This is a genomic window from Turicibacter sp. GALT-G1 (genome assembly GCF_025594995.1).
In the GTDB taxonomy this organism is placed as follows: domain Bacteria; phylum Bacillota_I; class Bacilli_A; order MOL361; family Turicibacteraceae; genus Turicibacter; species Turicibacter bilis.
Window position 1 is genome coordinate 1 of sequence record NZ_JAMQUS010000027.1, and the last position, 98,895, is coordinate 98,895.

Genomic DNA, 98,895 nt, shown 5'->3' on the forward strand with positions numbered 1-98,895 from the left:
ATACCCATGCCGGGCGCACACAAAAGGACACTAAACTTATTATTTAGTGTCCTTTTCTTATTTATTTTTCTAGCATGATATTTAATACTTCAATATCCGTTTGTTTCATTCCTTCTCGTCCTAAACGTCCATATGCTTCAATGGTTTGTTCAATTGTTGATTGAACCATTCCACATTTCTCATCAAAAGCAACCCCACGCATTGCTAAATAATGGCCCATAATTGCAGCATCTAAACTTGAGGCAATTTTAGCTGCGCATGAAGCCTTAGCCCCATCACAAACAATTCCTGCGATATTCGCTAATGTATTTGTAATCGTATTTTCGATTTGTTCAAGTGTTCCACCTTTCATGTATGTTAAAGCCGCGCCACTTCCACAAGCTGCACTTACAGCGCCACAATAGGCGGATAAACGACCAATAAATGTTTTTTGATGAATGGTTACTAAACTCGCTAAAATTAATGCACGATACATCTCATCCTCTGTTAATCCTTTATCCTTAGCATAAATGATTGTTGGTAAGGAAGCTGTCATTCCTTGATTTCCACTTCCTGATGTCGTCATAACTGGTAAACTACATCCACACATACGAGCATCTGATCCCGCTGCCGCATAAGCTTTCATTTTAGATTTGACGTCATCACCGTAGCAATCTAAAATCATTTGACCCACATTGACACCATATTGATTTTTTAATCCTTCTTCAGCAATCGTTAAATTATAGTTAATTTGTTGTTCTAACATATCCTTTAGGTCTGTTAAATCAACGGTTTGCGCAAATTCTAAAATATCTGCAATATTTAAAACGGAACGGTCAGCTAAGGCAGAATTAAAATCTTCTTTATTAAAAGATTTTTCTAGTAAGACTTCTCCATTTTTCTCTAAACGACTAATATTAGTATGCGTATGAATTAACTCAACTAATGACGACTGATCGCCGTTTATCATCTTTACAATAATATGTAAATTTGCATCATTTTCAATTAATTTAACTTTACATAACTTAGCTTCTAATAGTGATGCAACTTGTTTAATTTGTTCTTCATTAACATTTTCAATAACTTCTAATCCTTTTGATGAATCTCCAGCAACTGCGCCGGTAATGGCACTTGCTTCAATCCCTGTTAAGTTTCCGGTATTTGGTACGACAACTGATCTAGCATTTTTAATTATATTCCCACTACATTCAATAATAATCTGCTCTGGGAAATCACCTAAAATTTCTCTTGCTTTTGCACTGGCATAAGCAATTGCAATCGGCTCTGTACAACCTAAAGCAGGAACTAATTCTTCTTTTAAAATTGTAAAATATGCTTGATAAGTTTCCTTTGTTACGGCCATAGAATCCTCCACTCCTACCTATTAGGTATTATGTCTAAAAGTCTACCCTACTCCCCCATTTTATCAAATTATCCTTTTATTCTCCACTTATAAATCACAGGACTTTCGCTAAAAACGGTACTATTTTTCCAAATAAATGTATTCACATTTTTTGCTTATAATACTTTGATTCTTTGTAAAAATTATGATTAATATTTCCCTTTTCATCGGTCATTCTTTTGCCTATGAGATTATGAAATGAACAATTAATAAATCAATTACTTCTCTTTAAATATTTCATACGAAAGATTGTTGACACCCCTTTAAGTTAGGCATATAATTTTAATATCTCATTATCTAGTTTGAAATACTATATAATACAGTTTGGAGGATTAGTTATGAACAATTTCATTAGGGAGCCAATTAATGGATTGACCCATTTAGCAGGAGCTATTTTATCTTTGATCGCCTTAATTGCGATGATTGTTAAGGTCGCATTGGATAATCCAACCGTTATTGGATTAATCGCGGTTACCATTTTTGGGGTTAGTATGATTTTACTTTATGCAACATCAGCTACTTATCATATGGTCATCTCTTCAGATACAGTCATTAACTTTTTACAAAGGCTTGACCACAGTATGATCTTTGTTTTAATTGCTGGTTCATATACTCCTTTTTGCTTAATTGCATTGAATGGGAAATCAGGATGGATTCTATTCAGTATTGTCACTTTAATTGCGATTTGTGGGATTATTTTCAAGCTTGCTTGGTTTAATTGTCCTCGTACACTATCCACATCTATCTATATTGTTATGGGATGGCTAGCTGTATTTGTATTTAAGCCGCTGCTTACTTCATTAAGTGGTCCTGGCCTATTCCTCTTAATTATTGGAGGCGTTCTATATACGATTGGCGGAATCATCTATGCCATTAAACCAAAATGTCTTACTTTTAAGCATTTAGGTTTCCACGAGATTTTTCATATTTTCATCTTGCTCGGTAGTCTCTATCATTTCCTTTGCATTTATCTATATGTTATCTAGCAAATGGGGATTCCATTTGCTTTTTTTATTAGGAAGATAAATTTAATACTATCTATATAGAAACAGATGAATAGCTTCCATTTACCACATCAGAATTAAAAAATTTACACAGTCTCACAATAAAACCAACCAATTTTTCACAATGGAAAAAATTGATCCTTGCTTATATATTAATCAAACCAAATGAATGACTTTTTAATTAAACAAAAGAAAAGACTGAACCGAGTCGGTCCAGTCTTAAATTGAATAAGAGAGCAGATTATTCGCAATCACAATCGTCTTTACGATCGTATTCGCGTTCACGTTCACGGCCACATCCACATCCAGCAAGTTTACACCAGTCTTCATTGCGACGACCATGATCATAACGATTTTTTTCTTTAATAACTTTTTTCTCAATTACATATTCATGATCAAAATGATGATTTTCAACTTCTTTGCAAACAACTGGTACAATGTGTTTTACACAATGACGGAAAGATTTTTCTTCTTTGCAATAAACAGTTGGTTCAACAACAACTTTGCATCTTTCTTTGCGTTCGCATTCTTTTTCACGACGTTGTTTTTTGCATTGACATTTTTCTTCTTCGAAGTAGTCATCTTCTTTGTCAAAGCATTTTTCTTTTTTATCAAAACATTTTTCTTTTTTATCGAAGTAGTCATCGTCTTTTTCGAAGTATCTATCTTCTTTTTCTTCTGGATACCATTTTTCTTCTTTATCCATGCAACGTGAATAACCATATTGTTTCATAATTTATGTCTCCTTTAATGTCAATAATATATTTTCTGCGATTATTGCTCATCAATAAATTGACCTTTCTGACAAAGATTTTTCATTTGCCGTTGACCATGATGATAATAATGTACCTCTCTTTGTTTGATTGGTTTGTAAATATACTGATGATAGTAATAATGATGTTCAACTCTTGTTACGATAACTGGAATGTCACATCTTATAGAGTCAGAATGTTTGACTTCTAGTAATTCATTCTGAGTAGGCTCAAATGTTTGAACGGAAGGATCAAATGTTTTGATTTCGTTCACATTATTTTCTACATTATAAGAATTCCATCTTTCCATTTCACCGCCTCCTTTCCTTTTCCTTTGAGCTTACAGTATAATATATTAATAACTTCAAATTTTGTTAGGGTTATTTTCTTATTTTATTTAAAAAGTTAAAACCTAAAAAAAGCACCTCTTACATAGAGGATGATGCCAAAGAGTATACCATTAAGTTTTCATCTTAAAAATCATAAAAACATAAAAAAACCTGAGTAAAAAACACCAAAGTGGCCTATTTTCTCAGGTTTTTTTAGTCTTTTAAATTCGATAAGAATTACCTCTTCAATCCCTTCTTTAAACAAAGAGATACTTTTATCCAATACCATCCTCTATAACATATAACCTTTTAAAGCCTAAAGCTTCTAATTGAATGGCTACAGTTTTACTACGATAACCTTTATCACAATAAATAACAATAGGTTTATCTTTATACTTTTCCAATTCAGGAAGGTGCTCATTAAGTTCTCGCATTGGAATATTAACTGCATTTTCTAAATGAGATTGAATGTATTCCGTATTATTTCTAACATCAATAATGACAATCCCTTTTGTCTTAGTAATTAACTGTTCAGCCTCTTTTTGAGAAATATACTGGATTGAAGGAAATTCTGAAACAGCCTGACTCATAACCGGTTGAATCGCTTCATGTTCTAAAATAGCTAATATCATTAAAAAAATAAAAACTAAACAAAACGCAAGCTTCCCAACAAATTGTCTCATATTTGTCACTTACTTTCTTTATAGATATTATTAGTATTTAGTTATCTTTCAAATCTATTCTCCAATCTAAAAAAGCCTAAAGATTATTTCTCTAGGCTTTTTGCTTAATCATATTTATAAAATAGCGATGAAAACTTGTATCTTTTGTTAACTCTGGATGAAATGAAGTTGCTAACATTTGCTTTTGTTGACAAGCTACAATATGATCATTGACTTCTAATAAAATGTCAACATCAGATTTTACCTGAGTAACATATGGCGCTCGAATAAAAACTAAAGGGATTTTATTCGAAGAAATCTTTTCTATCTCAACTTCTGTTGTAAAGCTTCCTAATTGTCTTCCATACGCGTTTCGCTCAACAGTAATATCCATGACTCCAAGATGAACGGTCGGGTCATTTTCTAAAGATTTAGCCAATAAAATCATTCCCGCACATGTTCCCCACACAGGCATTCCATTTAGTATTCGCTCCTTTAATGGTTGTAATAAGTTAAAATCTCTTAATAACCGTCCAATAGCCGTACTTTCTCCACCTGGAATAATTAAGCCATCGATTTCATTAAGTTCATCAAGGTATTTAACTTCCTGAGCACATACATCTGGGATTTGATTTAATAACTCGAGATGCTCAGCAACAGCCCCTTGAATTGCTAATACTCCTACCTTTATCATCTTACCATCCTCGTTTTGCATATTGCTCATGTTCTGGTAATTGACGAACATCAATTCCACTCATTGCTTCTCCTAAACCTTCTGAAACCTCTGCAATCACTTTAGGATCATTATAGTAGGTTGTTGCTTTCACAATTGCCTCTGCACGTTTTTGTGGATTATCAGATTTAAAAATCCCAGACCCTACAAAGACACCGTCACATCCTAATTGCATCATTAATGCTGCATCGGCAGGTGTCGCGATTCCTCCCGCTGCAAAGTTTACAACTGGTAACTTTCCATGTTCATGAACGTAGCAAACTAAATCATATGGTGTCCCCATATTTTTAGCAATAGTCATTAATTCTTGCTTACTAGCTGCTTGAATTTCACGAATTTCTTTATTCATTGTACGCATATGACGAACCGCTTCAACAACATTTCCTGTCCCAGCCTCACCTTTTGTACGAATCATTGACGCACCTTCCCCAATACGTCGTAATGCTTCTCCTAAGTTTTTAGCTCCACAAACAAATGGAACATCAAATTCAGTTTTATCAATATGGAATTCATCATCTGCTGGTGTTAAAACTTCACTTTCATCAATATAGTCAATTTCTAACGCTTCTAAAATTTGCGCCTCAACCAAATGGCCAATACGTACTTTCGCCATAACAGGAATACTAACTGCTTCCTGAATTTCACGAATCATTTTAGGATCTGACATTCGTGCAACTCCACCTTGTTTACGAATATCAGATGGAACACGTTCTAAAGCCATAACAGCTACTGCTCCTGCTGCCTCAGCAATTTTTGCTTCTTCAACATTTACAACATCCATGATAACTCCACCCTTTAACATCTGAGCCAAGTTTTTATTTAATTGATAACGATCATTCATTTTTCAAACCCCTTTACATTATGTTTACTATCTCCTATAATAACTGTATCGAAACAATTTCGAATAACGTTAGATAGTTCACTTAATTTATACCAATTTTATCCTATTAGTGTCAATATAAAATAAAAAGGAATGATAACAATGTTCCCTGTACCGATACACTTAGATAAAAATAATGCTAATCCAATGTATATGCAATTAGCTAATCAAATAACTCAAATGATTCATCAAAAACAACTAGTTGCCAATACTCCACTCCCTTCAATTAGAAAACTGGCTTCTCACTTAGGCGTTAATACAGTTACGATCGTCTCTGCCTATAAACAGTTAGAAACGAACGGTCTAGTTCAGGCTAAAAAGGGAAGTGGCTACTTCATCATTGAAAAAGCACCCAAAACTTCAACTCATGTTCTAGATATACCAATGAAACAAATGACTCAGCAACAGATTCATTTACGTGCAAATGAAATTAACTTTGCAAGCGCCACCCCAGATCCAAGTATCTTCCCTATTACTGCTTTTAAAAATTATTTAAATATTGTTTTAGATCGTGATCAAGGTTATGCCTTTGGGTATCATGAAAGTAATGGATATGAACCATTACGAGAAAGCTTAAGTCATTACATGAAACGCCATCATATGATTAATATTGCTCCTGAATATATTCAGATTGTATCTGGAGCGCAACAAGGAATTGATATCATCGGGAAAGTGTTATTAAATTCTGGTGATACTATTATCGTTGAAAATCCAACCTATACAGGAGCCCTTGCTGCTTTTAAATCACGAGGTGTTCTAATCAAAGAAGTCTCTCTTGAACAGGATGGATTAAATCTTGAAGAACTGGAACACCTTCTTCAAACACATCATCCTAAATTACTCTACCTGATGAGTAAGTTTCAAAATCCATCGACTATTTCCTACTCTCAAGAAAAGCTTAGACGAATTATTAAACTAGCTGAACAATATGATTTCTATATTGTTGAAGATGATTCAATGGCTGAAATCTGCTATGATTCATCTATAGCTAAACCCAACTTTATATCACTTGATACTTATCATCGAGTAGTTTATATTAAAAGCTTTTCTAAACTCATGATGCCCGGCCTTCGAATTGGATTTATCGCAGTTCCACCTCAATTATCCACATTGATTATGAATGCTAAACATCATACGGACATTTCATCATCTGGTTTAATTCAGAGAACTGTTGATTTATATTTACGCGAGGGAGATTGGGATCAACACATTGAACAAATGAAAGCAATTTACAAAAGAAAATATACACTTATGTTAAACGGTTTAAATTCATTAAAAAAATATGGGATTAGTTTTTTAGAACCAAATGGTGGCTTACATTTTTGGATCAAATTACCTTCTTATATTCAATCAAAAGATTTTTGTAAAGCCTGTCAAAGGCAATCTTTATTAATTATGCCAGGCTCTATTTTCAACGCTAGTCAAGACACTTCAACCGAACAGTATATTCGTTTAAGTTTTGCTGCCTGTAGTGAAGAACAGATTGTGCAAGGAATATCTATCTTGGAGCAGATTCTTGATTCATTCAATTTACCTAAAAAGATGACAATTCTTCCTCTAATATAATTTCTTATAAAGTGATGACACTTTTCTTTATTGACAACACATTAAATTATTGTAATAACAAAAAACAGATACTTTTATTACAATAATTGGATTTATCATCAACATATCTCATTCGTTTCGTGTTAATATATAAGAAAAACACTATGAGGTATAGTTATGAATCAAATTACACTTGAAAATATTATGTTAATCTGTCAAAAATGTTTTTCCTACCTAGATGCTAGAATAGATGATCACCCGTCTCAAGTAGCCTATTTATATTGGCGATTACTAGATAATAGAGGGACTTATTCTAAAAAAGAATTATATGATCTAGTTACCATTGCTTTACTTCATGACATTGGTTCTTATAAAACCAAAGATTTTGATAAATTTCTAAATATTGATTCACCTTCATATGATCATGCTATTTATGGAGCATTATTCATTAAACATTTTTCCCCCATCTCGCATTTATCTGATATAATTTTATATCATCATTCAGATTACGAGAGCTACGAATCTCCATATAAACCTGAAACATCCCTTCTTTATTTTATCGATCGAATGAGTATTTTCTTTAATTATAGCTGGCAAATTGAAGATTTCTTTCTCTCACTAAATACAGAAATCGATAGTCAATTCATTTCAGAATTTCACGAAATTAATCGAAAGGAAAACTTAATAGACAATATTCAAACAGGTTATTTTAAACAATTGCTTCGTAATTTTTTTGCTAAGTCAATTCAATCACCCGAAAATGCCATTAAATATTTATCTATGATTAGTTATACGATTGATTTACGTAGTGAGTGTACGGTCTTACATACGATTATGGTATCAGCTATTTCAAATTTTTTAGCCCAAAAGATGAATTATAATCATAGTATGGTTCAAAAAATTTCATTAGCAGCAATGCTTCATGATATTGGAAAGATTTCTACACCAATTAATATTCTCGAGAAACCAGGAAAGTTAACTAATGAAGAAATGGAGATTATGCGAGAACACGTTACTATTACGTACGAAATTTTAGAAAATTTAGGAAGCCGAGACGTTCAAGAATATGCGTCTTATCATCATGAAAAATTAGATGGGACAGGCTATCCTTTTGGTTTAAAAAAAGACCAACTATCTATTCCAGCTAGAATTATTATTGTTGCTGATATTATGGGAGCATTAATGGCCGCTAGAAGTTATAAAGAAAGCTTCCCAAAGGATAAAATTATTAATATATTATCTGAATTAGCAGCTCAATCAAAGATTGATCAATCGTTAGTCGATCTTGTAATTGATAAATATGACGATTTTTGTCAATATCTCTCATCTCTGTCGAATCCATATCACAAATTCAAAAATGAGTATATGAGCATCGTTACAAAGATGTCCCCATAAAAAAATTCCCGGAGAATTATTTCCCGGGAATTTTTTTATTAAAATAACTTACTTAATTCAAAAATTTTATCGTCATCATATAATTTAAATTTTAATGGTGTAATCGTAATATAACCATTCTTAATCGATTTAACATCAGTCTCTTCTGGTTGATCAATATCGATTAATGGACCTGATAAACGATGTCCTCCTTGTTCTTCGACATAACACTCATCATAACGACTAATACCAACAGTTGCAACTTTGATCCCTTTAGGTTCTTCTAATGAGGGAAAATTAATATTAATTGTCGTATCTGTTAATAATGTTTGTGATAATAACTTTTCAAAAATGGCTGGAAAATATGACTTCACAATATCAAAATTTGAGTTAGTTGTTGAAATTGCCATGGCAGGATAACCACATAAATTAGCTTCAATAGCACCTGAGACCGTTCCAGAATATAAAACATCTGTCCCCACATTTCGCTCATCATTAATTCCTGATAAAATTAAATCAGGATTTATTTTTAAATGTGCTAAAGCATACTTTACACAATCAGCAGGCGTACCATCTACACCAATCGCTAAAGTAGCTCCTTTAATCGAATCAGGATAAGACTTTAATGGGCGACGCATTGTGATTCCATGACCAACAGCACTATTATTAGTATGTGGAGCTACAATATAAACCTCACCATAATTAGAAGCAATTTGTGCTAATGTATGAATTCCTGGAGCTTTAATACCATCATCATTTGTAATTAAAATCTTCATTTTATCATTCCTTAATGTTTTTTTGCCAATTCATCTAAGTCTTGAATCATTTGATCAATCATATCCCAACTATTTACACGAGCACCAGCGGCTTGAACATGGCCACCTCCACCATATTTTTTTGCAACCTCATTTACAGCAGCTCCACTCGAACGTAAATTTACTCGAATATCATTATTTTCTTTATCTTCTACAAAGAATGCCCAAATTTTTATTCCCTCAATATTCGCTAGTGTATTAACTTGTGAAGAAGCTGAATTTTCATCTATATTAAGTTCTCTTAATTTTTCATCTGTTAATTTAAGATAACCAACACCCTTATCTGTTTCTTCAAAGTTTAATAAAGCATACCCTTTAAAACGTATCATCGACTTAGATTGTGTGTACATATTTGAATATAAGTCAATCATATCAAAATCATATTTTAATAGTTGTGCTGCATAACGTAAAGTTTGCTCACTTACTCCACGGAATAAGAAGCGCCCTGTATCCGAAACAATTCCATTAAATAGGCAACGTGCCCCATTATCATTAATTTCTAAATTATTTTCAATTAATAAGCTTGTAATCATCTCACAAGTTGATGTATATGATGTATCAATCCATTCAATATCTGCATATTCATCTGAGAATGGATGATGGTCAATCTTAATCTTAAATGCTCCTAACTTCCAACGTACATCTGAAATGCGTGCTGCATTTGATGTATCAGTAATAATAACTAATGAACCCTCATAAACTGAATCTTCAATCTTATCTGTTGTCCCTACATATTTTAGGTAATCTAATTCTTCACCAACTACATATACCTTTTTTTCTGGAAAACTTGTGCGAATTAATTCCGCTAATCCAAATGATGAACCATATGCATCTCCATCAGGAATAACATGACGATGAATAATAATTGTATCAAATTCTTCAATTTTCTTAATAATTTGTTGTTGAATTGTCATAGTTTTAATCCTCCTTATTTTAAATTATAAAGAAAAATAGAGGTAGAAGTCCACCTCTATTTTGTGCATTAAAAATAGTAATTATTTCAAAGAGTTAACAGCTTCTTGAATCGCTTGTTCTGGAGATACTCCACTTAATACAACCGCTTCAACAGCTTTTTCAGCTGCTGTACGAACATTGTATGAAGAATATGTATCTTTGAAGAATGAAGGATCATAGAAGTAATAATCAGCTTGTTCTGGTCCAACTACTTTTGTTTGATCATTAGATTCAGCTACGTATTTTTGATATGCATCAGAAGCAATAACTGATTCACGAATTGGTAAATAAGAAGTTGCTGTTGCAAATGCTAAGTTTCCTTCATATGAAGATAAGAATTTAGCAAACTCATATGCTGCATAAACCTCTTCTTGTGATTTATTTTGATTGAAAACAACAACATTTGTACCTTGTTGGATAACCGCACCTGTTTCTTTAGAGATTTGAGGAATTGGAGCAATACCAACTTCAAAGTCAGCTGTTGCAATATGTGAGTATCCAGCAGATGATCCAGTGTACATATAAAGCAATTCACTCATGAATGGTCCTGAAAGATATTTATCTTCACCTGGTAAACGCCAGTAACCAGCATCAGCATTACGTTTTAATAACTCTAAAGCTTCAATCGCGTATTTAGCTCCATCTTCAGCGAATAAGATGTCTCCATTAGAGTTTGTATACTGTCCACCGAATTGTTGTACCATTGTAATGAAGTAGTTTGCTGGTGCATCAATACCAAATGCAGTTTTTCCAGTTAATTCTTTGATTTTAGCAGAAACTTCTTCTACCTCATCCCAAGTTGTTGGTACTGTTAAGTTATTTTGATCAAAGAATGTTTTATTGTAGTATAGAACTTCTGTTGATTTATTGAATGGTAAAGAGTAGAACTTTCCACCTTCATATTGGCTATTTTCATCACGATAAGATTTAATGATATCATCAAAATCATTAATTCCAACTTCTTCATTTAAGATATAAGGATCTAATTCTACTACATTTCCTGATTGTAAATACTCAGCAACCCAGTCAGGATATGCTTGAGCAATAGCTGGAGCTGAACCTGATTTTAAAGCAGCTGTTGTTTTCGTTTTTAAATCTGTGTATTGACCTTGATATACAGGTTTAACAGTAATTCCTTTATCAGCCCCAATTGTTGTATTGAACTGATTTACTAACGCATCAACAGCTTCTTGATTTGTTCCTGCCATAGCATGCCAAAATTCGATTGTTACAGGACTTTCAATTGTTGTTACAATCTCAGTTGATGATGGTGCCTGTTCTTTTTTATCACTTGAACAAGCTGCTAATGTTGTTACACCAGCAACAAGTGATAAAGATGTCATTAATTTCTTCACTTTTTAGTCCTCCTATTCAATTAGCATTGAATTATGTATGTATAAAAGGATTATTTCCTTTAATACCCGCTATTAGCTATTTTTTTCTTAGCATATCATTACCCTTTTAATCCTCCACGAGTAACTCCACTAATGATATATTTCTGTAAGAATAAATAAATGATGACAACTGGAATAATGATAATTGTCGCTGCTGCCATTTGTAAATGAACTTGTGAACCAGATTCATTCGTAAAGTGAGTTAATCCAATAGTTAAGACACGCATTTTATCATTATTTGTAATTAATAATGGCCATAAGAATGCATTCCAACTTGCAATGAAGTTTAAAATTGCAATTGTTACAATCGCACTAATGGTATTTGGAATCATGATTTTCCATAAGTATTTCCAATCACTACATCCATCAATCTTCGCTGCTTTATATAGCTGTTCCGGAATTTGCATAAAATATTGTCTCAATAAGAAGATATAAAAGACATTTGCAATATAAGGAATAATTAATCCTTGGAACGTATCAATCCATCCAAAAGCTGATACCGTTTGATAGTTTTGAATAATTAACATTTCACCTGGTACCATCATTGTTGCTAACAATAACGTAAAGATTGTATTACTTCCATAGAATTTATAACGAGTAAATGCAAAAGCTGCAAAGATCGTAACAAATAATGTTAAAACTGTATTTCCAACAGCTGAAATAACTGTATTTTTGAAATAAATATCAAATGGAGCCATCTCCATTGCTATTTTATAGTTTTCAAACTGAGCCACATTTGGTAATAACTTTGGTGGCACAGCGATTGATTCTGAATAAGTTTTTAAAGACGTTAAAATCATGAAAATAAATGGGAAAAGCATAATAATTGCTCCAAGTGATAGCGCAACGTAAATTAACACTTTAGCCCATACTGATGTAACCTTTTTTGTATTACTTTCCATTGAGCACACTCCCTATTTATAATGAACTAATTTTTTACTTACTAACATCTGAATTCCTGTGATAATTAAAATAATCACAAATAAGATGATAGATGCAGCGGCTGCTTTATGAACTTGAGATGATCCGTAGAACATGTCATAAATGTAATATACAACGGTCATACAGCTGTTAGCAGGTCCTGGCTTCCCACCGAATAAAGCGAATACTTCATTGTAAACTTTAAAACTTCCGATAACTGATGTAATCGTTAAGAAGAATACTGTTGGTGATAATAAAGGTAAGGTAATACGAGTGAACACTTTCCATTTTGGTGTCCCATCGATTTGAGCCGCTTTATAATATTGTGGATCGATATTTTGTAAACCTGATAGGAAAATAACGATTTTAAATGCTAGTCCACTCCAAATATTAAAGATAATTAATGCCCAAATCGCCATGTTTGGATCATTTAGCCATTGAATAGGCTCTATACCAAACATACTTAAAAATTGATTAATATAACCAAAATCACTATGGAATAGCCAACTCCATACAATCCCAATTGCAATTACTGATGTGACATAAGGTAAGAAATAAATCGCTTGGAAGAACTTACTTGCCTTAATCCCAGAATTTAATAATAAAGCAATAGCCAATGCAATAACCATTGATACTGGTACGGCAATAACAACAATTAAAAAAGTATTCAATAATGCTTTTTGGAAGTTTGGATCAGATAATACAAACTTGAAGGTTGATAATCCGAATCCAGTTCCTTCATCTGTATAATAGTTATATTTTTCATAGAATCCCATACGGAATGACATTATTAATGGATAAACTACGAAAATCAAAGTAATGACTAAAGTTGGTAATAAATATAAATACCCTAAGAAATTTTGTTTAATCGTAGTTTTAGTCGCATTTGATAGATTGGTTTTATTTTTCATAATTTCCACCTACCCTAAACGATGACCTGAAGTTGTATCAAATACATGGATTGCTTGTGGTTTCACAGTTAATTTTACAACATCTGAAACATTAACTTCATTATCAGAATCAATTAAGCAACGGACACTTTGTCCCTCGATGTCAACTGTCATTAACTTATCGCGTCCAATAACTTCTACCATTTTCACTGTTGCATTAATTCCTTCTTCTTGTGATAGGCGCCATGATTCTGGACGAACTCCGACAACTACATCTCCATTAGCTACTTCAGCGTCTCCTAAGATTGACGATCCAATGAATACCTTTCCATTTTCAACTTTTCCATTCATGAATCCCATAGGTGGTGTTCCCATAAACGATGCCACGAATTGGTTAGCTGGTTTACGATACATTTCTTGTGGAGCTTCTTTTTGCTGTAATACTCCATCTTTCATTAAAACAATGGCATCTGTAATACTCATTGCTTCTTCTTGATCGTGTGTTACGAAGATAGTCGTGATTCCTGTTTCTTGTTGGATACGACGAATTTCTTCACGTGTTTCTAAACGTAAGCGAGCATCTAAGTTAGATAATGGCTCATCTAATAGTAAAACGCGTGGTTTTTTTGCAATAGCACGAGCAATAGCAACACGTTGTTGTTGTCCACCAGATAACTCTCCTGGCTTACGATCCATTAAATGTCCGATTTGTACTAAATCAGCCATTTCCTGTGCAATCTTTAATGCTTCAGCTTTAGGAACTTTGGCATTCTCTAATGGGAACATAATATTTTGACGTACTGTCATGTGTGGATATAAAGCATAGTTTTGGAATACTAAACCAATTCCACGTTTTTCAGCTGGTAAATCTGTAACATCTTCATCACCAAAATAAATACGACCACTTGTTGGTTTTTCTAATCCCGCGATCATATAAAGTGTTGTAGATTTCCCACACCCAGATGGTCCTAAAAGTCCTGCCAGTGTACCATCTTCAATTGTAACATTCAAATTGTTAACTGCTGTAAAATCGCCAAAGCTTTTCGTAATGCCCTCTAATCTTACTTCCATCGAACTAACCTCCAAAAATTATGCATCCTTTTACGACTCATTTTATAGGGATACGTTTAAAATTTTATTGTTTTTTTTGCATGATAGATTTTTTTGCATTCATTTAGTATTCTAAAGAATAATGTTAGTTTAAGTCAATGAAATTCCGGTGAAAAATTAAGATATTCATCAACTCCTGTCGAATTCTGTTAACTAATACCACTTTCTCTTACAATTATGTCCAATATCTCGATTATTATGAGGTTAGCAAAAAATTTTATTAACTCTTTTTCAAGACTCACACTTTCGCCTAAAAGTAATAGGATATCTTAGACCGAGAATTAATAATTCGGCGATAAGGAGGTTTCCTATGAAAAGTTTTAAACGCTTGTTTACATTTTTTAGTTTAGTGTTTTTATTCACTGGTGTTCTAGTTGGGTGTCAGCAATCATCGGAAGAATTAACAAAAATAAAAGTAGCCGAAGTCACTCATTCTGTTTTCTATGCTCCACATTATGTCGCTATTAGCGAAGGATTCTTCGAAGAAGAAGGACTTGAAATTGAATTAATCAATGCTGGCGGGGCAGATAAAGCAATGGCAGCTCTAATTTCTGGTGAAGTACAAGTTGGATTTATGGGGCCTGAAGCTACTATTTATGTTTATAATGAAGGCGGAAAAGATCAACCGATTAACTTTGCTCAAGTGACTCAACGAGACGGTAGTTTCCTAGTTTCCAAAAATCCAAATCCTGATTTTAAATTTAGTGATTTATCCGGTTCTGAAATTATCGGTGGACGTAAAGGTGGCGTTCCCGAAATGACACTTGAATATGTGCTTAAAGCAAACGGTCTTGATGCACGTCCGGATGATGAAACGGCAGAAGTCAATGTTCGTACAGATATTTCATTTGATGCTATGGCAGGTGCATTTACAGGTCTTGATGCTGAATACGTTACTTTATTTGAACCATTAGCTACAACAATGGAGCAACAAGGTAAAGGTTATATCGTTGCTTCAATCGGTGAACAAACTGATAACATTCCTTACACTTGCTATAGTGCAACTACGTCTTATATCGAGGCAAACAGCGACACAATCCAGGCTTTTACTAACGCTATTTATAAAGGTCAACAATGGGTAGCCTCTCATACAAGTGAAGAAATCGCCGAATCAATTCATGAATTTTTCCCTGATATGGAACTAAAAGATTTGGTCACTGTAGTTGAACGTTATCGTTCAATTGACGCTTGGGCTGAGGATCCTGTTTTAGCAGAAGAGAGTCTTAATAACTTAATGGACATTATGCAACTTGCAGGACAATTAGATAATCGTGCACCTTATGAAGCAATCGTGGATACGAGCTACGCTGAAAATGCTATTGCCAACATAAAATAATAATTTAGTAAAAGATTTGGTTCTTACTATACAGAGCTAAATCTTTTTATTTTACCGGCATTAGGTACAGTTTCTTAGTAGATTAATATTATATAGTATGACATATACGCAAAATGGAGGTGGCTTTATATGTCAACGATATTGGATATGAATCATGTGTATAAGGATTTTTATTCATTAGATGAAGAACGACAAATTCTTAAAGATATTAATTTCTCTGTGGAAGAAGGAGAAATCTTAGTTTTACTTGGACCTTCAGGATGCGGGAAATCAACGATCTTAAATATCATTTCTGGTTTACTTGAACCAACTCAAGGTTCAGTTGATACTCATGGAAAAAAAATCGGATATATGTTTCAAAAGGATCATTTATTCGAATGGCGGACTATCATGAAAAACATCACATTAGGACTTGAAATTCAACATAAATTAACCAATGAAGCACAGGAAGAAATTAAACGACTATTAGAGATTTATGACTTATGGGATTTTAGAAACAACTTTCCAAGAGAACTTTCGGGAGGAATGAAGCAGCGGGTTGCTTTAATTCGGACACTTGCGTTAAATCCAGATATCCTACTGTTAGATGAGTCATTTTCTGGTCTGGATTATCAGACACGTCTAATTGTGACCGATGATATTTATAAAATTATTAAAAATGAAAATAAAACAGCAATCTTAGTGACACATGATATTTCAGAAGCCATTTCTTTAGCCGATACAGTTGCTGTTCTAAGTCATCGTCCAACAACGATACAAAGCGTCCACAAAATTACTTTAACCCTTGAAGGGGATAAAACACCTTTAACAGCAAGATTAGCTCCTGAATTTAAAGATTACTTCGACTTGTTCTGGAAGGAGTTGCAAAATGATGAAGAAAGAATTTAAAGGATCTCCTGGATATCTTAATTATTTAAAAGGAATAAAAAAAGAAGCGTGGCACATTCACTTGCTTCAAATCTTATTTTGTATTGGTTTTTTAATCTTATGGGAGCTTTTAGCGAGCTACGGATTTATCGATGACTTCTTTTTTAGTAAACCATCAGCTATTTGGAACTTACTAATTAAGTATATCGAGAATGGAGAAATCTTTAGACACTTAGGAATCTCATTATATGAAACACTCGTTGGATTAATAATAGGGACACTTGGTGGACTATTTATTGCCATTTGTCTCTGGTGGTCTGACAAATTAGCAAAGGTTCTTGATCCATTTCTCGTTGTCTTAAACGCTCTTCCTAAAACTGCTCTTGCTCCTATTCTAATTGTTTGGGTTGGGGCCAGTGTAAAAGGGATTGTTGTGATTGCCGTAATTACTTCAATTACAGTTACCATTATGTCTGCTTATAATTACTTTACAACTGTTGACGAAGAAAAGATCAGACTAATGAAAAGTTTTGGTGCAAACAAGTGGCAAATTCTCACTAAACTCGTTCTTCCTGCTAACGGAATCAATATGATTAATCTTCTTAAAATTAACATTGGGATGACTTGGGTTGGGGTGATTGTTGGGGAATTTATTGCCTCACGTGCCGGAATTGGTTACTTAATTGTTTATGGTGGACAAGTCTTCAAACTTGATATCGTTATGATGGGAGTATTCGTTTTAGCTATCTTTACACTCATTATGTACCAAGGTGTTAGTATGCTAGAAAACTATTTAAGAAAAAAACAAAGTGCTAAAAAATAATTAAAAGGGTGATTCAGTATAGAGAATCACCCTTTTAATTAACGAACTTAAAATCACTAGTTAAAGGCTTTTAATTTAACAACAGTAGAATCCGTTCCGAATGTTGATAAGTTATATAAAAACAAGGCACGATCAAAATCATGTTCACGAATATACTCGTATGGATTCATATTAAAGTATCTTAAATCAATAAGATGGATTTCTTCAAAGTTCATCGCTAGAAATGGAACAAAGTTGTGAGCATATGAATCTTTAAAAACAATGAGTTTCTTTCCATTTTTCATACTACTTTTTACAATAGTCAATGGATGATTGCCATTGATAAACATTGAATACTTATCTTTTTGGTTTAAGTAATCATAATTGTACAATCCATCCAAAGCTTCATTTTGAGCATCCCAAGTAACCGAGAACTCAACTTCATCGTTTGGAATATAAAGCTGAATTGCATCCGGTTTTAAATGATGATTATTAGCTTTTGAGTAATATGTTCCGTAAAACTCAGTTGATACTGTTTCAACTCGATAATCTAAATAAGGGGTCATTCCCCACTCATTCATGAGTTGTTGATACACATAATAAGCACCTAGGGTGGTCCAATGATGATCAGTTTTATAATAGATATACTCATTTCTATGCTCATTTAACACATTATATGCATTCATAAAGTCAATGGTTAACTCATTTTTTGCGGTTTCTAACATCCTAGCTTGATCAAACGTTGGGGCAAATAACGGAAGCTTATCCTCATATATTTTCACAGCAGTAGGAACTAAAAGAGCCGTTGTGTTTAAGTTAGGCATCTTATCATGAAAGATATTAATCGCTTGTAAATTCTTTTCAAAGTATGAACCCTCCTGCTTAAAAACTTCTAATAAATAACCATCCTTCCCAAAGTAAACCCCATTATTCTCACCCTTTTGTAATAAACGTTCCATATCAGACTTTAGTCCAACCCACTCATCCTTCATGACAAATTGATCAGTCATATACTTATCAAACTTCTGTGTATAGCTTCCCGATAATAAACTTTCAAAAGAAAACTGTGGGAACTGTTGAAGTGGGCGATTTTCAGTTTCAGAAATCTCACGATCTTTATCAACCACGTTTGCGATTGATAAACCAAAAATAAAGATTAAAAATATGCTAATCATAACTTTATTTTTTATAGCTTCCATCTCACCTACCTCCTTTAAAACCTAAAATATAAAAATGGATTATACGATGAATCTACTAAATATGCTGTGGAAAGAGTTAAAATTAAGAGACACGCCACTGGAATAATAATTAATTCAATAATGAGGGAATATTTAGATTGAATTAATTTATGATAAATCACTTTTAATAATGGGGTTGAAGCAATAACTAAAATAAGCAATAAAATTGCATTTGAAGTTAAATAGTGAAGAGTCATTTGATTATACAGTGCGACATCTTCTAGGCTAAACATGACCTTAAAATAGGCTTTTAAGTGTGTAAAGTTATCAAATGCAAATAACCCCCAACCGACAAGTAATAAAAATAACGTATAAATATGTCGGATGATTGTTGGAAACTGATTTAACCACTTCATTAAAAAGGCTTTTTCAAGCGTAATGATCACACCAAAGTAAAGTCCCCATAAAACAAAATTCCAACTTGCGCCATGCCATAATCCAGTTAAAAACCAAACAACAAAGACATTAAAATAAGTGCGACATTTCCCTTTTCGATTTCCACCTAATGGGATATAAACATAATCTCTAAACCATGTACCAAGGGAAATATGCCAACGACGCCAAAACTCAGTAATACTTTGTGAAATATACGGATAATTAAAATTTTCTAACAGTTCAAATCCAAACATCTTTCCAAGTCCAATAGCCATATCTGAATAGCCACTAAAATCGAAATAAATTTGAAGTCCAAAGGCAATCACACCAAGCCACGACGTTAAAACTGAAAGATTTGAGGTCTCTGTTGATGAAATTTGATCCCACAACAAACCAATATTATTTGCTAACAAAACCTTCTTTCCAAGTCCAATGATAAATCGTTGAACCCCATCAGCAAATCGGGCTTGAGTCTCTACTCGATTGTTTAATTGATCGGCAACAGTCTGATATCGAACAATCGGTCCTGCAATTAACTGTGGAAACATAGTCACATAGGCGCCTAAGCTAATAATATTTCGCTGCGCTGGTGCATCCTTTCTAAAAATATCGATAGTATACGACATTGTCTGAAATGTATAAAAGGAAATTCCAATTGGTAGAGCAATAGAAGGAATATTAAACTGTGCCCCTAATAATTGATTAATATTAGAAATAATAAAGCCTGAGTATTTAAAAAACATAAGCAATCCTAAGTTAATAAATACTGATGATAAAACAACCCGCTTTGCTTTCTTTGGTTGATCAGCATAATATTCAACCAATAATCCATGAATAAAGTCCACCACCGTAGAAAATAACATTAATAAAATATAGATAGGTTCTCCCCAAGCATAAAAGATGAGGCTCACTATTAATAAAATAAAATTACGACAGTTACGTGGAACAATAAAGTATAAGACTAATGTTAAAGGTAAAAAAACAAATAAGAAAACTAAACTACTAAAAACCAATGATTCTCATCTCCTCTCCTATTATATAAAAAGAAGATTGAGCAAAACCCAATCTACTTTTCTTTATTTATTATTTTACTTGCTCTTCGAAAACTTTAACAATTTCTTCCACTTGTTCACTTGTTACGTATAACACATAATTTCCTTGAGTTTGAATCTTATTTGCTTTTACTAACTCATATTGATCTGGTAAATAACGAGACCACATTGCATCTTGATCTGATAAAACTTTTTCATATGAAGCCTTAATATTTTCAACTGACTCAGCATCTTTAGCTTCTGCAACAATGATTAATTCAGACTTAACATTCATCATAGGCTGTAAAATATATCCTGACTTAATATCTTCTGAATTAAAAATTCCTTCATACATTAACATTTCTTCTTCATTTGTCATGTCAGTTAAATGATATCCAGATAATACCCCATCTTCTAAAGGTGTATCATAAGCTTTTGATAATGTTTCTTGAATTTTTGTTATGATTTGTTTTGGTGACGTTTCACCTGTTTCTCCACCTTGTTCTGAACCTTTACTACATCCAACAGCTAAAACTGTAATTAATAAAGTCATCATTAATAATTTAATCTTCTTCATTTTAACTTCCTCCATTATTTAGTTCGTTTTTACTTAGGTACTTCTCTTCGTTTACATTAAATTAGACGACTGTCTTATGTATATTGTTCCATAATTTCATAAAATAATTAAATTTATGATTAAATAATAACTTAAAACTTCTAGCTATGTTAAAAATATGAAGTATAAAAGAGACTCCTTCATGAACAATTAGAGTCTCTTCCTGATGAGATTATTAAATTTGATAGGTCTTTAAAGCCTGGGCTAACCTAATAGGGCTAACACTTTGTTCATCCCCATCGACATAATATTCATAATTTTTAAAAAGCCTTAATAGATTAAAAAATAAATCTAAATCATCATCCAAGACATAAGTCGAATATAATTCACCATTAACTTTCACAGTAATTCTTTGGCGAACTAGATGTGTAATTTTAGCATCAGCAACCTCATAATATAGCTCAATTGTTTCAAACTGTTCCGGTAAGCTTTTAAGGAAACCAATTAATTTCAAGGCATCTTCATCATAAGGTTGTGATTCATTCGAATTAATGACAATAGTATATCTAATTAAAACTGGCTTTTTTAGCTGACCATTATTAAATTCGATAATGTTAAGTGTTTCAGTTTTTAACATATTATCCCCCCCTTAATTTCTGACGATGCACAATCAATCATAGGCACTACCTCAAAAAGTATATGTTCGATGATTTTCAGATATGCTTACATATTTGTTTAGAAAGTTGTCTTGCAGATTTTAAAACGAGGGAAATTCCAGTTCCGGGATGTGTACAATCACCTACAAAATATAATCGCTTTAAATCATCACTTTGATGGTGGGGTCTAAAGTAATTCGTTTGGGTTAAATCATGACTCAATCCAAATGCAATCCCTTCATAACAATTAAAGTGTGTGGCTAAATCTACTGGGGTTAAGTATTTTTCTACTTCTACTAACTCGTTAAAATGTTCAATCTTTGTTACCTGAGCTAAAGCTTTATAAATTTGTTCTTTTAATAACAAGATAGTCTGCTCATTCCACTCAACATTTTGTGCCTTTAAGTTAGGCACTCGAATAATAACATTAATCACCTCACCATTAGTTGGAGCCATCCCTTCATCCATACGACTTGGAACATAAAAATAAAAAGAGGATTCTTTTGGTAACTTTCCATCAAAAGCAGATTGGATATTTTCTTTAAATGCTTGATTAATATAAATATTATGAATATTTAACATGGGAAGCTTTTGTTTAAGTCCTAAGTATAAGATAAAAGCAGAACATGATAAATGATATTCTTTTGGACGTATAATTGACTGTAATTCATGCATCACATAAGGTACCTGTGCATTGGCAATAATATAATCTCCTTTATCAATTCGATCAGATAACTGTATACCCAAAACACATTTATCTTCAATTACTAAACTTTCAACAAGTGAATTCGTATGAATAATTCCTCCCCACTCTTTAATCAGTTGCTCCATGACTTCCACAAGACGATACATCCCTCCCTTTAAATGCGGTAATCCATAAAATTGTGACACACCTGGTAATAAAGTATAAATACTTGAACAATCATAGGGCGACATTCCAATATACATTGTTTGAAAGCAGATATACTCTTTTAATTTTTCATCCTTAATAAATTTAGAAACATAATCATAAACATTACTCAATGGTTCTAACTTAAAAATTTCTTTTAAATGTTTAAATGTAAAAAATGATGAAGCTTGATCACACGATTGACTTAAAAACGCTTGATTAGCAAGTTGATATTTCTCATAAATATCACTCATTAATTGAAAATAGCCTACTGCATCTTTAGTAGAAATAGATTCTAATTGCCTATTTAATTTAATTAAATCAGTAGAAAAATCATAATAGGTTCCATCTTTAAAAAAGGTATAATATAGCGATTTAGGATAGCTTATTTCTATATAGTCTTCTAATCTCAATCCTAACTCTTCAAAAAGCAAATAAAACTCTTGAGGCATCATAGAAATCGTGGCGGTTAAATCAAATGTATATCCCTTTTCCTGAATACGATTAACTCTTCCTCCTACCTTATCTTCTTTTTCATATATAACTACTTCATATCCAGCATTTAATAATCTCAAAGCAGTGGCTAATCCTCCAATCCCTGCCCCAATAATAATGACTTTTTCCTTCATTAAAATCACATCCTATTTTTATTAGCAACAAACACCCATTAATATATCCCTAAGCAAAAAAGGTAATACATCGGAATCCAATGTATTACCTTTTTAAAATTAATATTTTTGACGATCACGTAATGCTTTTTCAATTTGACGATTAGCATCTTTTGCTTTTAAATCTTGGCGCTTATCATAATTTTTCTTACCTTTAGCAATCCCGAATAATAGCTTCGCATAACCATCTTTAATGTATAACTTTAATGGGATTAAAGAGTATCCTCCCATTTTTTGAACTCCAATTAAACGAGCAATTTCACGTTTATGAAGTAATAACTTTCTTGTACGAAGTGGATCGTGATTAAATCTATTTCCTTGCTCATAATGAGAAATATGCATATTGTGAACAAAAGCCTCATTACGCTCAATTCGAACGAATGAATCACGTAAATTAACTTTCCCCGCGCGAATTGACTTAATCTCTGTTCCCTGAAGAACTAATCCCGCTTCAAAGGTATCTTCGATGAAATAATCATGCCCAGCTTTTTTATTTTGAGCAATTGTTGATCCCACACCTTTTGGCATCTCTTCACCACCTTTTAAAAACTTTATTTTTCTAATTCACCATAAGTAATATAGTCAACAACATCGACATTTGGTGAGTAAGTCTCCATTAACGCTTTGATAGATTCAAAATACTCAGCTTGTGCAGAGTCAATCAATGGTACTAATCGATAACCTTTAGTTGAAGCTTCAGCATAATTATAAGTCGGCATAAACTGAGGTTGACCTATTTCAATTTCGACCCCATCACCAATTGTTGTTTTGTTAATATCAATCTTCATGATACCACCTACTAGGCGTTCAAGTCCAACCTGACCTGAAATAAAATTACCTAATGAATAAGCAACAACTGTTTCATTTCCATCTTTCCCAATTAAACGATCCATCGGTTGTAACACATGAGGATGGCTTCCGATAATCACATGAACACCTTGATCGGCTAGCCATTGAGCTTGTTCAATTTGTGCTTCACTTGGAGTATTTGAATATTCCACTCCCCAATGCATCGAAACGACAATCACATCAGAGACACTTTTTGCTTTTTCAATATCAATCGCAGCTTGTTCATAATCAAACTCATTCGCTAAATAAGATTTATCGTCTGGGACACGATAACCATTAAATCCATAAGAATAGGCCAATAAAGCTAATTTAATTCCGTTCTTTTCAATGACAGAAATCTGATCACGTTTTTCTTTAGAATCAGTTGATCCAGCCGTAATAATTCCCTCGAACATTTCCCAATTTTTCTCGGCAGCTAAAACTCCAGATTCCCCTTTATCTAACGTATGATTATTAGCACGAGCAAACATATTGAATCCAACATTAATTAAATCTCTTGCAATTTCATAAGGACTGTTAAAATTAGGATAAGAAGATAATCCAACTTCAACACCTCCAATATTTGTTTCTTGATTGGCAAACCCAAAATCTGCTGGCTCAATATATGGTTTTACATTTTCCAATAACGGGCTGAAATCGAAGGTATCTTCTTCTAAGCGAAAATCATTATAAACTGTGTCATGAAGCAAGATATCACCAACTGCTACCATTGTTGCATCATAGACGTGAATTTCTGGCCCTTGTGAAAAAGTAATTTCAATGATACCTTCATAAGGATTAGCATCATAACTGATAGGATAGCCTTGATTCACATCATTTGAATATTGTGGCTCATTATACACAATTTCTTTAGGATTAATTAGTTGTTCTTCCACTAACTGATTTAAGTAAGCTTTAATCTCAGATTCCGATTGACTTGAAACATCTTCTCCTTTAGAGAATATTAAAACAACATCACAATCTTCGTTTTTATTACATTTTTCCTGGTTGGCAACAGTACCATATGGTACTGTGTCAGAGTAGACATTCTGATAAACAATTGTAATATCGTTGCCTGCCTCATAGTGCTTGACACGGTCAACATTCCATCCAATCATATCTGGTAGAACAAATGATTGAGCTAATACCAATAAACCAACCATGACGAATAAGAACAAAATGACATTACGCCACTTAATTGATTTTAGTTTCTTCATCATGACTTCCTTGCTCCCTTTCAGCATTTAAACTATTTTTTATTTTTCCCTTGCCCTACTGGCTTAGATCCTTTTGATTTTTTACGTTTTGGTTTAGGATTCTTAAACGTACTGTCCGATGGCTTCGATGATTTACGAGAACGCACTGGACGATAATCTTTTGTATTCCCTTTTCTATCTTTCGAACGCTCTTTAGAGCGATTATTTCTTGAAGATGACGTTCCACGCGTATCAATACGTTTGAATCCACGTCTTTGACGACTTTTACTCATTCCAACTAATTGGAAATCAATCGTACGCTCCTCTTTGCTTGCTGCTGCAACGACAACTTTAACAATATCACCTATTTTATAAATGGCCTTTGTACGGCGTCCAATTAATGCTAAGTTATCCTCATCAAATTCATAGTAGTCATCAGTTAAATCATTCACATGAACAAGCCCTTCAATCGTATTCGGTAATTCAACGTACATTCCCCATTTCGTTACCGATGAAACAACACCTTCAAACTCTTCGTCAATAAATTGAGTCATATATTCTGCTTTTTTCATATCTTCTACTTCACGCTCTGCGTCGATAGCATCACGTTCACGTTTTGAGGTTTGTTCACCAATCTCTGGCATGATTGCAGTGTAATAATCTAATGTTTCTTTTGATAAATCTTGATCAAATAAATAGCGACGGATTAAACGGTGAACAATTAAGTCTGGATAACGTCGAATAGGTGATGTAAAGTGAGTATAAAACTCCGCTGCCAATCCAAAGTGTCCTAAACTTTCTTCACTATAGCGAGCTTTTTGTAAAGAACGTAGCATCATGGTATTAATCGCGGCATGTTCTGGTTTTCCATGAACAGCTTCTGTAATCATTTGAAGTGCTTTAGGATGAACATGATCTTTTGTTCCTTTAATTTCATAACCTAAAGCGCGAGCTAATTTGTAGAAACGTTCTAGCTTCTCTGGTTTTGGATGCTCATGGATACGATAAATAAAAGGGACGTCCATCCAGTGGAAATGTTCAGCCACTGTTTCATTTGCTGCTAACATAAAGTCCTCTATAATACGTTCTGCAATTTCACGTTGGCGTAATACCACATCAATTGGGAATCCATACTCATCGACAAGAATTTTTGACTCTTCTAAATCAAAGTCAATTGATCCGCGGTCATGACGTTTTTCGCGTAATATTTTTGAAAGATCATACATTAATTTAAACGTTGGAACTAATGTAGCATAACGTTCACATAATTCTGGATCTTCATCAATTAAAATACGATTCACATGATTATACGTCATACGCTCCGTTGTTTTAATAATTGATGGGAAGATTTCATGACTTACCACTTCACCTTTTGGTGAAATCTCCATTTCACATGTAATTGTCAAACGATCCACTTGTGGATTTAGTGAACAAATCCCATTTGATAAACGGTGAGGAATCATTGGAATTACACGATCAACTAAATAAACACTCGTTCCACGGAAGAAGGCTTCTCGATCTAATGGTGATCCTTCTGTGACGTAATAAGAAACGTCAGCAATCGATACCCCTAATAAATAGTTTCCATTATCAAGCATACGAACATGAACAGCATCATCTAAGTCTTTAGCATCATCACCATCAATTGTTACAATGGTTTCACCACGTAAATCACGACGCCCTTTATAACTTTCTGGGTCTGGTTCATTTGGAATTTCAGCTGCTTGTTGTAATGCTTCCGGACTAAATTCAGGCACGATATCATACTTATATACAACTGATAAAATATCAATTCCTGGATCATTTTTATGACCTAAAATCTCAGTAACTTCCGCTTTAACAACATTGTTTTCTAAATAATCCACAATGCGAACACGAACTTTATGATCCTTTACTGCGCCTTTCGTTTTATTCTTTGGAATGGCTACCACTGCATGATAACGTGAATTATCTGGTTTAACATAACCGACCTGCTTGATTTCATAATACGTCCCAATGAAATCTTTCATTCCACGTTCGAGAACTTGAGCGATTTCACCTTCTAGACTATCTCCTTTAGAAGAAGGTAAGATTTTAACTAAAACTGTATCTTTATGTAAAGCACCATTTAAATCTTCACTACGAACATATACATCATCCATGTCATCAATTTCAACAAATCCAAAACCTTTTGGATGAATGGAAATAATTCCTTTATAATATCCTAAATCACGCGCCAAATCATAGCGATCATTTTTAGAACGAACAACAATCCCTTCATCTTCAAGGGCAACCATTAATTTAACAAATTGCTTAAACGCATCTGTTCCTTCAATTTGTAAATATTCTACTAATTCATCAATCGTCATCGCCTCATACTGGCTTGACCCTAATAATTCTAATACTGTATTGCGCAAGTAGCACACCTCCAACTCATAACTTCTATTCTATCATAACTAAACAAACATTTAACCATTTTTTACTACAATAAGATAAAGTACATCATCTTACTTATCTATCACTAGTTTATACAAATGTGCTTATTTTATATCACTATTATCATCTCTATATGATAAAAATAACCAATATTTACGAAAAGTGACTAATCTCATTACTTAAAATCATTCTGATATAGGGAATTAAATGTAGGCTAAGATCATAGAAATATTAAATCAAAACAATAAAGAACGGCTGAATGATCATCATTTAAACGCTCCTCAAATATACCTTTTATATCTCTTAGACCCTACATAACCTTTATTAAAAATAGACTAAAAATAAAAAAACTCATATTCTAATTGAATATGAGTCATCTATTACTTCATAAAAATAATTAATCCTAAGATTAAGAAAATCACTGAACAGATATATGTCGCACGAACAATATAGGCTTCTGCTCCACGTTCTTTTTGATTTTTAAACAATTCACTATTGCCACCAGAAAGAGAATCACTTAACCCTTGTTTAGAACTTTGTAAGGCTACTAAAATAATTAGGATTACAGAGACAATCATAAATAAAACATCTACAACACCGTATTGAAACATCCTAAACCCTCCTTAGACTATAACAAAACTGTACCATATCCTACATACAATTTCAACCATTATTTAAGGATGCGACAATATAATAGAAATATATTCCAACAATCATTAAAGAAGGTAAAGCGTATAAAATTAAATTCTTAACTTCTTTTCTGACCAGCATATAAGTTAAAATAATCGACTCACTTAATCCAACAATCACAAGTAATGTATTAGAAGTATCCGCAATTTCAAAAATACTCCCCGATAAATAGAATAAATCAGTCAAAGCAATAATGGCGAAATTAAATAAATTACTTCCTACAATATTCCCAACTGCTAAATCATAATTCTTTAAACGAATTAGACTAATCAAGCTTGTCATTTCCGGCAAGGATGTTGCAACTCCTAAGAACATCGCTCCAATAAACGAGGATCCAATTCCCGTTGATTGAGCAATTTTATCTGTTGTAATAGAAATGAACAGACTCGAAAATACAAGAACGATAGCCCAAAAAATAAATTGAAAAATCAATAGAGGTAAAGAACAACATGATTGATCACAGCTACTATTGGCGTCTTCTTCATCTGAGATTAATCTTAAATTAATATAATATAAGATACCGATAAAGATGGATGAAATACCTACATGACCAATGCGCCCCATCGTCAAACTATAAAAACTAAATAAAATAATGAGGTAAATAACCGTACTAATAATATTTGTTTTTGTATTCGATTTTCCAGTATGATTAAATAGCATAGCTTTTATAAAAAACAAATTCCCAACTGCTAAGATAAAAATATTAAATGTATTACTTCCTAAAATATTACCAAATGCTAAATCGGGATTATTTAACATCGTTGTGGAGGAAATACTAGTAATTAACTCAGGAAGCGATGTCACCCCTGCTAATAAAATTCCACCTATTAACGCCCCACCCATTTTTGTTTGTTTATCCAACTCATCCACACAGGATGAGATGCGAATGGATGATACAACAACTATGATTGATAAAACTAAGTATTGTAATAATAATACTCCCATATAACAGATCCCCCTACTACAACTATAATCCTTTTAATGTCTTTAAACTGTATGATAAGGATTCTGACGATATGTAGCCTTCTCATTTATTCTAAATACTCGACAAAAAAAGTTCGCTATACGCGAACTTTTTGCTTCCATTCCTTTAACGCTTCAAATGAATAACGACAAACAATCTTTAAAATCCCTGCAATCGGGATAATAAAAATCATTCCAACGACTCCAAAAATTTGTCCTCCAATAATAATAAGTGTTAATAAGATAATTGGATGGAAATCAATAGATTTTGAAAAGACAAAGGGTTTAATAAAATTCCCTTCAATAAAATTCAAGGCCATCACTCCAAGAACAACATAAACAGGTGTCCAAACTGAAACCATTAATCCAAAGATAGCAGCTGGAATCGTTCCAATAATTTGACCGACATAAGGGATAATATTCAAAAAACCGATTAATGTTCCAAATACGATGGCATTATCTAATCCTATAATTGAAAAATAAATCGAAGCAATGATTGATAAGGCTAATGAAACTAACAATGTCCCAGAAACATAGCCTTTAACTACTTCTTCTGATTCTTTTAATACTTCAAAAACTTTATTCCATTTCTGCTTAATTAAAAAAATCTTAATCTGATCTCGAATCTCATAAAAATTCTTTAAAATATAATATAAAACAACTGGAACTAAAAAAATCATTCCTAGTACTAAGGTAAAACTACTACTAAATGAAGATATCCAATTCCCCATCTGATTTAAGACCTTAGAAAAAATTTCAAATAATTGAGAGTTTTGAGAAAAGAGTTTGCTAAAATCGTACTCATAAAGATTCATATAATCAAATTGCCACGTATCAAGTAATGTCTGAACCTTTTCCATTAATGCTGGAATTCGATTCATCACCTCTTGAGTGTTAACCACTAAATAAGGAATGAGACTAAAAATAGCATAGATAATTGCACCAATAATTGAAATAAATGTAATCAAGATCGAATAAGAACGTTTAATTTTTAACCGGCAAAAGAAATCAACGAGTGGATTTAATAGATAGGCAAAACAAATTACAATTAAAAATGGGCAAATAATCATATTCAACATTGAAAAAACAGGTTTAAGAATTGGGAAAATTAATTTAATAATATGGATAACGACTAGTACACCAATCAAAATAATTAAATAATTAATCCATTTATAATTTAAAGATTCATGTGATGGTTTCATCAGACTCCCCCTTGTTTTAACTATGACTAGTTTATCATACTCTAAATATAATTGTATTATTTTGGATAAAAAATAAGAATATATTTTAAGATAGAACTTCATATATATCTATGAGGTGAAATCTATGTCGCATTTCTAGGATTAACCTTAGCTATCAAAAACTCCGGTACTAAGACATCCATCATACAGATCGATAATAATAGCAGTCAATTTTTTATACTTTCCAAAAATAATTACCTATTATCTAAGACAATAAGATACTTTTATACATAAAAAAACCTCTCTTCGTCGGAGGAAGAGAGGTTTTGATAGAGTCATTCTCTTAAAAAATAATTAAATTATTTTTTTAAGTTGTAGAATGATTTAACTCCGTTGTAAACAGCTTGTTGTCCTAATTCGTCTTCGATACGTAATAATTGGTTGTATTTTGCAATACGGTCTGTACGAGACATAGAACCTGTTTTAATTTGTCCAGCGTTTGTAGCAACTGCGATGTCAGCGATTGTAGCATCTTCAGTTTCTCCAGAACGGTGAGATACAACTGCAGTGTATCCAGCTTTCTTAGCCATTTCAATAGCTTCGAAAGTTTCAGTTAATGTACCGATTTGGTTAACTTTGATTAAGATAGAGTTTGCAACGTTTTTCTCGATACCTTCAGCTAAACGCTCAGTGTTAGTTACGAAGAAATCGTCTCCAACTAATTGCACTTTATCTCCGATTTTCTTAGTTAAGTAATCCCATCCAGCCCAGTCGTCTTGGTCTAAACCGTCTTCGATTGAGATGATTGGATATTTTTCGCATAATTCAGCGTAGAAGTCACATAATTCTTCAGATGTGAATACTTTTCCACCTTCACCAGCTAAAACGTATTTTCCATCTTTGTAGAACTCAGAAGAAGCAACGTCCATAGCGATCATAACGTCTTTACCTGGAACATATCCAGCTTTTTCGATAGCTTCTAAGATAACTTTGATAGCAGCTTCATTTGATTCTAAGTTTGGAGCGAATCCACCCTCATCACCAACTGCAGTGTTTAATCCCATACCGTGTAATACTGATTTTAATGCATGGAATACTTCAGCTCCCATACGGATAGCTTCTTTGAATGTTGGAGCTCCAACTGGCATGATCATGAACTCTTGGAAGTCGATGTTGTTGTCAGCGTGCTCTCCACCGTTGATGATGTTCATCATTGGAGTTGGTAATTCTTTAGAGTTGAATCCACCTAAGTAACGGTATAATGGTAATCCAACGAAATCAGCAGCAGCATGAGCAACAGCCATAGATACACCTAAGATTGCGTTAGCTCCTAATTTTCCTTTGTTTTTAGTTCCATCTAATGCGATCATTAAACGGTCGATTCCACATTGGTCAGTAACATCCATACCAACTAATTCAGGAGCGATGATGTCGTTAACGTTTTTAACAGCGTTTAAAACACCTTTTCCTAAGTAACGAGATTTATCTCCATCACGTAATTCAACTGCTTCGTAGATTCCTGTAGAAGCTCCAGATGGTACTAAAGCACGTCCGAATGATCCACTTTCAGTTGTTACTTCTACTTCAACAGTAGGATTTCCGCGAGAATCTAATACTTCGCGAGCATATACATCAACAATATAAGGCATGTATGACATCTCCTTCTTTTCTAAAATTTTCACACTTCTTATTATAATACATTTTTTTGCATATTAAAGACATTTTTAATTTGTAAACGCTATTTTTTTATAAATTAAACCAATCTAATCTATTCCAAATAACGTTCACATCAGTGATTATGAAAACGAATGTTTTATTTATATGCCGTGAATAATATGAACTAAATAAGCAACTTTTATGCTTCAAATTAAAAAAATAAAAAAATCCAGCATACGCTGGACTCAATTATTCTAAAATGGTGACGAGTGCGAGAATCGAACTCGCGACGACGCATTACCATTGCGTTATTTTACCACTAAACTAACTTGGCTTTTTACAATTACATTTTAACACATTTTACCTATTTTTAAAATAAAAATACTACTTTAACTTAAAATAACTGGCTCTCTTAAATCAAAAGATTAAGATTAAATCATTTAAAGTGCTAGCATAATGAAAGAAACAACTTATTAAATTAGATATCTCATCGGTAAAAACATTTTTCTTATTAGGAAAAATAGCTAATAAATTAAGGAAGGCTCTTATTTAACTCCTATAAACGATGTATAATGTCTTTAACACCTAGTCTTTATTTGATTATGAAGGTAATCAACTGCAGATACGATTCAACTCGACGCTAATATTATTACTTATAAAGACTTAAACGATTTAGAAGTCCTCTACGATTAGTTTGATGGAGAGGTTCGTAAAGAAGAACTTTTTTATAAAGAGATTGGTTACGGATGAAGTCTTATAAATCTTTAAAGAGCTTTATCCCCTTTCCAAATTAAAAAATGAAAATGATTAATCACTATAATAACTCAGATGAGTGATAAATATATACTAACAATAAAAGGCCTTATTTTTAAAAAAATTACAAATTAAGGTTCTGTTTTAAAAGAGTGTTGATATTTCTTTAAAACATACTAATTTACTTAGATCATTGTTCGATAACTACAAGATACAGTAGTTAATATCAATGTTTTTAAATATCAACATTTGTCTAAAACACAGGATAAATTAAAAAGGACGCTGCTCATTAGCAACGTCCTTTTATAACTTATTAAATCAATTATTTAATAATTGATTTTCCTGTCATTTCAACTGGTTGTTCTACACCTAATAACTGTAACATTGTAGGAGCTAAATCTCCTAAGTTTCCACCGTCGCGTAATTCGATTCCTTCTTTAGTTACGATTACTGGAACAGGATTAGATGTATGAGCTGTGTAAGCTCCACCATTTTCATCTTCTAATTTTTCAGCGTTTCCATGGTCAGCAGTGATGATTGCAACTCCACCTTTAGCGATGATTGCATCTACTACTTTACCTAAACACTCATCTACAGCTTCTAATGCTTTAACTGTTGCATCGAATACTCCAGTGTGTCCAACCATGTCTGGGTTAGCAAAGTTTAAAATGATTGTATCATGAATATCTTTGTTGATTTCAGCAACACAAGCGTCTGCTACTTCGTAAGCTGACATTTCAGGTTTTAAATCATAAGTTGCAACTTTTGGCGAGTTAATTAATACACGAGTTGCTCCTTCGATTTCTTTATCTACTCCACCGTCGAAGAAGAATGTTACGTGAGCGTATTTTTCAGTTTCAGCGATACGTAATTGTTTTAATCCGTTTGCTGAGATAACTTCTCCGTAAGTGTTAGCTAAATCTTGTAATCCGAAGACAACTGGTCCTTTAACAGCATCTCCATAAGACATCATTGAGATGAAGTAAACATCTTTAGGTCCTTTAGATGGATCTAATGCTGGCTTACCTTCTTTAGCATAGTTCGCTACGTTTTCTGGATTTGATAAAGCGATTGCGATTTGTTGTGCACGGTCAGGACGGAAGTTAGCGAAGATTACTGTATCTCCATCTTGAATTAATCCATTTGCATCAACAACGAATGGAACAACGAATTCATCTAAGATATCGTTTTTGTAAGAAGCTTCCACACCAGCTTTAGCTGATTCGAATTTTTCACCTGTTCCTTGAGTCATTGCATCGTAAGCTAATTGAGTACGATCATAGTTTTTATCGCGGTCCATTGAATAGTAACGTCCTGAAACAGTTGCTACTTTTCCAATTCCGATTTCAGCTAATTTAGCTTCTAAAGCTTCTACGTATTCTAAAGCTGATTTTGGAGCAGTGTCACGCCCATCTAAGAATGCATGTACATAAACTTCTTTTGCACCTTGAGCTTTTGCAGCTTCAACTAATGCATAGATATGTTCATTGTGAGAATGAATTCCACCTGGAGATAATAATCCCATCACGTGAACTTTTTTATCATTTTCTAATGCATGCTTGCATCCTTCAGCGATAACTGGATCATTCTTTAACTCACCGTTTTTAACTGCTAAGTTAATGCGAGTTAATGATTGATAAACAATACGTCCAGCACCTAAGTTTAAGTGACCTACTTCTGAGTTACCCATTTGTCCTTCTGGTAATCCAACACCTAATCCAGACGCCTCTAATGTATTATGAGGGTATGTATTGAATAAACGATCTAAGTTTGGCATTTTAGCTGCTTTAACTGCATTTCCAGCTGTTTCATCGCGTAAACCAAAACCGTCTAAAATAATTAATGCTACAGGTTTTTTAGTCATAATGTTACCTCCTTCATCTTATCTAATTTATAGTATACTAAACTTTAATTCACAAGTACAAGATTATCACTAATGTAAGCGGTTGTTATTTTTGTGCAAAATCATCTTTAGTATGAGCGAATTATATTATTATATGCAGTTATCATTGTATATAATAAAAACCTTATCCATAATTAAATATTACAAATAAGGCTTAATCTTCTGTTTCTAAGTTGAAACGATTAATAAGAATCATCTCGCTTTAGTTTTAATTTTCTTCTGAACGTTTTTGTTGATTTTCACGAATTTCCTCAGCCATTTCTGATAATTTACGCATACGGTGATTGATCCCTGACTTAGTCAACTTCATCCCGCGTTCCGTAGCAATTTCACTCAAATAACTTAAGTTTTCCTCAGGAAACTCTAATCGCAAATTGGCGACATACTGCAAACGTTCTGGTAACGAATTTATTCCATAAACAAGGTCAATTAGTTCAATATTATCAATTTGACGCTGAGCAGCTGCAATGGTTTTAGTTTCATTCGCAATTTCACAATTATTGAGACGATTCTCTGAATTACGAATATCTCTAAAAATTCGAACATCTTCAAAGTTTAACACTGCATTATACGCTTCAATTGCACGTAAGAAATCACTAATTTTTTCTGCTTCTTTAATATAAGTGATGTATCCTTTTTTACGTTGCAACACACGCGCATTCAAATCAAACACATTTAACAAGTCTTTCAAATCCTCTGCATGCTCTTCATCTAGTGTAAAAATTTCAAAATGGTATGAAGACGTTTCAGGATTATTAACAGAACCACCTGCTAAAAAAGCTCCACGCATATACGCTCGCTTACAACAATCATACTCAATTAAATTTTTAGCAATGCCTAAAACAAATCCCGTATCAGACATAATTCCTAATTCAGTTGCAATGTCACGAGCATTTTTCTTAATGCGAATAATATAAACATTATTCTTCTTAAGTTGCATCTTCTTTCTCGATAATAAGTCAACCTCAGTATCAAATAATTGCTTAATTAATTGTAACGTTCGACGTGCAATAGCTGCATTTTCTGTTGCGAAATCAAGAACTAAACCTTTATTTGATAATGAAATAACTCCATTCATTCGAATAAGGGCTGATAATTCTGCTTTCGCACAACAATCGTCTGACTGGATTTGAACTAATTCTTTTTTCGTTTCAGAAGCGAATGACATTGTATCACCCCTCCCTTTTTTCCTCTATATCTAATAATAACGAAAAGATAGTCGCTGCTACTTTTTTCGTATTATGACGAACTTCACCTACATTATTGTAAGAAACTAAACGACTTTTAATAACTTCAATATTCATTTTATGTAATTTTTTTTCATCTATTAAAACGACATCAGAATGTTGATCACAATAACGCTCATAAGTTTCATCATCAATTTCTTCATCATTCACAATGATTTTATCAATAAATGCATGTCCTGCATGCTCATGAAGTGCAAGCACATGATCAGATGCACTATATCCTGTCGTTTCTCCAGGCTGAGTCATGATATTACAACAATACACGCATTCTGCGGATGTTTTTACAAGTGCTTCCGAAATTTCAACTAGTAACAAGTTTGGAATAATACTCGTATATAAACTTCCTGGTCCTAATAAGACTAAATCGGCTTCCATAATAGCCTCCACAGCCTCATCAAGAGCTCTTGCATCTTCTTTTGTATAATAAACGCGTTTAATTTTTTTTTCGATTGTAGGAATGAGCGATTCGCCTTGAATGATTGTACCATCATCATACTCGGCACACAAGCACAATGGAGTGTTACATACTGGTAACACACGCCCTCTAACTTTTAAAACCTCACTTAATTTTTGAATAGCCGAAGCAAAATCTCCTGTAATATTCGTCATCGCTGCAATTAATAGGTTTCCAGTTGGATGCCCTGCTAAATCTGTCTCTCCCGTAAAACGATACTGAAATAACTCTTGTACAAGCGGTTCAACTTCAGATAAAGCAACTAAAACATTTCGAATATCTCCTGGGGGGGGAACATCAAAATCAGTTCTTAAACTACCCGAACTTCCTCCATCATCCGCTACTGTTACAATTGCGGTTATATCGATAGGGTATCTTTTTAATCCTCTTAAAATAGTTGATAAACCGGTTCCTCCACCAATGACCGCTACTTTTAAATCATATTCTGCCATACTTATTCCCCCTACTTTTTATGCGCACGGTGAATATCGCGGTGTGTTGCATTTGTTTTATAATCATTTTCAAATGCATGTGATAAATATTCCGCAATTGCTACCGAACGATGTTGTCCTCCTGTACATCCTATTCCAATAATCACTTGCGACTTCCCTTCAGCTTTATACTTAGGAATTAAAAATTGTAACAAATCAATTAGCTTGGCTAAAAACGTCGTTGTTTCCTCAAAGCTCATAACATATTCATAAACACTTTCATCTAACCCTGTTTGTGGACGCATTGATTCAATATAAAATGGATTCGGTAAGAATCGAACATCGAACATAATATCCGTGTCAATTGGTGTTCCGTGTTTAAATCCAAATGACATGAAAGTCACACTGAAATAATCATTATCAATATTTCCATACTTTGTAATAATTTGTTGTTTTAAATCTTTAGCTGCTACTCCTGTTGTATCAATCTTGAAATCTGAAATATCTAAGATCGGCTTTAATAATTCTCGTTCAGTATGAATACCATCTAATAAATTTGTATCACGTGATAATGGGTGTGTGCGTCTTGTTTCTTTATAACGCTTGACTAAAGTTGCATCATCAGCATCTAAATATAAAACATGAACATTAACAAAATGACTATCTTGTAAAAAGTATAACATCTCATCAATGGAATCAAAATCTAATGATCTTAAATCAATAACCACAGCTAAATTAACGTCATGCTCACTTGTTCCCATAATCAAATCAGTTAACTTAGGTAACAATTTAGGTGGAAAATTATCAATACAATGATATCCAACATCTTCTAGACTATTTAATACAACACTTTTTCCAGCGCCACTCATTCCAGTTACAATTAATAAATTAATCTTTTTCATCTAGATATACCCTTTCCTCTATTGAAAATATTTAAATCGCTGCTTCTACCGTAACATCATAACTTGATATAATTTTAATTAAATCATACGAAGGTGTGTAAAATTGTGTTGATACCATCGGCCCATTATGACTAATTAAATGCTTAATAATGAAACGATCACCTTCAAACATCGGTAACTCATCAATTTTATCAATATCGTGCCACTCTAACGTTCCCTCACGATTTACCTTATTCAACACGCCAGTTGCATCTGTTCCTTTAATCGTATACAACATCCATTCTTTTTGATTAGATTCTTCTTCAACAACAACTGTTGTCACAGCCCCTAGCTCCACATTCTGTAACTTTAATCCTGTCTCTTCAAAAAATTCACGGCAACCTGTCTGAAGCACATTTTCACTAAACTCAGCTTTTCCACCTGGTAAAAACCACTTTTGTCGACTTTGTTTAAATAAAAGAAGTATCTTATCATCTTTCAATAATAAACTATTTGCTACACGCATCGTTTCACCCTCTTTCATTATGAATATTATAACATATAAATAAGAAAATAGAAAAAATGATAGTGGACTCAAGTGAATGGTATACTTCTCTGTACTATTTACATGTGATTAGAAAAATAATCATACTAAAACAACTATACATTATATGTTAAAATTAATACAATGATTATTCTTTTAACTCAATATCACTAAACAATTTAATATCACTCCAATAACCACACTCAATACGTATAACACGCAAACAATCTTTAAATTTTCCGAGATCGGTCTATTTTCCTTAAATAAAACTAATAAACCTGCTCCTGCCCCTGTACAGAGTCCCGCGACAACTGCTCCAAAACTAATCATCCCTTCAAGGTAAAGCTGCGTAATCAAGATAGATGAAACACAATTAGGAACTAAACCAATAGCTGCTGAAATAAAAGGTTGCCATTTATATGCTCTCAACAACCACTGCTCAAGCACATTCTCTCCAATAACCCAAATAACTACATTCATCAAACAAGTCATAATAAATAAAAAGACAACTACTTTTAATGAACGACGGATCGCACTCATAACTATATTAGATTCATGACAATCACATGCCTTTGAACACTTTAATAAGCTATACGTATTTCTCTTCGGTTTGACATCAAAAACTTTATCCACAAAGCTACCAATCAAAATAGCATAAATAATCTTTACCACTAACAATAAAATAATAAACGCCCCTTGATCCCGATACGTTAACATTAGCGGAATGGCCTCATCAGAAGTTGAAATAAAAACGGATAATAACGTTCCAAGCGTAATGCTCCCAGCTGCATATAAACTTGAAGCGGCTACTGAAGCCCCACATTGAGGAATACATCCACCAATAGCTCCAAGTACCGGACCAAGACGATGATTTTTTAAATACGTTGTTCGTTGATTTCCCATAAATTCAAAAACAACATAAACTATAACCAATAACGGCCATATTTTTAGCGCATCGATGAATGCATCCAATACAAATTCCACTTTATCACTCCTCTTTATCAAAAAATAAAAAAGAAAACTTAGTAATCAAATGAATAGTGATTATAAGTTTTCTTTTTATTACTTTTATTAATTTCTTAATATAAAGGATACATTTAATTTTGCGATGTGTTTGTTAGTTATTAATAATCTCTAATTACTATCGAAGATTTGTTTCAATATATTTGAAAGCAGACTGAGCTGCAATTGCACCGTCATTAACAGCAGTTACTACTTGGCGAAGTTCTTTACTAATAACATCTCCCGCTGCAAATACTCCAGGAACAGGCGTCATCATTGCATGATCAACTGTGATATATCCAGCCTCATCTGTTACTTCTAATTCTTTAATCATATCTGTAATTGGATCTAATCCAATATAAATGAAGGCACCCTCTGCTTCAATATCAGAAACTTCATCTGTTTTAACATTCTTAACTTTTACTGCTCCTAATTTCCCATTCGTTTCTTCAAATGACTCAACAACTGAATCCCAAACAAATTCAATCTTATCATCAGCAAAAGCACGCTCTTGTAAGATTTTTTGAGCACGTAATTCATCACGACGGTGGATAACTGTTACCTTCTCTACTAATCCAGCTAAATAAATAGCTTCTTCAACAGCCGAATCTCCCCCACCAATCACAACAACTTTTTTCCCACGGAAGAATGCTCCATCACAGACAGCACACCAAGAAATTCCACGTCCAGATAACTCACTTTCACCTGGGACATTTAATAAGCGATGTTTTGTTCCTGTTGCAACGATAATTGTTTTCGCACGAACTGTATGGTCACCACAATCAATAATTTTTGTTCCGTCCTCAGCAACTGTAACATTTTCTACATTTCCATATGCATATTCTGCCCCTGCCGCTTGAGCATGTTCAAACATTTTCATCGATAAATCTGGACCCGAAATTTTTTCAAATCCTGTATAGTTTTCAATCTCAAATGTATTCACCATTTGGCCACCTGGTGCTCCACGTTCAATCATCACAACAGATAAACTAGCACGAGCTGCATAAATAGCTGCTGTCATTCCTGCAGGACCAGCGCCGATAATCGCTAAATCATAAATCTTTTCCATTCTAAACACCTTCCTTTTTCACAACATTTAGTAAGTCTTTTGCTTCATTTATTATATAAGTAGGATTATAGGTTTTCAAATAATCTGCACCTCGCATCGCCCACCCAACTGCAACACTTTTAACTCCTGCGTGGTTCGCACATTCAATATCATGTGAATTATCGCCAACCATCAAACATTCATCTCGATTTAAATGATAATATTTTAAAACTGTTTCAATCGGTTCAGGATGTGGTTTTGGATGAAGAATATCGTCAGATGAAACAATTAAATCAAAGTAATCAAACATCTTCAGGCATTTTAATCCTTTAAGCGTCATATCACGCTTCTTTGAGGTGACGATGACTAATGTTAATCCTAATCCTTTTAAACTCTCTAGCATTTTAATAACACCTGGAAAGACTTCAATCATCTCATCATGATTATTTTGATAATATTTACGATAACATTCAACAAACTTTTCCGGATTTTCCGGACAATATTTTTCACCTGTCTGTTGAAGCGTTGGACCAATACAATCGATAATCTCTTCATCACTCAATGTGCGATCAGAAAGGAGTTCTTCAAACGCTTGGCAAAAAGAATTAAAAATAAGATTATTCGTGTTTAATAGCGTTCCATCTAAATCAAACAAAATAGCTTTTAGCATTTGTTCCTCCTCGATTATTAATCTCTATCTTATCATATTTTATTTTTCTACTCTTTATGACTGTTTTTCACATAGAAACTTTGATATGTTATTAAGTTCTTCTTGGCAAGGCGTCTATATATGACAAGAATCAGAACTAATACAATAGTTGTAATTGAAATAAATTGGGCCATACGAATTGATTCTGTTAACATTAGGCTGTCAGTACGCATCCCTTCAACCATATATCGTCCAATGGAATACCAGACCGCATAAAAAGCTGCAATTTCTCCCACTAATAATTTCGGTAACTTTCTTAAAACAAAGACAATAAATAAGAATCCGACCATATTCCATAACGATTCATATAAGAAGGTTGGATGATAATAGGCTTCATTAATATACATATTATTTACAATAAAATCTGGAATAAACAAAGATTGTAAAAATTCACGTTGAGCATCTAAGGTAGCCCCAGGAACAACACCCCCATGAGCCTCTTGATTCATAAAGTTTCCCCAGCGACCAATTGCTTGTGCAATGATAAAGCTAACTGAAGCAATATCTGCCACTAGCCAAAAAGAAACTTTACGTTTTTTACAGAAGAAATATCCAAAGATAAAGGCTGCAATAATGGCTCCATGAATCGCAATTCCACCTTGCCAAATCTTAATAATATCTTCTGGATGTGACGAATAGTAATCCCAGCTAAAAGCAACATAATAAATTCGTGCTCCTATAATAGAAATAGGTAACCCGTAAGTAACCAAATCATAAAAGAATTCTGAGTTAATTCCCATTTTCTTTCCTTCTCTAATAGCTAAGAAAAGACCTAAAGCTACGCCGGACATAATGAATACGGCATACCAGTAAATTGTTATTGGCCCTAGTTGTAAAAACACACGATTTAAAGGTTCAATCGTTGAATGATCCACACCTATCTCCTCCATTTTTAATTAGTTTAAAAGTGAGGCTCCTATGTCCTCACCTGAACTAACTATTACTCTTGGTTTGTATATATTGATTTAATTGATTTGTAAATGCTTCTGCTGCGTTATACCCCATGACTTTTAAGCGATGATTCATTGCTGCTACTTCAATTAATGAAGCAATTGAACGTCCTGGGCGTACTGGAATTGTAATCTTTGTAATATCAGTATTAAACAGACGTGTTGTTTCATCTGATAATCCAATACGATTATAGATTTTCTCGTTATTCCAGTCCTCTAATTCAATCATTAATGTTACACGCTTTTTATGACGGTAAGCACGAGCTCCAAACATTTCTACAACATTAATAATCCCAATCCCACGTACTTCGATGAATTGTTGTAATAACTCTGGGGCTCGTCCAACAACAAGTCCTGGCTCTTTCTCAAAGATATCTACACGGTCATCAGCAATTAATTGATGTCCACGATGAATTAATTCTAAAGCTGTCTCACTCTTCCCGATACTACTTTTTCCTGTAATTAATACCCCAATCCCATTTACATCGACTAATACACCATGTACTGATTCAATTGGAGATAAAGCTTCTTCTAAATAGTTTGAGATTGCTGTGAATAATACTGTTGTTTCCTTCTCACTTCGTAATAAAGGAACTTTCGTTTGTTCTGATAGTTCAATCATCTCTTGCGGGATCTCAAAGTTTTTAGAAAAGATAATAACTGGCGTTTCATCTGTAAACAATACACGAGCTCGTTCACGACGAACCTCACTCTCTAGTGATTGAAGATATAACCACTCCTTTGTCCCAATAATTTGAACACGACGTTTAGCACTATCTCGGAAGTACTCAACAACACCTGTTAACTCCATCCCAGGACGAGATAACATTTGTTCTGTGATTGGACGATCTAACGAAAGATTTTCCGTTACAACCTCTAATTTTAATTCTTGTACTAAATCCTGAACTGTTACTACATTCATAACTTATTCACCACCAAAATTTGATTACATGTCTAATGACTATTAGAGAATTCCGTCTAATCATAACATGTGTTGATAATTCATGTGTGACTAGATATTAATTTTTAAAGAATCTTCCTTTAAAATATAGTGATTAATTCCCATTCGTAACAATGAAATAAAGACTGAAGCTAAAATAGCTAGCCCAAAAGAATTAATCTCAAATGAAGGTCCCATTAAATAATCTGCAACCCAGAGTAAAAATCCATTCACCACAACATAAAATAGTCCAAAGGTCATGATGGTTAATGGTAAAGTTAAAATGACAATAATCGGCTTTAAAATAATATTTAAAACGGTCATAACTATCGCTGTATTTAAGGCATCCCAAAAACTAGCAATATAAAACCCTTGAAACCATCCACTCGTTACCATTAAAACTAATGTATAAACAATTAGATTAATGCCAATTGACCTCATATCAAAACAGCCAACCTGTTTTGTATAAATAACTTGGGGTTGCTTTATATCTTCAGGACCCTTTTGTTTTTGACTATTACTTTGCTTAGCATTTCCATCTAAAAGATTTTCAATCACTTCTTGTTCATCAATTATTTCATGATTTGAATTTAGATCCTTCTTTTGATCCATGCTACACCCTCCTCAATCTAGCCAACTCTATTGTATCATAAGTCAACTCTATCACAACATTTTTAGTAATTGTTGTAAATTGAATTCATATTTAAGGATTTCATTAATATGAATTATTCACTCAATATTTTGGTAACTATATAGAAATAGAAATGTATTTTATAATTCTACACTAGCCTTAGTTAGTGAATTACTTTAATACAAAAGCATCCTATAGTCCAGATAAAAGTTTTTATGATCTGAAAAACTTATCTGGACTTATATATATAAAAAAGCCCGCTAACTTTAACCGATCGTCGTTAAAGTCAGCGGACTTTTTCAGAATATTTACGAAAACACGTATTCACCTTTTATAGCTTCAGCTAATGACCTAAATTATTGATTGTCGTAAGAACTTTCACTAACTGTCCATCCCTCTATAAGCATATAAAATTTAAACGGCTACTACGCTCCGTAAACGAAAGATTACCAGCCCAATCTGAGGACTTTAGTTTGTTTGTACTTTCGGCCAAAATCCCATGGATTTGTGTTGACCAGTAAATCTAAATCATTTCCAGTAATGGCACTTCCGCGATCTAAAACAATCGCTTTACCAATACCATCAATATCTACAATTGTTCCACATGGATAATCTTGTCCAGCGGCAACAATACGAACTGAACCATATGTACTATCATTATAGTAAATGGTTGAGCTAATATCTGGGTATGGTTTACACGCAACTCGTGTTCCACATCCTGCACAGTTTGTATCATATGCAGTCATATTAGCAACGAAAGATGTAATTGGACCCGTTCCAATTGCAATCGTTTTAGTTTGACCTTCGTCAACTACATTCGCCTTTACTTCAGTTTCTTCGACCTGTTCTCCATTCTTATAAACCTTTTCGATGACGTGTTCGACTACTTTTGGCGAACCTTCATTCCATACTTCTTGTTCCCCTTGTGGAATGTCGTCTGTGTAAACATACTCTGTATCTAAATTTATTTCTTCAAACACTGATTCGTATGCTTTTTCTACACGTGTAATTTCAATCTCCATATCTCCTTCAACTAAAGAAGTTTTAGCGACTGAAATCTCATCATTTGAACTTAGTTCAATACTACGTTGTTTTAATACATCGTCTACTGTTGATTCTGTTGTCATGACTAAAGTTTTGATTCCGCCATCATTAATAACTACGGATTGTGCACGATTAATCTCGATGTCCATTCCATCGTAGACTTGATCGTCAAAACTTACATTCATATCATCGAAATTTCCAACTCTTATTCCTTGCTCTTTAAGCAAGCCATCCACCGTTTGCTGATATGTGGTGAATGTATTCAGCTCTCCATTATCATTGATGTTTACTTCCTTCAAGTTGGATTGCATGACAGCGTAGATTCCAACTACAATTACGCATAATGACATAATAAATGCAATTAGATCTCGTTTCATCTCATGCGCCTGTTGCCTAAAATAACTACCATACCATTCATATGGGGGTGAGCCTTTTAGCAACAGTTCACCTCCTTCTTTACGTCCGATAAACAAGCAAGTAATCTTTCTAGAGTGAGCTTACGACGTGCTTATCATAGCACGTGGGCAAAAAGAAGGTCAACCGCCAAGCCAGTCTAAAGTTCAGTTTAATACATTTTTTATACATAAAGAACATATTTTTAAGGCAAAAAAACACAATTTGTTCGTTTTTCGCTATTTTCCCTTATTTTGTTAAACAAGTTTGTCAAATCAAGAAAAAACTAGATCCTTCTATTAGCTCTATATTATGGTATTAAAACATATATCCTTATACAATGAAAATCTCCCAAATTATATGGATTACTTGTTCAAGATATAATTAAATATTCAAGCTTTTATACATTGATAAATGATTGATATCAATCCCGTCATAATTAAAGTCTGAGTACAGAATAACTATAGAAGCAGTAACATTTGTTACAATATAAAAAATGACTACCCCTATCTAGTAATTGAGTATTTCTATAAACTAATAAAAACCCTATCTATTAAATAGATAGGGTTTTTATTAGTTCATCTGACGCTTTCGATCGCGAGTTAAAATTTTATTTAAATACTTTCCTGTATAAGAACCTTCTACATTAGCAACTTCCTCAGGTGTTCCCTTCGCAACAATTGTTCCTCCGCGTGTTCCACCTTCAGGTCCTAAATCAATAATATAATCTGCCATTTTAATCACATCTAAATTATGCTCAATAATGATGATTGTTGCTCCTTCTTCAACCATACGATTTAGAACTTTTAACAATCGTTTAACATCTTCGATATGTAAACCAGTCGTCGGCTCATCTAAAATATAAACAGTTTTATCCGTAATACGTCGATGTAATTCTGAAGCTAATTTAACACGCTGTGCCTCTCCTCCAGATAGCGTTGACGCTGGTTGACCTAATTTTAAATACCCAAGCCCTACATCACATAATGTTTTTAATTTACGTGCAATTTTAGGGTGATGTTCAAAGAATTCATAAGCATCTTCCACGGTCATGTCTAAAACATCCGCAATATTTTTACCACGATATGTCACCATTAATGTTTCGCGATTATATCGCTTTCCATGACAAACTTCGCACGGAACATAGACATCCGGTAAGAAGTGCATTTCAATCTTTAACACCCCATCTCCTCGACAAGACTCACAACGTCCACCTTTAACATTAAACGAAAAGCGACCTTTTTGATACCCACGAACCTTCGCTTCATTTGTTGAAGCAAATAAATCTCGAATATCATCAAACACACCAGTATATGTGGCAGGATTTGAACGCGGTGTACGACCAATTGGTGATTGGTCAATATCGATAATTTTCTCAATATACTCCATTCCTTTTAACTCTTTATGTTGTCCTGGCTTCTCTTTTGTACGATAAAGTTTCGAAGCAATTGAACGATATAAAATATCATTAATCAACGTTGATTTCCCCGAACCTGAAACTCCAGTTACAACATTCATCACACCCATTGGAATAGATAAATTCACATTTTTTAAATTATTTTCTTTAGCTCCCTTAATTTCAATAAAGTTACCATTTCCTTTTCGTCGTTCTTTTGGTAAGTAGATTTGTTTCTTTCCACTTAAATATTGACCAGTAATCGATTTTTCATTTTGCATCACTTCTTCTGGTGTTCCTTGTGCCACAATTTGACCACCATGTATACCAGCACCTGGGCCAATATCAATTAAATAATCGCAAGCCATCATCGTATCCTCATCATGCTCCACAACAATCAATGTATTTCCTAAATCTCGCATTGATTTAAGTGTTTCAATTAAGCGGTCATTATCACGTTGATGTAATCCAATTGAAGGTTCATCTAAAACATACAAGACACCTGATAAACGTGACCCAATTTGAGTAGCCAATCGGATACGCTGTGCTTCTCCACCTGAAAGCGAACCTGCCGAACGATTTAAGGTTAAGTAATCTAACCCTACATTAACTAAAAAACTTAGACGCTCTTTAATTTCCTTCAAGATTAAATTTGCAATTACTTTATCTTTTTCACTTAAATTTAAGTTTTCAATAAAATCTAATGCTTCTTGAATAGATAAATCAGTAAAATCATTAATATTCTTTCCATCAATTAAAACAGATAAAGCTTGCTCCGAAAGACGTTTTCCATGACATTTGTTACATGTTAAATCGGACATAAATCCTTCAATCCATTCACGCATAAATGAAGAGCTTGTCTCCATATAACGTCTCTCTAAGTTGTTAATAACCCCTTCATACGTATCGACTTTTTCTTGTTTAATTCCACTTTCAGACTGTAGCTGAAAATGAATAGGTTCATTTGTTCCATATAAGATAATATTCTTCTCTTTATCTGTTAATTGCTCGAATGGTTTATCTAAATCAATACTATAATGTCGACAAACAGTATCTAATAATTTTCGACTATAATTCTCTTCTTTTTCCCATCCACGAATAGCACCCTGTGCAATTGATAGCTTTGGATCGGGAATTAATAAGTCAACATCAATTTTCTTTTGGACACCTAATCCACCACATTCAGAACAAGCCCCAAATGGTGAATTAAATGAAAACATACGTGGCTCTAACTCTCCAACTGAGAAATCGCAATATGGACAAGAAAAATGTTCACTAAAGATTAACTCTTCTTCACCAATTACATCAACCAGTACTTTTCCACTTCCAAGTTTTAAAGCTGTTTCAAGTGAATCAGCTATCCTTGCACTTGCATCTGGTTTTAATGCAATACGGTCAACGATTACTTCAATCGTATGCTTTTTGTTCTTATTTAAATTTATTTCCTCATCTAGATCGAGCATCTCACCATCGACTCGAACACGTACATATCCATCTTTCTTTAACTGCTCAAATACTTTGGCATGTGTTCCTTTTTTTCCAACAATCATTGGAGCTAAAATTTGCATACGTGTACGCTCAGGATATTGATACAAGCGATCAACCATCTGTTCAACTGATTGTGCCTGAATTTCAACCCCATGTACAGGACACACAGGCTTCCCTATTCGAGCAAATAATAAACGTAAGTAATCGTAAATTTCAGTTACAGTTCCAACCGTTGAACGTGGATTACGATTAGTTGTTTTTTGATCAATTGAAATGGCTGGAGATAATCCTTCAATCGAGTCGACATCTGGTTTCTCCATATTCCCTAAAAACTGACGGGCATAGGCTGATAAACTTTCTACATAACGTCGTTGCCCTTCCGCATAAATTGTTTCAAAAGCAAGTGATGACTTCCCTGAACCTGATAATCCTGTCAAAACAACTAATTGATTTCGTGGAATTTCAACATCAATATTTTTCAAGTTCTGTTCTCTTGCACCTTTCACGATAATTTTATCGTTCATTTTAATTCACCTCATGACTTCTGAGTTAAGATTCATCTTCTTCAGCTAAATATTTTGAAAATGGTAAAAATAATGTAAATGTCGATCCGACATCGACTACACTTTCTACTGTTAATCTCCCACCCATTGCTTCAGCTAAACGTTTAGAAATACTAAGCCCTAATCCTGTTCCTCCAAAACGTCTTGAAATCGTATTATTTTCCTGCGTAAATGCCTCAAAAATAGATTCTAACTTATGGGATGCAATCCCCTTACCTGTATCTTGAACTTTAATACTTAAATAAGCATCTGTTTCGTTTTGATAATCTAATTCAAAGATAACTCTAATTTCTCCACTTTCAGTAAATTTAATCGCATTTGAAACTAGATTAATAATAATCTGCTTAATACGACCCTCATCACCATATAATTCATGAGGAATTTTTTCATCTACAATAAGATTAAAATCAATCCCTTTATTGGCCGCTTCAACAAGAAATAACTCTTCAACTTTATCAGCAGTTTGGAAAATATCAATCTTCTCAATACCTAATTTAACTTTCCCATCTTCAATCATTGAGAAATCTAATAACTCATTAACATGCCTTAACAATAAATCACTCGAGTATTCAATAATCTCTAATTGCTTTCTTTGTTTAGGTTGATCAATACTTAGCTTTAAAAGTTGAATGTATCCTTTTATTGCGTTTAATGGTGTCTTTAACTCATGTGAAACCTTAGCTAAAAAGAGAGTTTTAGCCTGGCTTGCTACAAGTGCACGCTTCCAAGCAAATTCTAATTCTTGGCTCTGTTTATCTTTTACATTTAATAACCGCTCATTTTCTAAATAAGCATTTCGCACCATCAAAAATGAAGGTTTCCAAATTGAACTTAGATTACGTGGTACAGTGTAATCTCCTTCTCCACAACGTTTTACATACTCAATCAACAAATAACAAGGTCTAATAATGACCACAAATAAGATATAAGAAACAAGTAAAAATAAAAAAATCAATAGAATGGTACTAAATTCAAATAAACTAATCGTCTCTTCAAGGACTGACCCAGTTAAAGAGCGATTCAGTTGATAGTGAATCATTTTTACATTATTATTCTCAGAAATATACCGATTAATATAATATCCTTCATCTTTCAAAATTTGAGAAGCTTGCTCAAAATCTGCACTCTCTAACTTTTGCTGAATCTCAAAAGGGAGATTATTTTCATTATATAAATGATTACCTATATAGTACAAACTTCGAGTAAAACGCTCTTCTTGAGAAACGAATTGTTCTGATGTTAAAGTCTCGTAAGAAAAACGAATATATCCTAATATTTGATCGTTGTATTGTACTAGTTGATAGACTGACCAAGTAGTATTTTGACGATCTTCCTCATTTACAAGATATAAATTTTCGTCCATCTTAACTATATCTAATGTGTTTAATTTTTGCTGTAACCTCTCCCTGTTACATTCATGACAATAGAATGGAATAAATTTAAAATCGATAATCTTATAATCTTCTCGATAAAGTTTCTTAGTTTGATCCAAGGTATCATTGATGATGTCTATTGTTTTTAAGTATGCAAGATAGAAGGCTCTATCTTCTTGTGGCGGCATTGAACCACCAGGTACAAACTCATCAATTAAACGTTCAATATCATCATTATTTAATGATTCAATCAACTGTAAGTTTTCTTTAAGAATCTTTAATAATTTATACTCTTCAGATTTTACTAATCGGATATATTCTCTAGTATTAGCATCCATTTCCATTCCAATACGATTTACATCTTGATCAATCTCAAAAAGTCGTTGAGAATAATTCTTTTCATAATTCAAATAAAAAGTTAAAGCAAACGAGAGTATTACAACACAAAATATAGTCCAAAACATCATGGTTAAACGCCAAAATAATCTTTTCATTTCATCCTCTTCCCGTATAACTTCCTATTCCCAACTTGTTAATTTCAAAGTAACTTCTCTTTCATTAGCTGGACGCTTTAAAACACCATAAATTTCTTCACTTGAACGAATAACAACATCAATATTATATTCAGGTGAAAATGATTCTGGAATTAACTGTGCTAACAATTGGTGGAAAGATAGCTTTTCAGCTAACCCATAAAAATCGATATTTACCGTAATTTCTAAATTTGTTAACTTATCATCCATAAAATGAGCAATCCCGATAATTCCATAATAATGTGGATAATATTCTTTAATCACTTGCTTAAAGGCACTAAATTGGTTTGATAAATTTGAATCAAAAGCTAATGTATTGTTATCTGGCAATAAATAATACTTCTCATTAACTTTTTCCCAATTCTTAATTTGTGAATTTTTTTCCCCAACCAATGTTTTGGCTACCATATGTCCTGGAGTCACGGCACTTTCTTCTTGCACAATATATAATCCAATCATAATTGGAACGGTTTCAAATTGCTCTTGTGTTCTTAAAATATCAATCACACGTTGAGCAATCTCTTTTCCCTTTTCAATTAATGTATTCTCATCCAAGACAATCGTTTGATCATATTCCAACTCATTTTTCCATGTTTGATATGGATTCAATGCCAACCCTATCGTTACCCCTTCTAGAACTGTCTCATCTTCACTTTGAACCACATAGTTTTGTTCTAATAAATAAGCTAGATAGACTGGATTAACATCTATCCCGTCGATATTAATGATTTCATCGTTAGCTGGATTTAAACCAATATCCACATAGTCTGGATCTAATTCCAATTCTTTTTCTAACTCAACAGCTGTCATCTTCTTTGCCAATAGCTGTTGAACAATTGGCTTCGTTAAAATTTGCCCTTCTTGGAAGTAAACCTCTTTTGGATCAAAATAAGATTGAGATTCACGCATTAACGCTAAATCAAACGTGTCAATATCATAACGGTTCTTCATTTTTGAATATCTTGAATAAACTAATCCACGCGTTGGACTCGTCTTATAAGGAAGCATCGTACGATAATACTCACTTGTTGCTTCATTTGATAACAACTGCTTTGTTAACATTTCTTCTTCAGTCATATTTTCTTGAACAGGTGGTACAGGAGGAGCAGAACACCCTATTAACACCACTAAACTGCATAGAAAGCTAACCATCAACACATAAATACGCTTCATTGAAACCCTCCTATTCACCAAGCATTTTTAACATCATTTCTTCATCAATCACTGTCACACCAAGTTCTTGTGCTTTTTTAAGTTTTGATCCACTCTTTTCTCCAGCAACTAAGAAATCCGTTTTAGCACTCACACTTCCTGAAACTTTAGCACCTAAAGCCTCTAATTTCACACCCGCTTCTTTACGAGATAGTGTTGCTAACGTTCCTGTTAAAACAACTGTTTTTCCATAAAATTCATTTGCTTCATTAGCAGTAGAAACTTTAACACCTGTATAACTCATATTCAATCCTAACGCTTTTAATTCATTAATTAATTGAACATTAGCGTCCTGCGTGAAATAGTGAACAATACTATTAGCAATTACATCTCCAATTTCAGCAATTCCTTTGAAGTCATCAAACGTTGCCTGCATTAAAGCATCAATCGTTTCAAAATGAGCAGCTAATACTTTTGCCGTCTTACTTCCAACATGACGAACACCTAAACCAAATAATAATCTTTCTAAACTATTCTGTTTACTATTTTCAATAGCAGTTAATAAATTCGTTACCTTCTTCTCTCCCATACGTTCAAGAGGTAATAGTTGTTCTTTTTGTAATTTATAAATGTCAGCTACATTTTCAATTAACTGGTTATCATATAGTTGTTCAACCACTTTCACACCTAAACCATCAATATTCATAGCATCACGAGAAACAAAATGACATAAACTCTCAACAATACGTGCAGGACAATCAATATTTAAACAGTAGTAATCCGCCTCTCCTGCTTCACGAATCAGCTCACTACCACAACGCGGACAGTCTTGAATCATTTCAAATGGTGCTTCATCTCCATGACGCGCATCAATAACCGGTTTAACAACCTCTGGTATAATTTCTCCTGCTTTCCGAATAATGACACGGTCATTAATACGAATATCGCGCTCCTTAACATAGTCCTCATTATGTAACGTCGCACGACTGACACGTGTTCCAGCAACACGAACAGGTTCTAATACTGCATTAGGCGTTACCATTCCTGTACGACCAACAGTAAAAATAATATCTTTCAGAATAGTCTCCACTTCTTCTGCTGGGAATTTATACGCAATCGCCCAACGTGGACTTTTCACTGTTGATCCTAACTTTTGTTGTTCATTTAATTGATTGACTTTAATCACAATACCATCAATTTCGTACGGTAAATCAAAGCGATTAGTTGACCACTTTTCAATATAAGCTAATACGCCATCAATTGAGTCACAAACTTCACGGTTAGGATTCACATTAAACCCTAACTCTTCAATCTTTTGTAAGCTCTCATCATGCGTCTGACACCCTAACTCTTCAGCACTCGGGACAGCATAGCAAAACATCGCTAATTCACGTTTTGCTGCAATACGAGAGTCTAATTGACGTAATGATCCCGCTGCCGCATTACGAGGATTCGCAAATAATTCTTCTCCTTTTTCAGCACGTTGTTTATTTAACTTATCAAGTGTTGCCTTTGACATATAAACTTCCCCACGTACCTCTAGAGGATCTTTATATGGAATATGTAGAGGAATCGTTTGAATTGTTTTTAAGTTTTCAGAGATATCTTCTCCTACCACTCCATCTCCTCGCGTTGCTCCTTTAACAAACTGTCCATCACGATAGTGTAACGTAACAGCTAATCCATCAATTTTTAATTCACATACATAAGAAATATTAGGTGATACTTTTCGAATACGTGCATCAAAATCACGTAAATCACCTTCATTAAACGCATTCCCTAATGAAAGCATCGGTTTTTCGTGTTGAACTTTATTAAATCCTTCTAATATCGCTCCTCCAACACGAACAGTTGGAGAAGTTGATGATTTTAATTCTGGATATTGTGCTTCCAATTCTATTAACTCTTGCATTAATCGATCATACTCACGATCACTTACGCTTGGCTTATCAAGCACATAGTATTCTTTATTGTATTGATTTAACAACTTCGTTAATTCTTCGACACGTTGTTTAGACATAACGACATCCTCCTTTTACCACTCATTTCATTATGAACGTTTCTTTAATGCTGGATGTGATCCCATTAACTTCTTAATTCCATGTGGAGCACTAAAGGCAATTGAAATCACTTCACCTTTCACTCCAACGACGACACCTTCACCAAATGTGTCATGCTCGACCTTATCTCCACTATTCCAAGACGATCCTGAATTTAAACTAACTGTTTTAATCTGACGTTTTGGTGCTTTTGATTCCATCGCTTCTTTTAAAGTAAATGAAGGACGTGGACGTGATTCAATTCCTGTCTTATTTAAATAAGTTTCTGAAATTTCACGAATGAACATGGACTCAGGATTGGCTGAACGCATTCCGTATTGATAGCGACTTTGTGCATTTGTAATGAATAAAAGATCTTCTGCACGAGTAATCGCAACATATGCTAAACGACGTTCTTCTTCTAAATCATCCGCTCCTTGTTCAATCGCTGAACGAAGTGGGAAGATTCCATCTTCAAATCCACAAATAAAGACAACTGGGAACTCTAACCCTTTAGCCGCATGAATAGTCATAAGTGTGACTTTTGATTCATTGGCTTCTTCTTCAGTTTCTGTATCAGTTTGTAACATTAAATCATTTAATAAAATAATTAACTTGGTCATCGTCGGAAGATCATCTGCACGTTCTTCACTTTCTTCTTCTGCTAAAATTTCATCTAAATCAACATCTTCAAATTGCGTAGCCATTGATTTAAACTCACCTAAGTTATCAATTCGACTGTCTGCTTCAATCGTATTTTCATTCTCTAACATTTCTAAATATCCTGTTTGACTTAACACTAAATCAATAAAACTTGCTAACGAATGATCCTCAATTTGTGCACGAAGCATATAAATCATTGTTTTGAAATCCATTAATTTATTTAACGTTGCTTTAGCAACTACACCCGTTGCATCTTGAATAGATGACATCAGTGATAACTCTGACTCCGCTGCAAAATGTGATAATTTATCAATTGAGGCTGCTCCAATTCCACGCTTTGGTTCATTAACGACACGAACAAACGATAAATCATCATCTGGATTACAAATTAAACGTAAATACGCCATTAAATCTTTAATCTCTTTACGCTTAAAGTAACTCTGTCCACCAACTAATCGATATGGAATATTTTGACGGAGCAATGCCTGCTCAATCGCACGTGATTGAGAATTCGTACGATACAAAACAGCAAAATCATGATAATCACAAGCATCACGTCGCATATATGCAATCTTATCTGCAATATAATTTGCTTCAACATCTCCATCAGAGGCACGATGATATTCAATGGCTTCGCCTTCTCCACGATCAGACCATAACTGCTTATCACGACGGCCACTATTATTTTTAATCACATCATTTGCAGCATTTAGAATCATTTGTTTTGAACGATAGTTTTGTTCTAATAACACAACTGATGCATCTGGATAATCACTTTCAAATGATAAAATATTTTCAATATTCGCTCCACGCCAACTATAAATAGACTGATCCGAGTCACCAACGACACAAATATTACGGAACTTCTCAGCTAATAATGTAACAATCTTATACTGAGCATGGTTCGTATCTTGATACTCATCGATGTGAATATATTGGAACTTATTTTGATAGAATGATAAAACTTCAGGATGTTTTTCAAATAAATGAACTGTTAGCATTAATAAGTCATCAAAATCAACACGATTATTTTTAAATAATGTTTGCTGATATTTTTCATAAACACGAATCACATCTTCATTTTCAAACTCTTTATTTAAATCACTTGGTGTCTTCAGTTCATTTTTAGCATTACTAATTTGCGATAAAAAATATTTTGGTGATTGGCGTTTTGGATCTAAATTTAAGTCTTCCATCACTGTCTTAATAACACTTAATTGATCGGCATCATCTAAAATACCGAAATTCAAATCATAACCAATTAAATCAATATCACGTCTTAAAATACGAACACACATTGAGTGAAACGTTGAAATCCAAACATCTTTTCCACGCTCACCAATTAACTTTTCAACACGCTCTTTCATTTCGCGAGCAGCTTTATTTGTAAACGTAATTGCAAGAATATTATACGGCGATACTTGCTTTTCAGACATTAAATATGCAATACGATGGGTTAATACACGTGTCTTCCCTGAACCTGCCCCCGCCATTACTAATAATGGACCTTCAGTGGTTAGAATAGCCTCCTTTTGTTGGGGATTCATTTTATCTAATAATTGACTCATCATCTCACCTCTATAAAAAATTTCATCTATATAGATACAGAAATATATTTTACAATTTTGTATCTATCTTAATTCATTAACCGCTCTGATATTAAAGCAGACTATAGTCCAGATAAAAGTTTTTACACTATAAAAAACTCATCTGGACTTATATACAGAAATGTTTTCTACATTCACTGTTGCAAACTAAATGTTTAAAGCTCATGCCATTCAAGGCATCCTATAATCTCAGTGGGTCCCTGCCATTCGAAGCATTAATCCTCAACTGCTAGGCCCTAAAAATTTTGTGATACATAAAATTTACTGAGACTTATCTATCTCATTTTTAATTTTACTAATGATAAATACAATCTGTTTTATTATAGCAATTTTATAGCCTAAATTAAACAAACATTCGTTTGTTATCAGCCATTTTTTGAGAATATTATCATAAAACAGACATATTTATTAGTCTAGCAAAAATAAAGTAAGCTTATGCAATTTTTGCACTTTACTTTTTCTTCATCAAAATACTACAAAAAAACTTAATTTACTTCTTAACATAAAAAACTCGCAGATTAATATAACACATTAATCTACGAGTTTTAGTTATATACGCAGTTATATCAATTAGATACGGAAGCTTGATTTTAATGAAACAATACGATTAAATGATAACTTACCATCTTTTGTACGCTTTGGATCAACATTAAAGTATCCGTGACGGAAGAATTGGAATTTGTCATGTGCTTGAACATCTTTCATATTTTCTTCTACGAATCCTTGAACAACTTCTTCAGAGTTTTTATTGATACGCTCTAAGAATGGTAATCCTTCAGTTTCTTCATTTTCAATTAATAACGGTTCATATAAATGGAAATCAGCTGGAATATTATGTGTTGCATCTACCCAGTGAATCGTTCCTTTTACTTTACGTCCTGTAAATCCTGATCCTGATTTCGTTTCTGGATCATATGTTGCATGAATTTCAACGATATTTCCTTCTTCATCTTTAATGACATCAGTACATTTAATGAAGTAAGCATGTTTTAAACGAACTTCGTTTCCAGGGAATAAGCGGAAGTATTTCGGAACTGGATTTTCCATGAAATCTTCTTGCTCAATATAGATTTCACGAGAGAACGGGATTTGACGAGTTCCCATTTCTGGCACTTCTGGATTGATTTCAGCATCTAAATATTCAACTTGTCCTTCTGGATAGTTAGTAATAACAACTTTTAATGGACGTAAAACAGCCATTGTACGAGGAGCTTTTAATTTTAAATCTTCACGAATGAAGTGTTCTAACATTTGTGGATCAACTGTACTTACAGCTTTTGATAATCCAACTTCTTGGATAAAGTTTGTAATTGCTTCTGGTGTATAACCACGACGGCGTAATCCCGCTACCGTTGGCATACGTGGGTCATCCCATCCATCAACAACACCTTCATCCACTAATTGTTTTAAATAACGTTTCGACATGATTGTATTCTTCATGTTTAAGCGAGCGAATTCAATTTGGCGAGGTTTTGCTTCTGTTTCACAGTTTTCAATTACCCAATCATATAGTGGACGGTGATCTTCGTACTCTAATGAACATAATGAGTGAGTAATTCCTTCAAATGCATCTTCTAATGGATGAGCATAGTCGTACATTGGATAGATACACCATTTATCACCTGTATTATGGTGAGTTGTATGTAAAATACGATATAATGCAGGGTCACGTAAGTTCATATTAGGAGAAGCCATATCGATTTTAGCACGTAATACTTTTTCTCCATCTTTGTAAACACCTTTACGCATGTTTTCGAATAACTCTAAGTTTTCTTCAACAGAGCGATTACGATAAGGTGATTCAACACCAGGTTGAGTTAATGTCCCGCGGTTTTCACGCATTTCCTCAGGTGTTTGATCATCAACATATGCCTTACCTTTTTTGATTAATTCAACAGCATGCTCATACATTTTCTCGAATGTATCAGATGCGAATAATAATTCGTTATATTCAACACCTAACCATTTAATATCATTGATAATCCCTTGAACAAATTCTTCATCTTCCTTAACGGGATTCGTATCGTCAAAGCGAAGGTTCATTTTTCCACCGAACTCTTTAGCTAATAAATAGTTTGTTAAAATGGCTTTCGCGTGACCAATATGTAAATAACCATTTGGTTCTGGAGGGAAGCGTGTAATAATTTCTTTGTGCTTACCACTCTCTAAGTCTTCTTTCATAATCGTCTTAATGAAGTTTGAATTTTCATTGACCATTTCCATAAAAAACACCTCGCTAAAATTCAAAACTAATGCAAATATTGCGCCTTTAATATATAAAAATCTATTTTTAGATTATATCACAAGTCTAGAATACATAGTAACATTATTCCACTATTTCCAGTGAAAAATTCGTCATTTGACCAAATCTTGAGAATAAGTCTTTAGCTAATTCCACATCCTGTAATAAACCATCCGTCCCATTAAATGATGTAATGAATAATAAAATAGTTTTCGTCTCTTCTGTAATACGAGTTCGAGGTGTATCGGATGTCGGTGTTCCAAATGGACCTACTTCGTCACAATACACTGGGATATTTTCAATATTAATATTTCCACGACCAATTCCTTCATAAGGTTCATCCTGGCCAATACGAATCAAAATATCTCCTTGAATCTTATCTTCATCTAATACAGCCACACTACGTTGCGTTCGAGCTGATAAAACATTTCCAATATCCACAGCATTATTAACAAAGTAAAGCCCATTACCTTTAATTAAACGACGAAGTAAAGCTTCTGTTGATAGACGATAACGTGACGGATCCTTCCCTAATGCTTTATATCCGGCACGAGCTGCCGCAATACGTGGTTGTTTTAACAGCGTCTCTAGCGTTAATTGTTCCATCATCTCTTTTTCTAGCTGTTCCATCTCTTGTTTTAATGACTCCTGTGTTGGTGTCACTTCTGTATCAAAAGACATGATGGCTAAACAGTAACCAGGAACTTTCTCCTTTAATTGTTTATCAAGTGTAATCTTCTTCATAAAAAACCTCCGATAATGTAACTTTAATTACCATTATACAATTTAAAAAAGATAGTTTAAAACTATCTTTTTATTCTTTTTTAAAAGATTCAGCTTCTCGATCCTGTTCTTCCTTCTTCAACAGTGCGTAAGCAATAGCCAATTCTTTTAATTTATTTTCTCTCTCTTTATCAATACAGTATTGATGAACATAAATCATCATGCCAAAAGAAATGATAATTAGAACGCTTAAGTTCACGACATCTACTAATAAATAATTCATTCGCTCAAAATAATATTGATTCGAAGATAAAACATAATAAACAATCAAACATAGTCCATACCACTTCAGCCAAGAAAATAGATGCTCTGGTGAAATCTGAGTGATACGTAGTTGATTAATAAAAAATAATAAGAGAATGGATATCGATAGCAATAAGAATAAATTAACAACCACTTTGATCACCTCAGACAACTAACAGTTACTAATAGCATTGACCATTTTTTGAGTTTTTATTCTTTCACTATAAAGTGTTCTAAATCTTCTATCGTTAAAGCTTTTGAATGGTAAAGATATAGCCTATCCTCATAAAACTCGACGTTTATTAGAGCTTAAAGTCAGTGTATAAAATATTAAAATTAACCAAGATTATCCCCATCAAACTAATCCTATTTTCTTTATTCATGTATAATTCCTTCGACTCAAAATGTTCATTTCATTATAACAGATCGTTTGTAAGGCTTATACAAAACCTGCTTCTACTATTTAATCTTTAAACGAATTTGATCGATCCGCTCTCCATCATCACTTAAAATCGAAATCACAACCTCTCCTTCAGCAATTCCTTGAACCGTACCACCTTGTGTAACTGTTGCCACCCCTTCATCACTACTTAACCACAAAACATTCTGATGACTTGCATCTAATGGCAAAAGTTCATAATCTAATGTAACAGATTCCCCTACCTTCAATGACCTCACTTCTGTTTTAATCTTTAGCTTTTCAACTGGAATCACGACTCTGACATCAAAATCAATCTCACTATTTTTGGATGATAAAATTCGAGTAATTCCCGATGAATTAGCAATAAGCTTATCTTGTTTAATGACTGCTATCGACTCATCCGTGCTTTCAAATTCGAGTGTGGATAACTCTAATTGAGATCCCCCTAATAATTGAGTCAATTCTACTTCATCTCCTACCGAAAGAGTGACATACGTGATCACCTCGTTCGGGCGATTAGATGTCTCTTCATTTAATAACATAAAATCATCTCTTGAAACATAAGCCTCACTCGTCTCAAAATTATACGTTATATCAGATTCTATCACTTCTTGTTCTGAAATTGGCATATCACTTTGAATTTTGAGCTGATCCTCCATTTGAGCTAACACTAAAACAGGATAGTTACGAATGCCCGTACTTTGTTGTTGATTTGAAGTTAAATAAGCAAGATTCCCCTCTGAATCCAAATGAACAGGAATCACTTGATTATTCTGTTTAATCGCAAGTTGATAATAATTATAATCCTTACCACCTAATGCTTTATCCATACGATAGTAATGCCCCGCAATTTTTTCACCCCAGTAAGGGTCAGAGGCATATTTAACATTCATCCCGCTTCCTTTATTCCCAACGTGTGGACCATAGTATCTAAAATCCGAAACAGCATCAGTATATCCCCAAGATACATAGCGTTCTGCATGATAGAATACACCGTTGCGGATACTCGTAAACTGTGTGGCATTCCCATATGGATTTTGATCCGTCGCATTCATCCCAAACGTATTATTCTTCTCAATCGCAATCTTACTTCGACCATAACCACTTTCATGTAAAGCCATTGAAAACTCTAATCCCCCATTAATCCCAAATAATTCTTGGGCTTCTAAAAAGCTTTCTCCCTCATCTACTAACTGACTCTCACCTTCAGTTGGTGGATAAGTAACAGCCTTTTGTGTATAACCTAACTGATTTAAATAAGTATTCAACTCATCATACGTATAATTTGTTTTTGAACGATACGGGAGGTATTGAAAATAATTATAGAAGGGTTCACTACTATTTATTGCTCCTACCCCATCAACTGAAATCGATTGCCAATCATCATAAAAATAAATCCCATCATAACTATAATAACTTTTTCCTTCTTCCATCCACTGCGGTGCTTTACCGATAATCAAAGGTGTCTTTGCTAAAGCATCTCGAACATCTTGTGCTAAATAATGAATGAGATCTTCACCTTCTTTGGTATAGTACGAAATATTTTGAACTTGATTACTCGGAATAATACTGACCCATGTTTCAGTACTTGCCGAAGCATCATACACCGCATGACGATCAACCCAACCATCATAACCTGACATATAAATTTTAAATGCATCTTCTGTTTCATCAACTAATAATGCCTCATCAATATAACAGGCATTAATATACGTATCTAGTGTTTCAGAATTCGTTAAATTATGATTAGCTCCACAAGTCGTCGTTTTAAATTGAACAATAGTTGGGTCCATCGAAATCACAATCATGCCATCATTCAAAACGACTAAAACTCCATCATCAAACGTCAAGCCTTGAACCTTAGACTTTAATTCCTTTGCTTCTTCAAACGTTTGTAAACAAGCAACATGTTCATAACTTCCATCAGACTTTGACATCACTACTTCATAATAATAAGGATCACAATAGGCACTAACAATCTTTGTACGTGTAGTTTCTGTTGTATTACTCATATTTGTATTAATACTGTAGTAATAATACGGGTTAAATAAATCAGACAAAGATTGAATCGAAAATAACTGATCAACGACTTGTATATAATTAACTAATCCACTGGGATTATAAGATCGAAGTTTTTCCAAAGTACTCTCTACCGTGGAAAAATCCTGATAATCACCTGAACCTAAATCATCATCTGCTAATATCTTTATTTGTGCCGATAATAAGCACAACAAACACACTACTAATATACATAATCTCTTCATCCTTCTAGCTCCTATATAAAAAATTACATGAAACTCATTAAAAATCTGATTTCTTAGTATGTCTCCTAACATAAGATTCATACTTCGTTATACAAAAAAGCTCTAGCAATCAAAAGGAAAATATTGTATAATACTTAAAATCTTAATGATGGAGGTGTGATATGAAACGAGAACATTTAAAGAAAGGATTATTTCTCTTGATTGGACTGATGACAATCTATTGTTTTATGAAGTTAATCTATAGCCTATCCGATCAAACCGGTCGAGAGTCTGGCTCCCTCTCAAATAGTTTATATTTATTCCTCAGTCAATTTGAATTCTTAAATAACTTTTTACGTCAATGGGATCAATTTGTTATTAAAGTACTTTATAAATTAAACTTAGAAGAACTTTATCCTTTTATCTTCTCTACCTATAGTAATTGGAGCTTTATCATTCGTAAATGGGCACATTTTGGGATTTATATGATACTTGGGATACTTTCAATGGGGGTCTTTACTTACGCCTTTAACTTCTATAAAGCCTTCTTAATTACATTTTATTGTGGATCGTTCTTTGCCTTTACTGATGAAATCCATCAACTCTTTGTCGAGGGAAGAACAGGACAGATTAATGATTTTGAAATTGATGTTTTAGGCCTAGTGACCGGCATGACCTTCTGTCTTTTTATCTTTGTGATTGTAAATTTGATCCAATTTATTAATAAACATCTCAGTAACAATAACTCAAAACAGCAATATTCTAAAGAGAAACCAATTATTGAACGAACCCCCTTTACATTAGACGATTAACAAACCAAACTAATAATATTAACCCTTCTAATGATATAAAAATACCCCCATAATAGAATTTAAAGTGATTCTTTATCAGAGATAGAATCACTTTTTTCATCTACTATAGAGGTGCTATCCATTTCATTTAACACCAGCTGTTCTTTCTAATTATAAGAATAGCTGATGTCTACATTTTTAAAGATAGAATTTGTACTCGTCGTTGTAAACTTCTAATATTAACACTTTTTAAAATCCCACCATCTTCACCATCTAATGTCCACTTAACATCTTGCTCACTCTCAACAGTCATACGATCCGTCTTAAATGTCACTACATATTCTGGATCATATTGAGTATTTAAAAAGTCATTTAAGATTCGATGAATATCAATCAGATTTTTCGGAGCACGAATTAACGTCACTTCAAATAAACCATCACTTAAATCAGCCTGATTTCCAAATGCATTTTTTATACCTGCGACAGAATCTGAGTTAGAAATCATTCCAAAAATATAATCCCCTTCAATCACACCATCACGGTGAGTAATCTTACACTTATACGATTGAATGGTAGGTAACTTTAATAATCCCTCAATTAAGTAGGCTAATCCGCCTAACATATTTTTTCGTGGTTGTGGCGTCTCATAAGCGACATCAGTAAAGGCTCCAAACGCAGCAACATAAGTAAAATATCGACTACCAAACTGTCCAATATCAATTGGCATCTGTTTCCCTTGAATACATAAATCTAACGCTTTAGGGATATTTTTAGGAATTCCAAGTGTGGTAGCAAAATCATTGGTCGTTCCAGTTGGAATGTACGCAATTGGTGTATTCGCATTTGCTTGGATTAACCCTGTGATGACTTCATTTAAGGTTCCATCGCCTCCACTTGCAACGACTAAATCATAATTTCTAGCCTCTTTCATTTTCTCCACTGCATCATATTTAGCTTTAGTGGGATACACGACCACCTCATATCCAGCTAAGCTCAATTGGCTAATAATCAGTAATAAATAGTCCTTTATTATCCCACGTCCTGAAGTTGGATTAATAATAAGTAATAACTTCTTACGCACAGAGGCACTTCCTTTCAAAAATTTAAACTTTAATTTTACATTATATTATATCACCTATTGTCAAAAAAAATGTCGTTTATGATTGTAGAGATTCTAAGTACACAAATAAAAGCCTGATTCAAAAATTAGAACCAGGCTTTTATTTTATTAAAATTGTGATTTTAAAGCTTCAACTTTATCTAAACGTTCCCATGGTAAATCAACATCTGTACGTCCAAAGTGTCCGTAAGCAGCTGTTTGTTTATAAATCGGCTTACGTAAATCTAACATTTGGATGATTCCTGCTGGACGTAAGTCGAAGTTTTGACGAATAACTTCTACAATCTTGGCATTTGATACTTTTCCTGTTCCAAATGTATCAACCATGATTGAAGTTGGCTGAGCAACACCGATGGCATATGATAATTGAATTTCAATTTTATCAGCATATCCCGCTGCAACTAAGTTTTTAGCAACATAACGAGCTGCATAAGCTGCTGAACGGTCTACTTTAGTTGCATCTTTTCCAGAGAATGCTCCACCACCATGACGTGCATATCCTCCGTATGTATCAACGATAATTTTACGTCCTGTTAATCCAGCATCTCCGTGTGGTCCACCAATGACAAAGCGTCCTGTTGGATTAACTAAGTAGCGAGTATTTTCTGTTACTAAGTTTTGTGGTAACACTGCATCAAAGACATGTTTTTTAATATCTGCTTCGATTTGTTCGTGACTTACTTCTGGTGAATGTTGTGTTGAAAGTAAAACAGTATCGATTGCAACTGGTTTTCCTGCCTCATCATATTCAACTGTTACCTGTGTTTTACCATCTGGACGTAAGTAATCTAAGGTTCCATTTTTACGAACTTCAGTTAAACGACGAGATAATTTATGTGCTAATGAGATTGGTAAAGGCATATATTCTTCAGTTTCATTTGTGGCGAAACCAAACATTAATCCTTGATCCCCTGCACCAATTGCTTCAATTTGCTCATCAGTCATAATTCCTGTACGAGCTTCTAATGCTTGATCAACCCCCATTGCAATATCTACAGATTGTTCATCAATAGCTGTTAACACAGCACAAGTATCTGCATCAAACCCATATTTCGCACGGTTATATCCAATTTCACGAATTGTTTCACGAACAACCTTTTGGATATCAACATATGAAGAAGTAGTAATTTCTCCAAATACTAAGACTAATCCTGTTGTCACAGACGTTTCACAAGCAACGCGTGCCATAGGATCTTTTGCTAAGATAGCATCTAAAATTGAATCTGAGATTTGATCTGCAATCTTATCTGGATGCCCTTCTGTTACAGATTCTGATGTAAATAATCGACGTTCTGACATACTAATGTCCTCCTTCTAATTACACTAAGAAATACTCTATATTATTAAGTTCCTGACGAGAGATAATAGCTCGGGCCGGTTAATATTTAAAAATCATTAACAAAATCAATCATTCATACCTATAATGGACAATTTAAGAAAAATAATCCACCTTTTCTAAGTAATTCTTTTTTCTTTAACAAACTAGTACATATAATCTATCGCTGGCCGCTCAGATCATGAGCATACTAGCGGATAACATGGAAAGAACAACTTATAGTTTCACCTACGGTGTACAGTTTATCTAACTTTTACTCTGTTTAAAGAGATAAGCTTACATATAGCTCATCTAATGCGGTAAAACCACAAAGGCTGGTCGGATTCACTACTGCTCATCACTCCTTAGCACTTGAGTGGATAACCCCGAAGTTGTCCCTTTAGGCTAACAAAAAAAGTCCGCTATAAGCGGACTTGAATGACTGATTCAAACCCTCTTATTGCTCGAGTTAAACTCGCTTGGGTCGGCACCTTCCTATTCAAGGAGGTTGCCGCGACTTCATAGGCCCCTATGCCTCCATCGCTCTTAATAAGAGTATATTATTATATTTATTTTTAATTTCATTATTCATTATAAGAAAAAACTCGTAACTTGTCAATTATTAACGGTTATTCTTTAAAATCTAATTCAACATTTGAAATCGAATCAAAGCGAGTTCCAATTTTTTCAGTCGTAATATGAATCTCTTTGACATCTTTTGAAACTGTATCAATGTGTTTACTTAATTTATCCCAACGTTCCTTATATCGCTTAAATTCATCTCCTAATTTATTTAACTCTTGTTGAATGACTAAAGCATGACGATCGCGTTCAAGATTATTTATAATGACTTGAATCGTTGTTAAAGTCGACATTAAAGTTGTTGGAGAAACTAACCAAACTCGTCTTTGTTGAGCATATTCAATTAAATCAATATGGTAAGCATTAATCTCTGCAAAAATGGCCTCTGCTGGCAAAAATAAAATCGCCTGATCCGATGTTTCCTCCGGTGTAATATACTTCATGGCAATATCATCAATATGCTTTTTCACATCTTGTTTAAACTGCTTGGTGGCAATTTTACGTTCTACATCAGGTAAGTTACGATCCATCATTCGCTGATAGTTTTCCAATGGGAATTTCGAATCAATCGGTAAATTTCCTAATGGGGCTGGTGCAAATAAAATCGCATCAACCATCGTTCCATTTGAAACCTTATATTGAGTCTGATACAAACGGTCATTTTTCTCTCCAAATACTGAAGCCAAAATTTGATACAACTGAACCTCCCCATATGTTCCACGGCTTTTCTTATCTGTTAACAACGTCTGCAATGAAACAATATCTGTTGATAAACTTTCAATCTTCTTTTGCGCCTCATCTATCTTCGCTAATCGAACTAAAATACTCTGAAACGTCTCATTTGTTTTATTAAACGACTGATCTAAACGCTCATTCACCTTATCATTAATACGCATCAAATTCACTTCCATGCGCTCATTTAACTTTTCAAAATCACGCTGTAGCTGTTCCGTCACCACCGTACTATGTTGAAGTAACTGTCCACGAATCGTACGCTCAAATTGGCCATAACGATCGAGCACTCGCTCATTATTTTGTCCAACGGTATCTAACATTTGAAAATTAGTTTGTTGCAACCTTTTTTCCATTCGCTGTTGTTCATCAATCATCTGTTTAATTTGCTGTTCAAGTAATGAATGTTGGCGTCTTCCACTACTTGGATTCTGCCTGATTAGTACTAATAACACTAAAACAATTAACATGATTAATAATAAATATACACCTATCATACCATCCCCTCTTTCAACACTTCTTTATTTTACCATAAATGAACAAAAAAAGAGGCTTGAAGATTTAATCTTCAAGCCCTTCTAAATTATTCAGTTTCCGTTTCTGATGAATCCATAACTTCAATTTTAACGCGTTTAATACGGCGATCTTCCACTTCAATAATGGTGAAAACTAAATTATGATATTGATACATATCACCGATATCCGGGATATCTTCAATTTTTGAGTACATCCAACTTCCTAATGAATAAGCATCTTCCGGAATATCTAAATCAATACCCATAATATCAAATAATTCATCTAATTCGATGTCTGCTTTTACTTCATATAACGTATCACTTTTCTTAGTAAAGAACTGTTCTTCCTCATCATGCTCATCATAAATTTCACCAACAACTTCTTCAAGAACGTCTTCCATTGTGACAAGTCCAGCAGTTCCACCATATTCATCTGCAACAATCGCTAAATGTTGCTTTTCTAATTGTAGACGAGTTAATAAGTCAGAAACACGCATTGTATATGAAACATACATCGGATCACGCATAATATCTGCAATCACGATATCTTCAGTCGATCCTCTTTCAATAATAGCAGAGAATAAATCACGCTCATATAAAATTCCTACAATATTATCTCGTGATTCATCATAAACAGGGATACGCGAATACTTTTCTTCTAAAAAGACATTTTTAATATGTTCAGTAGAATCGTGAACGTCTACAGCAATGACATCAACTCGAGGTGTCATAATATCCTTAACAAAAGTTTCACTTAAATCTAGGACACTTTGAAGCATCTCAACCTCATCTTGCTGTAATACCCCCTCTTCTTCCATTGTATCAATGATTACGTTTAATTCATCCTCAGTGACTGATGGTTCATCATCTTTTTTACGATATAACTTAGCAACAAAGTCTTTTAAAACCATAAAGATCTTAATTAAAGGCTTCATAATAATAATCATATAATAATAAATTGTCCCGATAGCTAAGGCTAAAGACTCTGAATTTTCTTTGGCATATGATTTAGGTAAGATTTCACCAAAGATAATAATAAGTATAGTCATAACAGCTGTGGCAATTGGGGCACCAGATGCACCTAAGTGTAAAACCTCCGTTGCTACAATGGTTGCCAGTGACGCTGATGCTAAGTTAACAATATTATTTCCAATTAAGATAGCTAATAAAACTTCATCAAATCGCTCGGCTACATTCAGCGCTTTTTTAGCACCTGGACGACCATCTTCCGCATATTGACGTAAACGAATTAAGTTTACGCTCGAAAAAGCAGTCTCAGAAGCACTAAAGAATGCTGATAAAATAATCATGATAACAAGTATTAAATAATACATGGACGGGTCCAAAACAATTCACACTCCTATAATTTACTATTTTTGTATGTAGATTAATATATCAAGTTCATAGTTATTTGTCAATAAGTCGACTGGGTTTATACAATTTCACTACAAAAACAACGATAAAAAAATAAACCTCTAACCGAGTATACTTTATAGTATACTAATCGCTAGAGGTTTCATGCTTTTAATTAATAAAAATCTAATGGATTTGGTGCATAACTTGGTTGGCTACCTGTATTCGTACGAATCTCGAAATGTAAATGAGGTCCCGTTGAATTTCCGGTATTTCCAGCTTCTCCAATTGTTTGACCGCCTTGAACCGTATCACCTGCTGATACACTTAAAGAGTTTAAATGTGCATATCGTGTGTAATATCCATTTTTATGGTTAATTAAAATATTATAACCATATGCACCACTATATCCGGCACTTACAACAACTCCATTGTCAGCTGCATAAACTGGTTGTCCAATATAAGCTTGAATATCGATGGCATAATGACCACTATAACATAAATATCCACATGTGACACTACGATTTGTTGTTGGCCAAACCCAACTTCCATTTCCAACACCTGAGACAACTTTTGTTCCACGCACAACAACCTTGTTCACAGGTTCTGATAATTGTTTTTCTTCAACAACTTCTAATGAAGCTTGTGAGCCATTTTCATAAACAATTTTTGTACGTTTTAAAGACTCACCATTTTGACCTTCTTGTTGAATCTTCGTTTGTCCTTTGACCATCGTATCATCATCAATATACTCTGTTTCATAAGCAATTGTTGAAATATCTACTTTTTCTTTTTCTGTTTCAACAGTAATCATTGGATTTAATGGCGTGACATCTAACTCCATTCCTAATAGCTCTGACCACTTTAAATCTTTAACCTGAGGATTTAATAAAATCAACTCTTCTTCAGTCATTCCATGGTCATTAGCGATGTACCACAATGATGAATCTTCATCAAAAATGACAGTTTCTTTTGGTTTAGCTTCACCGTATAATACCATGCGACGTGTCTCTTCTGGTGTTAAAATTTCATCTGGATTAGCATAAGCTGTATCAACTTTAACTGCTTCTACCACTTTAGCCCCAATATATTGAGATCCTGATTCCATTAAAGGTTCAATTGGATTTTCAATATCCATAATCTTCTGTATATCCTCTTCACCTGTATAATAAGCCATTAATTCTAATAATGTATTAGAAACAACATTAGCATCTTGTACAGCAAAGGTTGATTCATCAATTGAAATCTTATAAGCCGATGCTTGGAAATTTGCTTTCTTAGCTACCGTTTTTAAAACAGCTTGATTATCAATTGTTGTAAGTGGTAATAAAGTTACCTCTTCTTCTAGACGAACATTTGTCGGTGATTTAATAACCACTTGTTCAGGATATTGCTTCGATAACTCTTTTTTCTGTTGAACTACAAATTCTTCATATTGTTCTTTATCTGTGATAAGTCCTACCACTTCATCATCTATATATACTCGATAAACAACATTCTGTGTTGCTAATGACGATGCCTCTGCTACTTTTTGATGATTCCCTGTTAACATCATCGTAGCGATTAATACTCCTACAATTTTTTTCTTCATATCATTACGACCTCCATGCTTTATTACTAGTTGTAATAAAGTAGCTTTCTAGTCTTGGTGACTGTTTAGAATCTATAAATTTGTTTTACTTTATATCATTCTCTCTGTTCTTACTTTAATTGTTCCATATAATTATGTCCAAAATGTGTCCTAAAAGAGAATTTGTTCCCAAAATAAGCATAAATGAATGATTTTATCAGATTTTATACCTTTTTTCCATAAAAATGTTCCGAATTCTTCATATTTTTTATTTTACTTTTTGTATCCGCTTCCAATTGTTGTTTTTTGACTCATTGCAAAAAAAGGCACCGCTTCAACAAAAACGGTGCCTTTTAGTCATTATTTTTTTAATTCAAAGATTACTGTTTCATAAGGTCGTAATTTAAGAGATGAAAGATTATAATCTGTTGCATCATAATTTGACAGAATCACTTGATTCACTTCTCCTTCAATAGCTCTTGTTACCTCTTCTTCACTGAAGTTTGCCACTAATAATAATTTATAGTTCTCATCTTCACGAATATAAGCAAAAATTTGCTCATCATCTGGTAGTAATAACTTATATTCTCCATAAATAATCGTATCACTATATTCACTATTTTTTCGTAAATCAATTAATTTCTTATAATGATAGAAAATAGAATCTTTATTATCTAATGCATTAGATACATTAATTGATTCATAGTTTGGATTAACTTGTAGCCAAGGTTGACCTGTTGTAAATCCGGCATGTTCTGATCCATCCCATTGCATTGGTGTACGCGCATTATCACGGCCATTTTTCCAAATAGCATCCATCATCTGCTCATGTGTATAACCTTTTTTCAAATTATCTCGATAAAATTGTAATGTCTCAATATCGTTATATTGATCAAGTGATTCGAAATGAACATTCGTCATCCCAATTTCTTCACCTTGATAAATATAAGGCGTTCCTTGCATTAAATGTAAGATTGAGGCAAACATTTTAGCGGTTTCCACACGATATTCTTTATCATTTCCCCAACGAGAAACAATACGTGGTAAATCGTGATTATTCCAAAACAATGAATTCCAACCTTCACCATTCAACGATGTTTGCCATTTACTCATAATTTCTTTAAATTTGATAAAATCAAATGTTGTTGGACGCCATTTTCCTTCTTGTGGATCCCAGTCAATAGAGGCATGTTCAAATTGGAAAACCATCGATAACTCATGACGTTTTGGATCAGAGTATAATTTGGCAATTTCAGGGGTTGCTCCCCATGTTTCACCAACAGTTAATACATCATAATTTCCAAAAGACTTATGATTCATCTCTTGTAAAAATGGATGAAGTTGTGGACCATTTCCTGTAATCTTACGATCAACCTCTTTTCCAATTAAATCGATTACATCCATACGGAAGCCACCAATGCCCTTTTCAAGCCAAAAATTCATCATTTGATGAACTTCTTCTCGTACTTTTGGATTTTCCCAGTTTAAATCTGGTTGACGTTTACTAAATAAATGGAAATAATACTGACCTGTTGTCTCATCATATTCCCAGGCTGGCCCTGAGAACGTTGAGCCTAAATCGTTTGGTACTCCACCATCTTCTGCAGGATCACGCCAAATATAATAATCACGATATGGATTATCTTTTGATTTTTTTGCCTCTAAAAACCAAGGATGTTCATCACTTGTATGATTAACAACTAAATCCATCACCAAGCGAATCCCACGAGCATTTGCTTCTTCAATTAATTCATCCATATCTGCCATCGTTCCGAACTCCGGTGCGATATCTTGATAATCAGAAATATCGTACCCATTATCATCCATCGGTGATTTATAAACGGGGGATAGCCAAATCACATCAATCCCAAGCTCTTTTAAATAATCTAATTTTTCAATAATTCCTCTTAAATCTCCTACACCATTTCCACTCGTATCTTTAAAACTTCTTGGATAAATCTGATACACGACTGAACGATGCCACCATTTTTTCTCCATAAATATATCCCCCTTTTCATAACACTAATTAAAGCGCTTCAAGTCATACTCTTATTATATCTACCCTTACCTAGAAACACAATGAACAACTTCCTAAAACCGATTACCTATTTAAATAAAAAAAGCAGGAATATTTAATCCTACTCTTTATTGAATGACACTTTCTAATTCATCATTAATACAACCAACAGCCTCATCCATAATGGATTGAATCCGATCAGGCATCATTAAAAATTGTTGTGCAGCTTGCTGAAATGGTAAATAAACATAACTAAATTCAACTTGATTCGGAAGAGGCACTGAACGGTGTAATTGTTTTTTTATCACCGTATAATAAGCATCCTGTGAAATCAAATTCTCATAATCTACAGGGGCAATTGCACGATTCATTTCATAACGAGCTGCTGCAACCTCATCAGTTAACAAGAATTTTAAGTACTCAATAGCTAACTCTTTATCTTGACTCAAACGTGTCACTTGATACGTATCAATCCTCATATAAGTATACGGCAAAATTTCCTCGACAAAGTTCGGAATCGCTTGATATCCTAAATTGGGATAAACCGTCTCTAAAGACGGAATTAAAGATGCCGGTGCAATCATTAAATCAGTTATATGATTAATAAATGACTGATATACATCAAACTCATCATTGTAAAGAAGTTTCTTATCAAGCAAATGAAGCATAGCGGTTAGCCCTTGTATCGATTCTTCCTTGTTTAGTCCAATATCATAAAAATTCGTATCACCAAAATTATCAATCCCAACCGTGTATCCTCCAAATCCAGTAATAAATGGATTAACATGATAAATACTCTGATAATCAATCGCTAAAGATACATCGGTATAATCATTTAATTGAGCAAAGGAGCTAATACCATCTTCAAATATTTCTTTATTATAAAATAGAATATCTGTTTGAGCATTATATGGAATCCCATAGTACTCACCTTTTACCTTAAATCCTGATTTAACAGTGGGTAGTATATTGAATGTTTCAAACACTTCACTAATTGGACTAATGGCATTCATCGCAACTAAATCCGAAATCAATGTGTGGGAAGCTGTAATAATATCAGGGGATTCAGATGAAGTAATATACAAAGGAAGTGTAGAGAGAACTTGTTCAGATGTGACAATTTTCATCTGTACATCTACATCGTACATTGATTCAAATCTTGGATTCAAATCTTTTAACACTTCGTATTCTTCACTGCTCACCCATACATGTAACACTTTTTCTGAACCTAATGTCAATTCATTTACATGGCGATATAAACCGATAGATACTAAGATAAATAAAATAACATATATAATCTTTTTCATCTGATTCCCCTTCGATTTTTATTAGTCTCTATATAAAATTTGATAAATAATTTACATCAACTACGAAAAAGTTCAAGAATTTAAACGTTAGACATATAAGCTATCTGTAGCAATAATAACTTTATGCTATGTGAAAACTTTACTATTTCTTATATCATTCATTATATCAAAAAAAGAGGAGGTAAACACCTCCTCCCTAAATTACATCATAATTTGTTTTATTCTGACACCACTGGTGATAATTTCAGGTTTTTTAAAATCTTTTGAAGTGCGACTAATAAGCGCGGTGCAATCATTTCATATATACCTAAAACAAGTAATCCTTTAATTGCATTGAATGGGAGATAAACAAATGCAATCGCCGCTCCATATCCTAAATCAAATGGTAATCCTGGAATAAATGATTCTAGCGTTGCCCAACCAATTACATCTGTAAACCATAATCCACCGAAGTAAATTGGTGTAATAAATAAGTAGTTACAAAGTGTTAAAATAGAAGAAAATCCAGTAATCACTAATAAAAAACGTAATGATTTGTTTACGACTGTAGTTCCAGAAAGATATTTTTTTACAAGTACGTATAAACAAGCCATTGTTGTTGAGGCAATGAATGCTGTAATGGATCCAATATGCATAGGTGTTGCACTCATTCCTAACATAATATTTACAATTGATTTAGCAGCCGCGACAATAATAGCCGGAACTAACCCAAATACCTCAACTGTTAATAAAACAATTAACTCACTTAAATCAAATTTTAAAAATGGAACGGGTGGATAAGGGATTTCAATTAACATTAAAATAGCCCCTAACGCAATAAAAACTCCTAATAAAACAAGACTTTTTGTGTTACTTAATAAATTTTTAGAGTTATTCATATACTCTCCTCCTAAATTAAGATATTTTTGTAAATAAAAACTTTTTGTGAAATGCAAAAAGATCTCACGTTAATAAATCTTCGTGAGATATATCTAAAAAAGAGTATATCAAAAACGAATCTTCTCCCATCCAGACTATAACTGTCGGCTCTGGAATTTAACCAGATCAACCATACGGCTTGCGGGCTATACCGCCGGTAGGGACTTACACCCTGCCTCGAAGATTTATTAAATGAATTCAATTTACAGTGTCATTTTAGCTCTTAGTCATATATTTGTCAACTCTGATATTGATTTTTTTCTTATTATTACCATTTTCGACGTGAGTGAATCATGACCTTGTAATTTTGAGGATTTGCATAAGTCTCAACAAATTCAAGCACTTGGCCATTCATTAAAATAGACGTTAACTCTAAATAAATGAGTGGATCATGCAATGGCAGTTCTAATAATTCCGATACCTGTTCATCTGCTTTGATAGCCGAAACCATCTGAGAACCAGAAGCAATTTTAACATTCAATTCTTGATCCAGAAACGCATAAATTGAACTATGAATCACTGACTCTGGTAATTCTTTCACAACCGATAATGGAATATAAGTATGCTCAAGCGTCATTGGTCTATCATCTGCCATTCGCAGCCTTAATAAACTATGAACACGATCATTCACTTTAATTTCTAGATGCTTAGCTATCCGTTCGTCAGCTTCAATAATTTCATAATTCACAACCTTTGTATGAGGCCGCATCCCTTTACTACTAATTTCTGAAGTGAATCCAACTAACTCTGCAACCGGTTCATGTAGCTTATCATCAGCTACAAAAGTTCCAACCTTATCCTTACGATATAATTTACCTTCTCTTATTAGTGCTTCAATAGCTTTTCTAGCTGTCATTCGAGATACTTCATATTTAATAGCTAAATCTCGTTCTGATTGAATCATTGCATTAGGAACTAGCTGTTTAATATCGTCTTCAATTAATTGCTTAACTTTCAAATAGATTGGTTGTGACATTAAAAATTCTCCTTCTATCGAATTGAAAAGAGGCCCTAAAGAGCCCCTCTCTTATTATTCATCTTCTAACTCTTCACAAATACGTTCATAAACAGTTGAAATATCATCGTAGCTAAATCCCTTTCGCATTAGCGACTGAACCACTTTTGTCTTTTTCTCATATCCCATAAGACGGTGATGCTTACGATAAAGTTTTTCAATTTCCTTAACCAAAATTGGGTTCTCTTCCTCACTATCTTCTACAAGTTTAATATTTTCAATTGCCTTGTCAATGACAGATCGATTAAATCCTTTGGTCATTAAATGTTGACAAATCTTTTGTTTAATAAAGTGAGGCCCGTATTTTGTATTCATACGAACAACCTGATTAGCAAGTTTTGTTGCATGCTCAATCTGTATTTCTTCTTCATAAACTGGCATGTATTGATTAATCAAACGATCAGAAATTCCTTTTTGTAACAATTCTTGTTTGACTTTATTAGGACCTTTCTTTCCCATAATCACCTGATGATTAATATAAGAACTGGTATATTGTTCATCATTCAATAATCCCACATCAATTAAACGTTTTAAAACTTCTTGGATAATTTCAATCTCATACTCTTTAGCCTCTAGTTTCTCATAAATTTGTGCTGTCGTATAAGATTTTCGAGATAATAAATTTAGAGCATATTGATAAGCACGCCCTAAATCTAGCTTTCCATTTAGTTCTGTAATTTGACATTCATCTAATTCTTTACCTTCAACCAGACGGAACTTTAAAACTAATTCCTCATGAACAGGCAATAAAACAACATGTTGATTCGGTGTTTGAATCGCTACTTCATAATCTTGAGCTTTTAAGTGTGTTAATTTTAACACTTTATAACTACTGCTTGTAATATTCATCACTATCTTTTAACACATCCTCAACAATTGTTTTTGCAGAATATTCACGAGATAATTGCTTAATATTATTTTTCATCTCATCAAGAAGTCCTTCTTCATTTAAAATAATTAACACATGATAAATCAATTCTGACTCACTTGAAACAATGACTGCTGCATTTTTATCTGAGAAGTATTTAGCATTTTCAAGTTCTTGTCCATATACTGGATTGTATAAAATAACTGGAACACCTTTAACCGCTGCCTCCGTTAATGAAATCCCACCTGGTTTTGTCACCATTAAGTCTGCAATTTCCAATAACTCATGCATTTCCGTACAATATCCTAGCACCTTTAAATTATGATAATCTTTTGACAATTGGACTATTTGGTCATATAACTTCGTGTTATTCCCACATACCACTACGACTTGAATTTCAGGTTGTGAAGCTAAACGTTCGGCAATATCATCTACATGTGAGACAACACCATGTGCTCCAGCAGCTACTAACACTGTTCGTTTAGCTGGATCTAAATCATATTTTCTGTATAGCTCTTGACGATTTAACTCTTTATAAAATTTCCCGTGAATCGGAATTCCTGTTAACATAAATTGATTTTGAGTAAGCCCATTTGCGACTCCCCAAGCAACCATACGATTATTAGCTACATAATGACGACGAGCCCCTTTATATAGCCATAATCCACTCGCATAATAATCTGTAATCACCGTATAAATAGGAATTTTAAATCCCTTTTCCTCTAACGTATATAAAGAAGTCACTGGAAAGACACTAATAATTGCATCTGGTTCAAACGAACGAATCTTATTACGTAATGAACGAATTCCAAATTCTAAGTATGGTTTTAATATCTTAGCTTGGAATGAATCATGAACTGCATAGCTTGATCCGTAATAAAGCATACGATAAACATCTTTTCCAATCGGTTTATAAGTTTTTAAATATGCTTTTTGTAAAGTTTTAGATAGAGTCGGAAATTCTTCAGAGTATAAATCATATTCCTCAACAACCACATTATTATGCTTTAAAAATTCCTCCGTTAATGAACTAGAGACTTGTAAGTGTCCGCTACCAAAAGGAGCAGTTAATATTAATACTTTCTTTGGATTTTCCATTATTTCCTCTCCTTTTTAATGAGTTTCTACTAATATAAAATGTTAAAAATCTAAACAATATGATAACATAAAATACATTTTGTATCCATTATTATTCAGAGACACTTTTAAAAAATTCTGTGACTTATATACCATCAGTTTCACCAAATTCCATTCAACTTATTTTTATTTTGCTCCCCCAAAAAGTGTATATTCTATCTATAATGTATAAAAAGTAGTCACCGTTTACATGAAAAAATTTTACGAATACTACGTTAGCTTGTATTTATGATGTTTTAACATTTTAATTTTAGACAACTTAATATAAATGATTTATCACCTTTTATACAGAAACAGAAGTATATTTTACAATTTCTAATCAGTCTTAGTTCATTAACTGCTAGAGGATGGGTTGCCTCCGCTACGGAGTGAGTTAATGAACTCGTAACTTTCCTCGACTACTAGAGCTTGAGTAACCTACCATTTTCAAACAAAATTTATTTACCGTTGGTAGGCCCCTCAAAGTTTTTACGTTGTGAAAAACTTCGAAAGGACTTACATAAAGTAAAAAGAGTGGATTAACCACTCTTTTTACTTTTGATATTTAATACCTAGATATTCGACAGTTGCCTTAACAACTGCTTCTCCCCATGCTTGCCAATTTTCAATCCATTCTTTATAATCTTTTGAATTATCTAAATAAGCATACTCAATTAAAATTGTTTCTGCACCATAGTTCGGAATCATTGTGTAATTCTCATTATAGTCTAATAGTGCTGAAGACTGTGAAAGACGACCACCTGTCTCACGAATGATATATAAAAAATCCATATAGTCACTAGCACAACCATATTCAATTTCATAAGTTGTTCCTGTACATAAATAATACTTCTTATACGATCCCTCTGATACTCTAAACTCATTTTTTTCAGCATCACGAGGATTTTGTCCAGCATTTGTTAAACTAGTTGCAATTCTTGAAGCCCAATCATTATCGGCAACAACTGAACTATAAATCTCAAATCCTTCTAACGACTTATCAAAAGAGTTTAAATGATTCGATAACATATATTTTGTTTGATAACGATAAACTTGTTCCACACGACCTTCATCAAAGAAGGGAGATTTCCCATAATCAAAATTTCCTGAACCGGCTGGATCTAAATCATCGGTACGCGTTAATTTGACCTTTAATCCATGATCCTCTAAACGCTTTGCAAGATACTTCGATAACTTGAGCGCTTCCTCTGCCTCCGTTAAATCACCCGCCACTGTTCCACCGTCTAAACCACCATGTCCTGGATCAATCAAAATATCGTAAACATTCTCAGGTAACTCATCTACTTTCTCAACTTTAAGCGATAACTGACCATTTTTCGGTTGAAGTGTCACTTGATTAGCATTTTTATTTCTCGTAACGGTATACCACGTTTCACTTAAAGAATCAGTCACATACACCGGTAGATTATTAATTTTGATGATATATTGATCCTCCGGTAAATGGGATAACTCAATCCCTTGATTTCCTTGAGATGAATAAGGCTCATCCACAACAACACGTCCTGAGGAATTAACGAGTTGATACGTTGAAATCTCCTCTTTTAAATCTAATTTTAAATGAAGTGATTCCGCATAAAAATCATGGTCGGCATAATTATAATGTTCTAAATTATTGTTAATCAAAATCAAATCCTGTTTCTCAAATACCAAATTAAATGGTTCAACATTTACTTGATTCACTTGAAGATCTGTATCTTTAACTGACGTTGACAAAAGAAGTTTATTAACGATAGTATCCATCTTTATTGAAACCGTTGGACTATCCTTGAACTTCTCCATTGGAATTGAGACCTCAAGAATAACGGAATCCTGATTTTGACTGATGATTTCTGTTCTTCCTTGCGAACTGATTTGATTAACTAAATCAACGGCCTCATACATTATTGATTTTGTATTAAATTCTATGTTCGAATTTTTTTGAATTTCATGTTCAAGTGATAAGATATCATTTTCAATCTTTAAATTAGAGACCGATTGTTCTAACGTATCATTATCTGAAAATGTATTAATAACCTTTTTGACTGTATTTGAAAAAACTAGCCCCTTCTTCTTCGCTTTAAATGTTACCTCATAAGCTTCATTTGGTTCAGTTAATTCAACCTCAAACTTATTTGAACCCGATTCTAACACATATTTCTTATCATTTACTGTAATTTGAATATCTTTATACTTATCGGCAGCTAAGGATTCCCATGTTAATGATAATTTATACATGCTCTCTCCCTCAACCGGATTTAAATCATCCGTCAGTCCGATATTTACTTCTACTTTATCTGTCAGTAATACTTTAATTCCAAAACCAATCCCAAAAAGAATAGTCAAGCAACTAAGAACAAAGATGGTAAATCGTATCTTATTAATTCTGATTCTTTTTCTACGCTGATTTGGACGATAACTATATCCTTTATTATTTTTTTTCATTGCCATCTCTCTTTCAACTAAGCATTTCTTAATCTATCGTTTAAGATGCCTCATTTCAATAGATTATCAACTTGAATTCTCTCCATTTTCAAGTCTTCTATATAGAAGCAGATCCATCATTGACATGACTTACATCCAAGTTAATGCCTTAAAACATGATGGACACAGACTATCTATAGAAGCTATAATCATCTAAACTCAATAGATATAAATTCTGACAGTATTTTATCATAAATAGTTAGCTTAGTTATCATTTTACAAACTTTTTCTAAAATTTTGTATACGGGCAATTCCTTCTTTTAAAACTTCAAAATCACAACAATAAGACAAACGAACATATCCAGAATCCTGCGCTTCAAATGCAACACTCGGAACAACTGCTACTCGTTGTTCTTTTAATAATTCAATAGCGAACTCATATGAACTTAAGCCATAATTACTAGCATCTAGGTATAAATAAAAAGCACCTTCTGGTAAAACAACCTGTTTAAAATATGGTTTTAATTGTTCATATACATAATTACGATTACGCTCATAAAGAGAGCAAATGTTTTTGGTTAATTCCGGATGTTTCAAAGCTTCTAACGTCGCATACTGAGAAATCGTTGAAGCTGAAGCTACAAAGTTTTGATGAACAACTGCAACAATCTGAATGTATTCTTTTGGTCCTAATACGTAACCAATACGCCATCCAGTCATGGCGAATGATTTAGAAACTCCATTTAAAATAAACATACGATCTCTTAAATCCTGATAATCTGATAAAGAAGGACATTCAACTCCATCAAATACAATCTCACGATAAATTTCATCACTAATCACAAAAATAGGATGATCCTTAATACATTCATAAATAGCTTCATTATCTTCCTTAGAAAAAACTTTACCTGTTGGATTACAAGGTGAATTTACTAGAATCGCTTTTGTTTTTGGTGTAATCAGCTCACTTAATACATCTGATTTTACCTTCATCTCATTGGCAATCATATCATATAAAACAACTTTTCCTCCGTACATCTTAACATTACTGTTATACAGTGTGAATGATGGTGAGAAGATAATCACTTCGTCACCTTCTTCTAAAATTGTTTTAAGCACCGCACTGATTGGCTCCGATACCCCCGTTGTCACAACAATTTCACTTTTAGGATCGTAATCTTGATTGTAATGGGTTTGACAATACTCTGCGATAGCTTCTCTTAATTCTAAAACGCCGTATTGATGTGAATAACCGATTGGGCTTCTCATGATACGTTGATGTAATCCCTCATGAATTGTTTCATAAGTATGGTGTGATATATGGGGTTCCCCTAGCGTAAAGTCAATCACATTTTTATAACTATCAGCTAATACTTTCATTTCCCTAATAATTGATGGCTTAACTGTTGTTGCATGACTATTAATTTTAATCTTCATGTCATTCTCCCCTTTTTCTCACTCTATATTTAGTTAATAAAATAGCCATTTGGCTAAGCAAATGACTACTTTACATCCCTACTTATTCATCAAAGTCTGGATCAATATTTAAATCGAAGTAAAACTTCACCCCACGATCAGTATTCATGACTCCATACTTACTGTGATGCATCTTTAAAATTTTACTTGTAATTAATAACCCAAGACCTGTTCCCCCACTATCTCGGTTTCGTGACTTTTCAAGACGATAGAATGGTTCCCAAATACGATCGATTTCAGCTTCTGGAATAAAAATCCCTGTATTTTCAATCTCAAATCGAACTTTATCATCATAACGTTTCAGTGTCACATATATATGGTCTCCATCTGGAGTATAGCGAATTGCATTTGAATATAAGTTTGTTACAACTGTCATAATTTGCTCTGAATCTGCCTCAACATAAACATCATCTAAATCTAAATGAATATGTAGATGTTTCTCGCCCATTAGATGTTCCACTTTCTTATTTAAATGCTCAACCAGCATCTTCAAATTGAAACTACTATATTCTAAAAAATCTTCTGGATTTTCCATCTTCATATAATTTAATGTATCTTGAACCATCATCGTCATTCGATCAACCTCTTCAATGATCGATTCTAGCTGTAATTTCACATCATCCTGTGACATAGGTTTTGATTTTACTCGTGTTGCAATCCCTTTAATAATGGTTAACGGTGTTTTTAATTCATGAGAAATCGTTGAAAAGAAATTTGAACGCATTTGTTCAAACTCACGCTCACGTGCAATATCATCTTGTAAACGCTCATTCGCAACCTTTAACTTCGTTAACGTATTATTTAAATTATCACTCATTATATTAATATTCGTTGCCAGCTCTTTTAATTCATCATCAGATGTCACTTCACATTTTTCTGTAAAATTGATATTTGCTATATTTTCTGTTACCCGCTTCATATGAAGTAGCGGTTTTGTAATATGTTCGGTCAGCCAAATGGCAAAAAACAGAACTAAAATCGCGAGAATCATAAAAATGAAAATATAGTAATTCGTGAAAACTGATAACATTTCCCCTAAGACCTGCAAAGAATAAGAAACCTCAATAATCCATTGCTCTCCACCCTTAAACGTAATCTTCGTATAATAGTGATATGTTGTCACATTTTCTTCATTCTTGGATTCAAAGAAAATATCATTATCAGTTAAACGATCTAAATTTAACTGCGAAGTATTTGAACTATGAAGCTTGTATTGAACTAAATACTCGCTTTTAAGCTCATTCATATACGAAAAAAAGTCATTGGTGTGTCGCTCAAAATTGGGGACTTCTTCTTTTATATCGTAAACGAGCTGATAAATTTGATTTTGTTTATAACTTGGATAAGCAAAATCATAAAAATAATATTGGGCTGCGATGTCTAAACTAATCGTTGCAAAAAACAAGCCAAAAAGTAATAAAAAAATCTTGGTAGCTAAGCGCAACTTTAGATCACCTCAAATTTATATCCAACTCCAAATACCGTATGAATGTACTTCGCGTATGTTCCTAATTTTTTACGGATTTTTTTAATATGTGTATCCACGACTCGGGTATCACCGAAATAATCAATTCCCCATACCGCATCTAGAATACGATCACGATCTAAAGCAATACGGTGATTTTCAATTAAAAAGACTAATAAATCAAATTCTTTTGGTCTAAAATCGATTAATTCATTATCAATACGAACCGTACGTGATAATTTATTCACAACTAACCCATCAAAAGCAAGCTCATAGGTTTCTACTTCATCTTCTTCATTCACACGAGCTAATAGACGATTGATTTTTGCTACTAAAACTTTATTATCAAATGGTTTTGTAACATAATCATCCACTTTTAAATCATAACCTTTAACTTGATCTTCCACACTAGAGCGTGCTGTTAAAATCATGACTGGCACCTTAGACACTGAGCGAATCTCCTTTAAAACAGAAAACCCATCTCTTCCTGGCATCATTAAATCCAAGAGCACTAAATCAATTTGTTGTGAATGGAATAAACGTAGTGCTTCCTCCCCATCTTTAGCTTCAATCACTTCATAATAATCCGTTAAAAAATCCACTAAAATCTCTCTAATTTTCACTTCATCTTCCGCCACTAATACTTTATATCTTGTACTCATCCTAACACTCTCCAATAGTGAAAAAATATCTATTTAAAATTTAACATAAATGAATACATTTTGTACACACGAAAAACATAGTTTTTTTAATATAAACTAAAGAGTTTCTTTTCAGATAGGGGAGGTTTCCATGAAGCAGATGAGTCATCATAAAATAATCTCACTGATTATAATAAGCTCTTTAGTCATTGTCATCAGTTTACTGTGTTTAACTATAACCAAATCCATTATATCTTCTAATATCCTATCAGAATCTCCCACTCGTTATACTGAAAAATTACGATTCCTGGGACATAGTCAAATAGTAAGTGAAAAGTGTGAAATTATCATTACATTCGATGATAAAAATTATATTAATCAACTCAAATTAAATTATTCCAATTGTAAGATCATAAAAAATCAAAGTTTTATCCATTTAATCTGATTTATCAACTATTACATTTTTTTGACTAACATAAAAAAGAGAAGCAATCTTTAACTTAGATTACTTCTCTTACTATTAATTTTTATCTACTATTAAAGGTTATCGTCTTTTTTATCTCTTATTTTTCAGCAAGATTTGAAACTGATGCTGCAACTGAAACTAATTGTTCTGTATCTAGTGTCTCAGAAACTAAGAAACACTCAACTCCACCTTCAACCCATGTAATTGAATTTTCACTTAACGCACCAATTGTTCCATTAATCATTACAGGTTGACCTGCAACAGATTCCACACCTACTGAATCATTATATGTAACAGGCTCTTGAATCATTGTGAAATCTTGATCACCACTAAATGTCATAATAATACGTTGACCTTCCTCAATGTCAATCGCTTGTTTATTAACTAACGTTGTTCCTTCCGGTAAATAAGCTGGGTATAACTCATCATCTAACACATTGATAACACCTTCACCCATTGTTTCTTGTGAATACTCCATTGTTTGTTGACAATCAAAGTATCCATCTGCAAGTTTTTCATCAAAATTAAATGAAGAGAATTTCATTGAAATACGAGGTTCTCCCTCACTATCAACTACGTAAACTTCTGCTGGAGTTAATGATTTTTTATCAAACGTAATTTTTTGAGAAACTAAATCACGATTTCCATGATAATTAGCTTTAGCCTCAAATGTATAATTCTCTTCTCCAGATTCAAATTTTACTTCAGCATCGTTTAAAATATCAGTCATTAATGATTGATATAAATAAACTTGTGAACTTGATAATGGCCAATCACTTTGGAACTTAAATTGCTTATTTAACGCAGGTGTTAATACAAAGACACCTTCGTCATTCTTTAGTATGATTTGCTCATTGTTTGTTGTTTCATTTTTTAACGTAACTTTGTAATTCTCTGGTTTTTGATAAGCTACCTCAACATTATACTGATACACTTGGCCATTATTATCAACTTCCATCACACCTGTTGCATAATATGACTTAGCATCTTCTAAGTTGCTCGTGAGCTTGTCAACAACGTCTTGCTGAGACATTTCTCCACATGCAGCTAATAGCACGGTAAGCACTACTGCGAACATTAAACATAATTTCTTCATCGCTATCCACCTCTTTATTAAGTTCAATTTCAATTAATACTATGAAATATTAAATTAATTTATGCTTTCTAATACATAAAACTCCCTTATTAATTAAATACTATAAATATCCAAAATAGGAAGGAGCGAAAACTATGTCGTTAATTCAACGTATTGCTTTGATTTTAACGGTAATTGGTGCAATTAACTGGGGTCTTATTGGATTCTTCCAATTCGATCTTGTTGCATTCTTATTTGGCGGACAAGATGCAATCATCTCACGCGTTGTTTACGCCTTAGTAGGAATTGCCGGACTTATTAATATTGGTTTACTATTTGCACCAGATAGACGTTACTAATTCAATAAAAAAATCAGCTAAATTTAGCTGATTTTTTTATGCCCAGATGACAAATGCAACCGCATAATTCTCACAGTGACTAATACTAATATGAACGCTTTCGATCGTTGGGCTTAATAAATAAGGCTTTCCTCGTTCATCATTCATAACACTAAAGTCTTTATATGATTTTCCATCACAATAGGATCCTAACGCTTTATATAAAGCTTCTTTGGCTGCCCAACGTCCTGCTAAAAATTCATTCTGCCTTTTTTCATGCTGGAAGGATTGATATAACCTAAACTCTTCTTCACTTAATAATTTATGGATAAAGCGTTCACGGTGGTTTAATTGTTTAATACGTTTAATCTCGATAATATCTGTTCCGATTCCCTTCATAAAAACCTCCAATAGTTATCTTCTTTATTATAACTTATCTTATTTCATCATAAAAAAAATCTCTAGATAAATCTAGAGATTTTTTATTACATCATTCCCATTCCACCCATATCACTTGGGGCTTGAACTGCTTGTGGCTTTTCAATTTCCACAACAGCTGCTTCAGCAGTTAAGAATGAAGCTGAAATACTCGCTGCATTTTGTAAAGCAGAACGAGTGACTTTCGTTGGATCCACAATACCTGATTTAAACATATCCACAAACTCATCAGTTGCTGCATTATATCCAAATCCCGGATCTAACTCTTTTAATTTATAGACAATAATTGAACCTTCAATTCCAGCATTTTCAGCAATTTGGCGAATTGGGGCTTCTAAAGCTTTTAAAACGATTTGAACCCCAGTTGCCTCATCACCAATTGCTTCAATTTTAGCGACATCATTGTAAATATTCATATAAGCTGTTCCACCACCAGCAACAATCCCTTCTTGAACCGCTGCACGTGTCGCATTTAAAGCATCTTCAATACGTAATTTACGTTCTTTTAATTCAGTTTCAGTCGCTGCCCCAACTTTAATCACGGCAACTCCTCCACTTAATTTTGCTAAACGTTCTAATAATTTCTCTTTATCAAATTCTGAAGTCGTATTTTCTAACTCTGCACGAATTTGAGCAATACGAGCTTGAATATCAATTTGTGAACCAGTTCCTTCAACAATGGTTGTATGATCTTTTGTTACAATCACACGTCCAGCGCGTCCACATTGATCTAATGTTGTATTTTTAAGGTCTAATCCTAACTCCTCAGTAATTAATTGAGCACCAGTTAAAATTGAGATATCTTCAAGCATACGTTTACGACGATCACCAAATCCAGGTGCTTTAACAGCTACCACATTGAATGTTCCACGTAATTTATTAACAACTAATGCTGCTAATGCTTCATTTTCAATATCATCAGCAATGATAATCATTGGACGTCCTGTTTGGACTAACTGCTCAAGAATTGGTAAGATGTCTTGTAACGTACCAACTTTAGAATCTGTCACTAAAATGTATGGATTATCTAAAACAGCTTCCATTTTATCTGTATCTGTCACCATATAAGATGATAAATATCCACGATCAAATTGCATTCCTTCAACAATATCCATTGTTGTTTCAAATCCTTTAGACTCTTCTAAAGTAATCACTCCATCATTACCAACACGTTCCATAGCTTCAGCAATTAATTTCCCGATTTCTTCATCTGCAGCAGAAATCGCAGCTACGTTAGCAATTGATTCTTTTCCTTCTATCGGCTTAGAATTAGCCTTTAATGCTTCAACAGCCACTTTCACAGCACGCTCGATTCCACGACGAATCGTTATTGGATTAGCTCCCGCTACAATATTTTTATTTCCTTCACGAATCATCGCTTGAGCTAAAACCGTTGCCGTTGTTGTTCCATCTCCAGCTACATCATTCGTACGGCTTGCAACTTGAGCTACTAAACGAGCTCCCATATTTTCAAACTTATCTTCTAATTCAATTTCTTTTGCAATTGAAACCCCATCATTAATAATTTGAGGCGCTCCAAACTTTTGCTCTAAAATGACATTTCGACCTTTTGGTCCTAAAGTTACTTTTACTGTATCCGCTAATTTATCCACTCCACGAATCATCGCACGACGTGCATCTTCAGCAAATAAAATTTCTTTTGCCATAATATTAAATCCTCCCTTAAATCAAAATTAATATATTAAACTAAATTTAACTTACTCAACAATTGCTAAAATATCATCTTGGGATAAAATAACTAATTCTTTTCCTTGATGTGAGACCTTTGTTCCACCAAATCCGTTATAGATAACACGTTGCCCCACCTCAACAGTTATTGGATGACGTTTCCCATTATCTAATAACTTTCCATCACCAATGGCAACTACAACTCCTTCTGAATGCTTTGGTTTTGAAGCTTCTCCCGAAAGAATGATTCCACTAGCTGTTGTCTTTTCAACCTCAACAATCTCAAGTACAACATTATTGTTTAATGGTTTTAACATGTATGTCCCTCCTCGTTTTAGCACTCTACCTATATGAGTGCTATTAAATAAATTATACAAAGATGAATAAATAATGGCAATACTTTAAACCAAAATCCTTTTTATTATAGTCTACCTAATGATTAATATGCTTAATATTAACATTTATTCCTATTCTTCTATCAAAATCACCTACTAAAATCAATTATTTGACGAATCAAAAAAAGCTAGGAAAATTACTCCTAGCTTAAAACTCTAGCGTTCAACTTTATTTAACTTTATATTCATATGAGTTAAGCCCATTTTTTGAGCCATTGGCTCTAGTACTTTTACTAATGGTACAATTACAACTGTAGCTACACAGGCTTCTAAAAGACCATTTGTAAATACCAATCCAATTAAGGCCATTAATAACTGTGTTGTATCTAACCCTTGAGCAGCTGCATAACTTGGTCCAAAAAAGATATAAATCATTCCTAATACCATCGCCGTATGTAGAACTGTACACAATAGTGCTGTTACGCCTCCGCCAATCATATTTTTATCTCGATTTTTAAACCAACTATAAATTAAACCACCTAATACGCCTAACAATACACGAGGTACAATAGCAATAACTAAGCTCATGAAATTTCCGTGATACTCGCCAAGCGAATAAAAAGGCGTAAATACAAATGATAAAATCGTTGGATTAATCGTGGCATTGACAACACTCGAAATCCCAAAGACAAGACCAGTAATTGCACCCCCTTTGATTCCTAATAAAATCCCTGCTAAAATAACCGGAATATGCATGGTTGTGGCCTTCATCGGCCCAATTGGAATAAATCCAAGAGGGGTAAACATCAATAATACCTCAATACTACAAAACATGGTGACTAAAACTAAATACTTGGTTTTCTTACTTGATTGATTCATTTCTTTCTCCTCCACTGTCGCTTCTTCTGAATGCAACGTCTTGAATAATATTTTTAATCCCCCTAACGCTTTACTTAATTGATGTCAACTGATCATCATTAAGTCTCATTAGTAGAATTACTTCTCCTATTATATTTAAATCTGTGATTACTTTCAATAACAAATCCATAATTTTCCTTTTATTTTGCCTGAACATAAAAAAAGAACCAAATACATTTGATTCCTTTTTATCAACGATCAATAATCTTCTTATCCCTTTGTTTTATGATAAATAACTTTCATTCCTTTAAAAGCTAAATCTGGATCATAAATATCAATCATATCAGTTTCATTATAAATGATACGCCCAAGTCCACCAGTCGCTACCACTTTAATGTCTTTACCAACAGCTTCCTTTACTTTTTTGATAATGTATTCCGTTTGACCGATATAACCATAAACTAATCCACCTTGCATACTCGTAATCGTATTACGACACATAATCGTCGCAGGCTTTTTAATTTCAATTTCAGGTAACTTTGCAGCTTGTGTCCATAAAGCTTGAGCAGAAATCTCAATTCCTGGTGACGTGACCCCAAACTCAAACTCACCATTTTCATTGACATAATCATAGGTTGTTGCCGTCCCAAAATCAATAACAAGCGCTGGACCACCATAAATATGATATGCTGCTGCAATATCAACAATACGATCAGCTCCCACCTCTCTTGGATTTTCAGTTTTCACACTAATACCGGTCTTAATACCTGGACCGACAATGATTGGTTCAATATTAAAATACTTACGAATAGCATTTGTTAAAGAATGCATAATCTTAGGCACAACGCTCGAGATTAAAACATCCTCAACCCCCTTTGGATCAATATTCTTTGTTTGAAAGAATGAAAATAACGTAATTCCAAATTCATCTGATGTTCGTTGCAATTTAGTCGTTAGCCGAAAATTTGCAATTAATTCATCCTGATCATAAACCCCTAGTGTAATATTCGTATTTCCTACATCAATAACGACTAACATACTATCCCTCTTTTCTTCACTAAAATCTGTAATAAACGATTCATAATCTCATAACCAAGTGCTTCTTTAGACATGACATCTAACTTCGTTATCCCCTCACCCGTTAAAATCGTCACCACATTCGTATCCTTTTTGAATCCCGCTGCATCTTCATTTAACTGATTTGCAACAATCAAGTCAGCACCTTTATTCACTAACTTCTTCGTAGCATTCTCAACTAAATCTTGAGTCTCCATAGCAAACCCACAAACAACTTGATTCGCCTTTTTTAGCTGCCCCATATGAGCTAAGATATCTGGATTGGTTACAAAATCAATCGTCAACTGATTACCTTGCTTTTTCATTTTATGATCACTCACACGCTCCACTCGGTAATCTGAAACGGCTGCTGACTTCACTAAAATATCATACTCATCTTTTAGAGCCTCAACTGCTTCAAACATTTGAATTGCTGTTCTAACCTCAACAACATTCATGAAAACTGGCTTTCTTAATGAAACAGGTCCAGTGACTAACGTCACATCCGCACCTAAATTACGAGCAGCACGTGCCACTGCATACCCCATCTTCCCACTTGAATGATTCGTCATGAAACGAACTGGATCTAAATCTTCTTGAGTGGGTCCTGCGGTTACGACAACTTTCATTCCTTTTAAAGGCTTGTCCTTAACTAATAAACTTTCAATCGCATCTTCAATATCCTCGATTTCTGCCAAACGACCTTTCCCAACATCTCCACATGCTAAATAACCACTATCTGATTCAACAAAAGTCATTCCATATTTTTTACAAATCTCAATATTATGCTGTGTGATTGGATTATTTAACATTCCTGTATTCATTGCAGGTGCAATGAGTTTTGGGCAAGCAGCGGCTAAAAACGTTGTCGTCAACATATCATCCGCTAATCCATGAGCAAACTTCGCAATACAATTTGCTGAAGCTGGAGCCACAACAAATAAATCTGCGCGCTTAGCTAATGAAATATGATTCACATCATACTGGAAATTGCGATCAAACGTTCCAACAGATACACGATTATGAGTTAATGTTTCAAATGTCATCGGTGTAATAAATTCTGTAGCATTTTTCGTCATAATGACATGAACATCATAACCTTTTTTATATAGACTACTTGCAAGTTGTGCACTTTTATAAGCTGCAATTCCCCCACAAACTCCCAATACAATAGTCTTTTTGTTCAACTAAATCACCTTCTTCGTAATTGGTTCTAACACCTTCGTTAATGGTGCAATAATTAATGTAGCTAAGATGGCTTCGAGTACACTATTTGTCGTAATGATTCCTAGTAATAAGCCAAATAAAGCTGAAACTTCAACTCCTTTGGCTGCCGCATAACTTGGACCAAAGAATAAGTAGATCATTCCAAGCACTAAAATGGAGTGAATTAACGTACAAACTAAAGCCGTAACTCCACTACCGAATAATCTCATTTTATTATTTTTATTTTTAAACCAATGATAAATCACTGCAGCTAATACCCCAAGTAAGACACGTGGACCAATAGCAATAACTAAACTCATGAAGTTTCCATGATATTCACCTAATGAATAAAATGGGGTAAATACAAATGATGTAATCGTTGGGGTAATCGTATTAATAATCACACTACTCAATCCAAAAACTAATCCTGTAATAGCTCCACCTTTGACTCCCAATAAAATTCCTGCTAAAATAACTGGAATATGCATGGTTGTGGCACGAACTGGGCCTAATGGAATATATCCAAGTGGTGTTAACATTAAAACAACTTGAATACTACAAAACATCGTTAGTAAAACTAAAAACTTGGTTTTCTTTCTTGATTGATTCATTTTTCTTCTCCTCCACTGTCGCTTCTTTCGAATGCAACGTCTTGAATATTATATTTGACATCGTTAGTATGACCTTAATTGATGTTATAAAATCACCATTAAGTTTGACAAACGCTATCATCGCTCATAATTATACTGATGTATTGAATAGTTTTCAATAAAATAACATTATTTTACCATTATTCATCGCCTGTAAAAAGAAAAAAAGCTTATAATCAATTGATTATAAGCTTATAACGGACGAAATTTAAAAAGTACTAATGTTTTGCTTGTTCTTTTTGAAAAACATAGAAGAATAATGTCTCTAACTCCATATTTAAATCTACTTCATGAACGGTAATGTCTTCACTCACATTAATCACTGTAGAAGATAAATTTAAAATACCTTTAATACCTAACCCTTCTAATGATGTTGCAACACTTTGAGCAACTGTCGGTGGTACTGTTAAAATAACATAAGTAACACGGTGTTCTTCAATATACGATTTTAAATCATTTAAATGATAAAGAGGCAATTCACCTACACATTGTCCAACTAAGCTTTCATCTGTATCAAACCCTGCAATTAAGTTAACTGGTGTTCTAAATACACGTTTCTTAAACTTATCTGAGCTAAAATACTTTAATAGTGCACGCCCTAAGTTTCCGACCCCAATTAAAACACAGCTCTGTGCATCCTCTGTTTTCAATAAATTATTAAATGCCTCTAAAACAACGCGTACCTCATATCCATATCCTTGACGACCTAATTCACCTAAATATGAAAAATCACGTCGAATAGTAGCAGAATCAATCCCTATTTTTTGGCTTAATTCACCTGACTGAATTCGTTTAACGCCCATTTCATCTAATTCAACGAAACAGCGACGATAAAGTGCTAACCTTTTAATCGTTGCATTTGGAATATTTGATAACATAGAAAACCTCCTTTACCATATTTCAATAATAACATGAAAATAATTCAATGTGAATACTGTCAGAAGCATAAAACGTCTATATGTTAAATTGTTTTAAAATTCGACTATTATTTCATCCAGTGTCCGTTGCTTATCTCTTCTTTAAGCATTATACTTATAAATAAATACAATAAAATCCGAATATCTACTGATAAGTTAATATATAAAGGAGAAACAAAATGATCTTATTACAAACTAGCAAATTGACAAAGCTCTATTCAGGAACTCCCATTCTTGAAAATGTGCAATTTGAAGTCAAAAAAGGGGAGCGTATTGCCGTTGTTGGACGTAATGGTGCCGGTAAATCAACATTATTAAAAATGATTGCTGATGAAATCGACTTCGATAGTGGAGAAATCCACAAGCCACAAAGTGTCGTCCTAGGCTATTTTGCCCAATCAAGCCACGTTAATTCAAATGACACCATCTATAATGAAATGTTAAGCGTCTTCGCTGAAACAATCAAACTAAAAGGCCAGCTTGAAGAGCTAAGCCTTAAAATGGCTGAAGAAGACCCAAGCAGCGAACAATACTTAAGAATTATTGAACAATATCAAAACTTAAATCATCGCTTTGAATTAATGAGTGGTTATACTTACGAATCTGAAATCAATAATATTCTCAATCGATTTAAATTCAATGAGATTGGCTTTGACCAAAAAATCTCAAACTTAAGTGGAGGACAAAAAACAAGATTGGCTCTTGCCAAACTCCTTCTTCAAAAACCAGATGTTCTAATTCTCGATGAGCCTACTAACCACTTAGACATCGATACAATCGAATGGTTGGAAGGATACCTAAAAAAATATTCAGGTGCCGTAGTTATCGTCTCACATGACCGCTATTTTATCGATCAGATTGCAACAACGGTCTATGAAATTGAGTATCGAAAATGTACGAAGTACAAAGGAAACTACTCAGATTATATAGATCAAAAGGCAGTTTCCTATGCATCCCTCATGAAGCAATACGAAAAACAACAAAAAGAGATTTCAAAAATGGAAGACTTCATTAGTCGAAACATCGTCCGTGCCTCAACAACAAAACGTGCTCAATCACGCCGTAAGCTATTAGATAAAATGGAGCGTATTGAAATCCCTAAAATCAACGATAAATCAATCGGTATTACATTTGAAATTGACCGCCGAAGCGGAAATGACGTCCTAAAAGTAGAAGATTTAACAGTTGGATACCCAGATCAAATCATCTCAGATCATCTAGACTTCCAAATTAATCGTCTAGATCGTGTGGCTTTAATTGGGCCAAATGGAATCGGAAAATCTACCATCCTTAAAACAGTAGCAGGTGACTTACCAAAGTTAGGGGGAGAAGTTTACTACGGTAAAAGCCTAGACATGGGATACTTTGATCAAGAGCAAGCAAACCTAACTTCTAATAACACCGTCTTAAATGAAGTTTGGAACTACTTCCCGACGCGACTAGAAAAAGATATTCGTACATTACTTGGAAACTTCCTGTTTACAGGAGATGACGTCTTTAAGACAGTTAACCAACTTTCTGGTGGTGAAAAGGTTCGACTAACACTTTGTAAACTCATGCTTCAAAAAAATAACTTCTTACTTCTAGATGAGCCAACTAATCACTTAGATATTGATAGTAAAGAAATGCTAGAACTTTCACTAGAAGACTATGAAGGAACAGTCTTCTTCATCTCCCATGACCGTTACTTCATCGATAAAATCGCAACACGCATTTTAGAGGTTACTCCGCATGGGGTAGTATCATACTTAGGAAACTACTCAGATTATATGGAGAAGAAACAACAATTGGCTGAGCTAGAAGCAGCTAAATTAGCTGAGGAGTCAAACGCAACAACAACTAACAATGTAACAGATTACCAAAAACAAAAAGAACAGCGACGATTAGAACAACAGCGTAAACGTCAACTAGAGGACATCGAATCAAAAATCGCCGCCTATGAAGAAGAACTTGAATATAAAAAAGCTGAGCTTTTCCAAGAAGAAGTCTACCTGGACACACAAAAATCAGCACAGGTTCAAGCTCGAATCGAAGAACTTGAAGAGTTAATCATGGAATCTATGGAAACTTGGGAAGAATTAAGCTTATCATAAAAAAAGTCGTCCATTTGGACGACTTTTTGAATATCCACAATATGTAGTGAATATCATGTAACAAAAGGAGGAATTTTCAAAAAAAGAGTCAAAAAATCTTGTTCACTAGCTAGGCAAATCAGATTAAACACAACGAAGGGGGAGTTAATCAAATCGCCTACCAATAAAATCTCTAGCTCTATCTCATATAAGATAGAGCTTTTTCATATACTTAAACATCACTTGAACCTCCCATGACTAAAGTCACGAGTGTTCTGTTGACATTCATAAAATGGAGGAATACTATGAAAACAAAAAGACTAACCTTAAGAAACGTTGAAATTACTGATGCAAAACTTCTAGCCCAATGGAAGAATGATCCTGATCTGCAAGAGATGTCCACAGGTCAAAAAGAGTTCACCACAGAAACTGAACAAACAGATATTACTAACAATCATGACCCCTACTACATTCTCGTAATCAATGAAACCAATGAGCCTATCGGATATATCCGTATCAATTGGTTAGATGAACATGCAACTTGTGCCTGGCTTAGATTTGGGCTCGGCTCACACCGAGGGCAAGGTTACATGAAAGAAGCACTTGAAACATTAATAACTACCTTATTTAACCAAGGTGTTCATCGAATCGAATCAGAAATATATGATTATAATACACCTAGCCAAAAACTACTCCAATCACTCAACTTTGAGCATGAAGGCACACGTCGCCAAGCCTACTATCAAAACGGAACTTATCACGATGTTCATCTTTTTGGACGAATCAAACGTATCCCTAGTACAAATCTCCAAGATTATCTCACTTATGTAATTCCTTACTATCCACAACCTGAATCTCTTAACTGTATCGTCAAAAATCTTAATTTCTTTGACACCAAAACATTAAACCTTTCTAAACTTTATTTCCTAGCAACCTTCTCTGGATTACTCACTAAACTTCAAACAGATTCTAAATTTATGGCACAAACTTTATCACAACTTGTCTCCTTAAATTGGGATCCTGATCAAATAAAAGATGGTCTTTATAGCTTAGAACGTCAATTACACTCACCTCTGACAGAAGAAGAAAAAATCGTTCATGACCTCTATACCTTAGAACAGATTGGAGCTCCAGAAATAGCTAGAGCACTTGCACTCGAAGGAACACAACACCAACTCTTTGATGACATTCGACAAAATAAATTCGAATTTTTCACCACAATTGGGAAAGAAATAGGCGAAGAAAGACTAGCCTATACAAAAAAATTTCTACAACAACTATAAAAAAGTAGCCTTACGGCTACTTTTTTATAATGAAGTTAACTCCATTCCTGATAATCCATTCATATCCATTCCACTACGATGCCCTTTTAAATAAGCCATCGTTCCTGCAGCACCAATCATCGCTGCATTATCTGTACAAAGTGATAATGGAGGAACCGTTAATTTAATATGGCCATCTTTCGCAACAGCTTCTTCTAAACCTTTACGAAGTCCTTTATTGGCTGATACTCCACCAGCGACAATAATTTGTTTTACGTTATATTCACGTGCCGCACGCATCGTTTTTTCCACAAGAACTTCCACCACGCTCGCTTGGAAACTTGCCGCTAAATTTTCAGGAACAATCTCCTCACCACGTTGTTTTGCATTATGTACGGTATTAATAACTGCTGATTTTAACCCAGAGAAACTAAAATCGTAAGACTCTTTATCTAACCAAACACGAGGTAACTTATAAGTATCTTCACCAACAGCGGCTAAACGGTCAATATGTGGACCACCTGGATACGGTAAACTTAACGTACGAGCCACCTTATCATAAGCCTCTCCTACTGCATCATCTAACGTCTCACCAATCACTTCAAACTGATAGTGATCCTTCATATAAACTAACTCCGTATGGCCACCTGAAACGACTAATGCTAACAATGGAAACTCTAAAGGTTCCACTAATTGATTCGCATAAATATGCCCCGCAATATGATGCACACCGACTAATGGAATATCATGAGCAAATGCTAAAGCTTTTGCTGCATTAATCCCAATTAATAATGATCCAATTAAACCTGGCCCCTCGGTCACCGTAATCGCATCAATATCATCCCAAGTTACATTTGCTACCTTTAAAGCCTCTTCAAAAACAAGCGTCACACTCTCAACATGATGACGACTTGCCACCTCAGGAACAACCCCACCAAAACGTTTATGACTCTCAATCTGAGATGCAACTACATTCGATAAAATCTCAGTTCCATTTTTAATAACCGCAACACTCGTCTCATCACAGCTACTCTCAACCGCTAATACTAAAATATCTTTTTCCATGACTATCACCAACTTCTATCTAAAATTACGAGTCATTAATAATGCATCTTCACCATCTGCATAATACCTTGCACGAGTTCCAACCGAAATGAACCCACACTTCTCATATAAACGAATCGCTGTGTGATTACTCATACGAACTTCTAATGACATCGTATCACCTTCGTTTTTACACGCATCTTGGATAAATTGTTCAACAAGCAATCTTCCATAACCTTTTGATCGGTAATCAGGATTTACAGCAACATAATATAAATCTGACATTTCAAAAATAATCTGACCTACTAAATAACCAACAATTTGATGATCGATTTCAATAACAATCCCATAATGAAACATCTTCTCTTGCACATAATCTTCAAAATTAAAAGATTGTTTAAATAATACATCATGTAACGATGTAACCTGAAATAAATCTTCTTCTCTCATTAAACGAATATTCATCATTATAATCCCTTATTTTTTTGTTCTAACATCCAATTCATTTCTGCTTCTGGTAAACGATGATACTTCGGCGTAAAATGATGAATATTATCTACAGGAGTCTTTTCTAATGCTAAATTTGCTAAAACAGAGGCATGTGGCATATTTAAATTTTCATCTTCCACCTTAATTACCTTATCACCTAGAACAGACTCAATTAAATCCCAGTACCTTGCAACATCATTACCAAGGAAATACATTTTTTTCTCACTTTTTGATAAATTGTCTAATAAACCTTGTAATTCATAGTGTCCATCTGAAATAACGACATTCGATGACGCTCCTTCATAAACTCCAGCAAACACCGTTTGACGACGCGCGTCAAATAAAGGAATAATGTACGCGTCTTCTTTGATATTACGAGCTAAAATTTCTAAACTAGAAACACCTACTAACGGTTTATTTAATGTCCACGCTAACGTCTTAGCAACAGTCACTCCAATACGAACACCCGTATATGAACCTGGCCCCTCTGCAACAGCAATTAAGTCAAGCTCTTTAGGGGTACGATTAACTTTTTTAAATAAGGCTTCAATCGTCGGCATCAAACGCTTTGAATGATCATTTTTAGTAGCCTCAACGACTTCAATTAATATCTCATTATTCTCAACAAGAGCAACCGATAAAGTAGTATTTGATGTATCAATAGCTAAAACAAACATTTTTATAACACCTCACGAATTGATTCATAAAATTCCCCTACAGGAGTTAATTCAATACGGCGATCGTTCTCACCTTCACGATATACTTTAATATCTAGACGTTCTTTAGGAAGGATATCTTCAATCATACTAGCCCACTCAACAACACAAACACCATCACCAAATAAGTAATCATCTAATCCCATATCCTCAGCACCATTTTCTAAACGATACACATCCATATGATAAAGTGGTAAACGTCCTTGGTATTCCTTAATAATGGTAAACGTCGGACTATTTACATTTCGTTTAATATCAAGACCTTTTGCAAATCCCTTCGTAAAAGTTGTCTTCCCTGCACCAAGATCACCTTCTAAAGTCAAAATCATACCAGGTTGAACCCAACCACCAATCTTCTCAGCAAGTAACTGAGTTTCTTCAACAGAATTTGTTTTAATTATATATGTCATACTATCACCTATAAGTTCTAAATAAAGATTATGAATTATTATGGATAAATTTTATCATAAATATCTTAATAAATTAGAAAGTTTATTCTAACTTTATTATAACATATCTCAGTAAACAGATTAGTACTAATACGACAATAAAATACAAAAGGATGAAGACTACGCTTCATCCTTTTGTATCCTGACCTAAACTAAAAGAACAATTGGTAAATAGCCAGTAACATAATAATCACACTAGCAATATACTCTGCATACTTCACAGTACTGTAACTTAAAAAATTATATGTTAAACGACATCCAAATTCAATAAATAAGATACTTAAAATTAAACAAGTTACTGATGTAATATAAATATTAAGCCCTGTTAAAGCAGCACCAATACCTAAACCCAAATTATTCAAACATAAAAATAAACCTAACATACAAGCTTCTCTAATATCAATAGATTTTGAATGGTCCTTATCAAAATTCTCTGCTAAATCAGCAGCATCATTAATAATCTTCACATCACTATTAGCTTTTATTTGCTTATATAGGGCCTGATAAAACATATAAAATCCAAATAAAAATAACAGTGCACTCCCTATCCATTGCGTAATTGAACCAATCAAAAAACCATTAAATATATTACCTATATACATACCTAGCATAGTACCCAGGCAAGAAATGAGACCAACAATTAAATTACTTGTAAAACAAATTTTTATTTTTCTTGCACCATAGCTCAAACCTATAATAAGACTATCGCAAGTAGCAGATGCAGAGAATAGTAGAATAGCTAAAAAGTTCATGTTTTATCCCTACCTTTAGTTTATTACGAGATACTATATGTAATAAACATGGTAGAGGTTCTATCTATAAACACAAAAAAAGCACTCTAAGAGT

At 33.6% G+C, this 98,895-nt stretch carries 84 protein-coding genes, 1 tRNA gene and 2 riboswitches; of the genes, 10 read left to right on the plus strand and 75 right to left on the minus strand.

The genetic code is table 11. The features are described from left to right. Positions 1-61: 61 nt before the first annotated feature. The gene (locus NEH74_RS05390; RefSeq protein WP_055304861.1) at positions 62-1,342 is read right to left on the minus strand and encodes a serine dehydratase subunit alpha family protein; all 1,281 of its coding nucleotides are present in this window, start codon (positions 1,340-1,342) and stop codon (positions 62-64) included. Positions 1,343-1,719: 377 nt separating this feature from the next. Here NEH74_RS05390 and trhA point away from each other — a divergent pair, with 377 nt between their 5' ends. Then, a complete protein-coding gene (gene trhA, locus NEH74_RS05395) occupies positions 1,720-2,367 on the plus strand; it encodes a PAQR family membrane homeostasis protein TrhA (protein WP_055241902.1) in 648 nt (215 codons plus the stop codon). A 259-nt stretch (positions 2,368-2,626) separates the two neighbouring features. On the opposite strand, the gene NEH74_RS05400 is transcribed toward trhA, so the two are convergent. The 5 genes from NEH74_RS05400 to pdxS all read right to left on the minus strand — a co-directional run bounded on the left by NEH74_RS05400 (position 2,627) and on the right by pdxS (position 5,702). After that, the gene (locus NEH74_RS05400) at positions 2,627-3,118 is read right to left on the minus strand and encodes a hypothetical protein (RefSeq protein WP_055241905.1); all 492 of its coding nucleotides are present in this window, start codon (positions 3,116-3,118) and stop codon (positions 2,627-2,629) included. 41 nt (positions 3,119-3,159) lie between these two features. Continuing rightward, positions 3,160-3,447 carry a hypothetical protein gene (locus tag NEH74_RS05405; protein WP_055241907.1) on the minus strand — a complete coding sequence of 96 codons (288 nt, stop codon included), beginning with the start codon at positions 3,445-3,447 and terminating at the stop codon, positions 3,160-3,162. Positions 3,448-3,741: 294 nt separating this feature from the next. Beyond that, on the minus strand, positions 3,742-4,149 hold the full coding sequence (locus tag NEH74_RS05410; RefSeq protein WP_055304859.1) for a rhodanese-like domain-containing protein: 408 nt from the start codon (positions 4,147-4,149) through the stop codon (positions 3,742-3,744). Positions 4,150-4,240: 91 nt separating this feature from the next. Continuing rightward, positions 4,241-4,822, minus strand: a complete 582-nt coding sequence (gene pdxT, locus NEH74_RS05415; RefSeq protein ID WP_055304857.1) for a pyridoxal 5'-phosphate synthase glutaminase subunit PdxT — start codon at positions 4,820-4,822, stop codon at positions 4,241-4,243. A 1-nt stretch (position 4,823) separates the two neighbouring features. Further along, positions 4,824-5,702: a pyridoxal 5'-phosphate synthase lyase subunit PdxS gene (gene pdxS / locus NEH74_RS05420; protein ID WP_055304856.1), complete on the minus strand. Its 879-nt coding sequence runs from the start codon at positions 5,700-5,702 to the stop codon at positions 4,824-4,826. Positions 5,703-5,843: 141 nt separating this feature from the next. Between pdxS and NEH74_RS05425 the strand changes: the two genes are divergently transcribed. Then, positions 5,844-7,307, plus strand: a complete 1,464-nt coding sequence (locus tag NEH74_RS05425; RefSeq protein ID WP_055304853.1) for a PLP-dependent aminotransferase family protein — start codon at positions 5,844-5,846, stop codon at positions 7,305-7,307. A 156-nt stretch (positions 7,308-7,463) separates the two neighbouring features. Continuing rightward, positions 7,464-8,681, plus strand: coding sequence for an HD domain-containing phosphohydrolase (locus tag NEH74_RS05430; RefSeq protein ID WP_055304851.1), 1,218 nt, complete (start codon positions 7,464-7,466; stop codon positions 8,679-8,681). A 38-nt stretch (positions 8,682-8,719) separates the two neighbouring features. Here NEH74_RS05430 and surE read toward each other — a convergent pair whose 3' ends face one another. The 6 genes from surE to NEH74_RS05460 form a co-directional block, all read right to left on the minus strand. Then, positions 8,720-9,436: a 5'/3'-nucleotidase SurE gene (gene surE / locus NEH74_RS05435; RefSeq protein ID WP_262941165.1), complete on the minus strand. Its 717-nt coding sequence runs from the start codon at positions 9,434-9,436 to the stop codon at positions 8,720-8,722. A gap of 11 nt (positions 9,437-9,447) precedes the next feature. Next, positions 9,448-10,389 (minus strand): DHH family phosphoesterase, encoded by a 942-nt coding sequence (locus NEH74_RS05440; RefSeq protein ID WP_055304849.1) that lies wholly within the window; start codon positions 10,387-10,389, stop codon positions 9,448-9,450. An 81-nt stretch (positions 10,390-10,470) separates the two neighbouring features. After that, positions 10,471-11,784 carry an ABC transporter substrate-binding protein gene (locus NEH74_RS05445; protein WP_055241930.1) on the minus strand — a complete coding sequence of 438 codons (1,314 nt, stop codon included), beginning with the start codon at positions 11,782-11,784 and terminating at the stop codon, positions 10,471-10,473. A gap of 98 nt (positions 11,785-11,882) precedes the next feature. Continuing rightward, positions 11,883-12,725 (minus strand): carbohydrate ABC transporter permease, encoded by an 843-nt coding sequence (locus tag NEH74_RS05450; RefSeq protein WP_055241931.1) that lies wholly within the window; start codon positions 12,723-12,725, stop codon positions 11,883-11,885. Between the two features lie 12 nt (positions 12,726-12,737). Next, positions 12,738-13,655: a carbohydrate ABC transporter permease gene (locus NEH74_RS05455; RefSeq protein ID WP_055276051.1), complete on the minus strand. Its 918-nt coding sequence runs from the start codon at positions 13,653-13,655 to the stop codon at positions 12,738-12,740. A 9-nt stretch (positions 13,656-13,664) separates the two neighbouring features. After that, positions 13,665-14,705: an ABC transporter ATP-binding protein gene (locus NEH74_RS05460; RefSeq protein WP_055304847.1), complete on the minus strand. Its 1,041-nt coding sequence runs from the start codon at positions 14,703-14,705 to the stop codon at positions 13,665-13,667. Between the two features lie 349 nt (positions 14,706-15,054). Here NEH74_RS05460 and NEH74_RS05465 point away from each other — a divergent pair, with 349 nt between their 5' ends. The 3 genes from NEH74_RS05465 to NEH74_RS05475 all read left to right on the plus strand — a co-directional run bounded on the left by NEH74_RS05465 (position 15,055) and on the right by NEH74_RS05475 (position 17,770). Further along, complete coding sequence (locus NEH74_RS05465) at positions 15,055-16,080, plus strand: ABC transporter substrate-binding protein (RefSeq protein ID WP_055304845.1); 1,026 nt, start codon at positions 15,055-15,057, stop codon at positions 16,078-16,080. Positions 16,081-16,209: 129 nt separating this feature from the next. Continuing rightward, positions 16,210-16,968 carry an ABC transporter ATP-binding protein gene (locus tag NEH74_RS05470; protein WP_055241940.1) on the plus strand — a complete coding sequence of 253 codons (759 nt, stop codon included), beginning with the start codon at positions 16,210-16,212 and terminating at the stop codon, positions 16,966-16,968. Continuing rightward, positions 16,952-17,770 (plus strand): ABC transporter permease, encoded by an 819-nt coding sequence (locus NEH74_RS05475; RefSeq protein WP_262941168.1) that lies wholly within the window; start codon positions 16,952-16,954, stop codon positions 17,768-17,770. The genes NEH74_RS05470 and NEH74_RS05475 overlap by 17 nt, the downstream gene beginning before the upstream one ends. 56 nt (positions 17,771-17,826) lie before the next feature. Here the strand turns inward: NEH74_RS05475 and NEH74_RS05480 are convergent, their stop codons facing one another. The 34 genes from NEH74_RS05480 to NEH74_RS05645 all read right to left on the minus strand — a co-directional run bounded on the left by NEH74_RS05480 (position 17,827) and on the right by NEH74_RS05645 (position 61,788). Next, positions 17,827-18,948: a DHHW family protein gene (locus NEH74_RS05480; protein WP_055304844.1), complete on the minus strand. Its 1,122-nt coding sequence runs from the start codon at positions 18,946-18,948 to the stop codon at positions 17,827-17,829. A gap of 14 nt (positions 18,949-18,962) precedes the next feature. Beyond that, a complete protein-coding gene (locus NEH74_RS05485) occupies positions 18,963-20,375 on the minus strand; it encodes an MBOAT family O-acyltransferase (protein ID WP_055241948.1) in 1,413 nt (470 codons plus the stop codon). A gap of 70 nt (positions 20,376-20,445) precedes the next feature. Continuing rightward, positions 20,446-20,970: a DUF4358 domain-containing protein gene (locus NEH74_RS05490; RefSeq protein ID WP_055241950.1), complete on the minus strand. Its 525-nt coding sequence runs from the start codon at positions 20,968-20,970 to the stop codon at positions 20,446-20,448. A gap of 214 nt (positions 20,971-21,184) precedes the next feature. Continuing rightward, on the minus strand, positions 21,185-21,586 hold the full coding sequence (locus tag NEH74_RS05495; RefSeq protein WP_055304842.1) for a hypothetical protein: 402 nt from the start codon (positions 21,584-21,586) through the stop codon (positions 21,185-21,187). Between the two features lie 76 nt (positions 21,587-21,662). Then, the gene (locus NEH74_RS05500) at positions 21,663-23,123 is read right to left on the minus strand and encodes a phytoene desaturase family protein (RefSeq protein ID WP_238581265.1); all 1,461 of its coding nucleotides are present in this window, start codon (positions 23,121-23,123) and stop codon (positions 21,663-21,665) included. 99 nt (positions 23,124-23,222) lie between these two features. Then, positions 23,223-23,690 carry an SsrA-binding protein SmpB gene (gene smpB, locus NEH74_RS05505; RefSeq protein ID WP_055241956.1) on the minus strand — a complete coding sequence of 156 codons (468 nt, stop codon included), beginning with the start codon at positions 23,688-23,690 and terminating at the stop codon, positions 23,223-23,225. A 23-nt stretch (positions 23,691-23,713) separates the two neighbouring features. Beyond that, the gene (locus NEH74_RS05510; protein ID WP_055304838.1) at positions 23,714-25,210 is read right to left on the minus strand and encodes a CapA family protein; all 1,497 of its coding nucleotides are present in this window, start codon (positions 25,208-25,210) and stop codon (positions 23,714-23,716) included. 29 nt (positions 25,211-25,239) lie between these two features. Then, the gene (rnr, locus tag NEH74_RS05515; RefSeq protein WP_055241959.1) at positions 25,240-27,582 is read right to left on the minus strand and encodes a ribonuclease R; all 2,343 of its coding nucleotides are present in this window, start codon (positions 27,580-27,582) and stop codon (positions 25,240-25,242) included. A gap of 399 nt (positions 27,583-27,981) precedes the next feature. After that, on the minus strand, positions 27,982-28,212 hold the full coding sequence (gene secG, locus NEH74_RS05520; RefSeq protein WP_055241961.1) for a preprotein translocase subunit SecG: 231 nt from the start codon (positions 28,210-28,212) through the stop codon (positions 27,982-27,984). Between the two features lie 52 nt (positions 28,213-28,264). After that, positions 28,265-29,236 (minus strand): sodium:calcium antiporter, encoded by a 972-nt coding sequence (locus tag NEH74_RS05525; protein ID WP_055304836.1) that lies wholly within the window; start codon positions 29,234-29,236, stop codon positions 28,265-28,267. Between the two features lie 116 nt (positions 29,237-29,352). Next, positions 29,353-30,456 (minus strand): AI-2E family transporter, encoded by a 1,104-nt coding sequence (locus tag NEH74_RS05530; protein WP_055304834.1) that lies wholly within the window; start codon positions 30,454-30,456, stop codon positions 29,353-29,355. A gap of 338 nt (positions 30,457-30,794) precedes the next feature. After that, positions 30,795-32,084 (minus strand): phosphopyruvate hydratase, encoded by a 1,290-nt coding sequence (gene eno, locus NEH74_RS05535; protein WP_006785196.1) that lies wholly within the window; start codon positions 32,082-32,084, stop codon positions 30,795-30,797. A gap of 267 nt (positions 32,085-32,351) precedes the next feature. After that, positions 32,352-32,425, minus strand: a tRNA-Thr gene (locus NEH74_RS05540). Between the two features lie 741 nt (positions 32,426-33,166). Beyond that, positions 33,167-34,708, minus strand: coding sequence for a 2,3-bisphosphoglycerate-independent phosphoglycerate mutase (gpmI, locus tag NEH74_RS05545; protein ID WP_055276022.1), 1,542 nt, complete (start codon positions 34,706-34,708; stop codon positions 33,167-33,169). Positions 34,709-34,955: 247 nt separating this feature from the next. Beyond that, positions 34,956-35,915, minus strand: coding sequence for a DNA-binding protein WhiA (gene whiA / locus NEH74_RS05550; RefSeq protein WP_055276020.1), 960 nt, complete (start codon positions 35,913-35,915; stop codon positions 34,956-34,958). Between the two features lie 4 nt (positions 35,916-35,919). Next, on the minus strand, positions 35,920-36,900 hold the full coding sequence (locus NEH74_RS05555) for a uridine diphosphate-N-acetylglucosamine-binding protein YvcK (protein WP_055304832.1): 981 nt from the start codon (positions 36,898-36,900) through the stop codon (positions 35,920-35,922). An 11-nt stretch (positions 36,901-36,911) separates the two neighbouring features. After that, positions 36,912-37,781, minus strand: coding sequence for an RNase adapter RapZ (rapZ, locus tag NEH74_RS05560; RefSeq protein WP_055276016.1), 870 nt, complete (start codon positions 37,779-37,781; stop codon positions 36,912-36,914). A gap of 31 nt (positions 37,782-37,812) precedes the next feature. Continuing rightward, the gene (locus NEH74_RS05565) at positions 37,813-38,286 is read right to left on the minus strand and encodes an NUDIX domain-containing protein (protein WP_055241975.1); all 474 of its coding nucleotides are present in this window, start codon (positions 38,284-38,286) and stop codon (positions 37,813-37,815) included. A 174-nt stretch (positions 38,287-38,460) separates the two neighbouring features. Continuing rightward, positions 38,461-39,288 (minus strand): putative manganese transporter, encoded by an 828-nt coding sequence (locus NEH74_RS05570; protein ID WP_055304830.1) that lies wholly within the window; start codon positions 39,286-39,288, stop codon positions 38,461-38,463. Positions 39,289-39,445: 157 nt separating this feature from the next. Then, positions 39,446-40,375: a thioredoxin-disulfide reductase gene (gene trxB, locus NEH74_RS05575; RefSeq protein WP_055241979.1), complete on the minus strand. Its 930-nt coding sequence runs from the start codon at positions 40,373-40,375 to the stop codon at positions 39,446-39,448. 1 nt (position 40,376) lies between these two features. Then, positions 40,377-41,024, minus strand: a complete 648-nt coding sequence (ppaX, locus tag NEH74_RS05580) for a pyrophosphatase PpaX (protein WP_055304828.1) — start codon at positions 41,022-41,024, stop codon at positions 40,377-40,379. Between the two features lie 47 nt (positions 41,025-41,071). Continuing rightward, complete coding sequence (gene lgt / locus NEH74_RS05585) at positions 41,072-41,938, minus strand: prolipoprotein diacylglyceryl transferase (protein ID WP_055241983.1); 867 nt, start codon at positions 41,936-41,938, stop codon at positions 41,072-41,074. Positions 41,939-41,996: 58 nt separating this feature from the next. After that, positions 41,997-42,935 carry an HPr(Ser) kinase/phosphatase gene (hprK, locus tag NEH74_RS05590; RefSeq protein ID WP_055241985.1) on the minus strand — a complete coding sequence of 313 codons (939 nt, stop codon included), beginning with the start codon at positions 42,933-42,935 and terminating at the stop codon, positions 41,997-41,999. 90 nt (positions 42,936-43,025) lie between these two features. Then, positions 43,026-43,565: a phage holin family protein gene (locus NEH74_RS05595; RefSeq protein ID WP_055241987.1), complete on the minus strand. Its 540-nt coding sequence runs from the start codon at positions 43,563-43,565 to the stop codon at positions 43,026-43,028. A 465-nt stretch (positions 43,566-44,030) separates the two neighbouring features. Beyond that, entirely contained in the window at positions 44,031-45,068 is a 1,038-nt protein-coding gene (locus tag NEH74_RS05600; protein ID WP_237252705.1) for a 3D domain-containing protein, read from the minus strand. Positions 45,069-45,594: 526 nt separating this feature from the next. Further along, positions 45,595-48,429, minus strand: a complete 2,835-nt coding sequence (uvrA, locus tag NEH74_RS05605; protein WP_055304826.1) for an excinuclease ABC subunit UvrA — start codon at positions 48,427-48,429, stop codon at positions 45,595-45,597. 25 nt (positions 48,430-48,454) lie between these two features. Next, positions 48,455-50,335, minus strand: a complete 1,881-nt coding sequence (locus tag NEH74_RS05610) for a sensor histidine kinase (protein ID WP_262941170.1) — start codon at positions 50,333-50,335, stop codon at positions 48,455-48,457. A gap of 24 nt (positions 50,336-50,359) precedes the next feature. Continuing rightward, a complete protein-coding gene (locus tag NEH74_RS05615) occupies positions 50,360-51,547 on the minus strand; it encodes a CamS family sex pheromone protein (RefSeq protein WP_055304822.1) in 1,188 nt (395 codons plus the stop codon). 10 nt (positions 51,548-51,557) lie between these two features. Next, positions 51,558-53,546 carry an NAD-dependent DNA ligase LigA gene (gene ligA / locus NEH74_RS05620; protein ID WP_212724420.1) on the minus strand — a complete coding sequence of 663 codons (1,989 nt, stop codon included), beginning with the start codon at positions 53,544-53,546 and terminating at the stop codon, positions 51,558-51,560. Positions 53,547-53,576: 30 nt separating this feature from the next. Continuing rightward, on the minus strand, positions 53,577-55,796 hold the full coding sequence (pcrA, locus tag NEH74_RS05625) for a DNA helicase PcrA (protein ID WP_055304818.1): 2,220 nt from the start codon (positions 55,794-55,796) through the stop codon (positions 53,577-53,579). Positions 55,797-56,405: 609 nt separating this feature from the next. Continuing rightward, the gene (locus NEH74_RS05630; protein WP_055241284.1) at positions 56,406-58,058 is read right to left on the minus strand and encodes a glutamine--tRNA ligase/YqeY domain fusion protein; all 1,653 of its coding nucleotides are present in this window, start codon (positions 58,056-58,058) and stop codon (positions 56,406-56,408) included. 103 nt (positions 58,059-58,161) lie between these two features. Beyond that, positions 58,162-58,821 carry a B3/4 domain-containing protein gene (locus NEH74_RS05635; protein WP_055275992.1) on the minus strand — a complete coding sequence of 220 codons (660 nt, stop codon included), beginning with the start codon at positions 58,819-58,821 and terminating at the stop codon, positions 58,162-58,164. Between the two features lie 70 nt (positions 58,822-58,891). Beyond that, entirely contained in the window at positions 58,892-59,257 is a 366-nt protein-coding gene (locus NEH74_RS05640; RefSeq protein ID WP_055241288.1) for a hypothetical protein, read from the minus strand. Positions 59,258-59,562: 305 nt separating this feature from the next. Further along, positions 59,563-61,788: a glucosaminidase domain-containing protein gene (locus tag NEH74_RS05645; protein WP_055304816.1), complete on the minus strand. Its 2,226-nt coding sequence runs from the start codon at positions 61,786-61,788 to the stop codon at positions 59,563-59,565. A gap of 161 nt (positions 61,789-61,949) precedes the next feature. Here NEH74_RS05645 and NEH74_RS05650 point away from each other — a divergent pair, with 161 nt between their 5' ends. Beyond that, entirely contained in the window at positions 61,950-62,579 is a 630-nt protein-coding gene (locus tag NEH74_RS05650) for a VanZ family protein (RefSeq protein WP_055304814.1), read from the plus strand. A gap of 169 nt (positions 62,580-62,748) precedes the next feature. Here NEH74_RS05650 and NEH74_RS05655 read toward each other — a convergent pair whose 3' ends face one another. The 16 genes from NEH74_RS05655 to NEH74_RS05730 all read right to left on the minus strand — a co-directional run bounded on the left by NEH74_RS05655 (position 62,749) and on the right by NEH74_RS05730 (position 84,551). After that, positions 62,749-63,639 (minus strand): diacylglycerol/lipid kinase family protein, encoded by an 891-nt coding sequence (locus NEH74_RS05655; RefSeq protein WP_070099775.1) that lies wholly within the window; start codon positions 63,637-63,639, stop codon positions 62,749-62,751. A gap of 147 nt (positions 63,640-63,786) precedes the next feature. Next, entirely contained in the window at positions 63,787-64,977 is a 1,191-nt protein-coding gene (metK, locus tag NEH74_RS05660) for a methionine adenosyltransferase (RefSeq protein ID WP_055275982.1), read from the minus strand. A 470-nt stretch (positions 64,978-65,447) separates the two neighbouring features. Beyond that, positions 65,448-65,549, minus strand: a riboswitch (SAM riboswitch). 73 nt (positions 65,550-65,622) lie between these two features. Continuing rightward, complete coding sequence (locus NEH74_RS05665) at positions 65,623-66,804, minus strand: DNA recombination protein RmuC (RefSeq protein ID WP_055304812.1); 1,182 nt, start codon at positions 66,802-66,804, stop codon at positions 65,623-65,625. An 86-nt stretch (positions 66,805-66,890) separates the two neighbouring features. Next, a complete protein-coding gene (locus NEH74_RS05670) occupies positions 66,891-68,168 on the minus strand; it encodes a hemolysin family protein (RefSeq protein WP_055304810.1) in 1,278 nt (425 codons plus the stop codon). Between the two features lie 182 nt (positions 68,169-68,350). Continuing rightward, entirely contained in the window at positions 68,351-69,766 is a 1,416-nt protein-coding gene (locus NEH74_RS05675; protein ID WP_262941171.1) for a M23 family metallopeptidase, read from the minus strand. A 339-nt stretch (positions 69,767-70,105) separates the two neighbouring features. After that, entirely contained in the window at positions 70,106-71,743 is a 1,638-nt protein-coding gene (locus tag NEH74_RS05680; protein WP_055241302.1) for a glycoside hydrolase family 13 protein, read from the minus strand. Between the two features lie 147 nt (positions 71,744-71,890). Continuing rightward, entirely contained in the window at positions 71,891-73,069 is a 1,179-nt protein-coding gene (locus NEH74_RS05685) for an extracellular solute-binding protein (protein WP_055304808.1), read from the minus strand. A gap of 218 nt (positions 73,070-73,287) precedes the next feature. Next, positions 73,288-73,947: an ECF transporter S component gene (locus NEH74_RS05690; RefSeq protein ID WP_055241307.1), complete on the minus strand. Its 660-nt coding sequence runs from the start codon at positions 73,945-73,947 to the stop codon at positions 73,288-73,290. Between the two features lie 114 nt (positions 73,948-74,061). After that, positions 74,062-74,176: riboswitch (FMN riboswitch) on the minus strand. Between the two features lie 79 nt (positions 74,177-74,255). Beyond that, on the minus strand, positions 74,256-74,963 hold the full coding sequence (locus NEH74_RS05695; RefSeq protein WP_055304806.1) for a GntR family transcriptional regulator: 708 nt from the start codon (positions 74,961-74,963) through the stop codon (positions 74,256-74,258). A gap of 54 nt (positions 74,964-75,017) precedes the next feature. Then, the gene (locus NEH74_RS05700) at positions 75,018-75,851 is read right to left on the minus strand and encodes a RecX family transcriptional regulator (RefSeq protein WP_238581266.1); all 834 of its coding nucleotides are present in this window, start codon (positions 75,849-75,851) and stop codon (positions 75,018-75,020) included. Beyond that, positions 75,832-76,968: an MGDG synthase family glycosyltransferase gene (locus NEH74_RS05705; protein WP_055241311.1), complete on the minus strand. Its 1,137-nt coding sequence runs from the start codon at positions 76,966-76,968 to the stop codon at positions 75,832-75,834. The genes NEH74_RS05700 and NEH74_RS05705 overlap by 20 nt, the downstream gene beginning before the upstream one ends. Before the next feature lie 570 nt (positions 76,969-77,538). After that, positions 77,539-79,428, minus strand: a complete 1,890-nt coding sequence (locus tag NEH74_RS05710) for an N-acetylmuramoyl-L-alanine amidase (RefSeq protein WP_262941172.1) — start codon at positions 79,426-79,428, stop codon at positions 77,539-77,541. Between the two features lie 255 nt (positions 79,429-79,683). Further along, entirely contained in the window at positions 79,684-80,844 is a 1,161-nt protein-coding gene (locus NEH74_RS05715) for a pyridoxal phosphate-dependent aminotransferase (RefSeq protein ID WP_055304802.1), read from the minus strand. Between the two features lie 82 nt (positions 80,845-80,926). Next, positions 80,927-82,327 carry a sensor histidine kinase gene (locus tag NEH74_RS05720; protein WP_055241317.1) on the minus strand — a complete coding sequence of 467 codons (1,401 nt, stop codon included), beginning with the start codon at positions 82,325-82,327 and terminating at the stop codon, positions 80,927-80,929. Between the two features lie 2 nt (positions 82,328-82,329). Continuing rightward, a complete protein-coding gene (locus NEH74_RS05725; RefSeq protein WP_055241320.1) occupies positions 82,330-83,010 on the minus strand; it encodes a response regulator transcription factor in 681 nt (226 codons plus the stop codon). Positions 83,011-83,552: 542 nt separating this feature from the next. After that, positions 83,553-84,551, minus strand: coding sequence for a LolA family protein (locus NEH74_RS05730; RefSeq protein WP_055275964.1), 999 nt, complete (start codon positions 84,549-84,551; stop codon positions 83,553-83,555). A 134-nt stretch (positions 84,552-84,685) separates the two neighbouring features. Here NEH74_RS05730 and NEH74_RS05735 point away from each other — a divergent pair, with 134 nt between their 5' ends. Then, complete coding sequence (locus tag NEH74_RS05735) at positions 84,686-84,889, plus strand: DUF378 domain-containing protein (protein ID WP_055241323.1); 204 nt, start codon at positions 84,686-84,688, stop codon at positions 84,887-84,889. A gap of 36 nt (positions 84,890-84,925) precedes the next feature. Here the strand turns inward: NEH74_RS05735 and acpS are convergent, their stop codons facing one another. The 8 genes from acpS to NEH74_RS05775 form a co-directional block, all read right to left on the minus strand. Then, positions 84,926-85,267, minus strand: coding sequence for a holo-ACP synthase (acpS, locus tag NEH74_RS05740; RefSeq protein WP_055304800.1), 342 nt, complete (start codon positions 85,265-85,267; stop codon positions 84,926-84,928). An 86-nt stretch (positions 85,268-85,353) separates the two neighbouring features. Then, positions 85,354-86,973: a chaperonin GroEL gene (gene groL, locus NEH74_RS05745; RefSeq protein ID WP_055275962.1), complete on the minus strand. Its 1,620-nt coding sequence runs from the start codon at positions 86,971-86,973 to the stop codon at positions 85,354-85,356. Positions 86,974-87,024: 51 nt separating this feature from the next. Continuing rightward, positions 87,025-87,312, minus strand: a complete 288-nt coding sequence (locus NEH74_RS05750) for a co-chaperone GroES (RefSeq protein WP_055241328.1) — start codon at positions 87,310-87,312, stop codon at positions 87,025-87,027. Between the two features lie 234 nt (positions 87,313-87,546). Continuing rightward, positions 87,547-88,209, minus strand: a complete 663-nt coding sequence (locus NEH74_RS05755) for an ECF transporter S component (RefSeq protein WP_055241373.1) — start codon at positions 88,207-88,209, stop codon at positions 87,547-87,549. A gap of 249 nt (positions 88,210-88,458) precedes the next feature. After that, on the minus strand, positions 88,459-89,226 hold the full coding sequence (locus NEH74_RS05760; protein ID WP_055241331.1) for a type III pantothenate kinase: 768 nt from the start codon (positions 89,224-89,226) through the stop codon (positions 88,459-88,461). Further along, positions 89,220-90,431, minus strand: coding sequence for a bifunctional phosphopantothenoylcysteine decarboxylase/phosphopantothenate--cysteine ligase CoaBC (coaBC, locus tag NEH74_RS05765; RefSeq protein ID WP_055304798.1), 1,212 nt, complete (start codon positions 90,429-90,431; stop codon positions 89,220-89,222). Before coaBC ends, NEH74_RS05760 begins: the two co-directional genes overlap by 7 nt. Further along, on the minus strand, positions 90,432-91,061 hold the full coding sequence (locus NEH74_RS05770; protein ID WP_055241337.1) for an ECF transporter S component: 630 nt from the start codon (positions 91,059-91,061) through the stop codon (positions 90,432-90,434). Positions 91,062-91,318: 257 nt separating this feature from the next. Continuing rightward, complete coding sequence (locus tag NEH74_RS05775; RefSeq protein ID WP_055241339.1) at positions 91,319-91,978, minus strand: redox-sensing transcriptional repressor Rex; 660 nt, start codon at positions 91,976-91,978, stop codon at positions 91,319-91,321. A 218-nt stretch (positions 91,979-92,196) separates the two neighbouring features. On the opposite strand from NEH74_RS05775, the gene NEH74_RS05780 reads away from it, so the two are divergent. Together NEH74_RS05780 and NEH74_RS05785 are read left to right on the plus strand one after the other, a co-directional pair. Continuing rightward, on the plus strand, positions 92,197-94,110 hold the full coding sequence (locus tag NEH74_RS05780; protein ID WP_055304796.1) for an ABC-F family ATP-binding cassette domain-containing protein: 1,914 nt from the start codon (positions 92,197-92,199) through the stop codon (positions 94,108-94,110). 284 nt (positions 94,111-94,394) lie between these two features. Beyond that, the gene (locus NEH74_RS05785) at positions 94,395-95,372 is read left to right on the plus strand and encodes a GNAT family N-acetyltransferase (RefSeq protein WP_055304794.1); all 978 of its coding nucleotides are present in this window, start codon (positions 94,395-94,397) and stop codon (positions 95,370-95,372) included. A 24-nt stretch (positions 95,373-95,396) separates the two neighbouring features. Here NEH74_RS05785 and tsaD read toward each other — a convergent pair whose 3' ends face one another. The 5 genes from tsaD to ytaF form a co-directional block, all read right to left on the minus strand. Beyond that, positions 95,397-96,416: a tRNA (adenosine(37)-N6)-threonylcarbamoyltransferase complex transferase subunit TsaD gene (gene tsaD / locus NEH74_RS05790; protein WP_055277697.1), complete on the minus strand. Its 1,020-nt coding sequence runs from the start codon at positions 96,414-96,416 to the stop codon at positions 95,397-95,399. 15 nt (positions 96,417-96,431) lie between these two features. Then, complete coding sequence (gene rimI / locus NEH74_RS05795; protein ID WP_055277694.1) at positions 96,432-96,860, minus strand: ribosomal protein S18-alanine N-acetyltransferase; 429 nt, start codon at positions 96,858-96,860, stop codon at positions 96,432-96,434. 2 nt (positions 96,861-96,862) lie between these two features. After that, the gene (tsaB, locus tag NEH74_RS05800; protein WP_055241346.1) at positions 96,863-97,561 is read right to left on the minus strand and encodes a tRNA (adenosine(37)-N6)-threonylcarbamoyltransferase complex dimerization subunit type 1 TsaB; all 699 of its coding nucleotides are present in this window, start codon (positions 97,559-97,561) and stop codon (positions 96,863-96,865) included. Between the two features lie 2 nt (positions 97,562-97,563). After that, entirely contained in the window at positions 97,564-98,010 is a 447-nt protein-coding gene (tsaE, locus tag NEH74_RS05805; protein WP_055241348.1) for a tRNA (adenosine(37)-N6)-threonylcarbamoyltransferase complex ATPase subunit type 1 TsaE, read from the minus strand. Between the two features lie 191 nt (positions 98,011-98,201). Beyond that, positions 98,202-98,801 carry a sporulation membrane protein YtaF gene (gene ytaF / locus NEH74_RS05810; RefSeq protein ID WP_055277692.1) on the minus strand — a complete coding sequence of 200 codons (600 nt, stop codon included), beginning with the start codon at positions 98,799-98,801 and terminating at the stop codon, positions 98,202-98,204. Between the last annotated feature and the right edge of the window lie 94 nt (positions 98,802-98,895).

Coding starts and splice junctions, on each gene's coding strand:
- NEH74_RS05455 (WP_055276051.1), bottom strand. CDS start 13,655: ATGAAAAATAAAACCAATCTATCAAATGCGACTAAAACTACGATTAAA.
- NEH74_RS05430 (WP_055304851.1), top strand. CDS start 7,464: ATGAATCAAATTACACTTGAAAATATTATGTTAATCTGTCAAAAATGT.
- NEH74_RS05565 (WP_055241975.1), bottom strand. CDS start 38,286: ATGCGTGTAGCAAATAGTTTATTATTGAAAGATGATAAGATACTTCTT.
- tsaB (WP_055241346.1), bottom strand. CDS start 97,561: ATGTTTGTTTTAGCTATTGATACATCAAATACTACTTTATCGGTTGCT.
- NEH74_RS05500 (WP_238581265.1), bottom strand. CDS start 23,123: ATGAAGGAAAAAGTCATTATTATTGGGGCAGGGATTGGAGGATTAGCC.
- hprK (WP_055241985.1), bottom strand. CDS start 42,935: ATGAATGTAGTAACAGTTCAGGATTTAGTACAAGAATTAAAATTAGAG.
- ppaX (WP_055304828.1), bottom strand. CDS start 41,024: ATGCTAAAAGCTATTTTGTTTGATTTAGATGGAACGCTATTAAACACG.
- surE (WP_262941165.1), bottom strand. CDS start 9,436: ATGAAGATTTTAATTACAAATGATGATGGTATTAAAGCTCCAGGAATT.
- NEH74_RS05775 (WP_055241339.1), bottom strand. CDS start 91,978: ATGTTATCAAATATTCCAAATGCAACGATTAAAAGGTTAGCACTTTAT.
- eno (WP_006785196.1), bottom strand. CDS start 32,084: ATGCCTTATATTGTTGATGTATATGCTCGCGAAGTATTAGATTCTCGC.
- ligA (WP_212724420.1), bottom strand. CDS start 53,546: ATGTCTAAACAACGTGTCGAAGAATTAACGAAGTTGTTAAATCAATAC.
- NEH74_RS05695 (WP_055304806.1), bottom strand. CDS start 74,963: ATGTCACAACCAATCTATTTGAAAGTTAAGCAATTAATTGAAGACGAT.
- metK (WP_055275982.1), bottom strand. CDS start 64,977: ATGTCAGAACGTCGATTATTTACATCAGAATCTGTAACAGAAGGGCAT.
- NEH74_RS05465 (WP_055304845.1), top strand. CDS start 15,055: ATGAAAAGTTTTAAACGCTTGTTTACATTTTTTAGTTTAGTGTTTTTA.
- NEH74_RS05760 (WP_055241331.1), bottom strand. CDS start 89,226: ATGTTAGTCGTTATTGATGTAGGAAATACGAATATTACACTAGGGGTT.
- NEH74_RS05470 (WP_055241940.1), top strand. CDS start 16,210: ATGTCAACGATATTGGATATGAATCATGTGTATAAGGATTTTTATTCA.
- NEH74_RS05705 (WP_055241311.1), bottom strand. CDS start 76,968: ATGGAAAATCCAAAGAAAGTATTAATATTAACTGCTCCTTTTGGTAGC.
- NEH74_RS05410 (WP_055304859.1), bottom strand. CDS start 4,149: ATGAGACAATTTGTTGGGAAGCTTGCGTTTTGTTTAGTTTTTATTTTT.
- NEH74_RS05615 (WP_055304822.1), bottom strand. CDS start 51,547: ATGAAGCGTATTTATGTGTTGATGGTTAGCTTTCTATGCAGTTTAGTG.
- NEH74_RS05450 (WP_055241931.1), bottom strand. CDS start 12,725: ATGGAAAGTAATACAAAAAAGGTTACATCAGTATGGGCTAAAGTGTTA.
- NEH74_RS05610 (WP_262941170.1), bottom strand. CDS start 50,335: ATGAAAAGATTATTTTGGCGTTTAACCATGATGTTTTGGACTATATTT.
- NEH74_RS05510 (WP_055304838.1), bottom strand. CDS start 25,210: ATGATGAAGAAACTAAAATCAATTAAGTGGCGTAATGTCATTTTGTTC.
- whiA (WP_055276020.1), bottom strand. CDS start 35,915: ATGTCATTCGCTTCTGAAACGAAAAAAGAATTAGTTCAAATCCAGTCA.
- acpS (WP_055304800.1), bottom strand. CDS start 85,267: ATGAAGGGAATCGGAACAGATATTATCGAGATTAAACGTATTAAACAA.
- NEH74_RS05675 (WP_262941171.1), bottom strand. CDS start 69,766: ATGAAGAAAAAAATTGTAGGAGTATTAATCGCTACGATGATGTTAACA.
- NEH74_RS05645 (WP_055304816.1), bottom strand. CDS start 61,788: ATGAAGAGATTATGTATATTAGTAGTGTGTTTGTTGTGCTTATTATCG.
- NEH74_RS05755 (WP_055241373.1), bottom strand. CDS start 88,209: ATGAATCAATCAAGTAAGAAAACCAAGTATTTAGTTTTAGTCACCATG.
- NEH74_RS05495 (WP_055304842.1), bottom strand. CDS start 21,586: ATGTTAAAAACTGAAACACTTAACATTATCGAATTTAATAATGGTCAG.
- NEH74_RS05475 (WP_262941168.1), top strand. CDS start 16,952: ATGAAGAAAGAATTTAAAGGATCTCCTGGATATCTTAATTATTTAAAA.
- tsaE (WP_055241348.1), bottom strand. CDS start 98,010: ATGACATATATAATTAAAACAAATTCTGTTGAAGAAACTCAGTTACTT.
- NEH74_RS05390 (WP_055304861.1), bottom strand. CDS start 1,342: ATGGCCGTAACAAAGGAAACTTATCAAGCATATTTTACAATTTTAAAA.
- NEH74_RS05730 (WP_055275964.1), bottom strand. CDS start 84,551: ATGAAGAAATTATGTTTAATGTTCGCAGTAGTGCTTACCGTGCTATTA.
- NEH74_RS05780 (WP_055304796.1), top strand. CDS start 92,197: ATGATCTTATTACAAACTAGCAAATTGACAAAGCTCTATTCAGGAACT.
- NEH74_RS05525 (WP_055304836.1), bottom strand. CDS start 29,236: ATGGGAGTATTATTATTACAATACTTAGTTTTATCAATCATAGTTGTT.
- secG (WP_055241961.1), bottom strand. CDS start 28,212: ATGTTTCAATACGGTGTTGTAGATGTTTTATTTATGATTGTCTCTGTA.
- NEH74_RS05715 (WP_055304802.1), bottom strand. CDS start 80,844: ATGAAGATTAAAATTAATAGTCATGCAACAACAGTTAAGCCATCAATT.
- groL (WP_055275962.1), bottom strand. CDS start 86,973: ATGGCAAAAGAAATTTTATTTGCTGAAGATGCACGTCGTGCGATGATT.
- pdxS (WP_055304856.1), bottom strand. CDS start 5,702: ATGAATGATCGTTATCAATTAAATAAAAACTTGGCTCAGATGTTAAAG.
- smpB (WP_055241956.1), bottom strand. CDS start 23,690: ATGCCAAAAGGTGTGGGATCAACAATTGCTCAAAATAAAAAAGCTGGG.
- NEH74_RS05530 (WP_055304834.1), bottom strand. CDS start 30,456: ATGAAACCATCACATGAATCTTTAAATTATAAATGGATTAATTATTTA.
- NEH74_RS05440 (WP_055304849.1), bottom strand. CDS start 10,389: ATGACAATTCAACAACAAATTATTAAGAAAATTGAAGAATTTGATACA.
- NEH74_RS05595 (WP_055241987.1), bottom strand. CDS start 43,565: ATGGATCAAAAGAAGGATCTAAATTCAAATCATGAAATAATTGATGAA.
- NEH74_RS05680 (WP_055241302.1), bottom strand. CDS start 71,743: ATGGAGAAAAAATGGTGGCATCGTTCAGTCGTGTATCAGATTTATCCA.
- NEH74_RS05725 (WP_055241320.1), bottom strand. CDS start 83,010: ATGAGTACAAGATATAAAGTATTAGTGGCGGAAGATGAAGTGAAAATT.
- NEH74_RS05630 (WP_055241284.1), bottom strand. CDS start 58,058: ATGGAAATGGTCAATGAAAATTCAAACTTCATTAAGACGATTATGAAA.
- gpmI (WP_055276022.1), bottom strand. CDS start 34,708: ATGACTAAAAAACCTGTAGCATTAATTATTTTAGACGGTTTTGGTTTA.
- NEH74_RS05635 (WP_055275992.1), bottom strand. CDS start 58,821: ATGAAGAAGATTACACTTGATAAACAATTAAAGGAGAAAGTTCCTGGT.
- NEH74_RS05490 (WP_055241950.1), bottom strand. CDS start 20,970: ATGAAGAAGATTAAATTATTAATGATGACTTTATTAATTACAGTTTTA.
- NEH74_RS05480 (WP_055304844.1), bottom strand. CDS start 18,948: ATGGAAGCTATAAAAAATAAAGTTATGATTAGCATATTTTTAATCTTT.
- ytaF (WP_055277692.1), bottom strand. CDS start 98,801: ATGAACTTTTTAGCTATTCTACTATTCTCTGCATCTGCTACTTGCGAT.
- pcrA (WP_055304818.1), bottom strand. CDS start 55,796: ATGAGTCAATTATTAGATAAAATGAATCCCCAACAAAAGGAGGCTATT.
- trxB (WP_055241979.1), bottom strand. CDS start 40,375: ATGGAAAAGATTTATGATTTAGCGATTATCGGCGCTGGTCCTGCAGGA.
- NEH74_RS05700 (WP_238581266.1), bottom strand. CDS start 75,851: ATGAATATTACAAGCAGTAGTTATAAAGTGTTAAAATTAACACACTTA.
- rimI (WP_055277694.1), bottom strand. CDS start 96,860: ATGAATATTCGTTTAATGAGAGAAGAAGATTTATTTCAGGTTACATCG.
- NEH74_RS05770 (WP_055241337.1), bottom strand. CDS start 91,061: ATGAATCAATCAAGAAAGAAAACCAAGTTTTTAGTTTTACTAACGATG.
- NEH74_RS05460 (WP_055304847.1), bottom strand. CDS start 14,705: ATGGAAGTAAGATTAGAGGGCATTACGAAAAGCTTTGGCGATTTTACA.
- trhA (WP_055241902.1), top strand. CDS start 1,720: ATGAACAATTTCATTAGGGAGCCAATTAATGGATTGACCCATTTAGCA.
- NEH74_RS05735 (WP_055241323.1), top strand. CDS start 84,686: ATGTCGTTAATTCAACGTATTGCTTTGATTTTAACGGTAATTGGTGCA.
- NEH74_RS05555 (WP_055304832.1), bottom strand. CDS start 36,900: ATGGCAGAATATGATTTAAAAGTAGCGGTCATTGGTGGAGGAACCGGT.
- NEH74_RS05400 (WP_055241905.1), bottom strand. CDS start 3,118: ATGAAACAATATGGTTATTCACGTTGCATGGATAAAGAAGAAAAATGG.
- NEH74_RS05785 (WP_055304794.1), top strand. CDS start 94,395: ATGAAAACAAAAAGACTAACCTTAAGAAACGTTGAAATTACTGATGCA.
- NEH74_RS05690 (WP_055241307.1), bottom strand. CDS start 73,947: ATGAATAACTCTAAAAATTTATTAAGTAACACAAAAAGTCTTGTTTTA.
- NEH74_RS05710 (WP_262941172.1), bottom strand. CDS start 79,428: ATGAAAAAAAATAATAAAGGATATAGTTATCGTCCAAATCAGCGTAGA.
- NEH74_RS05685 (WP_055304808.1), bottom strand. CDS start 73,069: ATGAAAAAGATTATATATGTTATTTTATTTATCTTAGTATCTATCGGT.
- tsaD (WP_055277697.1), bottom strand. CDS start 96,416: ATGGAAAAAGATATTTTAGTATTAGCGGTTGAGAGTAGCTGTGATGAG.
- rapZ (WP_055276016.1), bottom strand. CDS start 37,781: ATGAAAAAGATTAATTTATTAATTGTAACTGGAATGAGTGGCGCTGGA.
- NEH74_RS05405 (WP_055241907.1), bottom strand. CDS start 3,447: ATGGAAAGATGGAATTCTTATAATGTAGAAAATAATGTGAACGAAATC.
- pdxT (WP_055304857.1), bottom strand. CDS start 4,822: ATGATAAAGGTAGGAGTATTAGCAATTCAAGGGGCTGTTGCTGAGCAT.
- NEH74_RS05650 (WP_055304814.1), top strand. CDS start 61,950: ATGAAACGAGAACATTTAAAGAAAGGATTATTTCTCTTGATTGGACTG.
- NEH74_RS05750 (WP_055241328.1), bottom strand. CDS start 87,312: ATGTTAAAACCATTAAACAATAATGTTGTACTTGAGATTGTTGAGGTT.
- uvrA (WP_055304826.1), bottom strand. CDS start 48,429: ATGAACGATAAAATTATCGTGAAAGGTGCAAGAGAACAGAACTTGAAA.
- NEH74_RS05425 (WP_055304853.1), top strand. CDS start 5,844: ATGTTCCCTGTACCGATACACTTAGATAAAAATAATGCTAATCCAATG.
- NEH74_RS05665 (WP_055304812.1), bottom strand. CDS start 66,804: ATGATAGGTGTATATTTATTATTAATCATGTTAATTGTTTTAGTGTTA.